Below are 115343 nucleotides of genomic sequence, written 5' to 3'. Positions count from 1 at the left end.
GAAAGTTACAGGCTACTTTTTTATTGCCGATAAGAATATGGTCTTCATCGCAACAACACACATCAAGATGACGGTCTATTTCTTCCTTCACCCGCGTGTTGAGCAGTTCGAAGTCAAGGTCAACCTCTTCGGTAAATTTAAGCACGAAGCCGTTACGCATATCCGAGGCATACATAATTTTACGGTTGATACCAAACTCGGTAGTGAGGATCATAATAGTAATGTCCTCAATGGTATGTGCTATTTTACGGTAGTGGAGCGATTTTGATACAATATCGTAAATGCTTTGAGGCTGAGGTCCAAAGATGCTTGGACGGGTAACGATAATTTCTTCGCCTATGCCCACAAGTACATCGGCATTGATGCCTAAAGCAGTATATAGCAGGTTAAAGTGTTCTACTATAACGCGGCGTTTGTGTTCGAGCGCATTACGTACAAAGTCAACAATCTCGTACATCTGGGTAAAAGCGGTTTGAAACCGCATATCAATGTGATAGGTAGTGGATTGCTGAACGTTTTCGAAGAGGTCGCGCACCTGCATTATCTTACGTGGATTGAGCATATCGTCGTCGTTAGAGAGCTCAAGTCCGGGAAACATCCCCCGGATGAGGGATGATTTTCCGGAACCGGCATCTCCTACTATACCAATTAGCCTGTCGGTATAAGTAAGGTGGCGTTGGGCAATTTGCTCTCCCAAGAATAAAAGTCGCTCTCGCCCGTGAGGGGCGAAGTACTGTGAAAAGACAGAGTATTCTTGTATGAGGTTTCGCATAATAATTAAATTTGAATGGTATATCCCAACAAAGGAGAATGTTGCTGGGCACCATATACATCGGTTTCGCCAAGTGCACCCGAAGGAATGGGGCGCACAATGGTTATTTTAACAGCTTTGGCCGGATCGAAGTACACAAGTTTGATGATATCACTCTGGGGGATGTTGTACAATTGAGCAAAAGCCGGTTCGTTGATAGCATTGGCCGCTTTTACCTGATTATACATATCGAATTCTTTGAAAATGATATCGAACGTTAGTTCATAAGGGCCCGAATTTTTACTTCGTATTACAGAAGCTATATCTCTTAAATTGTATTCCATAATTGTAATCTATTTACCATTTGTGAATTGTATATACTCTACAGGGAAGTACTCGGAAGGATTGTCGACCTTCATGAGGTGGTATATATTAAATTCGTACACCTCTCCTACTTTGCAATCGGAAGGCGAGAAAGGGAACGCAAGGTTGCCGGCAGTAGAGATACGTCCTTCGTAGCCGAAGTGGAGCATGGTGCTACGGGCAAAACCGCAGATGGTATCGGCACGTTCCTGTGTGTCGGCCACAGCTTCAATAACAATACAAAGTTCGTGAGCGGTACGGTTATCGGCACCGGGGAAGAGCCCCATAACACCATTTTTACCATATATCTTAAAGTCGAGGAAGAAATCGGTGATACCATAAGCCTCGAAATTGTCTTTCACGCGGGCTTTTACACTATCAACTATCTGATCGATCTTTTCAATCATTACAGGGTCTTTGACTCCCGCTACTGAGATGGTTCGGTAACCTACTTTCCTAACTCCTTCGAGCTTTACAAAGTAATCGTCCGTAGGAACAAATTTACTTCCGGCTACTTTCACTGTATTGTCGGTAAGTTGGGTAAAGGTGGTTCCGTACAGGTCGATGGCGCCTCCAGGACCGGGTAACATATAGGGATTTGTTTTTTCGTAGAGGGTATGGGCAGCTACCGACAGCGTGGTGCACTTACGCAAAGGCGAAAGGGGTTCGAGCACAAAATCATCTTTATGGAGGTAGCCAAACATACAGTCGCTACCACTACCGGGAGTAGCAGCAATAGAAGCGCATTCGAGTATTTTACCAAGGTGTATGGCGAGCCCGCGGTCGAAACCTTCTTTAATGGCAAGGGCAGCAAATACCGAAGGGTCGTAAGAACGACCAGCCAGAATTACGTTAGCACCTTGGTTAAGGGCATCGATAAAGGGCTCTTCACCCATTTGAGCAACTATGCGAACAGTGTTATCTACATCTTCGGCTGTGATTTGTTTAGCTGGGAAGAGGGGTTCGATATCGCCATTGGCAAGTTTTTCTTTAATGAGTTCTTTGTCCAGTTCGGACTGGATAACAGCTAGTTTGAAGGTTAACTTCTTTTCGCTGGCTATTTGTTTAATTATATCGAGATTAAAAGCTACATGAGGGCGTCCGCCACAACCACCACCGGTACCAATGATAACAGGAATACCTGCTTCGATGGCGGCGGGAATCATGATTTCGAGATCGCGTTTCACTGAGTTGTAATCGGTAAAGGATTTGCCTGCACCGAGGTAATAGGGTCCGGGATCGGTAGATCCTGCATCTACAGCTATTACATGAGGATTACGTTTCATGCCTTCCTCGAAGGATGCCATAGGGAACCCATAGCCAAGGATGGCTGTTGGGGAAAGTATTCTTAATTCTTCCATCTTATCGGATTTTGAATGCTAATTTACAAATTATCTGTTCTTTAGTACAAGTATACGTTGCATTTCGTTGAAAACAAGCATATACCCTTCGTCTACACCCATACCGGGTTTAGCAAGGTATTGCACTGGCGATGTGGCCATAGCAATATGTGCACATACTTCGGCAGAGCGGTTGGTTTCGTTGCAAGTACCACCAAGGTAGGCTTCAATGCCGTGTTGCTTGCAGAAGAGAACAGCTTCGATGGAGTTATTGATACCTCCAAGGTCGGGTGTTTTAATCTGTATCATGTGCCCGGCGCGGCGCAGCGTGAAATCTTGAATATCTTCGAGGGTGTTGCACCACTCGTCGGCCACGATTTCGGCTTGCGATCCTTTTTGCTCAAGGAGTTCACGGATAATGCGCAGTGCTTCAATCTGAGCCTCTTTTTCGCCCATATCTACAGGACCTTCTACACGGAGGCGGAAGGGGGCAGCTATTTTTTCAAGCCCTGCAATATAAGTAGCTATGGTTTCAAAATCATTATTGAAAACAATTCCCAGCGTTCCATACACATCAATGTGGATAACAGGATGATAGCCTTCGTAGGGGCTGAACTGTATAATGCGTTTACGTAGCCACTCAATATAGGCTTCTATCTTTTCACCACGAAGACCGGTTTTCTCTTCGGCATGGTTAAAGAGGGCATGTGGCAACACTTGCGCACCTTTCATTATCATCTTGTCGGCGTTGATGTAACGGTCGTCGCCAGATTGGGTAAAGATCGGAATCATAGTCTCGGATACGGTAGTACCATATTCGTCGGCAATTACCTCGGCCATTTGTTTTGATTGGCTTTTGGCAACAGCATCGAGGCAGGCCTGAGTTATTCCGTAGCGAATAGCTGTGTGGTATATTTTACCTGTAGAAGGGCTTAGTGTTTTATCTACCAGGTTGGCAAGCTCTTTGAAAGTAGTTATTTCTTTGCCTATGTACAAAGGAGCTATTTCTTTCTCAATGAGGGGAATAAAGTCTTTAGCCAGGAAAAGCGGATCGCGTCCTGCAGCACCAGAGTATTGCACAGCAGCGCAATCGCCATGGGCTACAGCACCGTTTTCGAGAATAAAGAGAACAGAGATAGATTCGCCTGCCATGCGTATAGAAGTGAAACCTTCGGTCATAGGGGTACCTGTATAAAAGGCACCATCGTGTCCGGCACCGGCTTTAATAGCTTTTTGATCGTCGAAATAAAATCCGGTTTTTCCGGGAGCGCAAAGTACATTTGTTATTTTCATGATGCTTCAATTTTTAATTTTTAATTCTTAATTCCTAATTCCCATGCGGTCTTCCTACAAGGAACCCTTTACCGATGGCATACACATCGTCGACCACCATTTGGAAACTTACGGGACGTTTCTCGAATGCAGCCCGTTCTTCCAGTTTCTGGCGGTGGAAGTTTTTCAGTTCGGGAGTCAATGGTACGTTTCCGGCGTCGAGCAAACGCACTGCTCCGGTGTTGTCACGGGCAGGCATCAATTTACCGGCGTTAAATTTGCTCGGTGCAAAAGGTATGTCTATTACACCAGCCTCGAAAGCAGCAATGGTTCCCAACACATAATCGCCTTTACCTAGTTCCTCAACTTTGTTAAGGATGCATTGCATTTCCTCTTCAATGATGTGGCTTTCGGTTACTACAGCAGGAATGTCCACAAATGTTTGGTCTTTCAACATAGACGTAAGCTGCTTGGTGGCTTTCAATCCGGCGGCATTGGCTTCTTTGGTAGGAACGCCCATGGCTTCGTGCGGTGTTTTTACAATTACTTTAGTAGCGTTGGCAAGCACTGCAGCAGCTGCTCCCCATGATATTACAGCAAACGATTTGGATTCATCTTGTGGGAATCCTCCCATCCATTGGTGGAACACGGTAGTTACACGCACATCGTGAAAGCCAAATTTATCGAGGTATTTCCTTGTCATGGTTTTCAGGGAACGTATAGCAGCAATGTCTTGTATCAGGTTACCGCATTGCCCGTAACCTACAGTTACATCTTTTACACCTTGAGTAGCAGCCAACAGGGCTTCTATTACAGCTACAGAGTTAGAGATACAGGGAGGAACAAGTGTTCCGGTCAACGGGCCGAAAGGTTCGCGGTTGATAGATACCCCAGCCTCTTCATAAAGGCCCACCAAGCGGTCGGCATACTGCCAATGGGCAATGGTGCTCTCTAAGGAGTGGTTTTTAGAATAAGGAATGTTATACGAAATACCACCACCCTCGTAAGATGTAAAACCTCCGGCGATAGTTATTTCGGTAAGTAATCGGGCATCGGGGGTTCCGTGACGCACCTGTACCGGGCTTTGCAACGAAGAAGTCACAGCCCGGCAAATGTCTACTCCGTAATTCACTGCGGGAAAACCGTTTAACATAGAACGTCCGCTTTCCTTGCTCTTTTCAATGCCTACTTCGGCCTCTTTGTAGCGGTTCAGGCGGGTGTAGCTGTCAATGGTGCTGGGTAGTAAATCGGCTTCACCTTCGGTTTCGAGGTATTGCAACAGTTTAATGTGCTCGGTATAGAGAGCAACACCGGCACGGGGCTGTATCAGTGTGATTCCGGCGGCATCTGCCTTTGCCAGTTTCTCGCCAAAACGCTTGGTTTTATCGATGTTTAATTGATACTGTACAGCCTCTTCAAAATCTACATTTTTGCCCGTAGGCCATTGTTGAAGTACCTCTTCACGTTCTTTAAAAAACTCGTCCTGAGTTAGTTTCCTGTTTCTAAGTTTCATTTCTATGATTGTTTTTTTAGTTTCTATGTTGTACAATTTCTTTTTTCATGAGATGCAAAGCCAGTTCCGGCTCTATCCGACTCAAAAGTCCCATCGAGGCAAAGATGTATCGGCTGTCGAGCAGATATTCTGCCTGATGTGGTTTCAAAAGATGCGGTTTTAACGGATTGTGCAAAGCTCCTTTTAATATATCGGCAGGGTTGGAACTGTTAATAATGGCTCCCCCTATACCTATTATATATATAAGGTGTGTGAGGTCTTTCCCTGTGAGGGTAAAAACTTCGCCCAATGGAGTATAAGAACTTTCCATATAACCGCAATGTCTTTCAACTGCTATCTGCACGGCACTATGTGCAAATGCCTCGTCCATGTGTTGCTCTTCGGCACAGGTAGCAATGGTATCAGGATTAGCGATGCATTTTTCGGCCCATGCCAGTTGGTGGGCATCCTCTACCCTAGCCTCTTCGATGAGAGAATGTAGACTGTAACGCATTCCCAGATCACCTTCTACAGTTCGTTTGCTAAAGGGTTCGGGCAAGCCTTTCACCAGCATATTACTCATGTGCGGCAATCCGTCGGCCATGGAATACACATCGGTGGTGGCACCTCCCAGATCAATAGCCATAAAATCGCCAATGCCCAGAGTTTTATCCGTACCTTTGCTTAACAATTCACATGCGTCCATAACGGCCAAAGGAGTAGGTATGATGGGTACAGATGCCATCTGCTGAATTTCGGATAGCCCTTTCGCATCTATAATTTTCCGTATAAAAACATCACAGATACTTTTCCGGGCAGGTTCAATATTCAGTTTGTTAAAGGTAGGCATTACGTTATCGGTAATCATGTAATCTTTGCCCGAAGCTTCGAATATCTCTTTTATATCGTGAGATGCACTTTTATTTCCTGCAACAATTACAGTAAAGTCTCTCTCTACCTCGCACAAGCGTTGGGCATTGGCAATAATAACTTCTTTATTACCGCCATCGGTACCTCCGCAAAGCAGAATTATATCCGGATTGATGGCATAGATTTCTTCTTGTTCACGACGTGATATTTCGAAAGAGTAGGTTCGGATTACTTTGGCTCCGGCACTTGATGCTGCCAACCGGGCAGCCTGAGCAGTAAGTTCGGGAACCAGCCCGAGAGCTACCATTTTCAAACCTCCGCCGGCACTACTGCAACACAGTAATTTTTCGTAAGTAAATGCTCCTATTTTCTGTGTCAGCTGGGCTACAGCTGTATTGAAGCCATGAATAATATCCGTATTAATGGTGGTAAAGGCGTTTGCTGTACCTATAATAGCAGCTTCGGCCGTATCAATCAGCGTAAGTTTGGTATAAGTGCTACCAAAATCTACAGTGAGAATGTTCATGGCGTTTTACGATAGGCCTAATATCTCTTTTAAATCGGCAAGGGTGGTTTCTACAGCTGTTCCGGGAGGGTATGCACGGGTAAATCCCATTTCTTTGAAACGTTTTTCTACTTCAACGAAGTCTTGTTTTCCTACTACGAGGTTTCCACCAACTAACAGGGGGATATCTTTCAGCCCTGCTTCTTCACATTTCTGGCGAAGCCCCTGACAGTCTATCTCTCCATGTCCGTAAAGGGATGATACAAGAATAACATCTGCATTTGTTTCGAGGGCAGCAGCAATGTATTCTTCCTGCGATACCATTACGCCAAGGTTAACTACGTTGTATCCTTCGTTTTCTAAAGCATAGGCTATAATTTTATTGCCTACAGCGTGTACATCTGCTCCGATTACACCAGTTACAATTGTTTTTGTTTTCATGAGCCATTTAAGGGTATAATGATGGAGCAAATATAGGAGTTTATTTCAATATAAATCATTTTATTGAATAAAACTATTCTTTTTAACACTATCATTTTAATAGCAAGATAAAACAGAACAAACTTATTTCAGGATCACCCATGGCAGAAAATACAAGATAAGCACACAAAACACAATCAAATTGCAACACCCGAGTGTTACCGGATGTTAATACACAGTTGCATATATCACAAGATTTTTGTATCTTTAGATAAGATTATACGGGAATGTCGGTTATTTGAAATTACTGCCATTCCCGTATTTTGTTTTGTAAAACTACAGAGTTTTCTGTGGAATTCTACAGAGTTTTCTACAGAAAGCTACAGAGCTTTCCAAAGAAAGTTACAGAGTTTCCCAAAGAAAACTACGGAGAAACATGCCAGTAAAGCTGGAAAAGGATTTTGAGCGAAGATTTAAAGGAGAACGAAGGGTTAATAATGTATAAAGAATAGAGGAGGTAAAGGAGGTAAAAAAATGTGCCAATATGCTAATATGCCAATGTGCCAATTACCATGCGTATCTGCACAGCAATTGGCACATTGGCATATTGCCACATTGGCACATTTACCTTCTTTACCTCACTCACTCATTCAACAGCTCTTCGATCAGCACTTTCAGTTCATCGTAATTTGCTAAAGGTTTATCGGTATATACTCTTCTTACAATCCGATCTTTGCTTGACACATAAATACGGGGTACTATTGATTTGGCAAATAAGTTATATATATCCCATTTATCTTGAGCCGAATAAGGCATTGCATATTGATGCTCATTCCAGAATTTGCCAACAGTAGATTCGCCTTCGGCCCTGCTTATTCCAAACACAACAACATCATCATTGTCTTTGTAATCATCGTAAATGCGCTCGGTTATTGGAATTTGTTTTTGGCAATCAGGACATACTACTGTAAATAAAAGAATAACAGATACTTTTCCGTCTAAAGAATTATTTGTTATTATACTCTGATCGTTTAGTTTAACCGAAAAAGTTGGTAATGCATCTCCTTCCTGAATATTTGCACCTCCGCCTTGTTCATTTTTACCACACAAATCACTATCTCCACTCACACAGCCGGTAAAACTCATTAGGGTAAATAATACAATACCCCAGATTGTTACATTTTTCATCGCTCTCTATTTAGTTATTTTCTTTTGACAGCAAAATTAAATATATCTAAGGAGGAAAACAAGAATAAATTTATATTTCTGATGCTGCATATTCATCCATAAAGAACTCCGGACTATTTGCATGGTTAGCAATATAAGAGGCTGGGTAGCTATCGCCACCCGAAAAGATTTCTTTTATTATGGAAGATTTATTTTTTCCGGTTACCAGAAATATAACTTTTGAGGCATTGAGAATGGTTCTGCCTGTTAACGCCACACGCTTTTGACCAGTATGTGGGTTATAAGTGTCCTCATATATATCCGGAGATGACAATAGATGCTCTTGTCCGGGAAATATGGAAGAGGTATGGCCATCATCACCTACTCCAAGTAATACTATATCGAACAACGGAAGCCCATTTCTTAATGGAATGAGCTTCTTTGCCAATGTAGTGTATCGTACAGCTTCATATTCGGGCTTGTTTTCGCCCTTAATTCTAAAAATATTTTCATGGGGAATGGGGGCTATGTTTAATAACAAGCTACGCATCTGTCCATAATTACTTTCCGAGTTCTCCGGACGAACACAGCGTTCGTCTACCCACCAGAAATGAATTCTGTTCCACGGGGTTGATTCAACAAAATCATTGGCCCACAAATCGTACATCAAAGCCGGGGTTAATCCTCCGCTAAAGGCTATATTATATACTTTATCAGGCTCTTGCATTAATATTTCATTGATATATTGTATCAGTTTACATGCCGTTTCTGTCGCTGTTGAATATACATTTAATTTCATAGTTCGCAATATTGATCAGAGTTGGTTAGATTTTTACATGGATTTGTCCATTTCGTGTTATATGTATTCATTAATGTATCACTTTCTTTCGGTCCCCAGGTACCAGCCGGATATCCATATAAAGGAGGAGCCGTATTGCTTTGCCAGGATTTTAATATTGCATCAAAGAAATACCAGGATGCTTCTACCGCATCGCCTCTGGTAAAGAGTGTTGGATCACCCAAAATACAATCTTCAATTAACCGGGCATAAGCATCGCCTACAGGTAAACCATCCAGTTTATCATACATTAATTCCAAAGAGGCCTCACGAATTTCAAAACCCGATCCGGGTACTTTCATTCCTACTTTCAAAAGAATGCCTTCGTTAGGTTGTATGCGGATAATCAACATGTTATGATTATCAAGATCCGTTTTAAACATCTGATGAGGAGCTTTGCGGAAATGCACCACAATCTCGGTTACTTTGGTAGGCATTTGCTTACCTGTTCGTATATAGAACGGTACCCCACTCCACCGCCAGTTATTAATATTCAGCTTCATGGCAATATACGTTTCCGTACGCGAGTCATCCGGAATGTTTTTTTCTTCCCGATACCCTTTTCTATCTGCCGAAGCTATATATTGTCCCCGAATAACATTATGCTGCAAATCATCTTTACTTAACGGAGCAAGCGACTCGTACACTTTAAGTATCTCATTTCTAAAATCATTAGGGTTGAATGCAACAGGAGGCTCCATTGCTATAAGTGATAATAGCTGAACCAGATGATTCTGAACCATATCGCGTAAAGCACCGGATGAGTTGTAGTATCCGCCACGCTGTTCAATCCCCATATTCTCTACAGCTGTTATTTCAATGTGGTCAATGTAATTCCTGTTCCACAGAGGTTCGAATATTCCATTGGCAAACCGGAATGCAAGAATATTCTGCACTGTTTCTTTCCCAAAGAAATGATCGATTCTGAATATTTGGTTTTCAGTAAATACCGACCGGTAAATAGCATTCAGTTCGTGAGCCGATTTTAAATCATAACCAAATGGTTTCTCTACTATTATGCGGGTATTGCTACCATTTAAGTTGTTTGCTTTTAAATGTTGCGGTATAACACCATATAAAGAAGGAGGAGTGGCAAGGTAATAAAGGATATTTCCTTCTATGTCTTTGCTGGTAAGTTCTGCTAATTTTGCGCTCAACAAAGGATAGTCGTTCACTACCGAAGGATCCATCGACAGATAATGCAGATGAGAAATGAAATTATTTATCTCTTTATCGTTTATCTCTTCCGGTTTAACAAACTCTTTTAATTCGCTCAAAATATATGGCCGATAATCTTCATCGGTATATTTAGTACGGCCTATTCCCAAAACAGAGAATGTACCGGGCAACCTTTTTTCTCTGAACAATGAGTATAAGGCCGGCATTAATTTACGCTTGGTTAAATCGCCCGAAGCACCAAATATTACTATCGCTAATGGTTTATCTATGTTCCTGTCATGCATGTTTCTCGTTTTTATCTGTCCAATTTTCATGAAAGAATACACCACGCTCATCATCCACTCTTTCAAATGTATGGGCTCCAAAGTAATCGCGCTGCCCCTGAATTAAGTTTGCAGGCAGATTTTCTGATGTCAACGAATAAAAATAATTAAGTGCGGAAGAAAACGCCGGAACCGGCAATTCTTCTGTTATTGCATAACTAATTAATTGTTTCCAACCAGCAAAAGCATCCTGTATCTCTTTCTTGAAATAAGGCGCCATCAGTAAATGAACCGGTTTTCCAGCAGATTCGAAAGCAGCAGCAATATCGTTCAGGAAAACACTACGAATAATACATCCGGCCCGCCACATACGGGCAACAGATGCCAGATTCAGATTCCAGTTAAAAACTTCGGAAGCTTTGGCCAGTACAGTAAACCCTTGTGCGTAGGATACTATTTTAGAAGCATACAGTGCATCATAAATATGTTGCAGTACTTCTTCTTTATTATAGTTTAGCTCTGCACTTGTACGGGGATAAGCTTGAGCAGCTTCCTGCCTAAGCACTTTTTCGGTCGATAAACTTCGCTCAAATACAGCAGTAGCAATTAGTTCTAAAGGCATTCCCAGTTCCATGGCATTAATAACCGACCATTTCCCGGTACCTTTCTGACCTGCTACATCCAGAATATTGTCAATCAAATAACTACCATCTTTATCTCTGTGTTTTAATATGTTGGCAGTTATTTCAATAAGATAGCTTTTCAGCTTCCCTTTGTTCCATTGGGCAAATACATTGGCCATATCTTCATTATCCATTTTCAGGATATGTTTCATAGCCCAATAGGCTTCTCCTATTATTTGCATATCGCCATATTCAATGCCGTTATGTATCATTTTAACAAAGTGACCGGAACCACCAGGACCTATCCATTCACAGCAAGGAGTACCATCTTCGGCTTTGGCAGCTATGCTTTGCAAAATTGGTTTTACTTCGTTCCATGCAGTTGCCGATCCACTGGGCATTATAGATGCACCGTTCAGTGCACCTTCTTCACCTCCCGAAACTCCGGCACCTACAAAGAGAAAACCTTTCGACTCGGCCAATGCAACCCGTCGGTTTGTATCTTCGTAATTAGAGTTGCCTCCGTCAATCAAAATATCTCCGGGAGCCAGATGCGGAAACAATTGTTCCATCAGTTCATCAACCGGGCTTCCGGCACGAACCATCATCATTATTTTTCGTGGGGTTGAAATAGACGCTACAAATTCACCAATGTTGGTATAACCTTGTATATTTTTGTTTTTTGCACGCCCATTAATAAAGCGTTCAACTACTCCTTCTTCAATTCCGGGTACAGTACGATTGTATACAGAAACCCGCCAACCATTATTAGCCAGATTGAGAGATAAGTTTTCTCCCATCACAGCCAATCCTATTAATCCGATTGTAGATTTTACTTGTTCCATCATGATTTTTGTGATAAATGTCGCCAACGTTTAGCATCATAACAACAAACTTGAATAAATTGTTCAACGAATTAAAAATTACTATTTTTGTGTCGCACATAAATTTAATAATATGAAAAAGATACGCATCGGCTTATTGCCCAGAATAATTATTGCTATTGCTTTGGGCATTCTCTTAGGAAATTTCCTTCCGTCAATCCTGGTTCGAACATTTATTACCTTTAATTCAATATTCAGTGAGTTTCTTGGTTTTACAATACCATTAATAATTGTTGGATTAGTTACAATTGCCATAGCCGATATAGGTAACAAAGCAGGCAAATTATTACTTATCACTGTGCTGATAGCTTATGGCTCGACTGTTTTTGCCGGTTTCCTTTCCTATTTTACAGGTGCATCTCTTTTTCCTTCCATGATTGAAGCCGGTAGTTCTTCGTTCGATGAAATAGCTAAAGCTGATGGACTCACTTCTTTCTTCACCATCAAAATACCTCCTTTAATGGATGTGATGACAGCATTAATTCTTGCTTTTACCTTAGGATTAGGATTGGCTCATTTAAACAGTAATTCACTGAAGGATGTAGCCAGAGACTTTCAGGATATTATAATTAAGGTTATTCACTCGGTTATTATTCCCATATTACCTCTTTATATCTTCGGCATTTTTCTTAATATGACTCATTCGGGAGAGGTATATTCTATTTTAATTGTATTTATCAAGATCATTGGGGTTATATTTGCTATACATGTTTTCTTATTGATACTGCAATATTGTATAGCCGGTTTAGTTGTTAAACAAAATCCGTTTAAACTTTTAGCCAGAATGCTGCCTGCTTATTTCACTGCATTAGGCACACAATCATCGGCTGCAACCATTCCGGTTACTTTAGAACAAGCAATAAAGAATGGGGTTTCGCCTAAAATAGCCGGTTTTGTTATACCTTTGTGCGCAACAATACATTTATCTGGTAGTACACTGAAAATTGTAGCGTGTGCTTTGGCGTTAATGATTATGCAGGGAATGCCTTACAATTTCCCAATGTTTGCCGGATTTATTCTTCTTCTGGGAGTTACCATGGTTGCCGCTCCGGGAGTACCGGGAGGTGCAATTATGGCTGCATTAGGGGTTCTGCACTCTGTTTTAGGGTTCGACGAATCGGCACAAGCACTTATGATTGCACTTTACATTGCAATGGATAGCTTTGGTACAGCATGTAACGTTACAGGAGATGGTGCTATAGCACTTGTTGTTGACAAAATAACGAATAAAGAATAATTATTTAGAACACAGAGACACGGAGGCACAGAGTTTTTAAATTAGCCTCGTATCTTAAAACTCTGTGCCTCTGTGTCTCTGTGTTCTAAAAAAAACAGAACAAACAATGAAAAAAGCACTAATAACCGGTATTACCGGACAAGATGGTTCTTTTCTTGCTGAGTTTCTTTTAAAAAAAGGATATGAGGTACATGGCATTATCCGCCGTTCATCTTCTTTTAATACTGGACGAATAGAACATCTTTATTTTGATGAGTGGGTACGTGATATGAAACAACAGCGTACCATCGAACTACATTATGGCGATATGACAGACAGCAGTTCGTTGGTTCGCATCATCCAACAAATTCAACCGGATGAGGTATATAATCTGGCAGCCCAAAGCCATGTAAAGGTAAGCTTTGATGTACCCGAATATACAGCCGAAGCTGATGCCATAGGTACCTTACGACTATTAGAGGCTGTACGCATTCTGGGATTAGAGAAGAAAGTAAGAATATACCAAGCCTCTACTTCCGAGCTTTATGGTAAGGTACAACAGATTCCACAGGATGAAAACACTCCTTTCTATCCACGTTCGCCCTACGGTGTAGCCAAATTATACGGATTCTGGATCACTAAGAATTATCGCGAAAGCTATGGCATGTTTGCAGTAAACGGAATATTATTCAACCACGAAAGCGAACGCAGAGGTGAAACTTTTGTGAGTCGCAAAATTACACTGGCAGTTGCCCGCATCTATCATAAGCTACAAGATAAACTATACCTTGGTAACCTGGATGCCCGTCGCGACTGGGGATATGCCAAAGACTATATTGAATGTATGTGGATGATGCTGCAACACGATACTCCGGAAGATTTTGTGATTGCTACAGGCAAAGAACATACCGTTCGTGAGTTTTGTGAATTAGCCTTCAAAGAAGTTGGCATTGAATTAACCTGGGAAGGTGAAGGCTTAAACGAAAAAGGTATTGATAAAAAGACTGGTAAAGTATTGGTTGAGGTTGATCCTAAATATTTCCGTCCTGCAGAAGTAGAACAGCTTTTAGGAAATCCGGCAAAAGCCGAGAAACTTTTAGGATGGAATCCTCATCAAACAAGTTTCGAGGAATTAGTTCGTATTATGATAGAGAATGATTTAAAAACAGTTACAAAACATGGATAAACAAGCAAAGATATACATAGCAGGACACCGCGGACTGGTAGGGTCTGCTATTTGGAGAAGCCTTGAACAAAAGGGGTACACTAACTTAATTGGTAAAACTCACAGCGAACTCGATTTAATGGATGCGGTTGCTGTTAGAGAGTTTTTCGACAAAGAGCAACCGGAATACGTATTTCTTGCAGCTGCTTATGTGGGTGGTATTATGGCTAACAATACTTACCGGGCCGATTTTATTTATAACAATCTTCAAATTCAGCAAAATGTAATTGGAGAGAGTTTCAAACACAACATAAAAAAGCTTTTGTTTTTAGGAAGCACATGTATTTATCCCAGAGATGCCAAGCAGCCTATCAAGGAAGATGAATTGCTCACTGCTCCATTAGAGTACACCAATGAGCCTTATGCCATAGCCAAGATAGCTGGTTTAAAAATGTGCGAAAGCTTTAATCTTCAATATGGTACAAACTACATTGCAGTAATGCCAACCAATTTATATGGCCCCAATGACAACTTCGATCTGGAGAAAAGTCATGTGTTACCTGCAATGATCCGGAAAATATATCTTGCTAAATGCCTAATGAATAATGATTGGGAAGCTATAAAGCAAGACTTAAATAAACGTCCGGTAGAAGGAATTACCGGAAGCAATAATATAAACGAAATTACTACCACATTAAATAAGTATGGCATATCAGCAAACTGTGTTGAACTGTGGGGAACAGGAAAACCGTTAAGAGAGTTTCTGTGGAGCGAAGATATGGCCGATGCCTGCGTTTATATCATGGAGCAGGTTGATTTCAATAATCTGAAAGGTACTGGAAAAGAAATACGAAATTGCCATATTAATATCGGCACCGGAAAAGAAATCACCATCAAAGATCTTTCTGCTTTAATACAAAGTACAGTTGGTTATCAGGGAGAGATTCGCTTTAATAGCGATAAACCGGATGGAACTCTTCGTAAACTAACAGATCCCTCAAAGTTACATGCTTTGGGATGGAAGCATAAAATTGAGTTGGAAGAGGGGATTGCGAGAGCATACAAGTGGTATGTTGAGTTTTGAGTAATGAGTTTTGAGTAATGAGTAATGAGTTAACGATGCCGCATGGAAACTCATTACTCATTACTCATCACTCAAGATTCACCGAATACAATCCTGTCCGTCCGGTAATAAACAGTGTTTTACCATCGCTTCCTCCAAACTGAATAGTAGAAGGCCGTTCAGGAACTTCGATTATACCAGTTTGTTTGCCCTCCTTATTATATATATAAATCTGGCCATCGGCTACATACAAGTTACCATTGTTATCTACGGCCGAGCCAAACTCGCCTCTCTCTACAAAATAAGTTAGATTGGATAAGCCACCATCCGGAGCAACATCCATTTTTACCATTCTCTTATCATACTCATCCGATGCATAGAACGGTTTTCCGGGATAGGCTTCCAGTACACCCGATGAACGTGCCAGATCATAATGTTCGGGAATTATTGTTACTCCATCCGGTGCAACAAAACAGTATTCCGGATAGTACACTGCCACTGTATTGAAATCATGAAAGTCTCTCCACCTGTTTGAAGGGTAAAGGGCCTTATGTACATTCTTTATCTCTCCCATTTTCTTTTTGGGTAATAATCTGATCGACTCATCCGGGTTAGCCGGATCAATGGTATACACCCAGGATGCAAAACCGGAGTTCCCCCAACCGCTGAATGACGTACCTCCGGCATCGGGTAAGCCAGATATTCTTTCCTGCTCACCATTAACCATATATCCCGGCTGAGAGTCATAACGGAAAACAACCAATAGATTGTCTTTTGTATCGAACGCTAACGACAATGGTTTCCAAGGGAAATCTGCTATAAGCGATATTTGTTCTTTCGATACATCCCATTTATAGATACGTCGCATTCTGTGTTCACAGAAATATATATTTCCTTTGCTATCACGGGCAATACCTTCGGCAAATTCAAAGCCGGATACCAGCTTTCTGACTTTTCCGTTTATGCTTTCACCGCATTCTTGCTTCGGTTCATTTCCACTTATTACCAAACGCTGCAACTCCCAAGGGCGTACTTCTATGTTTTTATTAATATCATAAACTGGTAAATCGGTAGTATATTTTATCTGACTGTAGTTATGAAGATTCAAAAACTCAATATCCTTACAATTCCATACACGCACAGAGTAAGGTGCCGGAGTAGCTAACCGAATGGTACGGAACATATACAAATTGGCAAAAAGCATATTACTATAGTTCTGCAATTCAACTGGCTGACAGTCTTGGCTTTCCCTGTCTTCTTCCTCCAATTGAAAAGCATAAGCCTTCCAGTTAGAAACATTTCTGAAATGTGCTTCATTACGAACATGGTGCTCGATAGACATAGCATAGATGCGTCCCGGAGTTGAAGTATTACTTACATAGATTCCATTTGTATTGTATGAACTTGCAGTCCATATATCTTTAAATGTACCGCCGCCGTTGTTAGTTACCCACAAACTCCAGTATTGAGTATCCCATGCCTTGTCTTTCCCTGTTAGAAGTACCGGATCGGATGGAGAACTTATCTTGGATTGTCCATAACCTCTCCAAGGGGTATAAGGACCTTTACGCATGGTACCATGACCACCCACAAATTTTACATCATTGAAATAAGACTTGGCATTTGCCATCCACTTACAACCTACAGCGCGGTAATTATAGGCACCAGTATTGATTCCTATACCATTTAATAGATTGTTTCCCCCCTCGGAAGATTCCAGTAATGGCTTGGGAGAACCAAATCCACTAAATGCAGGTGTGCTTTCTTTCAATATAAATTGAGTGGCAAAAGGATGCAAACCAATCAGTTTGGTTTCGGGTTTCATTTTTACTGTTTCGGTAAAACGATACCAACCTTGTGGTACATAGATTACAGGATATTTATCAATAGCTTCCTGAAATACTTTTGTATCGTCTGTTTCTCCGTCGCCTTTCGCTCCCAGATCTTTTATATTAACCCACGAAGTCATTGAAGGAATTAACGGCAGATCATTTATTAAAACTGGGGATAGCTTTTTTATAGGCTCAATATTCAAATCTGTTTTGTATACAGCTTCCGAAACCATATCCTGCATTTGCAAACCATGATCATAGTTTTTAATCAGATAAACGGGGTGAGATTCTTCTATATTTAGTGAGCAAGGGAACTTTGCTGCATTCAATGTTTCTTAGTGATATCTGGTTGTTAGAGTTATGTTCGTTACTGATAATAATTGCCGGTCCGCTAACATTCTCGAACCTTGAGTTTTCTATAAACAGTTTTTCGTGGTAATTGGGTTCTATATCAATTACAGTAGGAACATTCTTTACTTGCATATTTACTATGGTAAGTCCGCCTTCCTGACTTTGAATAGCTGCTTTGCGTTGCCCTTCAAAATAAGTATCGACCATCATCATAGGCCATCCCGGAGAGGCTTTAGTTGTATAAATGCCATATTCTCCACCATAGAAGGCCATGTTTTCCATTTCGTTGCCTACATCGTAAAGGCCTGCTTTTCCTTTACCAATATACACATTCATATAGCTAACAAAGCTGTGTTGGGCAAAATGTGTACGCAAAGCAACTGCATGAGGGTTTCCGTCTTCTATCTTCAGATCGATGTTTGACATGGCGCTGTAAAAAGTTCCTGCGTTTGCATCGTTTACATTATTTTCATCCTTTACTACTCCGCCTGTAAACCAGAACATATATTTGGCTTTGCCTTTATCGTTCTCTACCGGCTGTTGATATCCCGGAGAGTTCTTAGCCAACACAAACATTGGACGCTTTTGTCCATAACCTATTAATCGGATTGCAGCAGGAATATAAATAGTACGGGTTATTTTGTATGTTCCTTCGGGAATGAAGATTATTCCAAAATTTTGTTCCAGCTTTAATTTGTTTATTGCTTCTTGTAAATGTTGGGAAACATCGGTTTTACCATCGGCAGTTATCGGATAATTATCCGAGGTAAAGTATACGGCTCCGGCATCATTGGGCCGCATGGTATAAACCGACTCTTTGTTTACTGCACATAACTTGCCTATCATTAAAGCAAGTATAAAAAATACAATTACTCTTCTAATCATTTTCTTGTGGTATTTATGTTTGGTTACAAACATATACTGAATGATTTAAAAGAAGGGGGAAAATAATACATTTGAGGTTTAAAAACTGACAAAAAGAGTATTGAGTTATGAGTTTTGAGTAATGAGTAATGAGTTACCATGCGACATCGTTACTCAAAACTCATTACTCATTACTCAAAACTCTAAATAGAAAGCACTTTTATATTATACCCTATAAATAATCCGCTTTCAATAACCCCGGTTATTTGTTTGATTTCTTTTTCCATTCCTTTATCAATAGAATCGAACCAGGCATCCAAAACAAAGTTTCCATTTTCGGTTAAGATGGGGCCATCTTTGCCTTTCGCCATACGCATTTCAACCTTTACTGCACCTAAAGATTTTACACGTTCTTCAACATACAATAATGCATTGGGAAATACTTCTATTGGAACTGGGAATTTAGAACCTAAGCGATCAACAAACTTTGAATCATCTACTATTATATAGGTTTCCTGGCTATTTGCAATCAATAGTTTTTCTTTAAACATGGCACCTCCCCTTCCTTTAATTAAACTCATGTCAGGGTCTACTTCATCGGCACCATCAAAAGTCCAGTCGGGCTTTTTATCCCAGAGAGTTGTTTGTGGAATACCCAGTTGTACACAGGTCATTGACAGTTCAAGTGATGCAGGAATAACCTGAATGCGAAGGTTTTCTTTTTTAATTCGTTCGGCCATGGCACATACTGCCACATATACGGTCGACCCCGATCCTACCCCAATTACATCTCCATCTTTCATTTTTGCAGCAATTTCCCGGGCTACCCGTTGCTTACCTTCAAGATTTATAATGGTATCCGACCATTGTAAATTCTCGATTATGGTATTATTCCATTCCATACTATAGTATATTTATAAAGTTACATTGAGTGCTGTTAAAATATGCTGCAAAATTAAAATTATAATTTTATCCGTCAGCTATTCATCAGGAATAAAAAGATATTTAACTGCATTTTCATTACCTTTGACGCCATTATTATACAAATGATATGAAAATAAAGAATCTACTATTAATTTTATTATTAATCATTAGCGGAAATGTATTTTCGCAAACTGCTGATGACGAAATTACTTTCTGGATAAATAACGGTGATTACCTACAGTTAAAACAAAGATACCAGGAGGAAAAAGGGAATATAAAAAATCCTACAGTTAAACTCATGGCCGAAGCATTTATCAGCACCGCTTTTAATAAACCCGATGAGGCTATAAAGAAATTAAGTACATTGATTACCAACCACCAAGAAAGTTTGGGATTAAATGGTATAACTACTTGTGTTGCACTGATAGCCGAGAACTTAAGATATCAAGGAAAGTATCTTTCGGCAGCAGATATGTTGATAAACTATGTAAACCAAACTGATTCATTTGACGGGCTTGACGAAAATACCAGAACTATATTTTTATCTCAATGTGCTTTGGTTGCATTGGGCGATTTAATGAAACCGGAAATAGAACGACCAGCCAAAAACTGCACAATTCCTATTATTGAACATAAAGATTTTCTGCAACATGCTATGTATGTAAATGCAAATCTGAACGGCAAAGACGTTCCGTTTCTCTTTGATACCGGTTGCGAAGGATATTCTACCAATATGGTAACCGAGAAATTTGCACGCGAAAACAACATCAAAATTATTAATGATTCGGTAGTTGTTTATGGTATAACCAATGGAGTTGTAAAACTGGGAAAGGCTGAAAGAATGCGGATTGGTGAGATCGTTTATAAGAATGTGGCCTTTATAATAGCTCCCGGCGACAATCTGTTACCTGTTGATACATTGCAACTTGATGCTGTTTTGGGTTCGGTTTTCATAAAAGCTATGGCCGAATGCCAGATATATCCTCAGAAAAAAGAAATTGTATTCCCACTACGCCAATCTGCATTGCCTTCTACCGGATCAAATATGATGCTAAAAGGAGGACAGCCCTACATTGAAGCTTTTTCTAACGAAGAAAGATTATTATTGCATTTTGATACTGGTAGCAATATCGGATTATCTTCTAAATATTTTGTGGAACACGAGGAAGAAATTGAAGCAAACGGTAAACTTAAAAAAGGTGGAGGAATTGGTGGATTCGGTGGAGTGAAATACATCAATACATATACTTTAAACAACTTCCCTATTCAAGTTGGAGGTAACAATGTTACACTTCCCCAAATAGATGTTTTCACCAACGATGGACTTAACATTGATCAATATGATGGTTCTCTAGGGGCCGACTTTATACGATTGCACAATAAAGTCACCATTAACTTTGATAAAATGTTTGCTGTTTTTGAGTAATGTGCTAATGTGCCAATGTGAATAATGTGCTAATTAGCTGCGCATTCTTATTAGCACATTGGCATATTATTGGCACATTATTCACATTGGCATATTATTCACATTGGCACATTGGCACATTGGCATATTAACCATGATGGAATCCTCCTGCATCTTCCTGAGAAGAACCATGCGTTACCGGATTTTTATGGAAGAACGCAATACTACGCTTCAGGTCTTCGAGGAATAGATCGGCCATATCGCGACTGAATCCATGACGGATCAATACACGCTGAATAACCATATCCTGACAATTAGCGGGCAAAGAGTACGATGCTATCTGCCAACCGCGTGCACGCATTTTATCTGATAAATCATACAAGTTGAAGCCCGGATTAACACCTTTCTTTAGCATCCATGCGGCTCCCGGCAATGCCGATTTACCATCATAAAGCAAATCGAATATACCCAGTTTTTTCACTTCTTCGGCAATGTAGATTCCATGATCCAGACAAGCCTGCTGAATACGCCTGTACCCATCTTTACCATGACGCACTAGATTATAATACTGAGCAATGATTTGTCCACCGGGACGAGAGAAGTTTAATGCAAATGTAGGCATGTCTCCACCCAGGTAATTTACACGGAAAATCAGTTCTTCGGGAAGATCTTGTTTCTCGCGCCATACAACCCAACCCACACCCAGAGGCGACAAACCGTATTTATGCCCTGATGCATTAATGGACTTGACACGTGGCAAACGGAAATCCCAAACAATTTTTTCCTGAATAAACGGAGCTATAAATCCGCCACTGGCAGCATCTACGTGGATAGGAATGTCTAATCCGGTTTTTTTTTCCAAAAGATCCAAAGCCTCACTGATGGCTTTCACATCTTCATACTCTAAAGTAAAAGTTACCCCGAATGTAGGTACAACCCCTATTGTGTTTTCGTCTACTCGTTTTAACACCTCTTCTGGTGTCATCAATAAACGGTTATGTTCCATAGGTACTTCACGGATTTCCACATCAAAGTACCTGGCGAATTTATGCCAGCAAATTTGAACAGGACCTGTTATAATGTTTGGCTTGTCGGTTGGTTTTCCTGCTTTCTGCATTTTCTGGCGCCACTTCCATTTCAAAGCCAAGCCACCTAACATAGCAGCTTCACTCGATCCGGTTGTTGAGCACCCTATAGTTTCTGCACTTTTAGGAGAATGCCATAAGTCGGCCAATATATGTACACACCTGTTTTCTATTTCGGCTGTCTGTGGATATTCATCTTTATCAATCATGTTTTTGTCGATGCTCTTATCCATCAACTCATGAATTTCTTTATCCACATCGGTCTGGCAAAACGTAGCCAGATTTTGTTTTGCATTTCCATCCAACAATAACTCGTCCAGCAACAGGTCTTTTACCAACTCCGGATCGTTAGAGTTCTCACACATTTTATATTTTGGAATCTCTCGCGTAGCGGCAGATTGCGCATAAAGATCGAAAATGCTTTCGCTATTTTCAGAATCGACTAAATGTAAAGCCATAATACTTATTATTTTAATTAAACGATAGTTCTTTAATAAGTAACAGCTTTCCGAATAGAAAGTTTATTGGTTATATTAAAATAATTCGCACACTCAATCACAGAGAACAATTATGGTTTAGATAACCAACTCCTGAAACAATTTGTTGAAAGTAGCATCCAAGTCATCAGCCAAGCCCGGATGTGGACGTGATGTTTGTATTGAAGCACTTCTTACCGCCGTAAGCCAACGAAATCTTTCGGCAACATCCATAGAGGCAATTGGTTCTCTTTTAAAACTCCCTGCACATATTTTATCAAAAGTTTCCAGTTGTTTGCGTAGCGATTCAATATCCAGTTCGGTAGAAAAAAGCTTTAGTTTATTTTCATTCACCAGAAATTTGCTCCGCAGATATTTGCTTCTTTTCGAAAAAAGAATGACTCCTACATTAATAAACTCTTCGCGTTCCACTTTGGGCAACACACGAATCACAGCATATTCATACAGATGTTTTTCTTGCATTTTGTGCTTCTTTTACAAATATATCCGAATGGGCAATTCTTCTTTTAAAGAATTCAATATATACATTTCTTTTTTCTTCAATGGTATCATCGTTTCCTTCCCACTCTAACCAGTCGTTAGGGATGGTATTGATTATATCAATGATTTTATCCATAGATAGTTTTTGCTTGCAGATAGTATCAATCTTATCTAATTGAGTAGCCCAAGGCAACAACACATGATCTTTTACCTGAGGAAAAGCACTGATGGATTGTTTTTCCCAGTTAGTCCAAGTATAATGAAAATACAAAGAAGCTCCCTGATCAATGAGCCACAATTCTTTGTGCCACATCAACAGGTTTGTATTTTTTACAGTACGGTCAATATTCATCAACAAAGAATCCAACCAAACCACATACGAAGCAGTATCCTCGTCTACAGAATTTACAACCGGATCGAATGTCAACGCACCCGACAGGAAGTGTAAACCGAGGTTAAGTCCCCTACTCCATTGCAGTAAATCCTGTATTTCTTCGTCGGCTTCTGTTCGGCCAAAGGCCTCATCCAAATGTAGAAACACTATTTCGGGTACTTTTAAGCCGAGTAAGCGGGCAATCTCACCACCCACAAATTCCGAAATCAGGGCTTTCGTTCCATGTCCGGCGCCTCTGAATTTCAACACATATTTAAATCCATCATCGGCCTCGGCAAGAGCAGGTAAGGAGCCTCCCTCACGCAAGGGCATCATATAACGTATTACGTTTTCTGTTCGAATATCCATTTAGTTGAACGTTTTTCTTTGTACAAAGATAACACCAACCAACTGATTCTACCCAATCTTTGTTGAACTATTTTCCCTGCGGATATTTTTTGTGCAATTGATGTTCATCTGCGTACCCATTCCTACAAAAGGTTTCAATTCCAATCTGAATTGAACCAAAATGGAATACCTGAAAGACTAGTGTTACAAATGAACTGCATTTGCACCCTAAATGAACTGCATTTGCATGCTAAATGAACTGCATTTGAGGTGTAAATGAACTGCATTTGAGGTGCAAATGAACTGCATTTTTGGTTCTGATTTGAACCAAAGCCCTCGTTTTTCCAACTTTTGCCTAACCCATACTTTAGGTAGAGATACAAATATGTATCTCCGATAAAATTATTCCAACAAAGATTGGGTAAAATCGGTTAGTTGATGTTATCTTTGCACTGTTGTTATAGAACTTATTTAATCAAAAAATGGATAAAATGATAACTATACAAAAAGCTACAATAAACGACTGTTCACTTATTAATGAACTTGCCGCACAGGTTTTTCCTGCTACATATTGCGAAATACTTTCGCCGAAACAACTAGATTACATGTTTAACTGGATGTATTCGCCTGAGAATATATGTAAGCAAATGACTGAGAGCGGACATGTGTATTTCATCAGTAAACTGGATGGTGAACCTTGTGGATATGTATCGGTAGAACAGCAGGAAGAGAACTTATTTCATTTACAAAAAATATATGTTTTGCCTACATTTCAAGGACATAGCATAGGCAAATTGCTGTTTGAACATGCTATTAAGTATATTAAAGAAATTCATCCCGGACCGTGTTTAATGGAACTAAACGTAAACCGCAACAACAAAGCACTGCAATTTTATGAACGAATGGGAATGAAAAAACTCCGCGAAGGAGATTTTGATATTGGAAACGGGTATTATATGAACGATTACATTATGGGCCTTTATTTATAAATCAATTATCTATCTTTTATGAAAAAAACTTTATTACTAGGAATGGTAGCTGCACTTATCATCTCGTGCTCTACTAACAAACCGACAGAACAGAAGCCGGAAGCTAAAGCCAAACACGTAGTATTAATCGGACTGGATGGCTGGGGATCGTACAGCGTTGCCAAAGCTGATATGCCTAATGTTAAAAAACTAATGAGTCAGGGAAGCTATACTTTGCAAAAGCGAAGTGTATTACCTTCGTCGAGTGCAGTTAACTGGGCTTCGATGTTTATGGGAGCATGTCCTGAACTACATGGCTATACCGATTGGGGTTCGCAAACGCCTGAACTTCCATCACGGGTGATTTATAAAAACAACATATTCCCAACCATGTTTCAGCTATTGCGAGATGCTCAACCACATGCCGAAATTGGTTGTTTGTACGAGTGGAACGGAATAAAATATGTGGTAGATACTCTTTCACTCAATTACCACGCTATTGCACCGGATTATAGCGAGAATCCTACTTTACTGGCCGACATGTCTGTAAAATACATTACCGAAAAGAAACCTAATCTGGTAGCTATTATTTATGATAATCCCGACCATGTGGGTCATGCCGACGGACACGATACACCTGAATATTACAATAAGTTAACCGAATTAGATGGCTATGTAGGCCGGATTATTCAGGCAGTAGATGATGCAGGCATGATGGACGAAACTATTTTCATTGTCACTTCCGATCATGGTGGTATTAATAAAGGACATGGTGGCAAAACCATGGAGGAAATGGAAACACCCTTTATTATTGCCGGAAAGAATATAAAACAGCTTGGTGAGTTTGAAGAAAGCATGATGCAATTTGATGTTGCCTCGACTATAGCTACAATATTCAATTTTGAACAACCACAAGTGTGGGTAGGACGGTCTATGAAACAGGTGTTTAAGTAACAGGGTTTATAATTCAAAAGAAGAGATATACCCTCACGGGCTATCTCTTCTGATGGAGATAGATAAATACTAATGGCTTATTTTATCTCCGACATAGTTAATTTCAGGTTTTTCAATTGGGTTAAAGCTAGTCTGTATCTTTTGTTCTTATTTAGTAAATGCAAGGTTTTTAAAAATACTGCACGAAGCTGAACTTTTTTCTTTTAAAATGATTTATTATCTTCGAAAATTGTTTTAGCCTGAATTGAATAAAAACACAGAGGCACAGAAACACGGAGCTTTTCCTTGTGCTGAACACAGAGGCTTCGCTTTTGTCGTACAAAAACTCAATATAAGAATCTGTTCAAAGAATTTGTCATACAATAACTCTGTGTTCAGCACAAGGAAAAGCTCAGTGTTTCTGTGTCTCTGTGTTTTTATTTTAAACTCTATATTAAACTTAAATATCAAACAATGAAGAAAGTAATTAATAGTTCAAAAGCACCGGGAGCAATTGGCCCATACAGCCAGGCAATAGAAGCAAACGGACTTATTTTTGTTTCCGGACAATTGCCCATCAATGCCGAAACCGGAGAAATGCCAGAAGGCGCCGAAGCACAGGCACGCCAATCACTTGAAAACATGAAACATATTCTTGATGAAGCAGGGCTTACCATGGATAATGTTGTAAAAACAACAGTGTATTTAAGCGATATGGCCCACTTTGCTGATATGAATAAAGTATATGCTTCTTATTTTATAGGTGATTTTCCTGCCCGCTCGGCTTTTGCTGTAAAGGAGTTACCTAAACAAGCTTTAGTGGAAATTGAATGTATTGCTGTGAGATAACATATCCGCAACAATAAAGTTACTGCCTCCTACAAAGATAACATCTTCGGGGAGGCTTTTCTTTTGTGCTTCCTTCAAAGCCGATACTACATCCGGATAAGCATCACCATGCAGTCCATAGCTTCCGGCTATCTCTTTCAACTCATTTTCGGGCAATGCACGTTCTACGCTTGCCCGTGTAAAATAGTAATGAGCATTTTGTGGAAGCAAAGAGATTACCCCGGATACATCCTTATCATTCACCATTCCGATTACAATATGTAATTCACGATACTTCAACATTTTTAGTTGTTCAGCAATATATTTCATACCGGCAACATTATGGGCAGTATCACAAATTACCAGCGGATGCAATTGCATAATCTGCCACCGCCCCAACAAACCAGTTAGTTCGGTAACATATTCAAAGCCATGCATTACATCAACAACTGTTATATCGTATCCTATATTAATTAATTGATGGACAGCCGATATTATAGTATTTGTATTCTTTACCTGATACAATCCCCGGAGTTCTCCATGAAAATGCCCGTACGCTGTTTCGTAAAACCAGGTTCCGTCCGGTTCTATTTTTGCATTGGTCAATAACTTTTCATCTTCAGCAAAAACAATAGGAGCATTCACCTCTGTTGCTTTCTCCTGAAAAACAGCACGAGTTTCGGCAACTGTTTCTCCAATTACAACCGGGGTATGCGGTTTTATTATTCCGGCTTTTTCGGCTGCAATCTTTTCTAAAGTACCTCCCAACAATGATGTATGGTCAAAACTAATGTTGGTTATTACAGATAGATCGGGGTTGATGATATTGGTACAATCCAACCTTCCCCCCAAACCAACTTCGATTACTGCTACATCTACCTGCTTCTCGGCAAAATAAAGAAAAGCCATAGCTGTGGTTATTTCGAAAAAAGAAGGATATAACGGTTCGAAGAAAGCACGATGATTATGCACAAACTCAATAACATATTTTTCGGAAATCATTTCTCCGTTTATACGTATCCGTTCCCTGAAATCGACCAGATGTGGAGAGGTGTACAACCCTACTTTATACCCGGCTTGCTGCAATATGGCAGCCAATGTGTGCGATGTGGTTCCTTTACCGTTGGTGCCGGCAATATGAATAGTTTTATATTTTGTATGCGGATGCCCGAAATAGGTATCAAGAGCATGAGTATTTTCCAGTCCTTCTTTATATGCCTTACTGCCAACCTGTTGAAACATCGGCATTCGTGTATATAGATATTCAAGCGTTTCGGTATAATTCATCTTCATAAATTAAAAATTGAAAATTGCGAATTGAAAATTATTTTTCTACTTGTTTGGTATTGGTTTATTCTTTATATTGGCAAAAGTAATAAAACAATCTTTATTCAATTCCTAATTTCTAATTCTTAATTCTTAATTTTAATAACCATGGGAAATAAAAAGAATTTCGTTCTCGATACCAATGTAATTCTACACGATTACAACTGTTTAAAAAACTTTCAGGAAAACGATATTTATCTGCCAATTGTTATATTCGAGGAACTCGACAAATTCAAGAAGGGCAACGAGCAGATAAACTTCAATACACGCGAATTTATCCGTGAGCTTGATTTGGTTTCGTCCGACGGACTATTCAACGAAGGAGTATCACTTGGAGAAGGTTTAGGTAACCTTTTTGTTGTTCCGGGCGATATTAAATCGGAAAAGGTAGAAGCCTCGTTTCCCGAACGGAAGCCGGATCATCAGATACTTGCTGTTGTTGATTACCTTGAAAAGAAAAATCCGAATACCAAAACCATTCTGGTAACCAAAGATATTAATCTACGGATGAAAGCCCGTTCGTTAGGCTTGATTTGTGAAGATTATATCAACGACAAAGTTATTAATGCGGATATATTTGAAAAGTCGAACGAAAGCTACGATGTTACTGCCGAACTGATTGACGAAATATATTCATCGAGAGAGGGTGTTGATGCCAAAGAACTCGGACTTCAAAATGTGCTTCGTCCTAACGAATGTTTTATTTTAAAAAGCGATCGTAACAGTGTGCTTGCACGCTATAATCCGTTTACACATACTGTTCACCGGGTACGTAAAAGCAAGAATTACGGTATCGAGCCCCGCAATGCTGAACAGAGTTTTGCTTTCGAAGTGCTTAACGATCCGGATATTAAACTTGTTGCTATTACCGGAAAAGCAGGAACAGGAAAAACATTATTGGCATTAGCAGCTGCTTTGACCAATCTGAATGATTACAAACAGGTACTTCTGGCCCGCCCTATTGTAGCTTTGTCTAACAAAGACATTGGTTTCCTTCCCGGCGATGCAAACGAAAAGGTAGCACCATATATGCAACCTTTGTTTGACAACCTGAATGTTATTAAAAACCAGTTTGCACCTAGTTCAACCGAAATAAAGAAAATTGATGAGTTGCAAAAAAGCAACCAACTTGTTATTGAAGCTCTTGCATTTATAAGAGGTAGGAGTTTAAGCGAAACATATTGTATTATCGATGAGGCGCAGAATCTTACTCCTCACGAAATAAAAACAATTATCACCCGCGCAGGCGAAGGCACTAAAATGGTATTCACTGGTGATATTCAACAAATTGACCAGCCCTACCTGGACAGCGAGTCGAATGGTCTTGTTTATATGATAGACCGCATGAAGGAACAAAATCTGTTTGCTCATGTAAATCTTGTCAAAGGAGAGAGAAGCCAACTAAGTGAATTGGCTAGTATTCTTATGTAAATTGGATTGGTATTATTAAAGAACGCCCGTACATAACTTGACATGTACGGGCGTTCTTCAATTTTCTCCTCATAGAAGCGATGCGCAAAGGCTTCGAATCTTTTCGAGTTTCTGCGATAAAGTAGTATCTTTCCGAGCCATCTGCATATTATAGCGTGTTTGCATATTTATTAATGCTTCAGGATCAAGCCCTAATGCAGCTTCTACCATCAATGCAACCTCTGTGTTTATTGGGCGCTTACAGTTCAATATTTCATTGAGTTGAGTGTAAGATATGCCTATCTTAGATGCAAGTTCACGCTGCGTAATGCCTCTATAATCTATTTCATCCTTTAGTATTTCACCCGGATGTGTAGGCTCAAATGGAGTAAGGTTGTTTGCTATCATTTTGGGATCAACCCCTTTAATCTTAATCATAGCTTTTATTTATAGTGGTTTGACAATTCTAATATATTACACACAGTGATAACAGGATCGGAGTCTTCGCTTCTTACAATAAATTCTATACGGTACTGATCGTTTACCCGGATAGAGGAAATTCCGAGTTTATCACCTTTGAGGACTTCGTAACGCAGAGATTGATACCGATATAAGTCTTCAACCTTTTGAGCCTCTAGCAGTCGAGAGATACACTTTACATAAGCCTTTATAACGCCAGGCTGAAACCGATGCTTTTTACTGCTACACACCCCGAATTCGTATAATTCCTGCAAATATTCTTCCTCAAAAGTTACTACCATTGCTAACTGTGTTTAATACTACAAAAATAGTGTTTATTTATAATATTCACAAAAAAGTGAATACCTTTTGCATAGCTAAGCTTAGGTTAAAGCCGGCTAAAACTCTGGAGATCGAACGGGCTTACAGCTTGCTTCTTAAAACAAATACACTTATTTGCAGATAAACAAAAGTTTATCTATCTTTGTAATACCAGAAAGATAATAAGAGTATTAACTTAAAACTTTGAATTATGAGCAAAGAAGAAATTCTGAAAGAGATTGAAAAGGTCAAAACAAACATCTCTGATTATTCAAGGTTAGCCGATGTTATTGGGGCAACCACTGAAGAAAAGGATAGGCAAATTAATCTGATGCTAGAAGACCTTTCAAAACTTCTGAAAGAATTGGAAACAATTGATTAACCAAAGCCCTTCGGGGATTAAACCATTTAACGATATGAAAGAGATAGATAACGACTTACAGGAACTTAAAAAGTACATAGGGCTAACAGACGATATTAACCGAGCTAACTTCAACAAACAGCTTGATTTAATAGCCAGCAAATACACTTCGTCAGAGGATAAACAAGTTATATCCGAATTTATTAACAAAGGACTTTCCGAAGCGAAAGCCGACATAGAAAAACTAAAGAAACAGGCCGAAATAATAAAAGAGCTAAAAACGATATCCGAGATTGTTTCATTCTCGTATATCGCAAAAAACTATTTTCATAAAACAAAAGCATGGTTAAGTCAAAGAATGAATGGTAACAAAGTGCACGGAAAAACAGTTTACTTTACCGAAAATGAATTAGAAACATTGCGCTTTGCCATCAAAGATATTAGTAATAAGCTAGGCTCATTGTCTTTAAGTTAAGACTGCTTTCTGGTATAAAAATCCTATGGTGAGCCGCATAGGTACAGCCCTGCCATAAAGGTGGGGCTTTTTTAGCACAATACAACAAAAAAGGCAACCCTCATGGATTGCCTTTTTGTGATTCCGAAGCGATTCGAACGCTTGACCCACGCCTTAGAAGGGCGTTGCTCTATCCAGCTGAGCTACGGAACCAGCCTTAATTGCGGTGCAAAGGTAGTTCTTTTTATGAAAACTCAAAATACTTTTTACTATTTTTTTATTCCATAATATAACATTATCTATTAGAGCCCCAGAGGGAAGCCAGCTAAATACCAGATAACTAATAAGATAGTCCAGAATAACAATATCGTCACGGAATATCTCCATGTATATTTAACTAAGGTACCATAGGTAGAACTTTCCGAGTATTGTTGCATATATGTAAGCACCAATGGCATATACAGCAAGAAAGGAGTTATTCCGTTTGTTGCACTATCACCTATACGAAAAGCACATTGAGTAAAATCTGGTGAGATGCCCATTTTGGCAAAGAAAGGAACAAAAATAAAAGCCATGAATGTCCATTTTGCTGTTGCCGAAGTCATGATCAGGTTAATTACAGCAACAAAAAGAACAAATAACACCAATGTACTTATTCTATTTAATTCGACAGCAGCTATTAGGTTTGCACCCATTATGGCAATACACTTGTTTAACTGGGAGTACTCAAAACAAGCAAGCATTTGCGAAGCAAAAAATGTTATTACCAAATAAACACCCAGTAATTGCATGGGCTGTACCAAACCATCTACAACATCAGTATCAGTACGGTACCTCCCCGAAATAAATCCATAAACCATCCCCATGATTCCAAAACACAGAGAAAGAATGAATAATATACCAACTATGAATGGCGAGCGAACTAATCCGCCGGTTACGCCACGCAACATACCCCATGATGAAAAAGTAGCCCACAGCACTATGAGCATGTAAATTGCTCCAACAATCAATGCTACTATGAGTGCCCGCCGTTCTCTTTTAGAGATAGGTTTATATCCTTCGAAACGAACAACACCTTTAAACTCGCCTAATGCCGGCATTAACTTCCGGATAGTTATAACATATATGATTATTGCAATAAAAAAGGTAGCAGCAAACATGAAATAGTAATTAGACAGTGGTCCGATAGTATCTGCGTTTATGCCCGAAGATACAATAGCCTCCTGAGTGGTACGGGATAACATGGAATCAAGTGTACTGATTATTATATTGGCACTATATCCGCAGGCTACAGAAACAAAAGCGGTTATTATGCCCCCAATGGGATGCATACCGGCCGAATAAAACAACGTTGCTGCAATAGGAAGCAAAATAATATACCCGGCATCGCCTACTATATTACTTAATAAACCGGTGAAAATAACACCTGATATAACACTCTTCTTATGTTGTATCTTTTTGGAGCATGCACGGATACAGGCAGCTATAAACCCAGAGTGTTGCGCTACCCCTATTCCGAACATAGTAATAATAACCATGCCCAGAGGAGCAAAACCGGTAAAGTTTGTCACAACGTTTTTAAGCAACCAACGAATACCTTCCGGACTCAACAGGTTTTGAACAATTATTAGTTGCCCGGTTTGTGGATGTATAACACTTAGCCCATAGACATCGAATATCCACGAGAGAAAAATAACTACCACCGTGAGCAGAAAGAACATGGTGGCAGGGTGAAGCATTCGCCACTTACTCTTCATCCGGTTCCAGGTTGTCCAAATCGATAATACGTAATTCTAAAGCCCTAACTACAAGGCGGGTAGCATTAACACCAACCCTCTCGCCACTCTGAAAAAGACGACTGATTAAATCGTTCTGACGCTTTTCGAGTGATTTTACCCCAAAAGGCATTCCTTTAAGGTTGGCTATCATTTCTTTGGTATATCCTAATGCCAGGTGACGAAGAAAACGTTCATCATACTCATCAATATCATAACTGATAACAGCTTCCTGACGTTTGGAATCATTCTCGACCGACTTCTTAAACCGTTCAACTATCTTTTCAAGGATTGGATAGTTAAATACAAGTTTCTTTCCATCCATCACAGCCTGAACATCTGTTTTGGTGAGTAGCTCTCCTGTTTTTAAAATAATTCCATCTGCTCCGGCATCGAGTACATCAACCCATAGTTTTTCGTTTAGTATTTCACCTGTAAAAATCAGCACCCGCACATCTTTGTACTTTTTACGGATGTTTCTGCAAATCTCAACACCTATAGTTGTTGATCCGCCAAGCCCCAGATCAAGTAATACCATATCGGGGATTTGAACTTCAATCAGGTCCCAGAACTCTTTCTCTGTCATAGCGGTGCCAATAACTTCGGCATCGGGTATTTCATGACGAAAGATTTCTTCTGTTCCTTTCAGTTCTAATTTAACATCCTCTACGATGATTACTTTAAATTTGTTGTTGCTCATTCTATATTATGTTATTAGTTATAACTATTAATTAGAACACAGAGGCACAGAGTTTTTAATTAAAACTTCGCAGGTGGCACGTTGTCGCCTCTGTGCCTCTGTGTCTCTGTGTTCCAAATTCTCATATATTATCTTTTTGGTATCGTAAAATAAACAGTGAAGCCACCATCAGTAGCCGGTTCTGCATTGATACGACATCCTCTTCTACTTGCATATTCATCATGATCGCGAATAATTTGTTTACAGATAAGATATTCGGTTTCTTTTAACTCACCAGTGTTACCTGCCATACGAGCCAGATCGGGATAAAACAAGTTATTCAGTTCTTCTGTGGTTTTATTCCTCCGGGTATCGGTAAATAAAAACTTCACAAAGTTATTTTCAAGCAATGTATGGATAATCAATTCGCCATCTGATGGATAGGACAATGCTTCGTTAATAAGATTCTCAAACAAAAAATACAACTGATTGAGATCACCAACCACCGATACATCCTTCAACCCACTATTAATATTCAAAGTTACATTTATCTTTTTTGCTTTCAACTGCTTTTTGAAATATTTAGTAGCATACATCAACAGATCATCTGTTTTGATAGTCGATCGTCTGAAAGTAACCTCTTCTAACTGACGCGAAGCACACGAGCTCAATATGGTAAAGATACCCTTATAATAATCTATGAGTTCGTTAATGGTTTCTATATATTCTTTCTCTTTTTCTTCGGTGATACCCTCTTCGGATAGTTTGTTGATGATCTGTTTTATTTTGTTGGGATAATAAATTGTTTCGTGCTTAATGGTCGACAAACAGTTATCCAACACCATATTCTGAACATGTAACATGCTATCTTCCCACGAGGCCCGGTGAGTATCTTCATAAGCAGATTCTATATCCCGGTAGCGCATGGCCAGTTTAACAACCGCATTAAAAACAACAGTTGCTACATAGCGCGCAATCAGCTCAAACAACAACCGATCTGTTTCTTTTTCAATCACTTCCTGTCTTTCCAGATAAAGCACACCTACACATTGATGTTTTCCGCTGGCATCAACAATCAATGGAAATGCCTGAAATTTACCTTCTGATATATGAACCTTATCGTGGAAACAGTGCTGAACTATTGGAGGAATATCTTCCAGATCCGGATTAGATGAAAACTCCAATCTGTTTTTGGCTTCATTATATACAGCTAATCCCAATGTATTTATTTCAATCAACTCATTAATTGGTTCAAAGCCTTCTTTTACTATCTTCCAGGGAATTTCTTTCAGTGCATTTTCTTCGCGCTGTAAGGCCTCAAGCGAATCTTCGGTACGGATTATAGAAGAAGAAAAAATCTGCTTATTGATATCTAATACCTGTTCCAGGTTCCATCTTTCCAGTAATCGCTTACGCATATAAAAAGCATAATATCCAATAAAATAAGCAATCAACAAAAGTGCACATAATATGATAGCAACTATTTTGTTCCCGGTTGATCTTTCTAATTCCAAACAAAAAGCCTCCAACGATTGATCTTCGTGAAGCAATTTGTAAACCGCTGTATGTGCTTTGTTATTATAGGTATATGCCTCCCATTGTTTCAATGATAAGAAAGAAACCGCAGCTATATTCCGCATATCCGAAATGAGATTATAGTCGGAGGTGAAAGGTTGGTCCCACCAAATTAATTCGGCCGGAATATCATTATCATTCAAAGACATATAGGCCAATTGCTTTGAAGAGTATTGTTTATAGTGTTTATTTAAATACGTCATGGAAGAATCAATATACGTTAAAGCCATTTCGTATTCTTCTATAACATTACAGTAATATGCCGTATCTGCGTATAATGAAGCTTGAGTCAATAACCGATCGTATTCAATGCTCTCGGCCAAAGTGAGCGAATCTAAAGCCGGAATTTTGGTTGGTTGATTTTGTTTGTGACAAGAAGAGAACCCAAACATCATAAAGATGCCCAGCCACAACATCAGATTCTTGCGCACGCCCAATGGCAACCGGAAAAAGAAACGACTGCCTTTGCCCAACCTGCTTTCTACACTGAACAAACAAACATGAAACAGTTTATTGGTTTTCTTATACTTTTCGATAATCCCTTTACAATTCATCAACCCGAAACCACTACCTTTCAGTTTTTTAAGATCTTCTGCCTTCTCATCGCTTATCCCTATCATTCGGGAGTCGTATACCTTTTCATCTTTTATCAAAGCTACATCTTCGGGCGATAAGCCTCTGCCGTTGTCTTCAACAGATATTTCTACATACTCTTCGGTAGTATGAGCATAGACTTTTACTTCGCCGCCTTCCTGAGTATATTTTCGGGCATTCTCGGTCAAAGTGTTAATCATAAAAAGGGTCAATGCTTTATCGGCTTTGATTATGGCTTCGGTTGGCCGAATGGTAAAACTTTGCTGTTTCATTTCAAAGGTTTTCCTGCCTTTCTTCACCAAGTCAAAAAGTTCTTCCAAAGCAAAGTTCTCAACATTGAGGCTCAATGTACCTTGTTTCATCTTAATCCACAAAGCAAGGATATCATTGTACTCGTTTATGGTGGTAACCAGTTCATCTATATACTGATACTTTTCTGTTTTAACCTCCTTGTTGTGAATAAATCCTTTTTCCCTAAGTTTATAGATTTCGTTTATAATCCTGTCAATGTACGGCACAATGCCGTTAACAATGGCCAAACAAGCTTTCTTTATAATATTCTCGCGCTTGCTTCGGGCAATGTGCTGTTCGTATATATATTTTTCTTTTTCCAGTCTTTCCCGTTCATCGCCTAGCGACAATAAGGTCATACCATTATCTATAGACCATGCAATATACGGAGTGATTATATTTACAAGTGCCTGATCGTCTTTCGACAACACCCGATCTGTAGCTATAACAAAAACTCCTAGAGGCTCTTCTTTATCAGGCACATATAATGAAAATGATGATATTGCATTGTTTGCCTCATCAGCAACTGGTATCGGGGCATCGGGCAACCGAATAGATACGTTTTGAGCTCCCAGCAGTTTATTCATGTCGGGCAGGATAGAAGCACAGATTTCATTCACCATATCTTCCTCATCTTCTACATCGGATGGGATAGACGAAGTTACTTTCTGGCAAATATCCAGAGTTAATTCTAAGCGGGCTGTATGTTCACGGTTGCGTTTCTGCGAGTGCTTATTAAATATCCAGAAGAGAATAATAAGCAGAATAAACCCCACAAGTACAAAAAGCAACAGAAAGTTGAGTTGATGAGACTCTTGTTGCAAAAGCAAAAACCTGCTTTCTAATTCTTTATTCTGCCGGGTGATTTTAAGAATCTCCAAATAGATATCCCGGTTATAATCCGATTGGGGTTTCATTCCTAACCCGGCATAAGCTACGCTTAACTGCTCGCGGATTCGGGAAATCCATTCCGGAACTGTTTTCACCGTAAACTTTTCGCCAGCCATCCAAGTGGTTTCTGTGTATATGGTATCTTTTTCTACATACGGTTTTAACCCATCCAGTTTGTTATGTATATCTGTATAATACATTCTGTGGTGGGTGTTTACACATTCCAAAGACTTTACTAATGTGTCTAACGCTTCCTGATGATATCCCCGTTCGTTTAAATACCGGCCGATAGACACATAAGCCCCTGCAATCTGATAAATATCATTGTATTGCTGAAACTTAGCCAATGCTTTCCGTGCCAGTTCCAAAGGCAACAATGAATCAACCGGAAGCCCAAATTGAGACAGCGCATGCGACCGCCTGTTCATAAAGAGTCGAAGATTATCCGGCGAGATCATCAGATTAGCCAATCCCTGCAAACCGTTTCCTTCGAAATAAAGATAATCTCCCTGCGATGCGAGTCGCCAGGTTTTAAACAGTTCATCAAACTCGGCCAAACGTCTGCCGTCGGGGGTGCTTTCGCCTGTTAACGAAGCCGATCCTTTTATATAGTGATAATACAATATCTGGCTGGTATCATTAACTAATTCTATATCGGGCTTAATTTCGTTTATCGACATAAGCGCTTCCGGCACTTGTTGCAGATAATAATAGTAAATGGCCGAAACAATAGAGAATTCTGTCAGTGCAAAGTTTAACCGTTTCTTTTCATTGGTTTCAATAAATAAACTACGATCTTCATCAATACGTTTTATGCGTTGAATGGCATTATTACGATAGTCGTAAAACTCCTTATTCATGGCTGTACGCTGATAGATTTTCATCAATCCAACATCAGCAATCAGTAGTTCAAGTTCATTTTGCGTTAGATTATATACTTCGCGAAAAAATTGTTCGGCCCTATCAAAGTTCATTTGCATAAAGGCATAAAAACCCAGGTTATTACATGCTTCTGCCTTGCCGGTAGTATACAGATTAGCCTCTTCGTAGGCAATCCATGCCGACTCGAAAGTTTTTTCAAGGTCTTTATAACGATAATTGTAAGCCCGTCTGTTCAATGAATCGATTAACTGCACTTCCTTAGTTGGAGCGGTACCAATACAGGAAACCAAAAAGGATATAAATAGTAAAGGGATTACTATGATAAGAAAACAATGCCTCATTTATTAGCAGTTAGTAGTTAGTAGAAAATACAAAGGTATCTTTTTTATGCATATCCAAGTGTTTCTATATGTTAATACATAGTTGCATATATCACCGAAATTTCGTATCTTTGGCATAACGCAAGATATGCAGGTATAATGCGGGAATGTTAGTGATTTGAAATTACTGCCATTCCCGCATTTTATTTTTATAAAACTACAGCGTTTTCTGCGGAGAACTACAGAGTTTTCCACAGAAAGCTACGGAGTTTCCCAAAGAGAACTACAGAACTTTCCAAAGAGAACTACGGAGGAACATGCCAAGGGTACTGGAAAGAGATTTAAGGTGAATAGCTAAGGGTTAAGAATGTGTAAAAGCGCGAAGGCGCGAAAGGATACTGTGCGGATTATTAGATTTGTACCCTTTCACGCCTTCGTGCTTTCGCGCCTTCATGCTTTCGCGCCTTCATGCTTTCGTGCTTTTTTTGTATTTTATTGGCTAAAATGTTTGGAGTGAAGTGATAAAAACATATATTTGCGCAAATTAGAAACAAATGTGCAATTGGTATGGAACAAACTTTTATTGCTTATATTGAGAATAGTATAAAGAATAATTGGGATCTGGATGCTTTGACCGATTATAACGGCGCTACCTTACAATACAAAGATGTAGCCCGAAAAATAGAGAAAATACATATCATCTTTGAGGAGAGCGGTGTTAAGAAAGGAGATAAAATAGCACTTTGTGGACGTAACAGTTCGCACTGGGGAGTAGTTTTCCTGGCAGCTCTTACCTATGGAGCAGTAGCAGTTCCTATACTACACGAGTTTAAATCAGACAATGTTCATAACATTGTTAACCACTCTGAAGCTAAATTGCTTTTTGTTGGCGATATGGTTTGGGAGAACCTGAACGAAAGTCACATGCCCCTGCTCGAAGGTATTCTTGCCATTGATGATTTCTCTATCCTGGTATCGCGTAGCAAGAAACTTGATTATGCCCGCGAACATCTGAATGAAATGTTTGGGAAGAAATATCCTAAGAACTTCCGGCAAGAACATGTTAAGTACCATGAGGAAGAAAGAGAAGAACTAGCTGTAATCAATTATACTTCGGGTACTACAAGCTATTCAAAAGGAGTAATGTTGCCTTACCGCAGTTTATGGTCGAATGTTGCTTTTGCTTATCAGGTATTAAACCTTAAAGCCGGCGACAAACTGATTTCCATGCTTCCAATGGCACACATGTATGGGTTGGCTTTTGAGTTTCTATATGAGTTTGCCAAAGGTTGCCACATTTACTTCCTCACCCGCACCCCAAGTCCGAAGATTATATTCCAAGCCTTTGCCGAGGTTAAACCCAACCTGGTTATTGCTGTACCTCTGATTATAGAAAAGATTATAAAGAAGAATGTACTTCCTAAGTTGCAGACTCCTGCAATGAAGATATTATTGAAAGTACCTATCATCAACGATAAAATTAAATCAGCCGTTCGCGAGCAGGTTATCAATGCGTTCGGTGGAAACTTCTACGAGGTTGTAGTGGGTGGAGCTGCTTTCAACCAGGATGTAGAGTACTTCCTTAAAATGATTGAATTCCCTTATACTGTTGGTTATGGTATGACCGAAACCGGACCAATTATCTGTTACGAAGACTGGAAGAAGTTTAAGATGGGTTCGTGCGGAAAGGGAACGCCTAGAATGGAAGTGAAAATACTGTCGCCCGACCCCGAAAATGTAGTAGGCGAAATTGTATGCCGTGGCGATAACGTAATGCTTGGTTATTACAAGAACGAGGAAGCTACCAAAGAAGTTTTAAAAGATGGATGGCTTCATACCGGAGACTTGGGCGTAATGGATGCAGAAGGAAATGTTACCATAAAAGGTAGAAGCAAAAACCTGTTGTTAGGTGCCAGCGGACAAAACATTTATCCGGAAGAGATAGAAGACAAGCTTAACAACCTGCCTTATGTATCGGAAAGTATTATTGTGCAGCAAAACGGTAAACTGGTTGGACTGGTATATCCCGACTTTGATGAAGCATTTGCCAATGGATTAAAAGCCGAAGATATGGAAAGGGTTATGGAAGAAAACCGGATTACACTGAATAACTCGCTTCCGGCTTACAGCCAGATAGCCAAAATGAAAGTTTATCCGGAAGAGTTTGAAAAGACACCCAAAAAGAGTATTAAACGTTTCTTGTATCAGGAAGCCAAAGGATAAAGAAGTTAAGAATGGAAGGAGTTATCGCTTCGCTAGGAGTTAAAGGAGTTAAAGCTTTAGATGCTCTAAATGCTCTTAAGTATCTTAAAGCTATAACTCCTAAGGAGCAAAGCTCCTGATAACTCCCTTTAACTCCTTCCATTCTGTAATATGAAATTAAGAATTATGAATTTTAGGTTCAAACTATTAATAATGGCAGCTGTTTTACTGGCTGCCATTTCCTTACAGGGACAAAATAAAAGTGCCGGAATTAATTTATCGTTGTGGAAAGGCATCAGCACCCAGCCATTAGAGAGTGATCAAACTACTTATTTCAACTTGGGGGTACTTAGTGCCATCAACAGGCTACAGGGGGTTAGTATAAATATACTGGCTAGTACTGTTAGCGACAGTGCGCTGGGCATACAGGTATCCGGAATTGCCAATATTGCCGGAGGAGAAATGAAAGGAATACAAATCTCGGGAATCAGTAATGTGTCGGGCGATAGCATGGTAGGTATAGGCATAACCGGCCTTATTAACATTGCAGGGAACGAAAGCAAAGGTTTACTTGCAGCAGGATTGGCTAATATTACGGGTGATAATTCAAAAGGCGCTCTGGTTAGTAGCTTATTAAATATTGCCGGAAATGAATTTGCGGGTGTAAACATTGCTGGTCTTGCAAATATTGTTGGCGAAGGAAACAAAGGAGTAACTGTTTCCGGATTGTCTAATGTAGTTGGTGGCAGCACGAGTGGAGTTCAGGTTACCGGATTATTAAATATCACTGGTAGAGATGCAGCTGGTGTTCAGATTTCCGGTGGAATGAACATTGCAGGCAACAAAGCTTCTGGTTTGCAACTGGGTTCTGTTAATATGGCCGAAGAGTTAAATGGGGTTCAGGTAGGAATCTTCAATTACTACAATCAAAAGACTAAAGGCTTTCAGCTAGGATTGGTAAATGCAAATCCCGAAACCAAAGTACAATGGATGTTTTTTGGCGGAAATGCAACAAAGATGAATGTTGCTGCCCGTTTCAAGAATAAGTTACTTTACACCATATTAGGTGTAGGTCCTTATTATCTGGATTTTAGTGATAAGTTCTCTGCATCGGCTTTCTACCGGGCGGGGCTGGAACTACCTTTGTATAAGAAACTGTATATAAGCGGTGACCTTGGCTTTCAGCATATTGAATTATTCAATAACAAAAAGAAAAACGAGCATACTCCTGCTCGCCTCTATGCTTTGCAGGCAAGGATTAATCTGGAATACAAAGTATCAAAGCAACTGGGCGTATTTGTCACCGGGGGATATGGAGGAAGCCGGTATTATAATAAAGCAAGAACGTATGATAAAGGAGTAATTATTGAAGCTGGTATTGTGTTGTTGTAGCGCAAAATACCTACTTTAAGGTATTGCGGGTATATTCAAACAGCATTACCTTTGCAGTATCAGAATTGAATTAATTAGTCATAATTTTATTACGTAACTATTTTATAGACTCCCGATGAAGTGATTTCATTGGGAGTTTGTTATTCACTACAGTATTTTAAAACCGATACCCCACCTCAACCAAAAACTCCCTTCCCCGAACATCTATCCACGAAGTATAACTCTGCAAAGAAGAATACTGTGTATATCCATACCTCCTCTTATCCAGCAAATTATTTGCATGAAGATTCACTTGCCATGAACCCGAACTCCACCGCAGAGAAGCATCTAAAAATATTACTGAAATATTACGCTTAAAGTAATGAGTGATGAGTTTTGAGTTTTGAGTTGCCATGCGGCATCGTTTACTCATCACTCAAAACTCATCACTCATTACTCATCACTCAATCAACCTTTTTGCTAATATTTTGTTTCTTTTATGTTATCCTAATTAAAATATTAACATAGAACATTAAAACTTATGACAAAAGAGCGTGGTAGAGTTACAGTTATTTTAGCACACCCCAATTTGCCGGAGTCGAAAGCTAATAAAGAATTAATGGAGTCGGTAAAGAATCTGGAGTTTGTTACAGTTTACAATTTATACGAAGAACAAATTCAGATGATGGATCTTGAAACATGGACAGATATCCTTTTTGATTCGGAGGTACTGGTATTTCAGTTCCCGATATATTGGATGTCGGCACCATATATGCTTAAAAAGTGGATGGACGAAATATTCTATTCCCTTTCGCGTACACCAGTTGTACTGGGTAAATGCTTGCAAATAGTTGTTACAACCGGTAGCGATTGCAATGCATACCGCAGTGGCGGTAAATATAAATTTACCATTGACGAGATTTTACGCCCGTATCAGGCCAGTGCTTTACATGCAGGAATGAACTGGGAAACTCCCGTTGTTATATTTGGTACCGAGGCAGAAGAAACAGGACGCATTATTAGCGAAGGAAGTATTCAATATAAAAAGAAACTTGAAGAACTGGCACTCAACAATAAAACAGTCAAAGCATTCGATTGGTAATTTTTATATTAACTATTACTAATTTATTACTCGCACATAAAAAACACCTCCACAGGTTGCATTGTTTGCATGTCCTTTATATATTTGCCGGAAACATTTTTGGTAAATGGAGAAGAGAATTCGTGTTGTGTGGGTCCTGTCCCTACTTTCTGCGCTTCTTTTGATTGGGGTACAGGCATATTGGTTATACAATCAATATGAATTTGTATTAGATGCCTATTCGGAAGAGCTTGCGCAAGAAATGTACAAGGTAGGATATGATGATTTTATGGAAAGGAAAAAGAAAGTAAAATCAAACTATTCGTATGTTATAAATACAAACCTTGAAGGAACAAGCTATGGCGATGAAGAGACGCACAAAGACTTAAAGAAAATAGCTTTTGCTTTTATTTACGATAAAGACTCACTTTTATCAAAAACACAAAAGAAAGAACAGCTAAGCAATATTCTTTCACGGATAGATTCCTTAGATTATTCTGGTGAGGAAATATTACCTTTTAATGATAAGGACCAGGCATTATCACTTTCAATCAACAGAGATCTACCGCAAGACAGTATACAATTATTTATGGATATGGCTGTAACCAACCATTTCAGCCCATTCAGCAAAGCAAGGTTCGACTCGCTGCTTACAGCCCATATCCCCGGACATAGTTTTACAATGCTAGATTGGCCACAGAATGATTCTATATACAGAATTAGTTGGACAAGAACAGGGCACATAACCAATCCAGGATTACAGGTGGCCTATGCATATAGTCCGTTTCAAAAAGAAGGAATTATAGTTGAAACTGCCATTCCGGTTGAACCGCTGTTTACCCGGATGGCTGTACAATTGTTTCTGGCCTTTAGTCTTATCCTGATACTTATTGGCTGTCTTGTTTTTCAGATTAAAACCATCCTGAAACAAAAAAAGATTGGCGAGTTGAGGCAGAACTTTGTCAACACCATGATTCATGAACTTAAACGTCCTGTTCAAACGCTTAAAACCTTTGTGTCGTTTTTGGGCGATAAAGACATGCGGTCCGACGAAATCATTACCGAACAAGTTATACAAGACTCCATGTTTGAGCTCGATAATCTTTCGGCCTACCTCAATAAACTGAAAGATATGGTACGGGCCGATAGCGATGATACTCCACTAACCCTTGTACACTTTGACCTGCACGAACTAACAGAGAAAGTAATCCGCCTCATAAATATCCCCAATGGTAAACAAGTGGAGTTTTCAAGATATTTCGATATGGAATCGCCCATGATTGATGCCGACCCAATACATCTGGCAAACGTACTGAGCAATCTTATTGAAAATGCCATTAAGTATTCGGGCGATAAAGTGAATATAGAAATCAAAGCACGTAAAAAGGGGAATGAGTTATGGCTAACAGTATCCGATAATGGAATCGGTATTCCGGTAGTAGAGCAAGACCGGGTTTTTGCCAAGTTTTACCGGGGTAGCAACCTGCCCGATAATAACATTCCGGGATTGGGACTGGGGTTAAGCTATGTGAAACTAATAAGTGAAGCCCACCAGGGACGTGTTTCTTTGCAAAGTCATATAGGCGAAGGTACTTCGATCACATTATTCATACCGCAATGAAAGCACCACTAAAAATATTATTTGCCGACGATGATTTAAAATACTCCATGATTCTGAAAAAGTTTCTGGAGAAAGAAGGCTACGATGTTACCTATACCGGTAATGGTGAAAAAGCATTGGAACAGTTTCCGGTAGTGAAACCCGATCTGGTTTTACTCGACATAAACATGCCCGGCCTTAATGGTTTTGAAGTAGCTCAAAAAATCCGCGAAACAGATAAACACACACTTATATTCTTTCTTTCGGACCGTTCGGATAAGTCCGACCGCTTGAAAGGTTTTAGTTTGAAAGGCAATGATTACCTGGCAAAACCTTTTTATCCCGAAGAGCTACTGGCAAGAATAAGCGAAAGGTTCGAACTCTATTCTTTGGAGAGCGTAGAAGAAGAAACATATAAATTCAGTAATACTGTATTTGATTTCAATACCAACGAGCTACGTACTGGCAATAATAAAACGTTGATAACCTCACGCCAAGCCGAAATACTACGGATACTGGCAAAGAATCCTGATACGGCAGTTCCCCGTAATCAAATTCTGGATGCTGTATGGGGTGATAATTCGTATGCCAACTCACTTGCTTTAAATGTGCAGATTACATATTTAAGAAGAGCTCTGGCAAAGGATGCAGGGGTATCCATTGTTTCTATTCCGAAGAAAGGGTATATGTTGAAAGGGTGATATGTTAAACACAGAGTAACAGAATTATTGCTCTGTGACTCTGTGTTTAAATCATTAATCTATAGTCTATTTTAGAAAATCACAAAGCTACCCACAACCGCATCGCTTCCAAAATCGCGTGCAGTTAGTTTTGCTTCTGCGCCAGTCATATAACTATTTTGTACTTTTTTAAATCCGGCATCAGTTATTCCGGTGATCTCATATTTATAACCGTTAAGTTCCATATCATAGCTTCCGTCGTTATAAACTGTAACCTTTCCTCCTTTCTGAAAAAGAACACTTAGCTTAGTGCCCGGAGCAATACCTCCTGCCGATTTAATATTTGAACCCAGAACTTCAATGGACATAATATTATTATTATGATCCAGATAAGCATTCATTACATGGGTATCACCCAAAGTAAACTTCACATAGGTTACATCGCCATCCATCTCGTTTTCCTCAACTTCTTTTTTAATTGTGTCATAGAGTTTATCAACAGAGGCAGGGATCTTATTAAAAGCAAGACCTAATTTTATTGGACCAACGCCTGTTTTAGTTGCGGTAAATGCCGGTTCATTGGCCGATGCTGTAATACAAACTGCAATAATGAGAGTTACTAAAGAAATAATTTTTTTCATAATACAAACAAGTTTAATAATTAATATATCTAATACTTAAATCGCCTCTTACTAACTGCCTTCTACTATAAAGAGAAAGAAATGATAAAAAGGTAACATGCTTTTAGCCTGTATTATTCATATTTCATCAATTTTGTTCAAATCAGAGGGGAATTGAATAAAAACACGGAGACACAGAAACACGGAGCTTTTCCTTGTGCTGAACACGGAGGCTTCGCTTTTGTCGTACAATACTCAAAAACTCAAAATAGGCCAACGGCCTAATAGCCTCTAGCGTAGGCCAACGGCCTACGATGAAGGATACCACATGGAATGCGAGGCTGTAAGCCTCGGAGCTTGCATACAAATACGCTTCGAGGCCTACAGCCTCACATTTTCATGTAACATCATTGCGTAGGCCGTTGACCTACGCTAGAAGCTATAAGGCCGTTGGCCTATTTTTGAGTAAAAGCGAAGCCTCTGTGTTCAGCACAAGGAAAAGCTCCGTGCTTCTGTGACTCTGTGTTTTTATTTTTGTTCAACTCAGCCTCTAACCAAACGAAAAAGAAAAACGGCCATTGTTATCTCTAACAACAGCCGTTATAATCATTCTGACCTTAGGAGGTCGCGATATAAAATCTTAAATCAAGAATCCGAGCAAGATACCGGCAGCAACAGCCGAACCGATTACACCTGCAACGTTAGGACCCATAGCATGCATTAACAAGTAGTTGGTTGGATCATATTCCAAACCGATAACCTGCGAAATACGAGCAGAGTCGGGTACGGCAGACACCCCGGCATTACCAATAAGCGGATTGATTTTATTATCTTTCTTCAGGAATAAATTGAAGAACTTCACAAACAATACTCCCGATGCTGTAGCAATAACGAAAGATACTGCACCAAGACCAAAGATCAAGATTGAATCTAAGGTAAGGAATTGAGAAGCCTGAGTAGAAGCACCCACAGTTAATCCTAACAAGATGGTGATAGTATCAATCAACGGACCACTTGCTGTGTTTGCCAAACGACGTGTAACACCACTTTCTTTCAGTAAGTTACCAAAGAAAAGCATACCCAACAATGGCAAACCCGAAGGTACAAGGAAACAAGTAAGCAACATACCGATAATAGGGAATATTACTTTCTCGGTATGCGAAACAACACGGGGAGGTTTCATGCGGATAACTCTTTCCTTATCGGTTGTTAGCCAACGCATAATAGGAGGTTGAATTACAGGTACCAAAGCCATATACGAATAAGCCGATACTGCAATTGCACCCATCAGGTTAGGAGCAAGCTTAGATGATAAGAAGATCGCTGTAGGACCATCGGCACCACCAATAATACCAATAGCACCAGCCTGATTTGGTTCAAAGCCCAATAATAAAGCTATAATATAAGCACCGAATATACCAAATTGTGCAGCAGCACCAATCAACATTAATTTAGGATTGGAAATAAGTGCCGAGAAGTCGGTCATTGCCCCAATGCCCAAAAATATGAGTGGCGGATACCAACCAGAGGTTACCCCCTGATATAAAATGTTAAGTACGGAGCCTTCTTCATAAATACCTACATTCAACCCAGCATCCAGATTAAACGGAATATTACCAATAAGCATACCAAACCCGATGGGGATTAGCAGCATGGGCTCAAATTCCTTAGCCACAGCCAGATAAATAAATACCAGCCCGACTACAATCATTATGAGGTGTTGATATGTAGCATTGGCGAATCCTGTAAATTGCCAGAAATCAACCAGGTTACTACTTAAAAAAGAAAAGAAATCTCCCATAATTATTCAATGATTATGAGGTCTGCACCTTCCAATACAGAATCTCCTGATTTTACATTAATAGATGCTACTTTACCATCTCTATGCGCATTGATATTGTTTTCCATCTTCATGGCTTCGAGTATGATAACAGTTTGTCCTTTTTTCACTTCGTCTCCTTCCTTAACTTTGATATCAAGGATTACACCTGGCAATGGTGATTTAACTCCATCTTTCTTAGCTGCTTTGGGTGCAGATGAAACAACCGGAGCACCACTTTGTGTTTTGGGAGGTGCTGCAGGACGTGTTATTTTCTTCGCTGCTACAGGAGCCGGAGTTTCCAGTTCTACTTTATAAGGAGTACCGTTAACTTCAACATGGGCCAGATTACCTTCAACCTCTTTTATTACCACGTTGTACGGGTTGCCATTAATTTTATATTTATATTCTTTCATTGTTCTTAAAATTAGAATTTAGAATTTAGAATTTATCAGTAAGTAGTAAGCAAGCGTTTTATTCTTAACTTCTTACTTCTCAATTCTTTATTCTCGATTTTATTATTTTCTAGGTGTTTCGCGCAATGTGTAAATCTTCGAACTCCATGGCGAGTAAGTACGCTTAACTTTGTTGATTGTAATAATCATATCTTCAAAGTCGTGTACATCTTCAAAGTATTCGTGCATTGCCATAGAAATTGCTGCAAACTCTTCGCCGGCACGTTGACCAAATTTTTGTTCTTTAGCTTCGGCTTTATCAGTAATTCCATGCACTTTCATTGCATTGCGTTTACCCATCTTAACGGCAGTATTACCTACAAACTTGAATGCTAAGAATAAGATTAATAATCCGGAAAACACAACACTCATTGCAGTTAATGCCATACCGATACCCGAAGCATCATGTTCTTTGAACTTTTCGATTTTATCGTTCTTATCCAAAGTCATATTATTGGTACTTGGAGTAACATAGCTACTGTTGTTTCCTCCTTTTTGTACCCATTCGGTACTACCATCTTCTACTCGTGCCCACGACTGATCGGCAACTTGGCCGGCCGGAATAGTAACCGAGTCAATCAAATCTTTACCATTCGAGTCGAACAGGGCAATTGTATTCGCCTTATTGGGATCTAATTTAAAATTAAGATGGAAAGTTCCTCTTGATGGTTTAGCATCGGCCCAGAACAATAGATGTTGACGCGGTTTGATCAGCGTTAACACATCTCCCTTTGGAATAGAATATTTTGTAGGATTATTTAAATCGTCGGTAAGGTAACAACCACCAATGTTTACAGAAGCAAACGATGTATTGAATATTTCAACCCATGCACTATGAAGCCCATAATCGTCCTGAAAGTTTTCTTCATTAACTACCAGGATTTCATTTATACGGAGACTCTTAGCACCTTGGGCCTGAATACCCATAAAAGCTGCTACAACCAACGCAATAAATATTCCAATTCTTTTTTTATTCATACTTTTAAAGTTTTGAGTTTTGAGTTTTGAGTTTTAAGTAATAAGTGATGTAGTTTGGGAAAAAACTCATTACCCATTACTCATTGCTCATTACTTTATTACAATGGAATATTACCGTGCTTCTTAGCTGGGTTCAACAATTTTTTAGTTTGCAGTTGTTGCAATGCGCGGATAATACGGAAACGAGTATTTCTTGGTTCAATAACATCGTCGATATAACCGTATTTAGCTGCATTGTAAGGGTTAGCAAACAATTTAGTGTATTCAGCTTCTTTTTCAGCCATAAATGCAGCCGGATCGGCAGCTTCTTTGGCTTCGCGTGCATACAATACCTCAACAGCACCTGCACCACCCATAACTGCAATTTCGGAAGTAGGCCATGCGTAGTTCATATCACCACGAAGTTGTTTACAGCTCATTACAATGTGCGAACCACCATACGACTTACGCAAGGTAACTGTTACTTTAGGAACAGTAGCTTCGCCATAAGCATAAAGCAGCTTAGCACCATGAAGAATTACACCGTTGTACTCCTGTCCTGTTCCTGGTAAGAATCCCGGAACGTCAACAAGGGTAACCAAAGGAATGTTGAATGCATCGCAGAAACGTACAAAACGTGCACTTTTACGCGAAGCATTGCTATCGAGTACACCAGCAAGATATTTAGGCTGATTAGCAACAACACCAACCGATTGTCCGTTAAAACGGGCAAAACCAATGATAATGTTCTTTGCATAATCGGGTTGTACTTCCATAAATTCGCCGTTATCAACGATAGCACCAATTACTTCGTACATATCGTAAGGCTTATTAGGGCTATCAGGAATGATGTCGTTTAACGAATCTTCTAAGCGGTCAATAGGGTCGGTACAGTTAAGAATTGGGGCTTCTTCCAGGTTGTTTTGTGGAAGGAAACTAAGCAAACGACGTATCATTTGCAAACCTTCTTCTTCGGTAGTTGCAGTAAAATGAGTAACCCCCGATTTGGTTGCGTGTACGCTTGCGCCTCCTAACTCTTCTTGTGTAACATCTTCGCCGGTTACGGTTTTTACCACCTTAGGACCGGTTAAGAACATGTATGAAGTACCTTCTGTCATTAAAGTGAAATCGGTAAGTGCAGGAGAATATACAGCACCACCGGCACATGGGCCAAAGATTCCCGAAATTTGTGGAACCACACCCGATGCCATGATATTGCGCTGGAATATTTCGGCATATCCTGCAAGGGCATTAATACCTTCTTGAATACGAGCACCACCCGAGTCGTTGATACCAATAACCGGGGCACCCATCTTCATTGCCATGTCCATTACTTTACATATTTTCAGTGACATGGTTTCCGACAGTGAACCACCAAATACGGTGAAGTCCTGTGCAAAAACATACACTAATCTTCCTTCGATGGTACCATATCCGGTTACTACACCATCACCAAGGAAATGTTTTTTTTCTTGTCCGAAGTTAGTACATCTGTGTTCAACAAACATATCCAGTTCTTCAAAAGAACCTTCGTCCAAAAGCATAGCAATACGTTCGCGTGCTGTGTATTTGCCTTTTGCGTGTTGTTTTTCAATAGCTTTTTCGCCACCACCTAAACGTGCTTTAGTACGTAGCTCAATAAGCTCTCTTACTTTTTCAAGTTGGTTACTCATTGGTTTTATATTTAAGAATTTAATAATATTTTAATTTGATAATGCGACTAATATGCCAATGTGCCAATTAGCTGCGCACGGTTGTTAGCTATATTAATTAGCACATTGGCATATTTGGCACATTAGCATATTATTGTTCGCATAACTCCGTTAATACTCCTTGTGTTGACTTTGGATGCAGGAATGCAATATTCAGTCCTTCAGCTCCTTTGCGTGGTGCTTTGTCAATCAAGCGGATGCCATTTCCTTCTGCTTCGGCCAATGCATTGGCAACACCATCTGCAACAGCAAATGCTATGTGATGAACACCAGGACCTTTGTTTTCAAGATACTTGGCGATTGTGCTTTCAGGGCTAGTTGGCTCTAGCAATTCAATCTTTGTGTCGCCTACTTTAAGAAAGGCTGTTTTCACTTTCTGGTCTTCAACAGTTTCGATGTTGTAGCATTTGAGTCCTAATACATTTTCGTAATAAGGAAGTGCCTCTTCAATGCTATTAACCGCAATTCCCAAATGCTCAATGTGTGAAATCTTCATAACAATATAAATTAGTTTTAATCAATAGTGTATCATTTCCTAAAAATCAGCACAAAGTAAATGATTTATTGATAAATAGAGAAATATTTCCTCAATTAGTTTGAATGTTTTTTGCATAAAAATGAATCAGAGTTAAGAGTTTTGAAATAGTTGAGAGTTGAGAGTTTTGAAATAGTTGAGAGTTGAGAGTTGAGAGTTGAGAGTTCCATGCGGCATCGTAACTCTCAACTCTCAACTCTCAACTCTCAACTTTCAACAGCAGCAGCAGTTTCTTTTTCTTTTTCTTTTTCTTCTGCTGTTTTCTTTTCTTTTCTCTTCTTTTCTCTTCTTTTGTTATAGGGTTGCTATCCCTTTTTTCTGCCATCTGTTTCTTTTTTTGCAGATATAAAACAAGGCTTATACTCTATGTATCAAATAGAATGGTGGCTTTTTGTGTTGGATTATCAAACTTGTTAACAGGTGTTATTTTTGTTGTTACAGAGTTGTGTTTAACACTTTTTAGATACAAAAACGAACACAATTATGATGCAAAACAAGCACAGTTTTAATGCAGTTCGATCATCGTTTTGATGCAAAACAACAGAAGTTCTAATGCAAGTAAAATATCTTTCTATATAGACGAGCATCCTCAAGCTATATAGCTGAGCATCCTTGTTCTATATAGACCGAGGGGTCAATGCTATATAGACCGGGACTGCTCTTCTATATAGCTTGGATTACTTCAGAGCATCTAAAACTTTAACTCCTTTAACTCCTAGCGAAGCGATAACTCCTTCCATTCTATACTACTGTAACAGATGATTAATGATAGATAAAATGCAAAAAAACTTCTATATTAATACAAATATAATGGCATTGTGCTAGTTTAAATACGCATTTTTTCTATATTTGCCGCAATTATAATATTTACAAACCATGCAATCAATAAAAAAACTGGTATTTACATTGTTGGCAGTTGCATCATTATCGTTGTCGGTTTTTGCACAAACCTATCAGGAACTATCGGAACGCGGCATAGATTTAATGGAAAAAGATAGCCTTTTACAAGCCGAAGAAGCATTTAGGGAAGCCATGAAGCTTCGGCCAACCGACCCGCACAATGCAATGCTTTTTTCTAATATCGGAATCATTCAGCAGCGAATGGGTAAATACGAAGCTGCCGAAGAATCATTTACTTATGCTTTAAATATTGCCCCCTTCACCATACCTATATTACTAAACCGTGCTACAGTAAATATGGAGTTGGGAAAAAACAACAAAGCATACATTGACTACTGCCAGGTGCTCGACCTGGAAAAAACAAATGTCGAAGCCCTACTTATGCGTGCTTATATCTACATTACACGCAGAGATTTTAATGCTGCCCGTTTAGATTACGACCGTTTATTAAAAGAAGCCCCTCTTCATTATTCAGGAAGATTGGGGTTGGTATCGCTCAATCAAAAAGAAAAAAAGTACACCGAGGCACTCGATATATTAAATAGAATGCTAATTGAATTTCCTCAAGATGCTACCTTATATATGATGAAGGCCGGAATTGAAATAGACATGGAACTATTAGATGTAGCTTTGATTGATTTAGAAGAAGCCATCCGTATAAATCCCGAATCGCCCGATGCATACATCTACCGTGGCGAATTATATCTTCATCAAAACAAAAAGAAATTAGCGAAACAAGATTTTGAACGGGCAATTTCTTTAGGTATTCCAAAATCAGAATTAAGCGAACAACTACAGAAATGTCGTTAACGAATAGCTAAAGGATAAATTTGCCTTACCTGTGTGTACGATTAAATGCCCGCTTATTATTAAAACAGGCTTCGGCTCAACTAAAATATAGATATAAAAATAAGCGAAGTTACCCCTAACACATTAGTCTTCAAAAGATTATTTTAACCTCGTTCGTCTTAACTGTTTATCCTGTTATAAGGCATTTAAGAGGAAGATAATAGCACCTGCAAGATGTAACAATGTTTTTGGAATAACCCAATAAAACGCTTCAATTATTGTTTTGTTCATTGTTCAAAGTTTTTTTTATCGATCGTTAAGAAAAAAAACACACCAAAAAGTTGCACATTAAAAAAAAATACACGAAGTTTGTATCATTAAATAATTCATAAAAGAAACAGAGTATTTACGAGTATTATTTTATACTAACCAGTTAATTATTCAATGAGTGATTTAGAAAACAAAAACCAGGATGCTCCAAAAAAACGCCCTTACAATTTAAGGGAGAAGAAGGAGAAAAAAGCTGCTTACAGATCTTTAATCAGACCAGAATTGGCAGACGAATTGTACGACAAAATCTTGAACATTGTAGTTGTTGAAAAGAAGTACAGAGACCCCAACTATTCTGCTAAAGATTTAGCAAAGGAGCTCAAAACCAACACACGTTATTTATCGGCAGTAGTAAATTCACGTTTTGGAATGAACTACTCGTGCCTGTTAAACGAATACAGAGTTAAGGATGCTCTGCATTTATTAACAGATAAGAGATATGCTGATAAAAATGTAGAAGAAATTAGTGCAATGGTTGGATTTGCCAACCGCCAGTCTTTCTATGCTGCTTTCTACAAAAATGTAGGCGAAACTCCTAACGGATATCGTAAAAAACACGCAAGCAAGAAATAAGAATTGCACAATTCGAGACAGTGAAAAGGAACTACTGCGAAAGGAATTTCATAGTATTTCCTTTTTCTTTTTATACTCCATCCCGAAAACAAAAAAGCATGAACAAGCATTTATTCGTTAAATTAATAGCCGGAGTAACAGCGTTTTCCGGCTTAATTGGTTGTAATAATAAAGAGACTCAGGAAATGAATAATGAATTTAGCTACACTGTAGAACAGTTTGCCGATTTACAGATATTGCGTTATAAAGTACCCGGCTTTGAAGAATTGACTCTTCAACAAAAAGAATTAATATACTATCTTACCGAGGCAGCATTACAAGGAAGAGATATTCTTTTCGATCAAAACGGCAAATACAATCTGGCAATAAGAAAATTGCTGGAAACCGTATATACTAACTATAAAGGTGATAAAAACAATGCCGACTTTGTGGCACTAACCACGTATCTGAAACGTGTATGGTTTTCGAGTGGCATTCATCATCACTACGGAATGGATAAATTTGTTCCCGGTTTCTCGGAAGAGTTTTTAAGAGAAGAAATCCGAAAGGCCGACCAATCGGAGTTACCCTTGTTGGAAGGACAAACTACTGAACAGTTTTGCGATCTTATTTTTCCGGTGATTTTTGACCCAACCGTAATGCCTAAACGGGTAAACCAGGCAGATGGAGAAGATTTGGTAAAAACCTCGGCATGTAATTATTACGATGGGGTAACCCAAACTGAAGCCGAAGAGTTTTATTTAGCCATGAAAGATACCACAAACGCCACCCCGGTATCTTACGGACTAAACAGCCGTTTGGTAAAAGAAGGATCTAAAATATATGAGCAGGTATGGAGAGCCGATGGACTATACGGGCCAACTATTAAAAAGATTATTTCGTGGTTGCAGAAAGCCGAAACCGTGGCCGAAAACAATAGCCAGAAAGCTGTTATTAGTAAACTGATAGAGTTTTATCAAACAGGCGATCTTAAAACATTTGATGACTACTCTATTCTATGGGTAAAAGACCTGGACTCAAGAATTGATTTTGTTAACGGATTTATTGAAAGTTATGGCGATCCGTTGGGGATGAAAGCCAGTTGGGAATCGTTGGTAAACTTCAAAGATCTTGAAGCTACCCGCCGCACCGAACTTATCAGCAATAATGCACAATGGTTCGAAGATCACTCGCCGGCCGATAAGCAATTTAAAAAGGAAGAAGTAAAAGGGGTTTCGGCCAAAGTTATTACAGCTGCTATTTTGGCAGGCGATCTTTATCCGGCAACAGCCATTGGTATCAATCTTCCTAACTCAAACTGGATTAGAAGCGTACATGGTTCTAAATCTGTAACCATTGGCAATATTACCGATGCCTACAATAAAGCCGCCCACGGAAACGGATTCAACGAAGAGTTTGTTTACAGCGATACTGAAAAAGAACTGCTGGAAAAATATGGTGATCTTACCGGAAACCTGCATACCGACCTGCACGAATGTCTGGGACATGGATCGGGGAAACTACTTCCCGGAGTTGATCCAGATGCTTTGAGAGCTTATGGATCGACCATTGAAGAAACCCGTGCCGATTTATTTGGTTTATATTATGTGGCCGATCCTAAGTTGGTTGAGTTGGGATTAACTCCAAATATGGATGCCTATAAATCAGAATATTATTCGTACTTGATGAATGGCTTAATGACTCAACTGGTACGTATTGAGCCGGGTAACAATATTGAAGAATCGCACATGCGTAACCGTCAGCTAATTGCCCGTTGGGTATACGAAAAAGGTGCAGCCGACAAAGTTGTTGAGTTAGTAAAGAAAAACAATAAAACTTATGTGGTTATTAACGATTACCAAAAACTACGTACCCTGTTTGGTGATTTATTGAGAATAATCCAGAAGATTAAGTCGACTGGAGATTTTGAAGCCGCTCGTGATATTGTAGAACAATATGCAGTGAAAGTAGATCCGGCATTGCACAATGAAGTGCTTGAACGATACAAAAAATTAAACCTATCTCCATACAAAGGTTTTGTTAATCCGGTATATGAAGCTGTAACCAATGCTGATGGAAAAATAACCGATGTAAAAGTTACCTATACCGAAGGGTACACCGAACAGATGTTACGATACAGCAAAGAGTATTGAGTTGTGAGTAATGAGTTGTGAGTAATGAGTTGTGAGTAATGAGTATTGAGTAATGAATTACAGGTTTATTTGTTAACTTTGTAGCTCAATACTCATAACTCAATACTCATAACTCATAACTCATAACTCATACTCATATGAACGAACAGATTAAAAACATAAAGGCACAACTCCGCTTATTTATGAATGGAGTTGTGTCTCAAAGCATGCGCGAAAAAGGGCTTAACTACAAATTGAATTTCGGAGTTGAGCTTCCCCGCATTAAAGAAATAGCTGCCGGTTATGAAAAAGATCATCAACTGGCGCAAGCATTGTGGAAAGAAAATATCCGCGAATGCAAAATACTGGCAGGCTTGCTACAACCGGTAGATACTTTCTATCCCGAAATAGCAGATATCTGGGCTGAAGATATCCAAAACATCGAAATAGCCGAGATTACCAGTATGACCCTCTTCCAACACCTGCCTTATGCTCCAGCCAAATCTTTCCAGTGGATTGCCGACGAACGCGAATACATTCAGGTATGTGGTTTCCTTACCATTGCCCGTTTATTAATGAAAAAAGGCGATATGGACGAGCGTGCGGCAGGCGAATTTCTTGATCAAACCATTACTGCCATTTTATCAGGTTCATATCATGTACGCAATGCTGCCCTTACTGCAATGCGTCGGTTTATGGAACATAGCGAAGAAAATGCTTTTGCCGCTTGTCGGCTGGTAGAGGGCTATGCGGATTCTTCTTCCGAATCGGAGCAATTACTTTACAATGCTGTAAAAGAGGTAGTTGATTAATATCTTAAAACGCAGATTAACGCAGATTGACACAGATTAATAATTAAAACATAATCTGCGAAAATCTGCGTTAATCTGCGTTTCTCATCTTGTGTTTCCACAAAAAAGCTTAACTTTGTTGGCCGTAATAAACAAACGCGATGGAAACGCAGAATGTGAAAGAAACAGTAAAGCAGATATTCACCGAATATCTCAAAGCAAACGGGCATCGAAAGACTCCCGAGCGCTATGCTATACTTGATACAATCTACTCTATCGACGGCCATTTCGATATTGACATGCTTTACTCACGCATGATGAATCACGATAAATTCAGGGTGAGCAGAGCAACACTATACAACACTATAATTTTACTGATCAATGCTAAACTGGTAATCAAGCACCAGTTCTCTAACTCTTCCCAATACGAAAAATCATATAACAGAGATACACACCATCATCAAATATGTATGCAATGTGGGAAAGTTACGGAGTTTCAGAATGATGCATTGCAGAATGTTATTGAAACAACAAAACTAAAACGCTTTCAATTGTCGCATTATTCCCTGTATATTTACGGAATGTGCAGCAATTGTGCCAGAAAGAACAAAAGAAAACAATTAAAAAATAAAAAGAAAGATGAAAGTTGATGTTCTATTAGGATTGCAATGGGGAGACGAAGGTAAGGGCAAAGTTGTAGATGTGCTTACTCCACGATACGATGTGATAGCACGTTTTCAAGGAGGCCCCAATGCAGGCCACACCCTTGAATTTGAAGGACAAAAATATGTGCTTCGTTCTATTCCATCAGGAATCTTCCAGGGAGATAAAGTAAATATCATTGGTAATGGAGTAGTTTTGGATCCTGCTTTGTTTAAAGCCGAAGCCGAAGCACTGGAAGCATCCGGCCATAACCTGAAAGAAAGACTCCATATCTCGAAAAAAGCACACCTCATTTTACCTACTCACCGTATACTCGATGCAGCTTACGAAGCAGCCAAAGGCGATGCCAAGGTAGGAACCACAGGTAAAGGTATTGGGCCTACTTATACAGACAAGGTGAGCCGTAACGGATTGAGGGTAGGAGATATTCTTCATAATTTCGAAGAGAAATATGCGCAAACCAAAGCCCGTCATGAAGAGATTCTTAAATCATTGAATTACCAATATGATTTAACCGAACTGGAAAAAGAATGGCTTGCCGCAGTTGAATTCCTCAAACAGTTTACATTGGTAGACAGTGAGCACGAAATTAACAACCTGCTTGTTAACGATAAAAAGGTACTTTGCGAAGGCGCACAAGGAACCATGTTGGATATTGATTTCGGTTCTTATCCTTTTGTAACATCTTCGAATACGATATGTGCAGGAGCTTGTACCGGACTTGGTGTAGCCCCAAACAAAATTGGTGATGTATATGGTATTTTTAAAGCATACTGTACCCGTGTAGGTGCCGGACCTTTCCCTACCGAATTGTTCGATGAAACAGGTGACAAGATTTGTACCCTCGGCCATGAGTTCGGATCGGTAACAGGACGCAAACGTCGCTGCGGTTGGATTGATCTTGTTGCCCTTAGATATGCTATCATGCTGAATGGAGCAACCAAACTGATAATGATGAAAAGCGATGTGTTGGATACCTTCGATACCATCAAAGCATGTGTGGCTTACAAAGTAAACGGTGAAGAAATAGATTATTTCCCTTACGATATTACCGAAGGTATAGAACCCGTATATGTAGAACTGGACGGATGGAAAACAGATATGACTTCTATGAGAAGCGAAAATGAATTCCCCGAAGAGTTCAATGCGTATCTTTCTTTCCTGGAAGAGCAACTGGGAACCCCAATCACCATTGTATCTATCGGACCTGACAGAGCACAGACAATAGAACGTTAGTAGAAGGAGGAGGTAAAGTGAGGTAAAGGAGGTAGAGTAGGTAAAGGAGATAAAGTAACGATGCCGCATGGAAACTTTATCTCCTTTATTTCCTTTATCTCCTTTACCTCACTTTATTTTTGGCAAACAATTTGCATGCTTAATTTGTATAACTATAAAACTAAAGAGTATGACAAGTGTATGGATCATCTTTATTGGAATTGCAGTAGCTAGCTTTCTGGTGCAGCTCAATTTACAGAATAAATTTAAAAAGTATTCTAAAGTACCTGTTTCAAATGGAATGACGGGGCGTGATGTGGCTATGAAAATGCTACGCGATAATGGAATCTATGATGTTCAGGTAATTAGTACCTCTGGCCAATTAACCGACCATTATAATCCGCAGAACAAAACTGTAAACCTCAGTGATGGCGTGTACAACAGCAATAGTATTATGGCAGCGGCAGTAGCAGCACACGAGTGCGGTCATGCAGTTCAGCATGCTCGGGCTTATGCGCCTTTAAAGATGCGTAGTGCATTGGTACCTTTTGTTTCGTATGCGTCGCAATATATGAGTTGGGTGTTGTTGGCCGGAATTATTTTTCTTGAGTCATTTCCCCAATTGCTTTTAGTTGGTATCATTCTGTATGCATCAACAACCCTATTCAGTTTCATAACCTTGCCGGTTGAAATAAATGCAAGTAAAAGGGCATTGGTATGGCTAAATGGTGCAGGCATATCAGATTCGCGCAATCATGCACAGGCCGAAGATGCTTTGCGCTCTGCTGCGTACACGTATGTAGTGGCTGCTTTGGGTTCATTGGCTACACTAATTTACTATATTATGATTTTTATGGGAAGAAGAGATTGATAAAGATACAAAAGCAAAGAAATGAAAGCGCGAAGGCACAAAGGGACTGGTTTTTCCTTTATGTCTTCGCGCTTTCGTGTTTATTAATTTGTCAATTAGAAAAAAGGATGTAATTTTGAGTATGAAAAGAGATATAAAAAGAGAATTATTTGATAGTTTGAAAAAGAACCATGCTTTATGGTCTTTTGAAAAACCAAAGCTTTCTGAAATATCAGACGAACTGCTTATAGAAAAAGTATTACTTCATCTGGATATTCAAGATATTAATAAGCTTTTCCTTATATTTCCAAAAACTAGAATAAAAAATGTCTGGATTAACTCTATTATCCCTTTAGAACCACAATATCACTCATATAATATCTTGTTTAGTACATTGTATTTTGATATTAAAAACCCTCATCGTTATATCAAAGTAAAGACTAACCAACATATTAAATCATTATTATCCAAATCATGAAAAAGAAAACATTTATATTATCGTTTGTACTTCTGTTGGCCATAGTAGCCAATGCCTCGAAAGTAGATACCATATTGGTTAGAAGCACCTCTATGAATAAAGATATACAGGTAGTAACTGTTGTTCCCGATAAAAAAGGAACTTATCCGGTTATTTATTTGCTGCACGGTTATGGCGGCAATGCTAAATCATGGATAGGTTTAAAACCGGAATTGAAGAAAATAGCCGATGAAAAAGGTATTATATTTGTTTGTCCCGATGGCAAAAACAGTTGGTATTGGGATAGCCCCAAAAACTCTTCATACCGTTACGAAACATTTGTAGCCAAAGAACTGATAAGTTATATAGATGCCAATTATCCCACAATTGCAGATCGTAGCAAAAGAGCCATTGCCGGACTTAGCATGGGAGGGCATGGTGCCATGTGGCTATCCTTACGTAACAAAAATGTGTTTGGTGCTGTTGGCAGTATGAGTGGAGGTCTTGATATTCGACCATTCCCCAACAACTGGGAAATGTCTAAACAATTAGGAAAGGAATCCGAAAACAGGGAAATATGGGACGCACATACAGTCATTAATCAGATAGATAACATAAACGATGGTGATCTGGCCATTATTATTGACTGTGGTTATGCCGACTTCTTCTTTGAAGTTAACAATGACTTTCATAAGAAATTATTGAAATATAAAATTCAGCACGACTTTATTGTTCGCCCGGGAGACCACGATGGTCCTTATTGGAAGAATGCAGTAGATTATCAGATTCTATTCTTTGAGAAGTTCTTTAGTAAGAAGAAATGAAAACCAATTTTACAAACTCTTCTTTTTCCTCAGCACCCTCTCCATAAATTCATCTCTATAATTGTTACCAATCATTATCTCGTTCCCTTTTATGTGTACATGATTGTTATCGAATGCATGTATATGTAACATGTTGATTATATACGACTTGCTCACCCTGAAGAAGCTTCCGGCAGGTAATTCCTCGAAGATGTTTTTTAAATTCATTCGGGTAATAAGGCGTTGGTTTTCGCATTGAATAATGGAGTAATCTTTCAGGCCCTCAATAAATAGTATATCCTTGTATTCAACTTTAAAGAACTTCCTGTCCGATTTTATAAATAAATAATCATCCTCTACCAATGCGGTGTTGAAATCTCCCTGTAAAAGAGCATGATACGAAAGAGCCTTGCTTACCGCCTTCTGAAAACGGGGTAATTCTATCGGTTTTACAAGATAGTCTATAGCATCTATATCATAACTTTCAACTGCATACTCGGTGTAAGCAGTAGTAAAAACAACTAAAGTGTTTGCCGAGAGCGAACGGGCAAACTCCAGTCCGGTCATTTTGGGCATCTGTATATCAAGAAAAACCAGATCAACCGGATTGTCTTCCATAAACCGGGAGGCCGACAGGGCACTGTTAAACATTCCCAACAGGGTTAATCCGCCCGTTTCTTCAATCAGTATCTCAATAGCACGTCGTGCAAGAGGTTCGTCATCTACTATAATACAGTTCATGTTTTCTAATATGCCAATGTGACAATATGCCAATGTGACAATGTTTTAATGTGAATTTTAATGTGCCAATATGCTAATGTGCCAATGTGCCAATATGCTAATGTGCCAATATGCTAATGGGAATAATGTGCTAATGTGAATAATATGCTAATGTATGCGCAGCCAATTGGCACATTATTCACATTGGCATATTGGCACATTAGAATATCAGCAAATTTACAACATATTTTGTTTCCTCCTCGCTTAACTGCAAATCATATTTGCCGGGAAAGAGTAATTCCAAACGCCGACGAATATTCTTTAGTCCTATCCCACCGGGTTTTATTTGCAGGGAGAAATCAGAAGGTCTGGAATTCTCACACTGAAAATGCAGTTGATTCTCTTTTATAGTAAACTGTAAATGTACAAACGAGGGATGTTCACTATCCTGACTGTGTTTCACTGCATTCTCAACAAAAGGAATAAATAGCAACGGAGGCAGTTGAATATTAGCTATCTCTCCATCAACCTGAATGGTAAAGGTAAAACGGTCTCGGCGAACCTTTTCCAGATTCAGGTAATCAGTAAGAAATTGAATATCCGATGCCAGATAAATTGCATCCTTCGAACTCTCGTTTATCTGATACCGTAGTAAATCTTCCAGTTTATAAAGCATAGACGAAGCTTCTTTCTTCTTGTCTTTAAACAAAGCATGTGCATTGTTCAGGGTATTGAAAAGGAAATGAGGATTTATCTGGTTCCTGAGATATTTTAATTCCGATTGTAGTGTGGCCGATTCCAACTCTGTGATGCGGTGAGAGGATATCAGCCAATAGCGAAACAGCATCATTGTGGTAATACCAGCAAAGAGCAAGCTTATAATAGAAATGGAGGACAATATATTGATTAGTAAAAAGCGGTTAGCTATTTTACTGATTCCGTCGAAAAGAGAATAATAATTAGCTTGGATAAAAATCAGTACGCCTATGATAAGCAATATCATGGCAGCAATAAAAAGTATATAATAGAGATATTTATTCTTTAACAATAAATGCGGAACAGCAACCATAGCATTGAGATATTGTGTTCCGATAATAAAAATATTGTAAAGCGCTATGCTTATTATTGATATTGTTAACTCACTCCCGAAATTGGGTATATTTACAACAAGATCGGTAGATAAGATAGCTAACACCAAAATAAAAGCCAAATGTCGCTGTACCCTGTAACGGGGCGAGAGTATAAAGTTGATAAATAAACGTTCTACTTTTTTCATATCCATTCGTCCTGTTTGAGGGTTAGAGATATTTTATGACCTTCGGGAATAATGAAAGGCGGCGGTAACATCTCGATTGAATAACCATTGCCAAACAGAACATTTAACCGTTGCCTGATGGAGTTAAATTCTTCGCCATTGGTGTCGGCTTTCATATCGCCTGTACAGGTAAATATAAGATTATCTCCCTTCTGAATATTGAATGACAGTAAGAGATTTGCATGGTCCATACGGTTTTTTATTCCACCTATAAGTTGTCTTACAAAGGGGATAAAGAGTATAGGCGGAACAAGGATTAACGAGGAGTTACCTTCTATCCGGATTTCGAATTTCAGTTTTTCATAATACAACTGTTCCAGCTGCAAATAATCGGTGAGAAACTGTATCTCGGATGTAAGGAACACCTCATTGCGGTTACTGTCGTAAAGCTGATACCGCAACAGCTTGCTGAATTTTATCAATACAGCCGATGCTTCAACAGGGTTTGTTTCGCCTATAAAGGCTATACGATTTAGGGTATTGAACAAGAAACCGGAGTTAACCTGCTGTTTCACACGTTCTACTTGTGTTTGCAAATGTTCTTTTTCCAGTTGTCCGGCCCGCTGATTGTCGTTTATCCAGTTTCGCAACAACAGTGTTGCTGTACAACCGGCAAAAGCTATGTAGGTAAGGAAATAGTTACCTAATAAATCGAGTATAAATATATAGTTATTGTTAAAGTTATAGGTTGGTTCTACAGATATTCCCATCATTTCGTAGGCTGTATCTTCCAGGATAGATTGCGAAGCCAGCATACAGAGAATAAGAAGGGATAACACAAAAAAATAACTGAAGTATTTGTGGGTAAACATATACCTGGGCATCAGGTAATACATATTAAAATAAACCGGAATGAGGTATGTTAGCAACAAAAAGAATGCATAAATTGTAAATACACCTGTTCCCAAGACCTCAAAATGATCAAATGGCAAAGCATAGTTCAGGGTAATGAACGACACTATTACTATCAGTAACAAATGTCGAAATACCCTGTAATGCTTGTCAACAAGAAATTTATATAATAATGTTTGGTTCATTAAAATATCCACTGAATGCCTGCTGTATAACCTATATGTAATTGTTGCAATCTGTCGTCCTTAAACTTTGTCCAGATATCACCACCAGGAAACATATTCTTATTAGAAACATCATCTGTATTCATATAATTGATACTTGGTCCTGCAAATATTTCCAGATTTGGCGTAAACTTGAAAGCAGGAAGAATACTGAAAGATGATTTATTTAAGAATTCGTCCGAGGAAGACATATTCATAAATTGGCTTTTAAGTTCAGCATTAATCCTGAAACGGTTTACAACAGGGATGTGTGCACCAAAACCACCTTCAGCAACATAGTGTTTATGATTGGATTTATGATTGTAACCAACTCCCAGGATACCATATAATACTCTACCACCCGACCGGAAAGAAGCGATTACACTTCCGGTTTCGTCGTACGTAACCCCTACACTCATTTCACCGTTCTTAATAATGTTTATCAAGCCGATGGGATAGTCACTGTTTTCGGCAATGTTAACCAATCCGGCAAACTGAACGCCTTTTACATTCTTTGCAATATTTACCAATCCGGCAAACTGGAATCCTTGAAAATCTTTTGCCGAGTTAAATAAACCAGCAAACTGGATACCACTATACTCTTTTTTTATAGTATTGGCCAGTCCGCCAAACTGAAATCCATAACCATTGTCTGCCAGATTATACAGTCCTGCAAATTGAATTCCACGGGTAGTGTTGCCGGTTCTGTTAAACAATCCTGCAAATTGAAATCCGTTGGCGTCATTACCAATGGTGTTTAAAAGCCCAGCAAACTGAACACCAGATGCATTGTTATGAATAATGTTAGCCAGTCCACCAAAAGTGAAATACTTTTCATTTTTAGAAACACCTGCAAGTATATTAAATGAAACGCCATTGGTGTATTCGGCTGCTTGCGAACCATGTGTGCTTAAAGGAGGAATAAAGCTAACATGAACTGCCGATGTTTTTTCGTTGGTTTGTGCCAGAGCAGAAGCTAAAGTAAAGCAGCACAGTATCGCTGCCAAAATAGATTTCTTCATTATTGAGTTTATTAGTTTGTTTGAAACTGAGTTTGTTTTTAATCCGGATGCTGCAAAGGTAGGTAATTTATTAAACCGCAATTTGGAAAATATACCAAACACATGATTTATGATACGAAAGTTGGAAAAGAAACAAATGAATCACCATTTTGTGCCAAGCCATTTGCAAATCGAAATATAAATACCGATATTCGCAAAGCATTTTGTTTATAGCATCGAAATTCTAAGTAACCGATAGAATTTAATACATTATGAAAACAATATTACTGCTTTTCTTACTATATATTATCATACCTCAACACACATTTGCTAGAGACGAATATACTCTTTCAAACATAAGCTATCCCCAAGGTTTGTCTAGCAGTGCTGTAATTTCCATCTATCAAGACAACGAAGGTTTTATGTGGTTTGGAACATACGATGGGCTTAACCACTTCGATGGTAAAAACATGTATGTATACCGTACCGACTCTAAACAAGGGCTGTTAAACAATTCAATATATTCGGTAAATGGTGCCGATGATGGATGTGTATGGATTTCTACCACTGTAGGTATCAATCGCTATTCTATAAAAGAACGCCGGATTACGGGTTCTTATAAAAACTTTGAAACAGAGTTCAGGTTATGTTCAAACCGCCAGGGAAATACCTGGGTAATTGATAAACAAAAAATCTATTATTTTAATACACTGTTGCAAAGCTTTGAACAAGTGCACGGTAAGGACAATATTACATTTGCCGGCAATCTGTCTTTTGTTGACGAAAGTGGTAATCTATGGCTGTTCTCTCCCACCGATAATACTGTTTACAAATATCGGATTGATAATTTTAATGTCGAAAACCCCTCTTTTTCATCCATCCGAACCAATATACACCAAAAAAGGATTATATATACCTTCTTTCAACGAGGCAACCTGAATTTTATTGATGAAGACAATAATCTCTTTCTTTTCGACCTTGAGCGTAACACAAAAATATACATACGTAATGTAGCCGAACTAACCCGCAAGTATGGTACAATTATAGGTATTGTTTCCTTCTTTGAGGACATTATCATTGCATTTGTACAAAACGGATTGGTAAAACTCGAAGCCGCATCTCACTATAACGAAACAATAATAGACCGCAGCCTTCGAATATTTTCTGTGTATCGTGATCCGGTGCAAGATATAATATGGTTTGGAACAGATGGACAAGGCGTTATGACCTATTCTAAAAAGCATTCGCTGGCAACGCACATTATGCTACGCGACCTGCAACCCAAGTTAACCCGCCAGGTTCGCTCCATCTATACTGATAAAAACGGTGATCTATGGTTTGGCACAAAGGGCGACGGACTGATTCGTATTCAAAACTATGCCACTTTTCAACCCGAACAGAAATCACAGGAAGTACACGTATATCTCCCGGGATTAAAGCAAAATATTGCTCAATACAACAGAGATTTAAACGAATTTCAGATATTTAGAATAATTCCCAGCCAATACATGAATGGCTTTTGGCTAGCCACAGCAGATAAACCGGGACTATTCTATTATTCGTACAATAAAGATGAAGTTATACCTGTAACCGGAAACACAGAATCATTAAAAAGAATACACCAAGTATACGAGGAAAATGATTCAACCCTATGGGCTGCTACTGCCGGCGGAGGTTTGTGCAAAGCTGTAATTAAAACAACAGGGAACAATATCGAAGTATTGCATGTACGGCAATCACTTTTCAAAACCAATGGTAAAGAAATCAACGACTTTTTCCCAATGGTAAACCAAGGCGATTCTATTTTGTGGCTTGGAAGCCGAGGCATGGGACTTGTGCGTTTTAATACTCGAACCTGGGAATACAAAGTTTACGAAATCAGCAACAAAGAAAAGCCTGCTCTCAATGATATTCTTTCCATACATAAAAAAGAGGATTTCTTTTACCTCGGAACATCTGCCGGATTAGTAAAGTTGAGTTTTGATAAAAAAGGGAATCCAATTACATTCTGCATAGATCGTCAGAATGGATTGCTTAACGACATGATACATGGCATTTTAGAAGACGATAATGGTTATCTTTGGCTAAGCACAAACAAGGGTTTGGTAAAGTACAGCCCTACCAACAATGCTTGTCATGCCTTTTATTATACCAATGGCTTGCAGATTGGTGAGTTCAGCGACGATGCCTATTATCAATGTCCTTATACAGACAATCTGTTTTTTGGTGGGGTTAACGGATTACTGTACCTTGAACAAGAGCGCATGAACGAAATGGAATACTTTCCCGAAGTACGTTTCCGCGATTTAGTTCTGGGTATGGAAACCGTAAACTTCTACGATTATTATAACGAAAAAAACAACCGGCTTTCACTGAAAGGCAAAAGCGTTACCTTTTCCCTGTCTTTCATTGCCCCCGATTATATAGAAGGCAACAACTTTGAGTATTCTCATTGTTTAGAAAAGAAAGGAAAAGGAGAATGGTCGGCTTTTAGTTCGGACAACAATCCTATATTCCAGTCCATAACCCCAGGCGAATACATTTTAAAGGTAAGATACAAAAAAGATGTATTCGATAAGGAGTACAAAACGTATGCACTCAATATCAGCATCCTCCCTCCCTGGTATCTGTCGTTCTGGGCCATCGTTATTTATATACTCACAGCTGTTGTTATTGCAATTTATCTGATCCGGTTAGGAAAAAAATACTATAGCCGGGAACGGTTAATAAAGGAATTGATGAAGCACGAAAATTCAAACACCACTCCTGGTAATACATCTGCGCAATTCCATGACTCATCCAATTCATTTGCAACCATTTACCGTATGTGCGGACAGCTTTACCGCTTTAAAGACATGCCTTCCGAATATTATAAAATGCTGGATATCATTCACGAAAAAACAATCGCTTTTGCATTTAATAACGGAGGAATGGCAAACAACCTTCCTCCGATAGAGAATCTTCTTGTTGAATTCCCTGTTTACGGAGAAATTAATCCGGAAGAAACATCCACACACATCATACGGTTGTTAATTCAACGTGGGTTTAATGATTTATCTGATAATGACATAAACATAGACGATACGCCTGTATACTTATCGCAAACCGGACTTCAATATATATTGTACCATATATATTCGGAGGCTATGAATCACAAAACACGCTTCCCGTTGCAATTAAAAGGCCGGAAAATTGATAGCAAATTCAATCTGGAACTGGTTTTACCCTCGCAGGTTGCGCAAAGGTTAGTACAAAATTTAACTGGCAGTAACGATGATGTTTCAAGGTATAACAATGACTTTAACAACACATTATTTTTCTTGTTATGCCGCAACGCCATCAAAAAAATGAAAGGAACCATTGCCTTTACCGATACTGGCCTGAATATTGAACTGCCCATACATTTGCCCAAAGAGCAACCTTTAGCCACCAACGAAAACAAGAAAACGATTTTATTACTCGAAGATAAAGACGAAATGAGATGGTTGATTGGTGATATACTGGGAAACGATTATACCATTATTCATGTACAAACAACTCAGGCAGCCTTCAATTACCTGAGCAAAAACACACCCGATGTTTTCTTGGCCGACACGCAGATTTACCTGGAAGGAGAACACAAATTTATTCAGTATGTACAAACCAATAAAGGCCTCTTGCTTAAAACAGCATTCATACCTATGATTACCTGGAAAGCTGCGTTGGTTACCAAAAACGACTTTCACCAATTAATAGATGGATTTGTGATAATGCCCTACAATATACTTTTTATCAAAGAGATTCTGTATATGGCCATAGAGCGCGGATCGCAAAAAACAAAGATTATTACAGATACTGCGGGCGAAATGGATAACGGGTTTATATGTAAAACACCCGAACAAGCCGGATTTGCCAATGAGTTAATACGTTTATTTGAAAACAACCTCTCGAACGAGGAGTTTGGAGTTCCCTATATTTCTAATCAGATGTCGATTAGCCCCCGCCAGTTTTATCGTCGTTTTAAAGAAATATCCGATTTGTCGCCCAGCGATTTTATTAAGAATTACCGATTAGAGAAAGCTGCCCGTTTACTGCAAACAACAGATTGGACCATTCAAAAGGTTATGACTGAGGTTGGTTTCCTGAGTCGGTCTTATTTCCACCGGGAGTTTACCGCACGTTTTGGTACAACACCCAAAAGTCATCAGCGGCAAAGTCCGGCAGAAGAGGAAGTATAGAAGAAGTTAAAAAGGCAAGGGGTCTTCATTAGCTGCCCCAAAAGGATTATCAGCTGGCATAGGTGGCGGTACCGGAGGTATACTATTCATTCTTGAACCAAGAATGGCACCTTCATCCGGCGATGGCACAACCAGGTCCTGATCCGGATTCTGGAAACGGGCAAACTCGCCTTTAAATCGCAGTAAAACATCGCCGGTAGCACCATTACGATGCTTGGCAATGATAATTTCTGCCATTCCACGTAAATCTTTTCCGTCCTCGGTCTGAAATATCTTGTAATATTCGGGACGGTGAATAAAGCAAACCATATCGGCATCCTGTTCAATGGCTCCCGATTCGCGTAAGTCACTTAACTGCGGACGTTTACCTTCGATACCTTCGCGACTTTCTACCCCACGATTTAACTGCGACAATGCTATGATAGGAATGTTTAGTTCTTTAGCCAACCCTTTTAATGAACGCGAAATGGTACTTACCTCTTCTTGGCGGCTACCAAAAGACATACCACTGGCATTCATTAGCTGAAGGTAGTCGATAATAATCATCCTTACCCCATGTTCGCGAACCAAACGGCGTGCCTTTGTTCTTAATTCAAATACAGATAAAGACGGGGTATCGTCAACATACAAGGGGGCATCAATCAAATCTTTTAATTTGTAATCCAGCTGTTGCCACTCATAAGGTGCTAATTGTCCGCTTTTAATTTTCTCCCCCGGAATCTCACAAACGTTCACTATCAAACGGTTTACTAGCTGAACGTTACTCATTTCGAGAGAGAATACTGCTACCGGATTTTTAAAATCAACAGCTATATTACGTGCCATAGATAACACAAATGCGGTTTTACCCATCGCCGGACGGGCGGCAATGATTATCAAGTCGGAGTTTTGCCATCCTGAAGTCATTTTATCCAGACCGGTAAATCCACTTTCCAAACCACTTAAACCATCGGTACGGGCGGCTGCTTTTTGCAGTAAAGCATAAGCTTCGTTAATAACCGGATTGATTTGCGTGTAATCCTTCTTCATATTCTGCTGAGAGATTTCGAATAGATTACCTTCGGCCTCCTGCATTAAATCGTCCACATCGAGTGTTTCATCAAACGCTTTGGTTTGAATGTTGCTGGTGAATGAAATCAACTCGCGTGCCAGATGTTTCTGAGCAATAATACGTGCATGGTATTCAATATGTGCAGAAGATGCCACCCTGCTACTAAGCTGGGTTATGTAGAAAGGGCCACCTACTTCTTCCAGATCGCCTCTTTTCCGAAGTTGTTCGGTAACAGTAAGTATATCAACAGGTTCCTGTTTAACTGCCAAATCGGTTATTGCAGCATATATCAATTGGTGATGGTGTTCGTAAAAAGATTCGGCTCTTAATATTTCACTAATCTGTGCATACGCATCTTTTTCAATCATTAAAGCACCAAGAACGGCTTCTTCAAGTTCTCTGGCTTGCGGTTGAACTCGTCCGTAATCATTCACAGATTGTGGTTTGTTTCTGTAGTTTCTTGGATTTCTTTTTCTGTCTGCCATATTGGGGTTTCTGTTATTTCTTTTAGGGAGTGCAAAGATAGTATTACCAACTCTATTTAAAAGGAGATTCGCTACATATTTATCAATTGAGTATGAACAGTTCACTGTTTATTAATTGCTTTTTTTATTCTAACTTTGTAGCAAGAAAATAAATTCATAATTAAATAGTTGCGATGATTACTTTTCCAAATGCAAAAATCAATCTGGGGCTTAATATTGTAGAAAAACGTCAGGACGGATATCATAACCTGGAAACTGTATTTTATCCCATTCCATGGGAAGATGCATTGGAAATAGTTGAAAACCCACACAGTCGTACTTCAAAATGTGTATTAACGCTTTCGGGTAAGGTAATACCCGATTCTCAGGAAAACCTGGTTGTAAAAGCCTATAATCTTCTTGATAAAGATTTCAATCTACCTAATATCGATATCTATTTATATAAAAATATTCCCCTGGGAGCCGGGTTGGGTGGAGGATCGGCCGATGCTGCGTTTATGCTCAAAACACTCAATACCACATTTAACCTCAACCTATCCGACGAGCAACTCGAAAACCATGCTGCTCAACTGGGTGCGGATTGTGCCTTTTTTATTAAGAACCAACCCGTATATGCCGAGGGAATTGGAAATATCTTCACTCCTATTACACTGAGTATGAAGGGGTATCAGATTGTTATTATAAAACCGGATATCTTTGTATCTACCAAAGATGCTTTTTCAAATATTAAAGTTCAAAAGCCATTGTGCTCTATTAAAGATATCATAAAACAACCAGTCGAAACATGGAAAGATTGTTTGGTGAACGATTTTGAGTTCAGCGTGTTTTCAAAATATCCGGAGATAGCAACCATTAAACAAATGTTCTACGATAGTGGGGCTATATATGCCTCAATGAGTGGGTCGGGTTCTTCGGTCTACGGCATTTACAGTCCCGGATTCAATATACCGGAAATAAAAAAAGAGGGCATGGAATATTTCTATTCTACCCTCTTTTAAATAAAATTTTGAACCGCAGAGTTACGCGAGTTACGCAGAGTTTTTATTACGATGCCGCAGGAAAACTTAAAACTCCGCGTTACTTGCGTAACTCTGCGGTTCAAAATCTCAATACGTAAATCGGATACCTGCTTGCAGATTAAAATTGAATGGAGTTTCTTTACGTATTGTTTCTATGTCGGTTCCATCGTCAAAGAAATAAGAAACACCCGGTTCTACATATAAACCTATTTGCTTACTAAGGTTGTATTGTGCACCTACACTTCCATTCAACGAAAATTGAAGCGGTTTATCATCAATATCTTTATCAAGCCTTTTGCCATAAACACATTTTTCAATCATGCCCCCGGCCGATAAATAGACTGTAAAGTTCTTCGACTTCACAAAATCCCAGTTTCCGCGTAGTGGTATTCCAATATAATGCAATTTTTGCTCACCTTTGGTTTCGCCTTGCTGTCCGTTTTGGTAAATATCCGATTTTAAGAATGTATAAGTTAACCCGGTTTCAACAGAAAAAGCATTTGTTATTTCTTTACGCAAAGAGAGTCCTACGGTTATAGGGATATGATTTTTTTGTCTCTCGGATTCGGCAATCTGGGCAGTTCCTTCCTTATAAACCAGGTTTTTATCCGACAAATCAACATAACCTGTTGAATTGGTTGAAACAGTAGAAAGTGCCTCGACCGATAATGACGATGTTGATCTTATAATCGGACTGTTCTGGTCGTTATCTAACAATGAAGTTGTTCCCGAATTAACAGACAATCCTATGGCCCACTTCTTTCGTGAAGTGCTTTGATTTACAATAGGCGTATGATTTTCTAAATCCGTTCTCTTGCCTGTATTTCTTTTGCTGTTATCTTTTTCAGCTGCAAGGTTATTGCTATCGTTGTCTGGGGTTTGGGGTTCCCGATTCCCCGTTTCATCTTTTTCATCGCCATCAATTTGGGGTTCGGTTATTCTATTTTCTTCCTCACCAATAACCCTGGACAACTTATTTGCCAAAGCAATATATTGTTTGGGCGTTGTTTCTTTTGCTGGTGTTAACTGCTCTGCAACACTCTCTTGTTGAGGGGTTACTGGTATTACATCGGGTATGGATGTTACCACAGGAACATCTGTTAAACGAACATTATCGGCAACAGGGGTATGCAGAAAATAATAACTTACTCCGGATACGGCCAGTAATAAAACCGCAGCAGCAACTCCCCACCATCTGTATGGCTGGATTTTGCGTTCAACCGGAGGTGATAGCTCCTTATCTATTCTGTTCCAAACTCCGGGTGGAGCAGGTTCATTGTAATCCTGAAGCATCTCTTTCATCTTCTTCATCCACAATTCATCATCCTGTTTCATATTACATTATATTTATGTTTCATTATCAATATCAACAATTAGGCGTTTGCCATATACTCTTTTATTTTCTTAGCCAATGCCGTTTTTGCACGAAACAATTGGGATGCCGATGATTTCTCATTTATACCCAACATTTGCGCTATTTCTTTGTGTGATTTATCTTCGAAAGTGTATAGATTGAATACGGTACGATAACCTTCCGGAAGTTCACTTATAAATTTCAGCAAAGTGTCCTGAGGTATTGTTTCAACATCCGATGCGTCGGGTTCATATATATCCGAAACCTCTTCTATTTCGATAGTGCTTTTCAGTACATCGTTTTTCCGCAACGTTTGCAATATCGAATTTATAAGTACTCTTTCCATCCATGCCCGCAGAGAGCCTTCGCCTCTCCATGTAAATTTATCAAACGAGGAGTACATTTTGAGAAATCCATCGTGTAGCATGTCTTGTGCAGTATCTCTATCACCTGTATATCGGAGGCATATCCCAAACATACATCCGGAAAACCGCTCATATAGTTCTTTGCGGGCCCGGTTGTCGCCTGCCCTACAAAGATTAGATAGCTCGAATTCTTCCATTCCTCTATACACGTGTTTATTACTTAAATACATCAGCAACAAAAATACTGCATGTTGTTATAGCTTTTTTCTGCTTTTTCATTATTTAACACAGAGGTATGCAGTATTTAAACTATCGTAGTGTTTAATGAGTATTGAACAAACGTATATAGTGTAAAATTTAGATTGATAAGATGAAAAAGATGAAAAATAGTTGGATTGGTTTTGTTTTAGCTTTAATCCTGATTCCGTTTACACAGTCGTGTAGTGATCTTGATTCGGATTATTCCAGTTATCCCTGGATAGATGCCGAAGGATATTCCATTGCAACGATCCATTCCATTGAAAATGATGATAAATATTATTTTTTACTTGATGGCGGACAAAAACTATACCCAAGTGATATTTCAAGAATAAGTAGCACCTATAAGTGGGAAGTGGGTCAAAGAGCTATTATATTCTTTAATCTGTTTGAAGAAGAAATAACCGGATACGATTACAATGCCGAGCTTATATTTATAAGTAATGTGCTTACCAAAGATATTATTCCATTAACAGAAGCAACTGCCGATAGTATTGGTGATGATAAGATTAATTTAACCAGAGCTTGGTTTGGAGGGAATTATTTGAATTTTGAATTCCAATTTCAAGGAACCCGGAACCCTAAAGAATTGCACATGGTTAATTTGGTACGTAACGAAACAAGTAAGGCAGTTGAAGACGATAATTATATCGTACTTGAGTTAAGGCACAATGCATACGATGATTATCCTCAGGAAATACTTAATGGTATTGTTTCGTTCAAGTTAGCATTAACAAACGAAGAACTTGAAAAATATAAAGGAATAAAGGTTCGTACAAATTCTATTTATAACGGAATACAATACGACATCTGTTCTTTTGATAAATTAAATATAAATCAAATGTCGGGCACTCAAACTAATATGTCCGAAGTGCAATAATCCCCCAACATATTATTTATATCTATGGCGCGGATCAGGCTTTGGCTTGATCCGCTTTTTTATATGTATTTCTCTTTTTATTCTATTGCAATTACAAAATTCGCTATATAGTTCAAGGGGTCGAAGCTATATAGCTCGAGGGGGCTGTGCTATATAGAACAAGAGGGCCGTGCTATATAGACCGAGACTGCTCTTCTATATAGCTTGCGCAGAAACCGCTGTTGTTATAAGTCGCATGTAAGATTATTAACGTTGTTTAAATAAATATCTAAAAGAAAAATAATACATTTGCCTTGTAAACAATTTAAATTATCGCGATCAAAGATGATTATAAATCTCATTACTTTTAGTTCTATTCTAAACAACAATGACGATGTAACAGCAGGTCATGAAACCATTTTAAATGAATTAAAGAAACATTATAGTGTAAACCTAGTCAATTACAAGGACATAGATAAGCTTAGTAAGGATGACTTCAGCCTGGTATTTATTGCTACCGGAGGTGTTGAAAGAAAAGTGATGAAATGTTTTGAATCCCTGCCCAAACCGGTAGTTCTGCTGGCCGACGGGAATAAAAACTCATTAGCTGCTGCCCTTGAAACATCAGCATGGTTTCGGTCGAGAGGTATGAAAAGTGAAATCCTTCACGGTGATCCTGAAACCGTACTAAAACGTATCGACTTACTGGTTAATTCATTTTTAGCACAAAGAGCACTTGAAGGAACCCGCATTGGCGTTATCGGCGCACCCTCTTCCTGGCTTATTGCAAGCAATGTAGATTATCTTCTGGCAAAAAGACGTTGGGGTATTGAATATGTAGATATCTCTTTAGATCGTGTATACGAATACTTCGATCAGATAACCGACGATGAAGTAGGCGAAGCCTGTGCCGAATTTGCAGCAAAAGCAAAAGCCTGTAAAGAAGGATCGCCGGAAGATATATTAAAAGCCATGCGTTTGTACAGAGCTTTACGCAGGATATGCGACGAAGAGAACCTGAAAGCCATAACCTTAAGCTGTTTTAAACTGATTGAACGCACAGGAAGCACTGGCTGTCTTGCTCTTTCACTGCTGAACGACGAAGGTATCCTGGCCGGATGCGAAGGCGATCTTCAATCTATATTTACACTATTAATAGCAAAAGCAGTAACTGCCGAAACAGGATTCATGGCAAACCCATCTTCGGTAAACACTATTAATAATGATATTGTATTAGCTCATTGCACAATTGGTACAAAACAAACCAACCAATATATTATCCGCAATCACTTTGAAACCGAAATGGGAATAGCCATTCAGGGATTGTTACCTATTGGAGAGGTTACTGTTTTGAAATGTGGTGGCGAATCGTTAGACGAGTATTTTGTATCTTCCGGTTTCCTCAACGAAAACACCAGCTATATAGATATGTGTCGTACCCAAGTACGTGTAAGGCTGGATTCTCCTGTAGATTATTTCCTGAAAAGCCCTTTAGGAAATCATCATATTCTACTTATGGGAAATCATGTAGAGGTATTACATGAATTTCTGCAAATGAACTCTTGTAAACAAGTTAGTAGTTAGTAGCTAGTAGTTAGTAGCTAGTAGGTTGCTAAACAGAATCTAACACTACTAGTCACTAACTAGCCACTACTAACTACTAGCTACTAACTACTAGCTACTAACTACCAAACCAATGAACGATTACAAAATTCTTGTTGTTGACGATGAAGAGGATCTTACCGAGATTCTGAAATTTAATCTTGAGAATGAAGGATATGCAGTAGATACTGCTAACTCGGCAGAGGAAGCTTTAAAAATGGATCTTGTTAGCTACGATCTATTACTGCTCGATGTTATGATGGGCGAGATATCCGGCTTTCGCATGGCAAGCATGCTGAAAAAAGATAAAAAAACCGCCCATATTCCTATTATCTTTATAACTGCCAAAGATACCGAGAACGATACTGTTACCGGTTTTAATGTAGGAGCCGACGATTATATATCGAAACCATTCTCGTTACGCGAAGTTATTGCACGGGTTAAAGCTGTATTGAAACGTACAACCAAAGAAAAGAATGAAAAGCTACCCGAACAACTTATTCACGAAAACCTTGTTATTGATATAGGCAAAAAGAAGGTTGACATTGATAATGAAGAGGTGGCTTTAACCAAAAAAGAATTTGAAATTTTATTTCTACTTCTTAAACATAAAGGAAGAGTATTCTCTCGCGAAGATATACTCAGCAATGTGTGGCCAGACGAGGTATATGTTTTAGACAGAACCATTGATGTAAATATTACCCGCTTACGAAAGAAGATTGGTAAATATGGTAAATGCATAGTAACCAGATTAGGGTACGGATATTGTTTCGAAGCTAAATAAAAGCATTGATATGCAAGAATACAAGAAATGCACTTTGACTTTTGGAAAAAAGCTGTTCGTCTCTATATTAGGGCTGTTTCTTGTATTTGTAGCAAGTTTTTTTCTGTTTCTGCACTTCACCGAGAAAGATCATAAAATAGAACTGCTTGCCAATAAGTTGCAAAATCTCAATGAGAATATAAACATCAGAATCCAAACTATGCCCGATGCAGATCTTAAGCATTATCTTAAATTGGTTTGCTCGAGTGAATTACGCCTGACAATATTAAATCCGGATGGTGATATATTATATGATAATATTTTGAATTACACCGATTCGGTTATTAATTTATCGGACCGGCATGAAATACAAGAAGCCCTTAAAGACGGACGAGGAACCGATGTAAGAAGAGCATCCCAATTCTTAGATGTTGACTACTTTTTTTCTGCAACAAAATATAATGATTACATAATCAGAACGGCTGTTCCTTATTCCGATAAATTAGTTGAAACATTAAAAGCCGAATATCATTATTTGTGGTATGCCATGCTATTAGCAATAATTCTTATTTGCATCTTCTATCGGGTTACTAATAAGTTAGGAATTTCAATTAATCAGTTAAGGCAGTTCGCTATCCATATTGATAAGAACGAACCGTATGATGACATACTGAAAAACATCTCGGACGATGATGAATTAGGTGAGATTTCGCAACATATCATCCGCATTTATCAACGATTGCACGACACCAAGGAGGCATTGTACATTGAGCGCGAAAAACTTATTGCTCACTTACGAACATCGCAAGAAGGACTTGGCGTTTTTGAAAAAGATAAAACAGAGATATTGGTTAACTCTCTTTTTAACCAATACGTTAATATTATTTCGGACAAACCTTTAGAGAAAGCAGAAGAGGTTTTTGATATACCCGAGTTTCAGCCAATTACCAATTTTATTCAAAAAGCACTGAAGAGAGCAAGGAAAAGCGAATTACGAAGAAAGATCAGTGTACAAAAAAACGGCCGGATATTTTTAATCCGTTGCATAATCTTTCAGGACATGAGTATTGAAGTTTCAATAAATGATGTTACACAGGAAGAACAACAAAGTTTGGTTAAACGGCAACTTACACAAAACATTGCTCACGAACTTAAAACACCTGTCAGTAGCATTCAGGCTTATCTCGAAACAATTGTAAGCAATCCCGATATTCCACCAGAAAAAGCTAAGATGTTTCTGGATCGTTGTTATGAGCAAAGTAACCGCCTCGCGCGCTTGCTAAGGGATATATCTGTATTAACACGTATGGACGAAGCTACCGATATGATTGAAATGGAAAAAGTAGACATTTCAGTGCTGGTAGCCACTATCATTAACGAAGTAGCACTGGATTTAGAGAAAAAACAAATAACCATTATTAATCATCTTAGTAAGAAGCTGGTAATCAGGGGGAATTATTCTCTTCTCTATTCTATTTTCAGGAATCTGATGGATAACTCAATTGCTTACGCAGGTAATAATATCCAAATTATAATTAATAATTTCCGTGAAGATGAAAATTATTATTACTTTCGCTTTGTGGATACAGGTGTTGGTGTTGATGCAGAACATCTTCAAAGGATCTTTGAACGCTTTTACAGAATTGATAAAGGGCGTTCGCGCAAACTTGGCGGCACCGGGTTGGGATTGGCAATTGTAAAGAATGCAGTGCTTATTCATGGAGGCAACATATCTGCAAAGAAAAGTCAAAGTGGTGGTTTAGAATTTATTTTCACCCTCAGTAAAGACAGATAATTTAAAATTCAATTCAACATTATTATGAAGAATATAATTAGCTATTTATTTATTTGCTTTGTATCATTTTGTGCTTGTAAAAACAGCAATGCTTCAAGCGCTAACTCACAATCAGAAACTACCGAAACCCAAACAGATAGTTTGAAATTCCAAATTCCGGATGTTCCACCCATGTACGGCACTCCCGAACAACGGGCCGAATATCTGGCTAACCACTACTGGGACAACTACGATTTTACCGACACCTGCTATCTTAATAAAGATATAACCGAACAAGCATGGGTCGATTTTATTCAGCTATTAAACTTTATACAATTAAACGAGGCGCAGAATGCAGTTAAAAGCATGTATAAGAAAGCCGAACAAAAAAGAATCACATTCAATTATTTCACCGAGCTAGCCGAGAAATACTTGCGTGACCCCAATTCGCCTGTCCGGAACGAGGAATACTACATCCCTGTGCTCGAAACAATGATTGCTTCGGACTCGCTATTGGATATGGAAAAGATACGTCCCAAAGACAGACTACAACTGGCACTTAAAAACCGTCTTGGAACAAAAGCGTTAGATTTTACTTATACGCTTGCTAATGGCAAACAGGCAAAAATGCACAGTTTAAAAAGCGATTACATATTGCTTTATTTCCATAACCCCGGATGCCATACTTGTGGAGAGTACACCAGAATAATGAAAAACTCCATGTTAATCAATCACCTTTTAGATCAAAAGAAACTTACTATTCTATCTATTTATCCCGACGAGGAAGTTGATGAATGGAAAGCCCATTTGCCCGAACTGTCAAGTAGTTGGATTAATGGATACGATAAAGAACAGGAACTTATGATTAAAAACTCATATGATTTAAAAGCCATTCCAACACTTTATTTATTAGATAAAAACAAAAACGTTTTATTAAAAGACGCAGTTATTGAAGCGGTAGAAAAATATTTAAACCAAATTGTATCGGACAATTAAAAAAACTTTCTACCTTTGCGGCGCATTGGTTCACCAAACCCTGTACAGGGTTGTGATTAAAAGGGAATCGGGTGAAAATCCCGAACAGTCCCGCTGCTGTAAGTTTCATTAATGTTGTAAGCAAACACTATTACCACTGGTTTAAACCGGGAAGGTGCTTACCAACAGAAACAAGTCAGAAGACCTGCCATGCGCTATTATTAATCAAATGCTTTCGAGGAAAGAGCATCTGGGTTATGAATAAAAACAACGCATCAACAAGGTTTTTGTATAGCATTATAAGCATTTGCATGCTTATTGCTTCTTCATCTGTATCTGCACAAACAGCACAGGTAGATACTGCACGTATATACAACATTCCCGAAGTTATTATTTCCAACCATTTGCAAACCCGTGAAGTACGGGCAGCAGCCCCTACCCAGATATTAACAAAAGAGCAATTAACCGGATTAAATGCCCTTCAACTATCGGATGCCGTGAAGCATTTTGCAGGTGTCACCATAAAAGATTATGGTGGTATTGGTGGACTGAAAACAGTTTCCTTACGTAGCTTAGGGGCCGAGCATACTGCTGTTGGTTATGATGGAATTACATTAACAAATGCTCAAACCGGACAAATAGATATCGGTCGATTCTCGCTCGACAATGTTGACCGGCTAACACTTAGCAACGGACAATCGGATAATATTTTTCTGCCGGCCCGTTTCTTTGCCTCTGCCGGGGTTCTGAATATACAAACCTTAGCTCCCTATTTTGCAAATGGGAAGAAAACAAATATACATGTTTCTTTTAAAACCGGTTCGTGGGGTATGGTTAACCCATCTGTATCTGTTGAACAGAAAATAAATACAAAATGGGCTTTATCGGTGAATGGCGAATGGATGTCGGCCGATGGCAAATATCCCTATACCTTGCACTACGGCAATGCAAACGACAGTACATCGCGCGAAAAACGAAAAAATACAGATGTACAAACATTCCGTGCCGAAGCCGGATTATTCGGAAATCTTTCGGAGAAGGAACAGCTCAGGGTTAAAACCTATTATTATCAATCATCCAGAGGATTACCGGGAGCAACCACCCTTTATTACGATTATGCCTCACAACATTTGTGGGATAAAAATACATTCTCTCAAGTTCAGTATAAGAAAGAGTTTTGCCGACAGTGGGTTTTCCAAACGTCTGCCAGATGGAATTGGAGTTATCAACGTTATCTCGATCCGGACTATAAAGGTTCGGATGGTAAAACAGACAATAGCTACTACCAACAGGAATACTACTTGTCGGCCTCTCTCTTATATAGAATACTTGATAATTTATCATTCTCTGCTTCGACCGATGGCAGTATAAACACGTTAAGAGCAAACACCAATAATTTTGCTGATCCTACACGCTATTCATGGCTTACGGTTCTTGCCGGAAAGTATGTAAACGAATGGTTAACGGCATCTGCATCGCTACTTGCCACTGTTATGAATGAAAAAACCGATCTGGGTGCAGCCGCAGGAAATCACAGGAAATTAACTCCTTATGCCACTGTGGCCATCAAACCATTCGTAAATGAAGAGTTGCGCATCAGGGCTTTCTATAAAGACATATTCAGATTACCTAACTTTAATGATCTATATTATTCGGAGGTAGGTAATACCGATTTGTTACCCGAAAACACCCGCCAGTTCAATGTAGGGGTAACTTATGCAAAAGAAATCAATAAGTTTATTCCATACATATCGGCAACAGTCGATGCTTATTACAATAAGGTAACCAATAAAATCATGGCCATCCCCACTAAAAACATATTTGTGTGGAGCATGGTTAATCTGGGCAAAGTAGATATCAAAGGAATAGATATTGCCGGAAGCATCAGCTTGAATCCACATAAGGATGTACAAATCCATTTATCGGGTAATCATACGTATCAACGGGCATTGGATGTTACCGACCCGGAAGGAAAAACCTACAAACATCAGATAGCTTACACGCCCCGGGCATCTGGTTCGGGACAGGCAACGGTTGAAACGCCGTGGGTAACCCTTTCCTACTCTTTTCTTCATTCGGGAAAACGGTATGCGCTGGGACAGAATTTAACCGATAACAGATTGAAAGGTTATAGCGACCATAGCATATCCTTGAGCAAGAATATCAAAGTTAAAAAGGCAGATACCTCTATTAGTGTGGAGATGCTAAATATACTGGATAAGAATTATGAAATTGTACGGTACTTCCCCATGCCGGGACGTTCGGTAAGGGCAACGATAAAGGTTAAATTATGATTTTGTTTGAACGTTTAAAAGCTCTGTGTCTCTGTGTCTCTGTGTTTGCTCTATTTATTGGCATCACATTCCTGTATTCTTGCGATGATATGCACGATATCAACGAAGTCCCCGATACCGGTTCCATCTCACCGGAAACCGGAACAGCAGAGTTTTACATCCTTTCCGAAGGATTGTTTAACCTGAATAACAGCACACTGGCCCGTTATACATTTCATGATAATAAGATTGTATCCGATTATTTTCTTAATATTAATCGCCGGAGCTTGGGAGATACTGCAAACAATATGGATATATATGGTTCCAAGCTCTACATTGTTGTCAATGTATCCAGCCAGATAGAGGTTATCGACATCCATAGTGGTATATCTTTAAAACGTATCCCATTATTAACCGAAAACGGAAGTTCGCGCCAGCCACGTAACATTGCATTCCACAAAGGTAAAGCCTATGTATGCTCATTCGATGGAACAGTAGCCCGGATTGATACCACCACCCTATCTATTGACAAATATGTTTCTGTTGGACGAAATCCCGATGGTATTTGTGTGCAGAATAATAAACTATATGTATCTAACTCAGGCGGATTGGATAATCCTGATTACGACAATACAGTATCGGTTATAGACATTCCCACCTTTTCCGAAATAAAGAAAATAACAGTAGGTAGCAATCCTGGAAAAATTCTATCAGACAATTATGGATATGTGTATGTAGCCGTAAGGGGCGACCTTACTGCTTATGGCAACAAAAAGTTTATTCAGATAGATAGCCAAACAGATGAAGTACATCAAAGCTGGAACAAAGAAGTACTTGATTTTACTATCAGCGATGAATTTGCTTATCTGTTCAACTATAACCATCAAACAAAACAATCAACCATTCAGGTTTTCAATCTATCGACCGGCCAAACCGAACAGGAAAACTTTATAACGGATGGAACAGTTATTCAAACACCTTTCAGTATTACAGTTAACCCATATAGCAGCAATGTATATATTACAGATGCTTATGATTATAAGGTGAAAGGAGATGTACTTTGTTTCAATCCACAGGGGCAGTTACAATTCCGGCTAAACAATGTTGGTTTAAATCCTAACACAATAGTGTTCAGCGATAAACTTTCGCAAAGTATAATTGATGATGCACCCGAAAACCCGAACGCTCCAACTGCTTTTGCAACAAAAGTACTGGAATATAGGCCCGCGCCAAGTCAATTTATGAATACTATTACTACTGCTTATCGTGAAGGCTTCGGTTATGATAAGGTTCTGGAACTTGCGAGCGAACAGATCAAAAAACGCTCTTTACTTACATTGGGAGCCTATGGCGGATCTATTACCATTGGCTTCAATCAAACCATTCGCAACATTGAGGGTGAATATGATTTCAAGATATATGGAAATGCCAGTTGGAGTTCTCAAGGCAATGGAAGTTCCGAACCAGGTATAGTGTTTGTTTCTAAAGACAGTAACAGCAATGGACTCCCCGATGATGAATGGTACGAAATTGCCGGAAGCGAATATGCATCGGATAAAGCAATCCGGGATTATGAGATAACTTATTATCGTCCGGCCTCATCTCTGGATGCTATCCAATGGACTGATAATAAAGGAAACGAAGGTACCATTCCCAGAAATTCATTTCATAAAGATAACTCCTATTATCCTGCCTGGATTGAAGAAGATCAATTGACTTTCCGTGGTACCCGATTGCCTGATAATGGGGTTCAGGAAGGAAGTAACTGGGTGCAATATCCATACGCTTGGGGTTATGCTGATAATCAAGCCAATAATACAGAACATTGCCAGTTTAAGATTGATTGGGCAGTGGATAAAGAGGGCAAGCCTGTGAAACTGGATGGTATTGATTTCATCAGGATCTATACAGCCGTTAATCAGGTTTGCGGCTGGATGGGAGAATCATCAACAGAGATTTCTACAATTGAGGATTTACATTTTAATAATTAACATAAACATTAAAGTATTTATTATGAAAAAATTATCTCTCTTACTGTTATTTACAGTAGCGTTTATTTTTGTTGGGTGCGATAGTGATGACGACAAAGCTCAGGTTGTTATTAGTTTTGAAGGTAAATTGACGGAGGCCAATAGTGAGTTTACAACTGATAATGGAGAACCTATTCCGCCATTAGATTGGGGATATTACAAAAGTAAATTTAATGACCCTTCCAATAATTTAGAATTCAGTCATTATTATTCGGCAGGTGGCTTTGGAGGAGGTTTTACTTATACCAACAAAACAGATGTTACAACGCCAGGATATAGCAATAATAGTGCAATAGCTGGTAAAGGGAAAAATGGCACAACCTATTTAACTGTTTGTATGGCAAATCCTCCACAAATCAATTTACTTAAATCAGATCTTTATACTATTAAAGGGGCTTGGATTACCAACAGCACTTATGCATACCTTGCTATTAAAGATGGTAATGATGGTTACCAAAATAAAACAAAATTCGAAGATGGAGATTGGTTCAAACTTACCATCATTGGATACGATGTTAATGATAAAAAAATCGGTTCCATTGATTTTTACTTGGCTGACTATAGAGATGGAAAAAATACAATTATCAAAGACTGGACATGGGTAGACTTCTCTCCTATTGCAAATGCTGAAGTTATTAAATTTGAGCTGAGTTCTACTGATAATGATGAAGATTATGGATATATGAACACTCCTGCTTATTTCTGTATGGATGGAATTACATTAGAAGAAAGATAATACACCGAGCTTATTTAGCCTACATTATTCATACTATAGAATTTGGCGGTAGTTTGACATAAACAAAAGGTTCATTATTTGCCAAAGATAGGTATTTTCTTTAACTAAACATGGGGAAACTCTTTCAGAGTTATAATAGTTTATTTCAGGGCCTACCCCGGACTGCGCTTTGTGAAAGCTTGTCCGGGGTAGGTCCTAGATAAAGCTACTATAACTCTGAAAGAGTTACCCACATCTTTCATATTAACTCAAAGACTTTATCAGCATTCCTCTGCATATCCAACAGTCTCTTTTCTATCTTCTTCCAACTCAATCTCCCACCATTAATCATTTTTATTGGCTCATCAAAATTAATATCATCAAAGAATGTAATAGATTTTACAGCTATAACAGGATTTGCATTATATTTTTTTGTATACGCTTTCAACATCTCAGTAAAAGACATATAACCAGACAGATAAGCAAGATCAATAAAATCCTTAACACGAGTACCATTACCCGAAACCGCATTTAACTTCATTGCGGCAATATCCAATAAGCTAGCTAATCGAATCCCCTCAAGAATATTAAATGAAGAAACCCATGGATATTGATGAGCTATGCAATCAATTTGAACTCCCTGAATTTCACCTTTAACTGTTCTTTTAGAAATAAAATCCAGTTCCAAATCGTACGCAGATAAAAGATACGCAGATAATTCTTCCTCATCAAAAGATGTATTGGAGAATAAATCCAAATCGACACTTATACGGTGACCAATTTGTAATGACAATGCGGTTCCACCTACCAATACAAATTCATTCAATGCGCTATCATTCATTATCCTTTTCAGGAGTTCCAATGTTGATGGGAAAACTGTTTCTTTATATAACATTTCAATTCTTCTTTCTTAATTTCAAATATGTTACAAACGAAAGCTTTATCTTTGGGGTTCAAATAAGGTATTTCCTTTATAGCAATTTTAACCCCTTCTAAACCATACATATTAAGTATAGCATAGAAATCGTCCATTCGTCCACGTTCTATTACACGCTGTACAACTACAGTTCGCATTTCTTGCCAATCAAAACCCTCCATATCATATTCCCAGAGTAATGATGGACGGACTTTCGCATCTTTATGCTGATTATAATTATCGAAAAACATGCTATTTATATTTTTGTAATGTAAAGATAAGGTTTTTTTTCTCTGTTTTCACCTTGCTTTCCAAACAATTCTTTTAATCTATTTGTTTACTATCAAAACAGTAACAAATAAAAATTCAAACACTATGATTAAAAGAGAAAGAAGCATTGAACTGCTCAATAAAGCCGTTTCTGAGGAATTAACAGCTGTGCATCAGTATATGTATTTTCACTTCCGGCTCGACGATATGGGGTACGATTTCCTATCTAACCAGTTTAAACGCATTGCAATTGTTGAAATGATGCATGTGGAAAGACTAGCCGAACGTATTTTATTTCTCAAAGGTGAGGTTGAAATGGTAACTTCTGCTCATGTTGAAAAAATACATGATGTTGAAGGCATGCTGAAAAAGGCCGAACAAATGGAAACCGATTCTATTGACCATTATAACCAATGGGCACGCGAATGTGCTGAATTGGCCGACTCGGCCACCAAAGCTGTTTTTGAGCAATTGGTTATTGAGGAAGAAAATCATCAGGATCAGTTTGATACCGAAATTGATAACATGGATAATTTTGGCGATAATTACCTGGCCCTTCAATCTATTGAGCGTAGTAAAAATGTTGCTATGGGAAGTAAAGGAGCTGATAAGGCTTAATTTGGTTAAAACGGTAAAACCCTGGAATTTCACAATCCCAGGGTTCCGAAAACCAAAATTTTATCAACCTCTTCATATCATCAATTTTACAAATATAGTTCTTTTAAAATTCCCTTGTCACTGATTACAAAAGTTTTGCTGTTTTTAATCAGTATTCCCCTTCCTGTAACAGACTCAAAGTTCTTTTTATTATCCACATTTACTGTTATAACCCGTCTGCCATATAGTGTTTTAATATCTGGGAATATGGTATGACCAACAATAATTCGTTTCACTTTATACCTGTTCAGGATTAATTGCAAATCGTTTATATGTAAAGGATTGTACTTTTCATCGTTACGTACCATACCTCTGTACCATATTGGTCCTTCGCTTCCATAGAGGAATTCGGTTAATGGTGATAGTTCCTTTCTTTCCTGTTTCGACATAAATAGTCCTCTACTCAATTCTTCGTTTACTTGTTCTACAGACAGATTTTTTTCTAAAAAAGCTTTGCTCAAACCTGCATGAACAAATAGATCGTTTCCTATAATCTGCATCGCATTCCGGGTAGCTAGCCAACAACCCAACTCCGTATCAGGGCCAAACATATCCCTATAATCTATATTTAGTTTTTCTGCTAGTTCCTTATAAGTTTTATCCATATACCGGTAATCTCCGGCTAATACCATTGGTTCATGATTGCCTAAAAGGAAAGATAATTGTCCGCCTGCATCCTGTGCTTCCTTTTCGAGTTTATAGATTAACCAGAATATGGGGAGAACATCTTTTCCACGATCGAATACATCGCCCAGAATTATCAAATGGTTTTTACCATAAATCCAGTTATAACTTTCGTCAATTATATTGTTGCTACGTAATACACTTACAAAGCAATCAAGATTACCGTGTGGATCGGAGATAACAAATAGCTTTTTTGATTTAGGGGATTTACAAGATTGTCGGGTAATTGGGTGTAATTGTACTTCAAATTTGTGTTTGCCGGAATGGGACGTTACTGGCAATATAAAATTTGTAGATGCAAATATTGTATCTTTTATGCAGCCATTTGTATCTACAGATATAATACGTTTGTTACCATCTGGTAAGTAAAACAAATATGGTCCGTCGGCATTTTTTTCTTTTGGCTCTTCTTTGGTTATAGCACTACTATTTATTGTACCCAAACCGGTAATAATAAGAAACAAAATTAGTTTACTACAAATATTCATAGTCTTATTTAGAAACGTTTAATTTAGAGAAAGGGGTGTCAAAAGTATGATCATTCATTTGACACCCCCAAAAGAAAATTTGTTGAGTAAAAACTTAGTTACCAAATCCCGGATTCTGAACAAGATTTGAATTCACATTCATTTCTGTTCTTGGTATTGGCATTAAAATTAATGGGAAATCCCAATCAAATTCTTTTGTTTGAGATGTTAACAATGAAGAACTGTGCGATTTGCCGGCACGAATAATCTTCTTGTTGTTGCGCATAGCATCGAACAAACGATGTCCCTCACCTACTAATTCTTTTCTGCGTTCCAGCAGTATTCTATCAAGATCTACTTCATCTTCCGACACTGATTTCTCCGGATTAGCACGGGTTACTATAGCATTCAGGTATTCGGTAGCAGCAGTTTTATCGTTAAGCTTAATTGCTGCTTCGGCCGCAATTAGATAAGCTTCGGAAATGCGAAGTACCGGAATATTAGATACACTATAGCTGGGAGATAGATATTTACCCAAATACCATCTGCTATTGGATTCGCTGTAACGATCAATTATTTTATGTCGTACATCATCTGGGTCCTCGTCCATAATCTTCATAAAATCCGAACTTAAACTTATATCATCGTAACCCGAACGATGCATCAGATAGCTAATAAACTCCTTAGAATCACTAATCTCGGCTGCATCATTCATGATAACAAAGAAATATTCCGAACCGGTTTGTTGTTTCCAGGCATCACCATATTCCTTATTCGTAAAAAGACGGTATGTATTGCCTTTAGTAGCTTCTGCAATCAACTCGGTAGATATTTCATAGGCTTTTGTATTATCTCCTTTATATAAATAAGCACGTGATAACAATAAACGTGTAGCAAACCAATTTAACTTTCCATCGCTCTTTGATTTTGAAATTAATGTAGATGCATCTTCCAGGTCTTTAATAACTTGTGTATATACTTCGGCAACAGTATTTCTTGCTGGTTTTGCATTATTAGGTAAAATCTCAGTAATAACAGGTACACCAAGAGAGGCACCATTATCTTTAGTGTATGGCATGCCATGTACTTTAACTAAATCAAAGTGAGCCATAGCGCGCATTGTTAATGCTACACCTTTTATATTTTTAAGTTCATTGGTTAATTCGTCCCCATCAAACTTATTGGTGAATTTAATAACATTATTCGCATTTCTGATAACTGTATACGGATATGACCAGAAATTACTTGGAGCATTTACTGCATTCCATGTTAACAAATAGTATCTGGCAACCCGTTTAGAATCGCCACGTGCTTGCATATCTTCACCTTTCGCATCACCATAGTAAGTGTATCGTGCTCCGTAATATTGATAATTACGGAAAACTGTGTAAATACCATTTAGCATATAATCGGCTTCGGTAGCAGTATTTAAACTTTTTTCTGTTTCAACTTCTTCCTGAGGTACCATTTCATCTAGCCAGCCATTCCCACATGACGAAAACAGGAGCAATATACCTGCTATAATCGAGAATAAATATATTTGTTTCATTGTGTTATTGTTTTATAGGTTAGAACTTAATATCAATACCAAAAGTTAATGTTTTCATTTTTGGAGCTTCGAAATCAACAACACCGCTTCTGGGAACTTCCGGGTCGTAATTATCATATCCCACAAAGGTTAATAAATTCATCCCTGAGAAATATAAACGTACATTCTGTAAAGATGCTTTTCTAACTAAATCTTTAGGCAATGAAAAACCAAATGTTAAGCTTTTCAAACGAAGATGATCAGTAGAGTGAATACGTCTGGAATTTACCACACTGGCCATACTGTACGAATTACCTACCATAAACATTTCAATGTTGGTATTGTCACCCGGTTTTTTCCATCTGTTACGATACAACTGCTGAACAGCACCTTTTTCCGACTTCCCTGCATGTTCCAGTTTAGCAGCTCCCTGATCGTATGAATATCCACCCAGTGTAAATGTCCATGTAAATCCTAAATCGAACCATTTATATTTTAATGTATTGGTCCATCCTCCATTTAATTTGGGATCTGCACCTTTATACATTATATAATTAGCTTTAGAAGCGTCTTCAGTTGTTGTTCTATCTTCCAGATTTTCCGGATTATTTATATAATAGGTAGGATAACCGTTTTCCGGATTTATTCCAGCAAACTCTTTCACATAATAACGATAATACGGCTGACCAACTTTCCTGATATAATATGAACCAATGATTTCTTCTTCACCACCTAAATTCAAAATTTTGTTTTTGTTATGACCTAAATTTAAGGAAGATGTCCAGGAGAAGTTTTTTGAATGAACAATATCAGCAAATATTTCGGCTTCTACCCCTTGATTACGTACACTACCGATATTGGTTAGAATATCACTGAAACCTGTTGTTCTGGATAATGGCATATCCATTAACAAATCAGATGTTTTACGATTATAATACTCAACAGTAACATTTAACCTATCAAATAATTTAAAATCCAAACCTAGGTTTAAGTTGTAGTTCTTCTCCCATTTTAAATTTTTGTTACCAACTTGAGATTCTAGGATTCCAGGCTTCGTATTATATTTATAGCCAAACTTTACCAAATCCATATAATCATAATAATTACTTGGTAATGTACCATTACTACCATAAGATACACGTAGACGAACATCGCTTAATACTGAACTCACAGCATCCATAAATGATTCGGAAGATATTCGCCATGCTCCGGATGCCGACCAGAATGTACCCCAACGACTATCTTTATGTAAACGCGAACTACCATCGGTACGCACACTTGCTCCTAAATAATATTTACTATCAAAGTTGTAATTTACGCGTCCTAAATAAGAAACAAGTCTCCAACCCTTATCTGTATAGCCTGATAATCCGGTAATATTTGCACCATTAGAAATGTTGTGCTTTTCCACAGTTGCAAAGTCTTTAATTCCACCTGATAGATATTGGCGTTTGTACTCGTGCGTTTCATAACCTAGCAAGAAGTCGAGATTATGTTTATCAGCTACTTTGGTATCGTAGGTTAAATTATTTTTCCAAACCATTTGGTCAAACTGATACATATTGCTGCCCATTGAACCATTATCGCTACTACCATCAGTTGAACGTGGATCTGTCCACGATTTGTATGCAGTATTAGTATGGTCAAGGCTGAAGGTAGTATTAAACACTAATCCGGGTATAAATGTATAATTTGCGTAAATGGTGTTGAATGAACGATCAACAATATTTCGTCTGTAATTTAGTTCCATTTGAGAAACTGGATTACGCTTGCCGTTTTCGAGTAAATTAACATTATACGATCCATCTAATTCATAAATATGATCGGAGGCCGAAACCTTATGGCGGGTTGCATACATAGGAGATGTGTATTGTAAACCTTCGGAACTAGCTTGTTGAGTCATGCGGGAATACAAAATATTTGCGCCAAGTTGTAGCTTATCCGTCATCATATATTTTACATTCAAACGACCCGTATAACGCTCCAGTGTTTGTTGCCTAACAATACCATCCTGATTGTTGTATGAAAGAGAGGCATAATAACTGGTTCTTTTATCACCACCGGAAGCGGAGAATTCATAATTTTGATAAGGAGCACTCGAACGATATAAGGCGTCTTCCCAATCTGCCCATTCTGTAAGTGCTGTACCTGCTTTAGGTGCAGGCGCCCATAAATCTATATTTTTATCAGCATACTCTTTTGCCTGAGCTTCCGACATACTTTTTAAATAGATACCTTGATTATATAATCCTTCCCAAAAAGTTTCTCGTCTTTCAGCACCATCCATAACTTCACGAAACGGAGTTGAATATTTAGAAAATCCCCAGTCGGCTTTCAAATTGAAAGATGCTTTTCCTTCTTTGCCCGATTTGGTTGTAATAATAATCACACCATTTGCTGCACGCGAACCGTATAAAGAAGCTGCTGCTGCATCTTTAATTACAGTGATATTTTCAATATCCGATGTGTTAAGGGTAGACATAATATCGGTACCTGCATCAAGATTTGAAGAAATACTTGTCATTACCGGTACGCCATCAATTACATACAACGGACTTGTAGAAGCATTAAACGAACCTAGTCCGCGAATAGTAACACTCGATGTTCCACCAAGAGCGCCCGAGGAGGCATTTACTTGTACTCCCGAAGCACTACCTTGCAATAGATTTTTAAAATCTACCGCAGGCACATCTTCTTTCTCCGTCATTTTTACTGTAGATGCCGATCCTGCAAATGCTGACTTCTTGAATGTACCATAACCTGTTACAATAACTTCGTCCAGTACATTTGCATCATCTTCCATAACAATACGGATTGCTTTTCCTGCGGTTGCTACCACTTCTTGCGTTGCAAATCCTATAAATGAGAATACTAATGTAACTTTTTGACCCTGTGTTACATCAATAGAAAAACGTCCATCCAGGTCGGTAATAGATCCTTGTTTGGTTTCCTTAACCAACACATTTACACCCGGCATCGGATCGCCAATGTTATCCACAACCTGTCCGGCAACAGCTGATTTTTGTTGTTGTGCAGTTGTTATTACAGGAGATTCAACCTTTTTAATAGCAATTACACCATTGTGAATACTGTATGTTAATCCCGAATCTTTCAGACATTTATCTAATACCTGAGTTACAATTTCGTTATTAACGCTTACATTCTTAACAACTACACCTTTAACATCGTTTGTGCTATAGATGAAAGTAAAATCTGTTTGCTTCTGTAATTCCCAAATCACATCTTTAAGCGAAACATCTGTAAATTTAGCAGTGACATTTTGGGTAGCAACATCAATGTTTATTGCCTTCACTGTTGTTGAAAAAACAAATAGAAAAATAAAGCATGAAGTGAGGATCTTCCTACACTTGTGCGATTTAACTTTAACTGTGTTTTTCTTCATAACTATTGATTTTTAATTAATTATGTTTGAAGGTTATTGTTTTACCATTTATAACTATTTTTACTTTTTCGGTTTGTTCCAGTAATTCCAGGAACGGTGTTATATCTTTATACCGGTTTACATTACATCCAAACCGGATGTTTTTTATGCTGGGATCGGCATAAAAAACAGTCATATCATACCATTTAGCCAGATAGTCCATTATGTCTTCAAGTCTTTCGTCTTTGAAATGGATTTTTCCATGTATCCATGAGGTATAAAGTGAAGTATCTACTGTACGCACATTCATTAAGTTGGAGCCCGGCTTGATATATGCCTGTTGAGAAGGCTCTAACACACAGTTTTCTCCTGTTCCCAAAGATACTTTCACCGAACCGTTTACCAGTGTGGTGTGAGATTCTTCACCAGTATATGCTGATATGTTAAAGGATGTTCCAAGAACTTCTACCGCCACGTTGTTGTATTTAACAATAAAAGGTTTACTATCGGGAGTTACTTCAAAATATCCTTCACCATTCAGCTCCACTTCACGAACGTTTTCTGTAAATCTCACCGGAAATCGCAAAGATGTCATTGAATTCAGGTAAACTTTTGTACCATCACTCAAAGTCAAGGTGTATTCACCCCCTTGGGGTACATCTATTTTATTATAAATAATCTCTTTTTTTTGAGAAACATTTTCGGCTAACTGATAATTCAATTGGGTAGAATCAATAAGAATAGATGTTCCGTCTTTTTCCTTCATAAAGGTGGCTGTTATATTTTTGAGGTCGATAATTTCGCCATTGTCCATTGTTAAGGTGGCTTTTTTTTCGCCTGGAAGAATTTCTACCAACTGGTTTTCCAGCTGTCCTGTTATGGAATTATTATAAGAAGCATCCCGCCATGCCCAGATACCGACTATTAACGGAAGAATCAATATGGCCGCATAACGACTTATTTTCAGAATGATATTCCGCCGGTGGTAAGTTTTCATTTTTTTATTGAGAAACTCCCATCCCTGAGTTTTATCAAAATCAAGAGTTTGTTTATAATGAGCCTTAAAGTTTTCCGAATTACATAATTTATGGAAAAGCTTTTCATTATCCGGGGAGATTTCCCGCCATGTATTCAAATCTTGCTGTTCCTCCTCAGTGAGAAGTCCAGATAAGTATTTTGAAATTAATTCGGCTATACGGAATTGTTGTTTCATCATAATATGTAAGGTTTTTAATTTCCTTGTTTATTATGATAACAGGTGAGTGAAAAAAGAGGGTGAATCAATCTTTGTTTTTTCTTAAATATAGGGAAAACTATTTATCAACGGAATCCATCAATAATAAGCGGTAAAAGGTAGTAGTAATCTTTTAGTAATATTCTAAGCTTTTTGTAGGCTATCTTTTTTAGTGATTTAACAGTATCTATAGATACAGTTAGTTTTTCGGCAATTTCGTTGTTTGAATTACCTTCCAAAGCCAGGTACATAATGGCACGCATCTGGTTGGGAAGTTGATCAATTGCTTTTGTGAGTGTTCTATATGTTTCTTCTTCAATAATATTATCATGAAAGAAACCGTCTTTGCTTTTCTTTATTATTTTCTCTGCATATTCATTCACAATCTTAGAATGTTCTATTTCGTTCAAAGCCCGATTGCGTACAGAAGTATAGAGGAAGGATTTTACCTGATGAAGAAAGAAAAATTCTCTTCGGATCTGCCATAATTTCACAAAACAATCTTGTACTATGTCAGCCGACATAGCTTCATTTTCAACATATTTATTGGCAAACAAACATAAAGAAACGTAGAAACCATCGAATACCTTTCGATACTCGTTATCGTTAGTTAAATTTATGCTAATGGCGTTAGTTGAATTCACTTTAGTATTTCGATCTATGTCAACATTGCAAATATAGCAAATATAAGCATAATGCAATATAATAAATGATAATCGTTTTAAAAACGATTAGAAATACCAATAAAAGGGAACTTTATTCTACTTCCTGATCATCATTCAGTATCATTCCTTTGTTCTTCTCGGGCAAGGAACTTTCAACCGCTTTATATGCTTCGGCCATGGTTGCTTTTATGTTTTCAATACCTTTTCCTTTGGGTGTGATAGGGTCATGAATGGTAAGAACCATTTTATGAGGATGTATCCATTTACCTGTTCGGGGAAGTATTTCAAATGATCCGTCAATGGTAAGAGGAACAACGGTAAGTTGCAAATCATCGGCCAGCTGAAAGGCTCCTTTTTTAAAATAGCCCATGTGTCCGGTAAAAGTGCGGGCACCTTCAGGAAATACAACCAGCGAAATACCATCTTTCAGCGATCCTCTGGCTTGTTTTATTGTTTCGAGTATCTTCTTTGGCCCAGAACGGTCTACAAATATATGTCCGGCGCTTTCACAGGCTTTGCCCACAAAAGGTATCTTGCGAAGACTTTTTTTCATCATCCATTTAAAGTTACGTCCAAGGAAACCATATATTAAAAAGATATCAAAAGCGCCCTGATGGTTGGCAACAAATACATACGATGTTTTTTTCTTCACTTTTTCTCTTCCTTTCACCTTAACAGGAATCAATAGAAAAAAACAAATCAATTGCGACCATATTTTACCGGGATAGTATCCCCAAATATGTGCCCCGCCAATTAGTGAACCGATTATAGTTACCAGAGCTGTTAAAATAGTAAGAACTAATAAAATAGGTAAAGCTATACAAATTTGGTAAATGTAATAAAGTATCCTCATTATTCTTAAATTTTGGGCTATGCAAATCTACATAATTATTTTATAACAACCATTATGTAAGTAGATATTGATTGCACATAAGTATAACATTCGTTGTAAATAGATTGATGATGTGTTGTACAACCACAGTTTATTCACTGTAGATAGAATGGAAAATGGCAACCCTTGATCTCGTCTGAATATGTTACACGGGTTATGCAAAATTACAATGACACGATAGTTAAACACAGTATAGTCGGAAAGAAAAACGCGAACAAATGCTGGCAGAAGGAAAATGGTAATACCATGGCAACAGAAAAGAAAAGAAAAGAAAAGAAAACATCAGTAGAAAAAGATAGAAAAGAAACTGCTGCTGATACTCTAGTTGAGAGTTGAGAATTGAGAGTTGAGAGTTCCATGCGGCATCGTAACTCTCAACTCTCAATTCTCAACTCTCAACTCAAATGAACTGCATTTGCACCCTAAATGAACTGCATTTGCATGCTAAATGAACTGCATTTGAGGTGTAAATGAACTGCATTTGAGGTGCAAATGAACTGCATTTTTTATTCATTCTCATTCTGATTTGAAACAAATTGCCCTATACATACAAGAATCTTTGCATCACAGGGTATTTTTATGCTTTTCCGAATAATAATTCTTAATTCATGCTTATATTTGCAGTAAATGTAAACAAGGATTAATTTATGAGACGTATTTTGTATTTGTTTTTAGTATGTATATCTGTTTGGATATACACTTCGTGCAGTGACTCGGAACCGGAAGGGAATTTTTATGAAGACCTATCCGAAGTTAAAGAAAACAACAGTATTATGGCCAGCTGGATGATAGCAGACGAACAGCCCGGATCTATAGAGAAATTTAATTTTGATATGGAAGGAGGTGTAGACTACATTCTGCCTATGAGGTTAACAGCTATGAACAAAGGGCTGAATCTTAATTATGCTGTAAACCATCAGGCTTTATGGGAAGTTTCAAAAAACAAAGATGCAAACAGCATGATAAGAATTTTGAATGATTGTTCTATATCACTTGATATAAACTTTGAGTTCTCGGCTTCGTCATCCATTGCAACAATTAAACTCATGAGGGGCAATAACATTGCAGCTAAAGATTTATTGTGGACAAATAGCAGCAGTGATATGGGAACCACTACTGTTAAGCTGAATTGCGAGTTATCTGACTTGAAGCAAGGAGAACGGATTTATTTCGTTGTTTCTGTAAGGAGAAATCAAGATATAGCAACACATCAGGTTAAAATAATAAGCAGCGAAATAGTTGCAAAAGAAATTTTTACTTAGCTTTGCAGCAATATTAATTTATACAGAATGAAAAAAGCTTTATTTGTAGTATTATGGGTGTGTGTTGGGCTTACAGCAATGGCACAAATCACCCTGAATTTTAACCCGGAAAAGGGTAGCAAATATGAATATCAGATGGAGATGATCCAAAAGATAAGTCAGGATATCATGGGCCAGAAAATGGATATGAATCAAAAAATGGTTCTTACCTATGATATGGATATTATTGCCAAAAGTGCAACCGAGTCTACAATTGAATTCATGTACAAAGATGTTGTTTATAATCTGGGTAGTGCAATGATTAATGCAAGTTACGACTCAAAGAGTACAACTCCTCCTTCGGGCAATGTGAATGAAATGATGGCTAAAATATTTAGTTGCTTATTGAATAAAAAGTTCACATTGGTATTAACTGCCGATGGTAGTGTTAAATCGGTAGAAGGAATGCAGGCCATTATTGATGACATGATGAAGGCTATGGGAAATGATATGGCAGCTCAACAAATGGGACAACAAATGTCGCAACAGTTTGGTGATGAAGCAATGAAAGCAAGCTTTGAACAGGCATTTAAAATATATCCGGGTAAGGCCATCAAAGCGGGAGATTCATGGACAATTGCACAGCAAATAGGAACAGGTGGCATGGACATGAATTTAAATACTACCTATACTCTAAAATCAACAAACGGTAATATTGCACCTGCTGATGTAAAATCGACCATTAATGGGCTGAACGGACAACTAACTGGTACACAGGAAGGTAGTATTGAGTTCGACATTAAATCGGGTTTACCTATGACATCGAAAATGGTGCAGAAAGTAGGCGGCAAGGTTTCTGCTAACGGAATGGAGATTCCAATGGATATAACTTCGAACATAAATATATATGTGAAGAAAGTGAAATAATAACCTAAAAAGAAAGAAAATGAAAAAATTATTTGCATTATTGTTTGTAGTGATAGCCACAACAACACTGGTTTCGTGTGAAGGAGAACAAGGACCACAAGGCCCTCCGGGGGTAACTATACTTTCGGAAGAATTTACTATAAGAAAAAGTGATTGGAAAGTAATAGATGATAATTTCTATTATTATCAAAGAACACCTTCTTTCTATGATAATTTATATCCAGAAGAACTAATGGATATTTTTGATTGTGGTTTTATGCTGATTTATAGATATTTAGATGAAGATGGTTTTGTATCACAACAGCCATTACCTTATATGGATAACTGGAATAACAGTAATGGTGGTACTGAAATAGATAATTTATGGTTTGATTATACAACTGGAGATTTTAGAATTTATTATAGATATAGTGGCAGTGGAAACCCTGAACTTCCAACTGGTAAATTCAGAGTGGTAGTTAACTGGTAAATAGCAAAACAATACTTATGTCACAATACTACTATCAATATCATCGAAGGAAGAAGAAAAAGAAAAGACATTTAGGAAGAATAATACTTATTCTTTTTATACTGTTAGCCATATTTGCCTCTATACTGGTAGTAAAAACTCTCATCTATCCTTTTGCTGAAAAAGAAAATATAGAAGAAGTAGCTGCACTACCATACGATCTATCCGAAAAATCAGTTCAAAGACTGGTTGGAGGAGTGCGTATACCTACAGTTAGCGAATATGTTCATTTAACAGCAAACAACCCGTTCGATCAATTCAAAAAATACCTACCGGAAGCATTTCCCGGTATTTATGCTACAATGGATACACTAACCATCAATAAATACGGTTTGGTGTACCGCTGGAAAGGAAAAGATACAAATCGTAAACCAATTCTGTTACTGGCACATTACGATGTTGTTCCTGTTGCCGGTTACGACCCATTCGTAACAGATCCCAGTGATCTTGTTTTCCGAATGAATGATCCGGTAAAGACAGCAATAACCAATTACCAGACAGACTGGACCTATCCTCCGTTTTCCGGAGCTGTTGCCGATGGCAGAATATACGGCAGGGGTACTTTGGATGATAAAGGAATGCTTTTCTCTATTCTCGAAGCCGCTGATACCTTGATTGCAGAAGGGTTTCACCCCGAACAAGACATCTGGTTTGCATTTGGTTTTGACGAAGAAATAGGAGGAACCGAAGGAGCAGTTAAGATAGCAGAATACTTTAAGCAACAGAATATAACTTTCGATGCTGTATATGATGAAGGTAGTGTTATCATTGCACCCGGACAAGCCGGAATAAAGCAATCTTTGGCATTGGTTGGTGTTGCCGAAAAGGGTTCATGTACCATCCGGATAACTGTTCGTGGTATGGGCGGGCATTCTTCTATGCCTCCGGCAAAAGGTTCTTTGGTATATGCGGCTGAAATTATTCAGAAGCTGAATGATAAGCAGATGCCGGCAAAGTTGATATCGCCAATATCCTCTTTCCTTGATCAGGTAGGTGCATCAATGGGATTTCCGGCTCGTGTAGCAATTGCTAACAAATGGGCATTAGAAAAAGTATTGTTGAGTACGCTAAGTAAAACTCCTGCTACTAATGCATTGGTACGTACCACTACAGCTGTAACTATGGCAAAAGGTAGTGATGTGTCTAATGTATTAGCTTCGACTGCTGAGATTACAGCTAACTTCCGTATATTAACCGGAAATACTGTAGCTATGGTTGAGCAGCATGTGCGCGAAGTGTGCAAAGATTACGATGTGGACATTGAAGTGTTGGCCGCACGCGAACCGTCTACTATTTCGTCTACCGATACGTATGGTTATACTATGATTCGGAACCTGGTACCACAGATTTATCCGGAAGCATCAACAACACCCTATATTTCGATTGTTGCTACTGATGCGTATAAATACGAATCGGTTAGCCGCAACGTATATCGGTTTATGCCTGCGTTTCTCAATGAGTACGAACAACGTACCATTCATAATGAGAACGAATATATTTCTCTTGAAAACTATGCTAAGATGATAGCATATTTTAAGAAATTGATGGAAACGTATCAAAATAATTAAAAATATTCCTTGAATTCATAAGCAATGTTATAAAAACACCGTTTAAAGCCGCAATATTTGGCTGTTAACGCAAACGACCATATATTTGCACTGTGTTTTTCATAGTATTAGATTTAAGGTTAACAAAGATTGGCTGCTTGGGATAAGTGGCCTTTTTTTATGCGCTGAAATTAGCTACACCACCTTTACACAAATCCCAAAACCTTAAGAATAGTGGGAGTAAGCAACGCAGTTAATATTCCATTCAATGTAAGCCCTAAACCAGCATACGCTCCATACTTACTACTTATTTCCATTGCGGTCGAAGCCCCCAAAGCATGAGCAGCCGTACCAATAGATAATCCCTGCGAGATAGGGCGGTTAACTTTCAAAAGTTTCATTAATTGAAATCCGGCAATCCCTCCAAACAAGCCAACACATACAACCACGGCAGTGGTAAGCGCAGGTATGCCACCTATTGTTTTCGAAACTTCCATAGCAATAGGAGTAGTGACAGACTTGGGTGCCAATGATAAAACCACTTCGCGACTTGCCCCCAATACATGTGCAATAAGCACTACCGATACAATACCAATAACACATCCTGCCAGTTGAGAGAGCAAAATAGGTATTAATTGTTTCTTTATCTGCCGCAGCTGAAGGTATAAAGGAACTCCTAAAGCTACAACAGCAGGTTTCAGCCAGAACTCAATTAACTCTCCACCTTCATTATATGTTTCATAACTAATTCCTGTGAACTTAAGAAATGCAATTAATACAGCAATTGTTATCAGAATAGGATTAAGTAATGCATATCCGGTTTTCTTCTGTATTTGCTTAGCTACAAAGAAAACACCAAATGTTATAAATATCAGAAAGTATTTATTTTCCAGGTAACTCATTTCTTCTTTGTCTTTTTCCGGGCAATCTGATGTACCCAGCCGGTTATTAATAATACAAATATAGTGCTGACAATGGTAGCTACCGCAATAGGAAGTATTTCGGCAGCAATTAAGTCAAAATAGAGCATGAGGGCAACACCCGGAGGTATAAAGAAAAAACTCAGATTGGCTACCAGAAAATCGGATAAACCTTGTACCCATTGCAGTTTTACCCAGCCTAGTTCAAGAAAGAGGGTGAGGAGTAACATCCCTATGATACTGGAAGGTAGCTTTACTCCAGTAAGATAAACAATTAATTCACCCAATGCTAAACAGCCAAATAGTATGGCGCATTGACGTATCATTATAAAATATCTATTAAAAACTGGGCAAAGGTACTAACTTTATTGTCATATTAATACATTTTTAATTGATGTATTAATTGTCAGTATCTATTTTTGTGCAACTCCAAAAGGAATTTATACCTTTAGGGTCGGGAACTTAGCTAAAGAGTTCTATTTACAATAATTATCAACCCATTTAAAACACTCAACAATGAAAAGATTTGTAATCCTTTTGTCTGTTTTGCTACAATTTTCTTTTATGCTATCAGCACAAGAAAGGCCAGGCGAACAACCTCCACCCGAAACCAACGAGAAGTTCAAGATAGGAATGGCTGGGTATACCTTTGTCAATTTCGATCTGGATAAAACATTGGAAACAATGGAGAAAGTGAATGTAAAATACTTGTGTATTAAAGACTTTCACTTGCCTTTTAATAGTACCGACCAGGAAATAGCTGCATTTCACAAAAAACTGGCAGCCAAAGGAGTTACCGGATATGCTGTTGGACCCATTTACATGAAGACTGAAAAAGAAGTAGACAATGCTTTTGAATACGCCAAACGGGTTGGAGTAAAAACCATTGTTGGTGTACCCAATGTAGAACTACTTCCTTATGTAGATAAAAAAGTGAAAGAATACGATTTTAAATATGCTATACACCTACACGGACCGGATATTGCCCTTTATCCTGATGCTGATGATGTATGGAACCATACAAAAGATCTTGATCCGCGTATCGGTATGTGTCTCGACATTGGCCATGATTTACGTAACGGAAAAGACCCGATAAAAGATTTAAAGAAATACCATTCGCGCGTATTCGATATTCATATTAAAGATGTAACCGGAAACACCAAACTGGGTTATACGGTTGAAATTGGTCGTGGACTAATTGATTTCCCTGCATTTGTAAAAATGCTCCGCAAAGTAGGATACACCGGGGTATGCAGTTTGGAACATGAGAAGAATATGAAAGACCCATTTCTGGGAATTGCCGAAGCAATTGGTTATTTCAGGGGAGTTATTCAGACAACAAAAAAATAAGAGTAAGAATTAGAAAAATTACCTACATGAAACATTATTCTATTACTTTATGTATTCTTTGTTTATTTATCACAGGAAAAATACACGGACAACAAAGTTACCCTTTCATGAATCCTGCTCTCTCTGTAGATGAGCGTGTGGCCGATCTGGTTTCTCGTTTAACCCTTGAAGAGAAAGTAGCACAAATGCTGAACAACACACCTGCTATTGAACGTTTGGGAATTCCTTCGTACAACTGGTGGAACGAATGTCTACATGGAATTGGTCGGACCGACTACAAAGTAACCGTGTTTCCGCAAGCCATTGGTATGGCTGCCACATGGGATGTAGAAACCTTCAAACAAGTAGCTGATGCTATTGCCGAAGAAGGTCGCGCCATTTACAACGATGCATCTTCCAAAGGAAACCGTGCTATCTACCATGGTCTTACATATTGGACTCCCAATATCAACATATTCCGTGATCCGCGCTGGGGACGTGGACAGGAAACTTACGGCGAAGACCCTTACTTAACAGGAGCAATGGGAAAAGCATTTGTAAGCGGACTGCAAGGCAACCATCCCAAATACCTCAAAGCATCTGCCTGTGCCAAGCACTATGCCGTACACAGCGGACCAGAGAACACTCGTCACAGTTTCAATACCCGTGTTACCGACTATGATTTATGGGATACTTACTTACCAGCCTTCCGCGATCTGGTTGTTGATGCCAACGTTTCGGGAGTAATGTGTGCATACAATGCTTATGCTGGTGAACCCTGCTGTGGTAATAATATGTTGATGCAGGAAATTCTACGTGCTCAATGGGGTTTCAGTGGATATGTAACTTCCGATTGTGGTGCTATCGACGACTTCTTCAATCATCATAAAACCCATCAGAGTGCGGCACATGCAGCATCGGATGCTGTATTCAGCGGTACAGATATTGATTGTGGAAATTATGCCTACAAAGCATTGGTCGAAGCTGTTAAAGGCGGCATGATTCCCGAAGAACAAATAAATGTTTCTTTGAGCCGGTTATTCTGAATACGGTTCCGCCTCGGCATGTTCGATCCTGCTGAAATGGTTCCTTTCTCGGACATACCATTATCTGTATTAGAGAGCGATGCGCACAAAGCACTATCCTTAAAAATGGCACGTGAATCTATGGTACTGTTAAAGAACGAAAACAACCTTCTTCCTTTAAAAAAGAATCTGAAAAAGATAGCGATTATCGGGCCCAATGCAGATAACCCAACAGCGGTACTAGGGAATTACAATGGTTTCCCCACAGAAATCGTAACCCCATTAACAGGGATTAAACGCAAACTGAATAAAAAAACACAGGTTATTTATGAAAAAGCAATTGATTATGTTGCACAACCCAACAATGATTCAATTGCAGATATTGTTAACCGTATGAAAGGTGTGGATGTAGTAATTATGTGTGGCGGTATCTCTCCCGAGCTCGAAGGGGAAGAAATGCCTGTTAATATTGAAGGATTCACCCGTGGCGACCGTACTACAATTGCACTTCCGCGGGTACAAACTGCATTATTGAAAGCACTTCATAGTGCAAACATTCCGGTGGTATTTGTAAATATGTCGGGAAGTGCCATCGGCATGGAATGGGAATCGGCCAATCTTCCTGCAATTCTTACTGCATGGTATGGCGGGCAAGATGCAGGTACAGCAATTGCCGATGTTTTGTTTGGTGATTATAATCCTTCCGGACGTTTACCTGTAACCTTCTATAAAAACGACAAAGACCTGCCGGCATTTAATAACTATGATATGGAAAAACGTACATACCGTTATTTTAATGGCGAAGTATCTTATCCGTTTGGTTATGGTTTAAGTTATGCCAATTTTGAATATTCATCTTTGCAAATGCCCGATGTTGTTAATAATGGACAATCTCTTAAAGTAACAGTTGATGTTACCAACAAAAGCAAAATAAATGGTGACGAAGTTGTTCAATTATATATTACTCACAAAAACGCTGGCTATCGTACAGCTTTGTACACACTAAAAGCATTCAAACGCATTCATTTGAAAGCCGGCGAAACACAAACCGTAACCTTAGAACTCAATCCAGAACAATTAAATGTGATTGATGAGTATGGAAATACGGTTTTCCAACCAGGAAAAGCTGTTATCAGTGTTGGTGGAACTTCTCCGGGAGCAACTACGGCAAAAAGATTACCTGTAGTAAATAAGGAAATCGGTTTAAAGTAGATTGAAACGCTAAGTTACGCAAAGTTTTAATTAGATAGTTAAAAGGAGTTATAGTAAGGCTATTGGCTGAAAAGCTATAACTCCAATTAACTCCTTCCATTCTTAAATATCCATTTCATTACCGAAGAACATTTTAACCTTATTCTTGTTTATTTTATAGCATAACTACAATAAATAAACAAGCCAATGAACTTCATCAGTCGATATCGAAAGTATTCACTAATAGCCATTATTCTCCTAACCGGTTTTATTATTTTCAAAGAAATAACACCTTTTATGGGTGGATTACTGGGGGCTTTAACTATATATGTTTTAGTGAGAGGGCAAATGAATTTTCTGGTTGAACAACGGAAACTGAAAAGAGCACTAGCAGCCTCGGTAATCCTTGCCGAAACAATTCTTTTTTTCCTGATACCATTAACCCTTATTGTGCTGGTTGTAGTTGACAAAGCAGGTGATATTAATATAAATCCGCAACAAATTATTCAGCCCATTGCCGAATTTGCCACTAATCTTGAAAAGAAAACCGGATACGAACTATTAAAGATCGAAAATATTACCGGATTAATCAACCAGATTCCCCGGATTGGTCAAACCTTAATGAACGGCATAAGCAGTTTCTTTCTGAATATTATTGTGTTGCTTTTTGTTCTCTATTTTATGCTGACTGGTAATCACAGAATGGAAAAATTTGTTTATGATATTTTGCCATTCAGTGATAATAATAAAAAAGAGGTGCTGCGTGAAAGTAAACTTATTGTTACCTCAAATGCAATAGGTATTCCTCTACTTGGTATCATTCAAGGATTTATAGCCATGGCCGGTTATTTAGTATTTGGTACACCCAGTCCGATATTTTTTGGATTCCTTACTTGTATTGCTACCATACTACCAGTTATCGGAACTGCCATTGTGTGGGTACCGCTGGTTATCTACCTGGCCATAACCGGCGAGTGGGGAAGCGCCATTGGTCTTTTGGCTTATGGTTTATTTATTATTACACAAATTGATAACCTTATCCGGTTTGTTCTTCAAAAAAAGATGGCCGATATACATCCGCTCATTACTATTTTCGGAGTAGTGATAGGTTTCTCTTTGTTTGGATTTATGGGAGTCATTTTCGGTCCACTGCTTCTATCCATGTTTTTCCTTTGCTTCAACATTTTCAAAAAAGAATATCTGGATAAGGCTCCACTAAATTGAAAACTATTGTTTACTTTTGCACTGCCTAAAACAATGCTTAAATGGAACTACCTGAATTTAACAATATAGAACTGATTCTTTTAGCCAGTATCAGTATTCTTTTCATTATTCAAATTTCTTATTATTTATCGCTTTATAATCGCATTAATCAAAAGAACAAGGCGGGCAATGCATCATCAAATACAGAGTTACCTCCTGTATCGGTTATTATATATGCTAAAGATGAACTTCCCAATTTAAGAAAATTTCTTCCTTCTGTTCTTGAACAAGATTATCCAACATTCGAGGTCATTGTTATCAATGATAATCCAACAGATGGTAGCGATGACTACCTTAAATTGCTGGCAGAAAAATACCCTCATCTATACAATAGCTTTACGCCAGACAGTTCATTATATATCAGTCATAAAAAGCTGGCCATAATGTTGGGTATTAAGGCAAGCAAGTACAACTGGTTGGTTTTTACAGATGCCAACTGTCGTCCTGCCTCAGCAAACTGGCTCAGATTGCTTGCACGTAATTTTACTCCTGCTACCGATATTGTTTTAGGATGCCATGGATATGAAAAAGGCAAGAGGTGGATGAACAAGAAAATTTCTTTCGACACACTGTTTTCTTCAATGCGCATATTAGGATTTGCACTGGCCGGAGATCCTTATGCCGGATGCGGACGAAACATGGCTTACCGGAAAGAATTATTTTATAAGAGCAAAGGTTTTAGTGATCATTTGAATTTGAAACGTGGCGACGATGATTTATTTATTAATCAGGTAGCTAAAAGTTCGAACACAAAAGTAGAAACCAGTGCAGATGCAATGATATGGATGAACCCGTTGGAGTATCAGAAACCATGGAGAGAAGACAAACTGAACTATGTGGTTACCTCGGGCTTATACAAAGGAATACAGAAATATTTATTAGGAGCAGAAACTTTTTCCCGCCTATTGTTTTACGTAGCACTTATAGGGTGTATGGTATATGGAATTATCCAGATGAATTACATCTTAATCGGAGCACCGATATTGCTATGGGGTATCCGTTTTGCCATTCAGGCATCTATTATAAATAATACAGCAAAAAGTATTGGCGATCAGGAAAGATATTATTTATCGTTGCCGGTTTTCGATTTTATTCAGCCACTACAATCGGTTAAGTTCAGAATTCAATGCCTTATACGCGGCAAACGTAGTTTTACCAGAAAGTAATTATTCATATCGCATAGAAGTAGCCGGATTTATCTTTGTTATCAGATACGATGGCCCCAGCAACATTAATACAGAGATTAATAATGTACCCACATTGATAAGAAGTATTATCCAGATATTTATAGATACGGGTACAGTATCTACATAATAAGTAACGGGGTCTAATTTCAATATCCGGAAATATTTCTGAATGAAATAAAGTCCCAATCCAATAGCATTTCCCAGAAGCATTCCTTTACCAATAAGGAAAATTGAAAACCAAAGAAAAATCTTCCGTATCGAATAATCTGTTGCACCTAATGCCTTTAACAAACCAATCATATTGGTACGTTCAATGATTATAATAAGCAACCCCGAAATCATGGTAAAGCCGGCCACCCCAACCATGATGATAAGAATCAGCCAGATATTAAAATCCAGCAAACTTAACCAGTCAAATATCTGTGGATTAATTTGTTGTATGTTTCTTACATAGTAAGATTCACCATATTTATCTTGTCGGTTATCAATTTCGAACATCAAAACGCTTGTCATCTCTTCCAAACGCGAATAGTCGTCAATCCGAATTTCCAATCCGGTTACCTGGTCGCTTTTCCAATTATTCAATCGGTTAACGGTATATATATCGGTCAGGATAAAGGCATTATCATATTCGGCCGAATTGGTTTGGTAGATTCCTTTAACTGTTAATCGCCGGGTGCGGATTTCTTCTTCAAAAAAGTAAGTGAAGATACGGTCTTCCAGTTTAAGGTTAAGTTTTTGTGCAATAGTTTGCGAAATTACAACCTGATTGGTTGCAGCCGAATCACTGAACATTGGTATTTCGCCTTCAATCAAATATTCAAGAAAAAAAGAAGGATCAAATTCTGGCCCAACTCCTTTCAGTACAACTCCTTGAAATGCATCGTCGGTTTTTATTATACCGGGCTTGGTTGAAAAACGTTGCACATGGGCTATCTCCGGAAATCTATACAGCACATGGGTAAGACTATCTGTTACGGCTATAGGGCGTGTTTCATACGAACGTACTGCATCAAAGTTAGTTATCTGGATATGAGAACCAAAACCTATCACTTTTCGCTGCACTTCGTTTTTAAAGCCAATCACAATGGCAACAGCTAGAATCATTACAGCCAAACCAATAGCAATACCAATCATGGATATCAAAACAGCAGGGCGCGAGACTTCTCTCCCACCCTTATTGTCGCTATATATTCTTTTAGCTATAAATAGTTCCATTGTATTTACGATTTTACGATCGTCTAATCGTAAATCATTCAGTTCTTCCCGGATACGCTTCCAGCGCTTTTTGCAGTACTACCAACGCACGTTTTAAATCATCTTTCTTTAAAACATACGCAATACGAACCTCATTATGTCCCAAACCGGGAGTAGTATAGAAGCCGGAAGCAGGAGCCATAAAAACAGTTTGTCCTTCGTACTCAAAATCAGAAAGACACCATGCACAGAATTTATCCGAATCATCGACCGGCAATTTAGCCACAGTATAAAAAGCACCCATAGGGATTGGTGAATATACACCGGGGATGCGATTCAAACCATCAATCAGGCATTTACGTCTTTCAACATATTCGTCGTACGTTTCACGACTATAGGTTTCCGGAGCGTCCAAAGATGCCTCGGCAGCTATTTGCCCAATAAGTGGAGGACTTAAACGTGCCTGACAGAATTTCATCACAGCATTCTTAACTTCCTTGTTTTTTGTAATCAGCATACCAATACGGATTCCACATTCGGAATAACGTTTAGATACCGAATCAATAAGTACCACATTTTGCTCAATCCCTTCCAAATGACATGCGGATATATAAGGCGAACCGGTATATATAAATTCTCTGTACACCTCGTCCGAGAAAAGGAATAAATCGTATTTCTTAACCAAATCCCGTATCTGGTCCATCTCGCGCCGACTATACAAATAACCGGTAGGATTATTGGGATTACAAATAAGAATACCTTTGGTACGTTCGTTAATCAGTTCTTCGAACTTTTCTACTTTGGGTAGTGAAAAGCCTTCGGCTATAGTAGTAGTTATGGTACGGATTTTAGCACCGGCAGAAATTGCAAATGCCATATAGTTAGCATAGGCCGGTTCGGGAACAATTATTTCATCACCCGGATTAAGGCAAGACATAAAAGCAAATAAAACAGCCTCAGACCCACCAGTAGTTATGATAATATCATCTGCATCGAGATTGATATTGAACTTCGCATAATATTTAGTTAGTTTTTCCCTGTAATTTCTGTAACCCGCACTAGGACTATACTCTAATACAGATCGATCGATATTGCGGATGGCATCAATCGCAGTCTGTGGTGTAGGCAAATCGGGCTGACCGATATTCAAATGGAACACATGAGTTCCCCGTTGCTTTGCAGCATCAGCTAATGGAGCTAATTTACGTATAGGAGATGCTGGCATCTCATTACCACGAATAGAAATTTCAGGCATAGTTATTCTAAATTTTACTAAATAGTTTTGCAAAGATAACATCAACTAACCGATTTTGCCCAATCTTCATAGAATAAAATTACTAGAGTCTATCATATAAAGTATATTTCGACACTGAAAAAAAAGCTAGCCATATTGTTTTTATAAAGAATTAAAGCTATCTTTCGCGGAAAATTAATCTGTATGAAAAACGTCACATCGAGCGAAGTGCTGTTGTGGGCACAAGATTTTCTCGCAAAAGCAGAGAAACAACTATCCCCTGCCGAGATTAAAGAACAAAAGATGTTTGCATCTTTAGTTACAGACCCCAAAAACAAGGTTATCCTAACCAAACTACTGGATGAGTCATCACAGATAAGAGACACCAAAACCTTGTCTGAAAGGATGAAGGTTATCTTTACCGAATACGGTGTTCCTGCATTTATGGGAAAAACATACGAATACCTGGGAATACTGTTTAAAGAGTTCGGTTATCTGTTCGATTTTATTGCAGTTCCTATCTTCAAGAATGTACTGCGCAAGGAAACCGGAAAGATTATAATCAAAGAAGAACGTCCTGCGCTGACCAAACACTTAAACAATCGTTGGAAAGACAACATCGGTCAGAATGTGAACCTACTGGGCGAAGTGGTTCTGGGAGACGGAGAAGCTCAAAAACGTTACGAGCACTACCTGGAAGCGCTTTCCGAACCCGACATCAATTATATTTCCGTAAAACTATCGGGCATTTATGCACAGCTTCATCCGCTAAGTTACGACAAGAGCAAAGAAGATTTGTGTAAACTAATGACCAACATCTATCAGCAGGCTATAAACCACCCATATACCGATCATGCAGGAATACAAACGCCCAAATTTGTTAATCTGGATATGGAAGAATACAAAGACGCGGAATTAACCCTCGATGTATTCACCACAGTAATGGCACTGCCGCAATTCAAAAATTATACAGCAGGTATTGTAGTGCAGGCTTATTTGCCTGATGCTATCTTCTTTTATCAAACACTTCTGGATTTTGCAAAAAAGCGTGTTGCCAACGGAGGAGCACCAATCAAAGTACGTTTAGTGAAAGGGGCAAACCTGCAAATGGAAACCATTCAGTCTTCGTTAAAAGGATGGCCAAACCCTATTTTACCCAGCAAAGTAGATGTTGACGCCAATTATATGCGCATTCTGGACATAGCTTTACAGCCTGAAAATGCCAAAGTTGTGCATATGGGAGTTGCCTCGCACAACTTCTTTACCATTGGATACGCATATTTATTAAGTAAAGCAAACGCTGTAGAAGAGTATGTTACTTTTGAGATGCTCGAAGGAATGGCCAACCATTTGCCCCGTGCAATGAGAGAATTGGGCAAACAGGTTATTTTATACACACCAGTGGTAAAGAAAGAACATTTCCTGAATGCAGTATCGTACCTGGTTCGTCGCTTAGACGAGAATACCGGCATAGATAACTTCCTGACTTATTCATTCAACCTGACATTACACAGCAAAGAATGGGAGTTTCTTTCCAATCAATTTGCAGAAGCGTATGCACAGAAAGACAACGTAAAGCCTACCAAGTTCCGCACACAAAACAGAACCCAACAACCGGAGCCTGTTGCCGATATTAATGTGTTCAGAAACGAGCCTGATACCGATCTGGATTTAAAACCAAACAGGATGTGGGCTTTAGAAGCCTTGAAGAAATGGGAAACAGAAGTAAGAGACACCAACTTTATTATTCCGGTTCAGATAGGCAACAAAGAAGTTATCACCGAAAAGAAAAAGAAATACTACGACAGAAGCCGGAATGATGAAGTTTGTTTCTGCGAAGTAAACATGGCTACTCAGGAACAGATTGAAGAGATAGTACAGATAGCAGAAAAAGATGATTCTGGATGGAGAAAAACATCGTTAGAAAATCGGAACAAGATACTCCATAAAACAGCCGAAGTGATTGGCGAGCGTCGTGGTGACCTGATTGCATGTATGTCTGCCATTACCGGAAAAACATTTATGGAAGGCGATATAGAAGTGTCCGAGGGTACAGACTTCTGCCGTTTCTACCCGATTTCCATGCAGGCATTTGAGCAATTAGAGTCTGTTACTTATGCTCCCAAAGGAATTATTCTTGTGATTCCGCCTTGGAACTTTCCTTTCGCTATACCTGTAGGTGGTGTTGTAGCTGGTTTAGCCGGAGGCAATACGGTTATTCTGAAACCTGCAACAGTTGCATTTCCTATAGCTTGGCAATTTGCCCAATGTTTTTGGGATGCAGGTGTACCCAAAGATGCATTACAGGTAATATGTCCCGCCGACAGAAGTTCGCTCAACTGGTTATCGGCACACCCAAGTATAAAACATATTATTTTAACCGGAGGAACAGATACAGCCTTCAAGTTACAAAAGAACAGTCCTAAGACTCCATTATCAGCCGAAACGGGTGGTAAAAATGCAATTATTGTAACAGCAAGTGCCGATCAGGATCATGCAATCCTGAATATTGTATCCTCGGCATTCAGCAATGCCGGACAAAAATGCTCGGCTTGTTCGCTTCTCTTGTTAGATAAAAAAGCATACAATGATCCTGTATTTCAGTCGAAGTTAAAAGATGCAGTTACCAGTATGCATACAGGTAATGTATGGAATACCGATAACATTATCGGCCCAATGATTACCAACGACAATGATAAGTTGCTGCATGCAATAGAACACTTGGAAGAAGGAGAGTTCTGGTTAGTGCCGCCCGTATTCCTTGATGAAAAGAAATACATACTTAAGCCTTGTGTAAAATGGGGAGTAAAACCGGGTAATTACACATTCCGTACCGAATTGTTTGCACCATTACTATCTGTTGTTTGCATTGACGATTTGGAACAGGGACTGGAATATGCCAACTCCACAGAATACGGATTAACTTCGGGGCTGCAATCATTGGATGAAAGAGAAATTGCCCTTTGGAAAGATAAAATTGAAGCTGGTAACCTTTATATAAACCGGGGCATCACTGGGGCAATTGTACGCCGACAGCCATTTGGGGGTATGAAACGGTCGGCCTTTGGTGCTGGTATTAAAGCCGGTGGACCGAATTATGTTTCCTGCTTCGTGAAATTTACGGAGAAAGAAATTCAGGAAATGCCTGAAAAAGCGTTGTATCCTTTCAAAGAAGAATTGAAAGATATTCTTTCGCCCCAGGAAATTAACAGACTGAAATACGCATTTGGTACATTCGAGAAAGCATGGAAAGAAGAGTTTTCGGTAGAGCGTGATGTCAGCCATATTGTAGGCGAACTAAATACATTCCGCTATTTGCCATTAAAACTGGTTGCTTTTTATGTGAAAGATACCGATAATCTGACCGATGTTATTTTATCATTATATGCTGCTGGTAAAACAAAAACAAAGGTATTGTTGGCAATATCGCCCACAAATCCGCATATTGAAATTCTGAAAGCAATTGCCAAAAAGACGAACAACTTTGAACTTGGCTTATATAATGACGAAGATTTCATTGAAGATATGGTGAAGTTTGATCGCATTCGTACCTGCTCGGCCGATATACCCGATGCCATTTTTGATAAAGCGGCAGAACTGGGAATGTACATTGCCACAGAAAAACCTGTTGCAGAAGGTCGTATCGAGATATTGCATTATCTGAAAGAACAAAGCATCTCGTACGAGTATCACAGGTATGGTAGTATAATAGAGGAACCAAAGATATAAAATTGTTTTAGCCGCAGATTACACGGATTGCGCGGATTTTAAATACGCGGATAAAATATAAAAAATAATCCGTGTTTCTTTAATCCGCGCAATCCGTGTAATCTGCGGCTAATTATGAATAGATCTTACGAAATATAGTATTTAAAAAATTAGTACGTATTTTAAACCATCGGCGAGTACTACTTTGCTTCCCGCCGAAATGAAGCACAAATGTACGGAAACCATGTTTCTGGAAAGGTAAACCCACATCCATAAACTCTAAATGTCGGCATCCTCTTGCTTTAGCATCTTTAAGAGCCGCCCAAATAGCCAATATACCCGGATTTTGCTTGGAAAGCGATTTGGTCATTCCGCCGGAAAACCAGAGATAAGCATTATCTTTGGTATATAAACAAGAAGATCCTCCAATAATCTTTCCTTTGTATTTTACAACATAAATCTTTGCCAGGTTCTTGCTGATAAGCCATTGATCCATCAGTTTAAAAAACTGAAGCGTAGGAAAGTACTTGCGTATTTTGAACGAATATATTTTATGAAGCATGTGCGAAAACTCCTGTATTTCTTCAATTGTTTCGGCCTCCTTTACCACAGCACCATTTTTCAGTCCGTTCTTTACCTGCCTTAAGCGCGATGGACTAAATCGTTCTTCTACATCTTCAACACTATGAAGCGAATTTCGAACCCGCAACCAGTTGATAGCAAAATATTTATTGGCACGCAAATGTTTATACCCATCCAAAGCATGCTCCAGGTTCCGGAATTCAATGATGTACGAGGAGCGAAATGCCTCATTGGTTAGGTGCTCCAGCATCACCCCAAAGATAGCTTCCTTATCAATATTTTCACCAAAATACTCACCAATACCAACAATCTCGCACCTTCGGCCCAATGAAGCCGGAACAAGAAAAGCCTGGCGACGAACTACAGCCAGCAGTCTGGCAACGGGTTCGTCTTTAATGGTTGCTACAATTAACAACGGGTCATATCCGGATGCTGCTTCGTACATCAAAAACAGATCCTTAGAATGGAATATATTATCTCCCGGCAAATTATCCGGTATATCCTTTCCTTTATAATATGAAGTTAACTTCAATGCCATTAATGCAAATTTATACTATTTTTATGATATAACGCAAATTTGAAACTTTTAGTTGTTTGGTTCTTTTCTATTTTTTACCTTTGTGCTGGTTATTTATGGAATACCCCCCGAAAATGAGTTTATCATTTTCAATTCCTAAATAGCTAATATATATAATTTTAATACTTAACACACAATGTCCTTTGTTATTATTTTGTTCAGTTTAGCACTGCTAATTGTGCTTATTTCCTATTTCAAAGTGAACGCTTTCCTGGCATTCCTGCTGGTATCAATTATTGCAGGATTAGGCTTAGGAATACCTCTCGACAATCTGCCTCAATCCATTAACAATGGTATAGGTAGTATCATGAAAAGCTTAACCCTTATTATTGTTCTTGGTGCTATGTTGGGTAAACTGGTAGCCGAAAGTGGTGCTGCCGGCAAAATAGCGTCTGTTATGGTTGGTGTTTTTGGCACCAAATATGTGCAATGGGGACTAATGGTTACCGGATTTATAGTAGGCATCCCACTGTTTTATGGAATAGGCTTTGTTTTGCTGGTTCCTTTAATATTCTCGGTGGCTTATCAATATAAATTGCCGGCTGTATACATTGGCCTTCCAATGTTAGCTGCACTTTCTGTTACCCATGGTTTCTTACCTCCACACCCATCTCCGGTTGCACTCACCTCTTTATTTAACGCAAATCTGGGCATGGTACTTATTTATGGTTTAATAGTTGCAATCCCAGCAATAATACTGGCCGGACCCGTGTTTTGTCGTTTCTTGAAAAACATAAAGACAGGCGAAGTAACTTTGTTTAAACAAAACACCCAAACAACAAACCAAAAGATTCCTGGCAAATTCAGTAGTATATTCACAGCCATCTTACCTGTTATACTTCTTATTTTGGTAACTGTAATACCCTACTGTTTCCCCAATCTGCACGAAACTCCCCTGAAGATTATTCATTTCATTGGCGATCCTTCGGTGGTTATGCTCATTGCCGTTCTGGTAGCAACTTATACATTAGGCCTCAAACAAGGCAAAAGTATAAAAGAAATTATGGCTATTTACGAAGAAGCTGTAAAAGATATTGCCATGATTTTATTAATTATTGCCGGCTCCGGAATATTTAAACAGGTTATGGAAGATAGTGGTGTAAGTCATGAACTGGCTGTTTCATTGTTACAGTTACCTGTTCATCCGCTGATTCTCGGCTGGGTAATTGCAGCCATTATTCGTGGTTGTGTTGGCTCGGCAACGGTTGCAGGCCTAACTGCTGCCGGAGTATTAATTCCATTAGTTACCCAATCGGGTATCGATGCTAATTTAATGGTTCTTGCAGTAGGTGCCGGTAGTTTAATGTTCTCGCATGTGAACGATGCCGGTTTCTGGATGTTTAAAGAATACTTCAACCTAAGTATGAAAGATACCCTCAAATCATGGTCGGTTATGGAAGCAATTGTTGCCATTGTCGGATTAGTGGGGGTGTTGATATTGAGTATATTAATTTAAGTAGTTAGTAGTTAGTAGCTAGTAGTTAGTAGCCATGCGGCATCACAACTGACTACTAGCTACTAACTACTAGCTACTAATTACTAAAATTATGAATGCAGACAAAAATTTTGAGAAATTGGGATTAAACCTCCCTCCTGCCCCAACTCCGTTGGGTGTTTACAAACCATGTTTAATAGATGGTAAGTACCTTTATCTTTCTGGTCATGGCCCGGTGCAAGACGATAAATCGCTGATAATCGGAAGAATTGGCAAAGAAATGACTATGGAAGAAGGAAAGCTCGCTGCCCGTCAGGTAGGATTAACCATGTTATCAACAATTAAAGCAAACCTGGGTAGCCTCGACAAAGTTAAGCGGGTAATAAAAGTATTGGGTATGGTAAATTGCACACCCGAGTTTGAACGCCATCCCTATATTATTAATGGTTGCAGCGAACTATTTGCTGCTGTATGGGGCGAAGATAATGGAGTAGGAACACGCAGTGCAGTAGGTTTTGGATCACTGCCCGACAATATTCCAGTAGAAATCGAAGCCATCTTTGAACTTTATTAATATATATATAATGTGCCTATTTCTAATTATAGAACACAGAGACACAGAGTCACAGAGATATTAATTAGCTAATAATAGTTAATATCAATGCCGCATGGATTAAAAAACTCTGTGTCTCCGTACCTCGTATATTTGCATCATTAATGATCCGTTATTTCTCCGAGTGTTGTATATTCGTAGTTAATACGGAAAAGAATAGTCTCTCAATTGTGCCTAGATAC

The 115343-nt window shown here is 38.6% G+C and carries 97 protein-coding genes, 1 tRNA gene and 1 riboswitch (1 of these 99 running past the window's edge); of the genes, 47 read left to right on the top strand and 51 right to left on the bottom strand.

The window, feature by feature from the left end; translation table 11 throughout:
* The 11 genes from D0T85_RS16170 to gnd form a co-directional block, all read right to left on the bottom strand.
* Positions 1-772: the 5' portion of an alanine-tRNA synthetase second additional domain-containing protein gene (locus tag D0T85_RS16170; protein ID WP_163214564.1), read on the bottom strand. The gene continues 173 nt to the left of window position 1, outside the view; only the first 772 of its 945 coding nucleotides appear in the window; the start codon lies at positions 770-772; the stop codon falls past the left edge of the window.
* Between the two features lie 5 nt (positions 773-777).
* Complete coding sequence (locus D0T85_RS16165) at positions 778-1095, bottom strand: DUF4387 domain-containing protein (protein ID WP_203558505.1); 318 nt, start codon at positions 1093-1095, stop codon at positions 778-780.
* Positions 1096-1104: 9 nt separating this feature from the next.
* Entirely contained in the window at positions 1105-2475 is a 1371-nt protein-coding gene (locus D0T85_RS16160) for an acyclic terpene utilization AtuA family protein (RefSeq protein ID WP_163214563.1), read from the bottom strand.
* Positions 2476-2505: 30 nt separating this feature from the next.
* The gene (locus tag D0T85_RS16155) at positions 2506-3747 is read right to left on the bottom strand and encodes a methylaspartate ammonia-lyase (RefSeq protein WP_163214562.1); all 1242 of its coding nucleotides are present in this window, start codon (positions 3745-3747) and stop codon (positions 2506-2508) included.
* A gap of 34 nt (positions 3748-3781) precedes the next feature.
* The gene (locus D0T85_RS16150; protein ID WP_163214561.1) at positions 3782-5239 is read right to left on the bottom strand and encodes a methylaspartate mutase subunit E; all 1458 of its coding nucleotides are present in this window, start codon (positions 5237-5239) and stop codon (positions 3782-3784) included.
* Positions 5240-5255: 16 nt separating this feature from the next.
* Positions 5256-6614, bottom strand: coding sequence for a methylaspartate mutase accessory protein GlmL (gene glmL, locus D0T85_RS16145; protein WP_163214560.1), 1359 nt, complete (start codon positions 6612-6614; stop codon positions 5256-5258).
* A 6-nt stretch (positions 6615-6620) separates the two neighbouring features.
* Positions 6621-7034, bottom strand: coding sequence for a methylaspartate mutase subunit S (gene glmS / locus D0T85_RS16140; RefSeq protein WP_163214559.1), 414 nt, complete (start codon positions 7032-7034; stop codon positions 6621-6623).
* Positions 7035-7655: 621 nt separating this feature from the next.
* A complete protein-coding gene (locus D0T85_RS16135; RefSeq protein WP_163214558.1) occupies positions 7656-8201 on the bottom strand; it encodes a redoxin domain-containing protein in 546 nt (181 codons plus the stop codon).
* 70 nt (positions 8202-8271) lie between these two features.
* Positions 8272-8979 (bottom strand): 6-phosphogluconolactonase, encoded by a 708-nt coding sequence (gene pgl, locus D0T85_RS16130; protein WP_163214557.1) that lies wholly within the window; start codon positions 8977-8979, stop codon positions 8272-8274.
* Positions 8976-10481: a glucose-6-phosphate dehydrogenase gene (gene zwf, locus D0T85_RS16125; RefSeq protein WP_163214556.1), complete on the bottom strand. Its 1506-nt coding sequence runs from the start codon at positions 10479-10481 to the stop codon at positions 8976-8978. The genes pgl and zwf overlap by 4 nt, the downstream gene beginning before the upstream one ends.
* Complete coding sequence (gene gnd / locus D0T85_RS16120) at positions 10474-11931, bottom strand: decarboxylating NADP(+)-dependent phosphogluconate dehydrogenase (protein ID WP_163214555.1); 1458 nt, start codon at positions 11929-11931, stop codon at positions 10474-10476. Before gnd ends, zwf begins: the two co-directional genes overlap by 8 nt.
* 109 nt (positions 11932-12040) lie before the next feature.
* Between gnd and D0T85_RS16115 the strand changes: the two genes are divergently transcribed.
* The 3 genes from D0T85_RS16115 (at position 12041) to D0T85_RS16105 (ending at position 15432) form a co-directional block, all read left to right on the top strand.
* A complete protein-coding gene (locus tag D0T85_RS16115; protein WP_163214554.1) occupies positions 12041-13204 on the top strand; it encodes a dicarboxylate/amino acid:cation symporter in 1164 nt (387 codons plus the stop codon).
* Between the two features lie 106 nt (positions 13205-13310).
* Entirely contained in the window at positions 13311-14369 is a 1059-nt protein-coding gene (gmd, locus tag D0T85_RS16110) for a GDP-mannose 4,6-dehydratase (RefSeq protein ID WP_163214553.1), read from the top strand.
* Positions 14362-15432 carry a GDP-L-fucose synthase gene (locus D0T85_RS16105; RefSeq protein ID WP_163214552.1) on the top strand — a complete coding sequence of 357 codons (1071 nt, stop codon included), beginning with the start codon at positions 14362-14364 and terminating at the stop codon, positions 15430-15432. The genes gmd and D0T85_RS16105 overlap by 8 nt, the downstream gene beginning before the upstream one ends.
* Before the next feature lie 67 nt (positions 15433-15499).
* Here the strand turns inward: D0T85_RS16105 and D0T85_RS16100 are convergent, their stop codons facing one another.
* The 3 genes from D0T85_RS16100 to rpiA all read right to left on the bottom strand — a co-directional run bounded on the left by D0T85_RS16100 (position 15500) and on the right by rpiA (position 19360).
* The gene (locus D0T85_RS16100; protein WP_239060749.1) at positions 15500-17572 is read right to left on the bottom strand and encodes an SMP-30/gluconolactonase/LRE family protein; all 2073 of its coding nucleotides are present in this window, start codon (positions 17570-17572) and stop codon (positions 15500-15502) included.
* Complete coding sequence (locus tag D0T85_RS22845) at positions 17508-18479, bottom strand: glycoside hydrolase family 55 protein (protein ID WP_239060748.1); 972 nt, start codon at positions 18477-18479, stop codon at positions 17508-17510. Before D0T85_RS22845 ends, D0T85_RS16100 begins: the two co-directional genes overlap by 65 nt.
* 182 nt (positions 18480-18661) lie before the next feature.
* Complete coding sequence (gene rpiA / locus D0T85_RS16095; protein WP_163214551.1) at positions 18662-19360, bottom strand: ribose 5-phosphate isomerase A; 699 nt, start codon at positions 19358-19360, stop codon at positions 18662-18664.
* Positions 19361-19509: 149 nt separating this feature from the next.
* On the opposite strand from rpiA, the gene D0T85_RS16090 reads away from it, so the two are divergent.
* Positions 19510-20808 carry a retropepsin-like aspartic protease gene (locus D0T85_RS16090; protein WP_163214550.1) on the top strand — a complete coding sequence of 433 codons (1299 nt, stop codon included), beginning with the start codon at positions 19510-19512 and terminating at the stop codon, positions 20806-20808.
* Positions 20809-20935: 127 nt separating this feature from the next.
* On the opposite strand, the gene D0T85_RS16085 is transcribed toward D0T85_RS16090, so the two are convergent.
* From D0T85_RS16085 to D0T85_RS16075, 3 genes are all read right to left on the bottom strand, one after another.
* On the bottom strand, positions 20936-22330 hold the full coding sequence (locus D0T85_RS16085) for a glutamate decarboxylase (RefSeq protein ID WP_163214549.1): 1395 nt from the start codon (positions 22328-22330) through the stop codon (positions 20936-20938).
* Between the two features lie 117 nt (positions 22331-22447).
* Positions 22448-22831: a DUF3037 domain-containing protein gene (locus tag D0T85_RS16080; RefSeq protein WP_163214548.1), complete on the bottom strand. Its 384-nt coding sequence runs from the start codon at positions 22829-22831 to the stop codon at positions 22448-22450.
* Complete coding sequence (locus D0T85_RS16075; RefSeq protein ID WP_163214547.1) at positions 22809-23591, bottom strand: HipA family kinase; 783 nt, start codon at positions 23589-23591, stop codon at positions 22809-22811. Before D0T85_RS16075 ends, D0T85_RS16080 begins: the two co-directional genes overlap by 23 nt.
* Before the next feature lie 470 nt (positions 23592-24061).
* Here D0T85_RS16075 and D0T85_RS16070 point away from each other — a divergent pair, with 470 nt between their 5' ends.
* The 3 genes from D0T85_RS16070 to D0T85_RS16060 all read left to right on the top strand — a co-directional run bounded on the left by D0T85_RS16070 (position 24062) and on the right by D0T85_RS16060 (position 26320).
* The gene (locus D0T85_RS16070; RefSeq protein ID WP_163214546.1) at positions 24062-24559 is read left to right on the top strand and encodes a GNAT family N-acetyltransferase; all 498 of its coding nucleotides are present in this window, start codon (positions 24062-24064) and stop codon (positions 24557-24559) included.
* An 18-nt stretch (positions 24560-24577) separates the two neighbouring features.
* The gene (locus D0T85_RS16065; protein WP_163214545.1) at positions 24578-25492 is read left to right on the top strand and encodes an alkaline phosphatase; all 915 of its coding nucleotides are present in this window, start codon (positions 24578-24580) and stop codon (positions 25490-25492) included.
* A gap of 453 nt (positions 25493-25945) precedes the next feature.
* Positions 25946-26320: a RidA family protein gene (locus D0T85_RS16060; RefSeq protein ID WP_163214544.1), complete on the top strand. Its 375-nt coding sequence runs from the start codon at positions 25946-25948 to the stop codon at positions 26318-26320.
* Here the strand turns inward: D0T85_RS16060 and D0T85_RS16055 are convergent.
* The gene (locus D0T85_RS16055; protein WP_163214624.1) at positions 26288-27586 is read right to left on the bottom strand and encodes a folylpolyglutamate synthase/dihydrofolate synthase family protein; all 1299 of its coding nucleotides are present in this window, start codon (positions 27584-27586) and stop codon (positions 26288-26290) included. The genes D0T85_RS16060 and D0T85_RS16055 overlap by 33 nt on opposite strands.
* Positions 27587-27733: 147 nt before the next feature.
* Between D0T85_RS16055 and D0T85_RS16050 the strand changes: the two genes are divergently transcribed.
* Complete coding sequence (locus tag D0T85_RS16050) at positions 27734-29056, top strand: PhoH family protein (RefSeq protein ID WP_163214543.1); 1323 nt, start codon at positions 27734-27736, stop codon at positions 29054-29056.
* 69 nt (positions 29057-29125) lie between these two features.
* On the opposite strand, the gene D0T85_RS16045 is transcribed toward D0T85_RS16050, so the two are convergent.
* Together D0T85_RS16045 and D0T85_RS16040 are read right to left on the bottom strand one after the other, a co-directional pair.
* Positions 29126-29473 (bottom strand): HigA family addiction module antitoxin, encoded by a 348-nt coding sequence (locus D0T85_RS16045; protein WP_163214542.1) that lies wholly within the window; start codon positions 29471-29473, stop codon positions 29126-29128.
* Between the two features lie 5 nt (positions 29474-29478).
* Entirely contained in the window at positions 29479-29796 is a 318-nt protein-coding gene (locus D0T85_RS16040) for a type II toxin-antitoxin system RelE/ParE family toxin (RefSeq protein ID WP_163214541.1), read from the bottom strand.
* A gap of 230 nt (positions 29797-30026) precedes the next feature.
* Here D0T85_RS16040 and D0T85_RS22545 point away from each other — a divergent pair, with 230 nt between their 5' ends.
* Together D0T85_RS22545 and D0T85_RS16035 are read left to right on the top strand one after the other, a co-directional pair.
* Complete coding sequence (locus D0T85_RS22545) at positions 30027-30197, top strand: hypothetical protein (RefSeq protein WP_203558504.1); 171 nt, start codon at positions 30027-30029, stop codon at positions 30195-30197.
* Positions 30198-30231: 34 nt separating this feature from the next.
* Positions 30232-30651, top strand: a complete 420-nt coding sequence (locus D0T85_RS16035) for a DUF5053 domain-containing protein (RefSeq protein WP_163214540.1) — start codon at positions 30232-30234, stop codon at positions 30649-30651.
* A 118-nt stretch (positions 30652-30769) separates the two neighbouring features.
* On the opposite strand, the gene D0T85_RS16030 is transcribed toward D0T85_RS16035, so the two are convergent.
* The 4 genes from D0T85_RS16030 to D0T85_RS16015 all read right to left on the bottom strand — a co-directional run bounded on the left by D0T85_RS16030 (position 30770) and on the right by D0T85_RS16015 (position 37658).
* A tRNA-Arg gene (locus D0T85_RS16030) sits at positions 30770-30843 on the bottom strand.
* Positions 30844-30932: 89 nt separating this feature from the next.
* Entirely contained in the window at positions 30933-32387 is a 1455-nt protein-coding gene (locus D0T85_RS16025; RefSeq protein ID WP_163214539.1) for an AbgT family transporter, read from the bottom strand.
* Positions 32377-33105 carry a DUF5932 domain-containing protein gene (locus tag D0T85_RS16020; RefSeq protein WP_163214538.1) on the bottom strand — a complete coding sequence of 243 codons (729 nt, stop codon included), beginning with the start codon at positions 33103-33105 and terminating at the stop codon, positions 32377-32379. The genes D0T85_RS16025 and D0T85_RS16020 overlap by 11 nt, the downstream gene beginning before the upstream one ends.
* Positions 33106-33233: 128 nt before the next feature.
* Complete coding sequence (locus D0T85_RS16015) at positions 33234-37658, bottom strand: DUF5112 domain-containing protein (protein WP_163214537.1); 4425 nt, start codon at positions 37656-37658, stop codon at positions 33234-33236.
* A 546-nt stretch (positions 37659-38204) separates the two neighbouring features.
* Here D0T85_RS16015 and D0T85_RS16010 point away from each other — a divergent pair.
* The 5 genes from D0T85_RS16010 to D0T85_RS15990 all read left to right on the top strand — a co-directional run bounded on the left by D0T85_RS16010 (position 38205) and on the right by D0T85_RS15990 (position 44592).
* Entirely contained in the window at positions 38205-39860 is a 1656-nt protein-coding gene (locus tag D0T85_RS16010; RefSeq protein ID WP_163214536.1) for an AMP-binding protein, read from the top strand.
* Positions 39861-40025: 165 nt separating this feature from the next.
* Positions 40026-41231 (top strand): hypothetical protein, encoded by a 1206-nt coding sequence (locus D0T85_RS16005; RefSeq protein WP_370459989.1) that lies wholly within the window; start codon positions 40026-40028, stop codon positions 41229-41231.
* 520 nt (positions 41232-41751) lie between these two features.
* On the top strand, positions 41752-42312 hold the full coding sequence (locus D0T85_RS16000) for an NAD(P)H-dependent oxidoreductase (RefSeq protein ID WP_163214534.1): 561 nt from the start codon (positions 41752-41754) through the stop codon (positions 42310-42312).
* A 106-nt stretch (positions 42313-42418) separates the two neighbouring features.
* Positions 42419-43912: a sensor histidine kinase KdpD gene (locus D0T85_RS15995; RefSeq protein WP_163214533.1), complete on the top strand. Its 1494-nt coding sequence runs from the start codon at positions 42419-42421 to the stop codon at positions 43910-43912.
* Positions 43909-44592: a response regulator transcription factor gene (locus D0T85_RS15990; RefSeq protein WP_163214532.1), complete on the top strand. Its 684-nt coding sequence runs from the start codon at positions 43909-43911 to the stop codon at positions 44590-44592. The genes D0T85_RS15995 and D0T85_RS15990 overlap by 4 nt, the downstream gene beginning before the upstream one ends.
* Before the next feature lie 71 nt (positions 44593-44663).
* Here the strand turns inward: D0T85_RS15990 and D0T85_RS15985 are convergent, their stop codons facing one another.
* The 7 genes from D0T85_RS15985 to D0T85_RS23080 form a co-directional block, all read right to left on the bottom strand.
* Positions 44664-45212: a hypothetical protein gene (locus D0T85_RS15985; protein WP_163214531.1), complete on the bottom strand. Its 549-nt coding sequence runs from the start codon at positions 45210-45212 to the stop codon at positions 44664-44666.
* A gap of 619 nt (positions 45213-45831) precedes the next feature.
* A complete protein-coding gene (locus D0T85_RS15980; RefSeq protein ID WP_163214530.1) occupies positions 45832-46992 on the bottom strand; it encodes a sodium ion-translocating decarboxylase subunit beta in 1161 nt (386 codons plus the stop codon).
* A 2-nt stretch (positions 46993-46994) separates the two neighbouring features.
* Positions 46995-47426 (bottom strand): biotin/lipoyl-containing protein, encoded by a 432-nt coding sequence (locus tag D0T85_RS15975; protein WP_163214529.1) that lies wholly within the window; start codon positions 47424-47426, stop codon positions 46995-46997.
* A gap of 102 nt (positions 47427-47528) precedes the next feature.
* Positions 47529-48443: an OadG family transporter subunit gene (locus D0T85_RS15970; RefSeq protein WP_163214528.1), complete on the bottom strand. Its 915-nt coding sequence runs from the start codon at positions 48441-48443 to the stop codon at positions 47529-47531.
* 98 nt (positions 48444-48541) lie between these two features.
* Positions 48542-50095 (bottom strand): acyl-CoA carboxylase subunit beta, encoded by a 1554-nt coding sequence (locus tag D0T85_RS15965; RefSeq protein WP_163214527.1) that lies wholly within the window; start codon positions 50093-50095, stop codon positions 48542-48544.
* Between the two features lie 130 nt (positions 50096-50225).
* Positions 50226-50630 (bottom strand): methylmalonyl-CoA epimerase, encoded by a 405-nt coding sequence (gene mce, locus D0T85_RS15960; protein ID WP_163214526.1) that lies wholly within the window; start codon positions 50628-50630, stop codon positions 50226-50228.
* Positions 50631-50868: 238 nt separating this feature from the next.
* A complete protein-coding gene (locus tag D0T85_RS23080) occupies positions 50869-50994 on the bottom strand; it encodes a hypothetical protein (RefSeq protein ID WP_255495707.1) in 126 nt (41 codons plus the stop codon).
* 551 nt (positions 50995-51545) lie between these two features.
* On the opposite strand from D0T85_RS23080, the gene D0T85_RS15955 reads away from it, so the two are divergent.
* The 9 genes from D0T85_RS15955 (at position 51546) to D0T85_RS15915 (ending at position 60172) form a co-directional block, all read left to right on the top strand.
* A complete protein-coding gene (locus tag D0T85_RS15955; RefSeq protein ID WP_163214525.1) occupies positions 51546-52379 on the top strand; it encodes a lipopolysaccharide assembly protein LapB in 834 nt (277 codons plus the stop codon).
* A 423-nt stretch (positions 52380-52802) separates the two neighbouring features.
* Positions 52803-53261, top strand: a complete 459-nt coding sequence (locus tag D0T85_RS15950; protein WP_163214524.1) for an AraC family transcriptional regulator — start codon at positions 52803-52805, stop codon at positions 53259-53261.
* A 185-nt stretch (positions 53262-53446) separates the two neighbouring features.
* Positions 53447-55393, top strand: a complete 1947-nt coding sequence (locus tag D0T85_RS15945) for a dihydrofolate reductase (RefSeq protein ID WP_370459992.1) — start codon at positions 53447-53449, stop codon at positions 55391-55393.
* A gap of 137 nt (positions 55394-55530) precedes the next feature.
* Positions 55531-56184 (top strand): DNA alkylation repair protein, encoded by a 654-nt coding sequence (locus D0T85_RS15940; protein WP_163214522.1) that lies wholly within the window; start codon positions 55531-55533, stop codon positions 56182-56184.
* Between the two features lie 140 nt (positions 56185-56324).
* The gene (locus tag D0T85_RS15935; RefSeq protein WP_163214521.1) at positions 56325-56813 is read left to right on the top strand and encodes a Fur family transcriptional regulator; all 489 of its coding nucleotides are present in this window, start codon (positions 56325-56327) and stop codon (positions 56811-56813) included.
* Positions 56803-58062 carry an adenylosuccinate synthase gene (locus D0T85_RS15930; protein ID WP_163214520.1) on the top strand — a complete coding sequence of 420 codons (1260 nt, stop codon included), beginning with the start codon at positions 56803-56805 and terminating at the stop codon, positions 58060-58062. Before D0T85_RS15935 ends, D0T85_RS15930 begins: the two co-directional genes overlap by 11 nt.
* Before the next feature lie 169 nt (positions 58063-58231).
* Positions 58232-58912 carry a zinc metallopeptidase gene (locus tag D0T85_RS15925; protein WP_163214519.1) on the top strand — a complete coding sequence of 227 codons (681 nt, stop codon included), beginning with the start codon at positions 58232-58234 and terminating at the stop codon, positions 58910-58912.
* 121 nt (positions 58913-59033) lie between these two features.
* Positions 59034-59369 (top strand): hypothetical protein, encoded by a 336-nt coding sequence (locus D0T85_RS15920; protein ID WP_163214518.1) that lies wholly within the window; start codon positions 59034-59036, stop codon positions 59367-59369.
* Positions 59366-60172: an alpha/beta hydrolase family protein gene (locus tag D0T85_RS15915; RefSeq protein ID WP_163214517.1), complete on the top strand. Its 807-nt coding sequence runs from the start codon at positions 59366-59368 to the stop codon at positions 60170-60172. Before D0T85_RS15920 ends, D0T85_RS15915 begins: the two co-directional genes overlap by 4 nt.
* A gap of 9 nt (positions 60173-60181) precedes the next feature.
* On the opposite strand, the gene D0T85_RS15910 is transcribed toward D0T85_RS15915, so the two are convergent.
* From D0T85_RS15910 to D0T85_RS15895, 4 genes are all read right to left on the bottom strand, one after another.
* Positions 60182-60892 carry a LytTR family DNA-binding domain-containing protein gene (locus D0T85_RS15910; RefSeq protein WP_163214516.1) on the bottom strand — a complete coding sequence of 237 codons (711 nt, stop codon included), beginning with the start codon at positions 60890-60892 and terminating at the stop codon, positions 60182-60184.
* 199 nt (positions 60893-61091) lie between these two features.
* The gene (locus tag D0T85_RS15905; protein ID WP_203558503.1) at positions 61092-62147 is read right to left on the bottom strand and encodes a sensor histidine kinase; all 1056 of its coding nucleotides are present in this window, start codon (positions 62145-62147) and stop codon (positions 61092-61094) included.
* Positions 62144-63223 (bottom strand): sensor histidine kinase, encoded by a 1080-nt coding sequence (locus D0T85_RS15900; RefSeq protein ID WP_163214514.1) that lies wholly within the window; start codon positions 63221-63223, stop codon positions 62144-62146. The genes D0T85_RS15905 and D0T85_RS15900 overlap by 4 nt, the downstream gene beginning before the upstream one ends.
* Complete coding sequence (locus tag D0T85_RS15895) at positions 63223-64263, bottom strand: hypothetical protein (protein ID WP_163214513.1); 1041 nt, start codon at positions 64261-64263, stop codon at positions 63223-63225. Before D0T85_RS15895 ends, D0T85_RS15900 begins: the two co-directional genes overlap by 1 nt.
* 251 nt (positions 64264-64514) lie before the next feature.
* Here D0T85_RS15895 and D0T85_RS15890 point away from each other — a divergent pair, with 251 nt between their 5' ends.
* Positions 64515-68459, top strand: a complete 3945-nt coding sequence (locus tag D0T85_RS15890) for a two-component regulator propeller domain-containing protein (protein WP_163214512.1) — start codon at positions 64515-64517, stop codon at positions 68457-68459.
* A gap of 6 nt (positions 68460-68465) precedes the next feature.
* On the opposite strand, the gene dnaB is transcribed toward D0T85_RS15890, so the two are convergent.
* Positions 68466-69995 (bottom strand): replicative DNA helicase, encoded by a 1530-nt coding sequence (dnaB, locus tag D0T85_RS15885; RefSeq protein WP_163214511.1) that lies wholly within the window; start codon positions 69993-69995, stop codon positions 68466-68468.
* 173 nt (positions 69996-70168) lie between these two features.
* Between dnaB and ispE the strand changes: the two genes are divergently transcribed.
* Positions 70169-70993: a 4-(cytidine 5'-diphospho)-2-C-methyl-D-erythritol kinase gene (ispE, locus tag D0T85_RS15880; RefSeq protein WP_163214510.1), complete on the top strand. Its 825-nt coding sequence runs from the start codon at positions 70169-70171 to the stop codon at positions 70991-70993.
* Between the two features lie 108 nt (positions 70994-71101).
* On the opposite strand, the gene D0T85_RS15875 is transcribed toward ispE, so the two are convergent.
* Both D0T85_RS15875 and D0T85_RS15870 read right to left on the bottom strand, forming a co-directional pair.
* Positions 71102-72349: an outer membrane beta-barrel protein gene (locus D0T85_RS15875; protein WP_163214509.1), complete on the bottom strand. Its 1248-nt coding sequence runs from the start codon at positions 72347-72349 to the stop codon at positions 71102-71104.
* A 38-nt stretch (positions 72350-72387) separates the two neighbouring features.
* Positions 72388-72930 carry an RNA polymerase sigma factor gene (locus D0T85_RS15870; protein WP_163214508.1) on the bottom strand — a complete coding sequence of 181 codons (543 nt, stop codon included), beginning with the start codon at positions 72928-72930 and terminating at the stop codon, positions 72388-72390.
* A 173-nt stretch (positions 72931-73103) separates the two neighbouring features.
* Between D0T85_RS15870 and D0T85_RS15865 the strand changes: the two genes are divergently transcribed.
* From D0T85_RS15865 to D0T85_RS15830, 8 genes are all read left to right on the top strand, one after another.
* Positions 73104-73871, top strand: a complete 768-nt coding sequence (locus tag D0T85_RS15865; protein WP_163214507.1) for a NigD-like protein — start codon at positions 73104-73106, stop codon at positions 73869-73871.
* A 324-nt stretch (positions 73872-74195) separates the two neighbouring features.
* Positions 74196-75434 (top strand): fucose isomerase, encoded by a 1239-nt coding sequence (locus D0T85_RS15860; protein WP_163214506.1) that lies wholly within the window; start codon positions 74196-74198, stop codon positions 75432-75434.
* Positions 75435-75546: 112 nt separating this feature from the next.
* Positions 75547-76236, top strand: a complete 690-nt coding sequence (locus D0T85_RS15855) for a response regulator transcription factor (RefSeq protein WP_163214505.1) — start codon at positions 75547-75549, stop codon at positions 76234-76236.
* Positions 76237-76240: 4 nt separating this feature from the next.
* Entirely contained in the window at positions 76241-78010 is a 1770-nt protein-coding gene (locus D0T85_RS15850; protein WP_370459991.1) for a sensor histidine kinase, read from the top strand.
* A gap of 24 nt (positions 78011-78034) precedes the next feature.
* Positions 78035-78985: a DUF5106 domain-containing protein gene (locus D0T85_RS15845; RefSeq protein WP_163214503.1), complete on the top strand. Its 951-nt coding sequence runs from the start codon at positions 78035-78037 to the stop codon at positions 78983-78985.
* 9 nt (positions 78986-78994) lie between these two features.
* Positions 78995-79192: riboswitch (cobalamin riboswitch) on the top strand.
* Between the two features lie 83 nt (positions 79193-79275).
* A complete protein-coding gene (locus tag D0T85_RS15840; protein ID WP_239060751.1) occupies positions 79276-81258 on the top strand; it encodes a TonB-dependent siderophore receptor in 1983 nt (660 codons plus the stop codon).
* Complete coding sequence (locus D0T85_RS15835; protein WP_370459987.1) at positions 81255-83228, top strand: DUF5074 domain-containing protein; 1974 nt, start codon at positions 81255-81257, stop codon at positions 83226-83228. Before D0T85_RS15840 ends, D0T85_RS15835 begins: the two co-directional genes overlap by 4 nt.
* Before the next feature lie 22 nt (positions 83229-83250).
* The gene (locus tag D0T85_RS15830; protein ID WP_163214501.1) at positions 83251-84003 is read left to right on the top strand and encodes a DUF4465 domain-containing protein; all 753 of its coding nucleotides are present in this window, start codon (positions 83251-83253) and stop codon (positions 84001-84003) included.
* 238 nt (positions 84004-84241) lie between these two features.
* On the opposite strand, the gene D0T85_RS15825 is transcribed toward D0T85_RS15830, so the two are convergent.
* On the bottom strand, positions 84242-84877 hold the full coding sequence (locus D0T85_RS15825; RefSeq protein WP_203558502.1) for a nucleotidyl transferase AbiEii/AbiGii toxin family protein: 636 nt from the start codon (positions 84875-84877) through the stop codon (positions 84242-84244).
* A complete protein-coding gene (locus D0T85_RS15820) occupies positions 84832-85149 on the bottom strand; it encodes a hypothetical protein (RefSeq protein ID WP_163214500.1) in 318 nt (105 codons plus the stop codon). The genes D0T85_RS15825 and D0T85_RS15820 overlap by 46 nt, the downstream gene beginning before the upstream one ends.
* 124 nt (positions 85150-85273) lie before the next feature.
* On the opposite strand from D0T85_RS15820, the gene D0T85_RS15815 reads away from it, so the two are divergent.
* Complete coding sequence (locus D0T85_RS15815; RefSeq protein WP_163214499.1) at positions 85274-85786, top strand: ferritin-like domain-containing protein; 513 nt, start codon at positions 85274-85276, stop codon at positions 85784-85786.
* 86 nt (positions 85787-85872) lie between these two features.
* Here D0T85_RS15815 and D0T85_RS15810 read toward each other — a convergent pair whose 3' ends face one another.
* From D0T85_RS15810 to D0T85_RS15785, 6 genes are all read right to left on the bottom strand, one after another.
* On the bottom strand, positions 85873-86997 hold the full coding sequence (locus D0T85_RS15810) for a metallophosphoesterase (RefSeq protein WP_163214498.1): 1125 nt from the start codon (positions 86995-86997) through the stop codon (positions 85873-85875).
* Positions 86998-87091: 94 nt separating this feature from the next.
* Positions 87092-88525 (bottom strand): RagB/SusD family nutrient uptake outer membrane protein, encoded by a 1434-nt coding sequence (locus tag D0T85_RS15805; protein WP_163214497.1) that lies wholly within the window; start codon positions 88523-88525, stop codon positions 87092-87094.
* A 19-nt stretch (positions 88526-88544) separates the two neighbouring features.
* Positions 88545-91907: a TonB-dependent receptor gene (locus tag D0T85_RS15800; RefSeq protein ID WP_163214496.1), complete on the bottom strand. Its 3363-nt coding sequence runs from the start codon at positions 91905-91907 to the stop codon at positions 88545-88547.
* A gap of 16 nt (positions 91908-91923) precedes the next feature.
* Complete coding sequence (locus D0T85_RS15795; RefSeq protein ID WP_163214495.1) at positions 91924-93102, bottom strand: FecR family protein; 1179 nt, start codon at positions 93100-93102, stop codon at positions 91924-91926.
* A 104-nt stretch (positions 93103-93206) separates the two neighbouring features.
* Entirely contained in the window at positions 93207-93764 is a 558-nt protein-coding gene (locus D0T85_RS15790) for an RNA polymerase sigma-70 factor (protein ID WP_163214494.1), read from the bottom strand.
* A gap of 112 nt (positions 93765-93876) precedes the next feature.
* Positions 93877-94638, bottom strand: a complete 762-nt coding sequence (locus tag D0T85_RS15785) for a 1-acyl-sn-glycerol-3-phosphate acyltransferase (protein WP_163214493.1) — start codon at positions 94636-94638, stop codon at positions 93877-93879.
* 686 nt (positions 94639-95324) lie between these two features.
* On the opposite strand from D0T85_RS15785, the gene D0T85_RS15780 reads away from it, so the two are divergent.
* The 4 genes from D0T85_RS15780 to D0T85_RS15765 are packed head-to-tail and all read left to right on the top strand — an operon-like array spanning position 95325 to position 98921.
* The gene (locus D0T85_RS15780) at positions 95325-95939 is read left to right on the top strand and encodes a hypothetical protein (protein WP_163214492.1); all 615 of its coding nucleotides are present in this window, start codon (positions 95325-95327) and stop codon (positions 95937-95939) included.
* 27 nt (positions 95940-95966) lie between these two features.
* Complete coding sequence (locus D0T85_RS15775; RefSeq protein ID WP_163214491.1) at positions 95967-96845, top strand: DUF6263 family protein; 879 nt, start codon at positions 95967-95969, stop codon at positions 96843-96845.
* Between the two features lie 19 nt (positions 96846-96864).
* Positions 96865-97314 (top strand): hypothetical protein, encoded by a 450-nt coding sequence (locus D0T85_RS15770; protein ID WP_163214490.1) that lies wholly within the window; start codon positions 96865-96867, stop codon positions 97312-97314.
* A 17-nt stretch (positions 97315-97331) separates the two neighbouring features.
* On the top strand, positions 97332-98921 hold the full coding sequence (locus D0T85_RS15765) for a M20/M25/M40 family metallo-hydrolase (RefSeq protein WP_163214489.1): 1590 nt from the start codon (positions 97332-97334) through the stop codon (positions 98919-98921).
* 185 nt (positions 98922-99106) lie between these two features.
* On the opposite strand, the gene D0T85_RS15760 is transcribed toward D0T85_RS15765, so the two are convergent.
* Entirely contained in the window at positions 99107-99802 is a 696-nt protein-coding gene (locus tag D0T85_RS15760) for an LrgB family protein (RefSeq protein WP_163214488.1), read from the bottom strand.
* A complete protein-coding gene (locus tag D0T85_RS15755) occupies positions 99799-100146 on the bottom strand; it encodes a CidA/LrgA family protein (RefSeq protein WP_163214487.1) in 348 nt (115 codons plus the stop codon). Before D0T85_RS15755 ends, D0T85_RS15760 begins: the two co-directional genes overlap by 4 nt.
* A 238-nt stretch (positions 100147-100384) precedes the next feature.
* On the opposite strand from D0T85_RS15755, the gene D0T85_RS15750 reads away from it, so the two are divergent.
* The 5 genes from D0T85_RS15750 (at position 100385) to D0T85_RS15735 (ending at position 105794) form a co-directional block, all read left to right on the top strand.
* Positions 100385-101170 (top strand): sugar phosphate isomerase/epimerase, encoded by a 786-nt coding sequence (locus D0T85_RS15750; protein WP_239060750.1) that lies wholly within the window; start codon positions 100385-100387, stop codon positions 101168-101170.
* A 26-nt stretch (positions 101171-101196) separates the two neighbouring features.
* Positions 101197-102195 (top strand): glycoside hydrolase family 3 protein, encoded by a 999-nt coding sequence (locus tag D0T85_RS22840; RefSeq protein WP_239060746.1) that lies wholly within the window; start codon positions 101197-101199, stop codon positions 102193-102195.
* An 18-nt stretch (positions 102196-102213) separates the two neighbouring features.
* Positions 102214-103386 carry a glycoside hydrolase family 3 C-terminal domain-containing protein gene (locus tag D0T85_RS22835; protein WP_239060745.1) on the top strand — a complete coding sequence of 391 codons (1173 nt, stop codon included), beginning with the start codon at positions 102214-102216 and terminating at the stop codon, positions 103384-103386.
* Positions 103387-103572: 186 nt separating this feature from the next.
* On the top strand, positions 103573-104589 hold the full coding sequence (locus D0T85_RS15740; RefSeq protein ID WP_163214485.1) for an AI-2E family transporter: 1017 nt from the start codon (positions 103573-103575) through the stop codon (positions 104587-104589).
* 41 nt (positions 104590-104630) lie between these two features.
* The gene (locus tag D0T85_RS15735; protein ID WP_163214484.1) at positions 104631-105794 is read left to right on the top strand and encodes a glycosyltransferase; all 1164 of its coding nucleotides are present in this window, start codon (positions 104631-104633) and stop codon (positions 105792-105794) included.
* Here the strand turns inward: D0T85_RS15735 and D0T85_RS15730 are convergent, their stop codons facing one another.
* Together D0T85_RS15730 and D0T85_RS15725 are read right to left on the bottom strand one after the other, a co-directional pair.
* Positions 105795-107033, bottom strand: coding sequence for an ABC transporter permease (locus D0T85_RS15730; RefSeq protein ID WP_163214483.1), 1239 nt, complete (start codon positions 107031-107033; stop codon positions 105795-105797).
* Between the two features lie 34 nt (positions 107034-107067).
* A complete protein-coding gene (locus D0T85_RS15725) occupies positions 107068-108267 on the bottom strand; it encodes a pyridoxal phosphate-dependent aminotransferase (RefSeq protein ID WP_163214482.1) in 1200 nt (399 codons plus the stop codon).
* 183 nt (positions 108268-108450) lie between these two features.
* On the opposite strand from D0T85_RS15725, the gene D0T85_RS15720 reads away from it, so the two are divergent.
* Positions 108451-111975, top strand: a complete 3525-nt coding sequence (locus D0T85_RS15720) for a bifunctional proline dehydrogenase/L-glutamate gamma-semialdehyde dehydrogenase (RefSeq protein WP_163214481.1) — start codon at positions 108451-108453, stop codon at positions 111973-111975.
* Positions 111976-112087: 112 nt separating this feature from the next.
* On the opposite strand, the gene D0T85_RS15715 is transcribed toward D0T85_RS15720, so the two are convergent.
* The gene (locus D0T85_RS15715) at positions 112088-113074 is read right to left on the bottom strand and encodes a GNAT family N-acetyltransferase (protein ID WP_163214480.1); all 987 of its coding nucleotides are present in this window, start codon (positions 113072-113074) and stop codon (positions 112088-112090) included.
* A gap of 175 nt (positions 113075-113249) precedes the next feature.
* Between D0T85_RS15715 and D0T85_RS15710 the strand changes: the two genes are divergently transcribed.
* Together D0T85_RS15710 and D0T85_RS15705 are read left to right on the top strand one after the other, a co-directional pair.
* Positions 113250-114569, top strand: coding sequence for a gluconate:H+ symporter (locus tag D0T85_RS15710; RefSeq protein WP_163214479.1), 1320 nt, complete (start codon positions 113250-113252; stop codon positions 114567-114569).
* 91 nt (positions 114570-114660) lie between these two features.
* A complete protein-coding gene (locus D0T85_RS15705; RefSeq protein ID WP_163214478.1) occupies positions 114661-115122 on the top strand; it encodes a RidA family protein in 462 nt (153 codons plus the stop codon).
* Positions 115123-115343 lie beyond the last annotated feature (221 nt).

The organism is Bacteroides sp. 519 (assembly GCF_010500955.1).
In the GTDB taxonomy this organism is placed as follows: Bacteria; Bacteroidota; Bacteroidia; order Bacteroidales; family Bacteroidaceae; genus Bacteroides.
The sequence above is the reverse complement of the archived record's forward strand: the minus strand, read 5'-3'. Positions and strand labels throughout refer to the sequence as shown.

Bases quoted from the DNA above. Each gene is read 5' to 3' on its own strand.
- D0T85_RS15725 (WP_163214482.1), bottom strand. From the start codon at position 108,267: ATGCCTGAAATTTCTATTCGTGGTAATGAGATGCCAGCATCTCCTATA.
- D0T85_RS15755 (WP_163214487.1), bottom strand. From the start codon at position 100,146: ATGATACGTCAATGCGCCATACTATTTGGCTGTTTAGCATTGGGTGAA.
- D0T85_RS15980 (WP_163214530.1), bottom strand. From the start codon at position 46,992: ATGGGAGATTTCTTTTCTTTTTTAAGTAGTAACCTGGTTGATTTCTGG.
- D0T85_RS15995 (WP_163214533.1), top strand. From the start codon at position 42,419: ATGGAGAAGAGAATTCGTGTTGTGTGGGTCCTGTCCCTACTTTCTGCG.
- pgl (WP_163214557.1), bottom strand. From the start codon at position 8,979: ATGAAATTAAATGTATATTCAACAGCGACAGAAACGGCATGTAAACTG.
- D0T85_RS15990 (WP_163214532.1), top strand. From the start codon at position 43,909: ATGAAAGCACCACTAAAAATATTATTTGCCGACGATGATTTAAAATAC.
- D0T85_RS15945 (WP_370459992.1), top strand. From the start codon at position 53,447: ATGAATAATGAATTTAGCTACACTGTAGAACAGTTTGCCGATTTACAG.
- D0T85_RS15925 (WP_163214519.1), top strand. From the start codon at position 58,232: ATGACAAGTGTATGGATCATCTTTATTGGAATTGCAGTAGCTAGCTTT.
- D0T85_RS15765 (WP_163214489.1), top strand. From the start codon at position 97,332: ATGTCACAATACTACTATCAATATCATCGAAGGAAGAAGAAAAAGAAA.
- D0T85_RS15735 (WP_163214484.1), top strand. From the start codon at position 104,631: ATGGAACTACCTGAATTTAACAATATAGAACTGATTCTTTTAGCCAGT.
- D0T85_RS22835 (WP_239060745.1), top strand. From the start codon at position 102,214: ATGTTCGATCCTGCTGAAATGGTTCCTTTCTCGGACATACCATTATCT.
- D0T85_RS16165 (WP_203558505.1), bottom strand. From the start codon at position 1,095: ATGGAATACAATTTAAGAGATATAGCTTCTGTAATACGAAGTAAAAAT.
- rpiA (WP_163214551.1), bottom strand. From the start codon at position 19,360: ATGGAATGGAATAATACCATAATCGAGAATTTACAATGGTCGGATACC.
- D0T85_RS15875 (WP_163214509.1), bottom strand. From the start codon at position 72,349: ATGAAACAGGATGATGAATTGTGGATGAAGAAGATGAAAGAGATGCTT.
- D0T85_RS16105 (WP_163214552.1), top strand. From the start codon at position 14,362: ATGGATAAACAAGCAAAGATATACATAGCAGGACACCGCGGACTGGTA.
- D0T85_RS15835 (WP_370459987.1), top strand. From the start codon at position 81,255: ATGATTTTGTTTGAACGTTTAAAAGCTCTGTGTCTCTGTGTCTCTGTG.
- glmS (WP_163214559.1), bottom strand. From the start codon at position 7,034: ATGAAAACAAAAACAATTGTAACTGGTGTAATCGGAGCAGATGTACAC.
- D0T85_RS16045 (WP_163214542.1), bottom strand. From the start codon at position 29,473: ATGATTAAGATTAAAGGGGTTGATCCCAAAATGATAGCAAACAACCTT.
- D0T85_RS15800 (WP_163214496.1), bottom strand. From the start codon at position 91,907: ATGAAGAAAAACACAGTTAAAGTTAAATCGCACAAGTGTAGGAAGATC.
- D0T85_RS15705 (WP_163214478.1), top strand. From the start codon at position 114,661: ATGAATGCAGACAAAAATTTTGAGAAATTGGGATTAAACCTCCCTCCT.
- D0T85_RS16035 (WP_163214540.1), top strand. From the start codon at position 30,232: ATGAAAGAGATAGATAACGACTTACAGGAACTTAAAAAGTACATAGGG.
- D0T85_RS15770 (WP_163214490.1), top strand. From the start codon at position 96,865: ATGAAAAAATTATTTGCATTATTGTTTGTAGTGATAGCCACAACAACA.
- D0T85_RS16160 (WP_163214563.1), bottom strand. From the start codon at position 2,475: ATGGAAGAATTAAGAATACTTTCCCCAACAGCCATCCTTGGCTATGGG.
- D0T85_RS15865 (WP_163214507.1), top strand. From the start codon at position 73,104: ATGAAAAAGATGAAAAATAGTTGGATTGGTTTTGTTTTAGCTTTAATC.
- D0T85_RS15775 (WP_163214491.1), top strand. From the start codon at position 95,967: ATGAAAAAAGCTTTATTTGTAGTATTATGGGTGTGTGTTGGGCTTACA.
- D0T85_RS15760 (WP_163214488.1), bottom strand. From the start codon at position 99,802: ATGAGTTACCTGGAAAATAAATACTTTCTGATATTTATAACATTTGGT.
- D0T85_RS16090 (WP_163214550.1), top strand. From the start codon at position 19,510: ATGAAAATAAAGAATCTACTATTAATTTTATTATTAATCATTAGCGGA.
- D0T85_RS15840 (WP_239060751.1), top strand. From the start codon at position 79,276: ATGCTTATTGCTTCTTCATCTGTATCTGCACAAACAGCACAGGTAGAT.
- D0T85_RS16060 (WP_163214544.1), top strand. From the start codon at position 25,946: ATGAAGAAAGTAATTAATAGTTCAAAAGCACCGGGAGCAATTGGCCCA.
- D0T85_RS16065 (WP_163214545.1), top strand. From the start codon at position 24,578: ATGAAAAAAACTTTATTACTAGGAATGGTAGCTGCACTTATCATCTCG.
- D0T85_RS15890 (WP_163214512.1), top strand. From the start codon at position 64,515: ATGAAAACAATATTACTGCTTTTCTTACTATATATTATCATACCTCAA.
- D0T85_RS15900 (WP_163214514.1), bottom strand. From the start codon at position 63,223: ATGAACCAAACATTATTATATAAATTTCTTGTTGACAAGCATTACAGG.
- D0T85_RS15895 (WP_163214513.1), bottom strand. From the start codon at position 64,263: ATGAAGAAATCTATTTTGGCAGCGATACTGTGCTGCTTTACTTTAGCT.
- D0T85_RS15780 (WP_163214492.1), top strand. From the start codon at position 95,325: ATGAGACGTATTTTGTATTTGTTTTTAGTATGTATATCTGTTTGGATA.
- D0T85_RS15870 (WP_163214508.1), bottom strand. From the start codon at position 72,930: ATGGAAGAATTCGAGCTATCTAATCTTTGTAGGGCAGGCGACAACCGG.
- D0T85_RS15810 (WP_163214498.1), bottom strand. From the start codon at position 86,997: ATGAATATTTGTAGTAAACTAATTTTGTTTCTTATTATTACCGGTTTG.
- D0T85_RS15805 (WP_163214497.1), bottom strand. From the start codon at position 88,525: ATGAAACAAATATATTTATTCTCGATTATAGCAGGTATATTGCTCCTG.
- D0T85_RS16010 (WP_163214536.1), top strand. From the start codon at position 38,205: ATGGAACAAACTTTTATTGCTTATATTGAGAATAGTATAAAGAATAAT.
- D0T85_RS16015 (WP_163214537.1), bottom strand. From the start codon at position 37,658: ATGAGGCATTGTTTTCTTATCATAGTAATCCCTTTACTATTTATATCC.
- D0T85_RS15795 (WP_163214495.1), bottom strand. From the start codon at position 93,102: ATGATGAAACAACAATTCCGTATAGCCGAATTAATTTCAAAATACTTA.
- D0T85_RS15920 (WP_163214518.1), top strand. From the start codon at position 59,034: ATGAAAAGAGATATAAAAAGAGAATTATTTGATAGTTTGAAAAAGAAC.
- D0T85_RS15720 (WP_163214481.1), top strand. From the start codon at position 108,451: ATGAAAAACGTCACATCGAGCGAAGTGCTGTTGTGGGCACAAGATTTT.
- D0T85_RS15915 (WP_163214517.1), top strand. From the start codon at position 59,366: ATGAAAAAGAAAACATTTATATTATCGTTTGTACTTCTGTTGGCCATA.
- D0T85_RS15965 (WP_163214527.1), bottom strand. From the start codon at position 50,095: ATGAGTAACCAACTTGAAAAAGTAAGAGAGCTTATTGAGCTACGTACT.
- D0T85_RS15715 (WP_163214480.1), bottom strand. From the start codon at position 113,074: ATGGCATTGAAGTTAACTTCATATTATAAAGGAAAGGATATACCGGAT.
- D0T85_RS15975 (WP_163214529.1), bottom strand. From the start codon at position 47,426: ATGAAAGAATATAAATATAAAATTAATGGCAACCCGTACAACGTGGTA.
- D0T85_RS16050 (WP_163214543.1), top strand. From the start codon at position 27,734: ATGGGAAATAAAAAGAATTTCGTTCTCGATACCAATGTAATTCTACAC.
- D0T85_RS22840 (WP_239060746.1), top strand. From the start codon at position 101,197: ATGAAACATTATTCTATTACTTTATGTATTCTTTGTTTATTTATCACA.
- D0T85_RS15830 (WP_163214501.1), top strand. From the start codon at position 83,251: ATGAAAAAATTATCTCTCTTACTGTTATTTACAGTAGCGTTTATTTTT.
- D0T85_RS16000 (WP_163214534.1), top strand. From the start codon at position 41,752: ATGACAAAAGAGCGTGGTAGAGTTACAGTTATTTTAGCACACCCCAAT.
- D0T85_RS15785 (WP_163214493.1), bottom strand. From the start codon at position 94,638: ATGAGGATACTTTATTACATTTACCAAATTTGTATAGCTTTACCTATT.
- D0T85_RS16075 (WP_163214547.1), bottom strand. From the start codon at position 23,591: ATGGATATTCGAACAGAAAACGTAATACGTTATATGATGCCCTTGCGT.
- D0T85_RS16155 (WP_163214562.1), bottom strand. From the start codon at position 3,747: ATGAAAATAACAAATGTACTTTGCGCTCCCGGAAAAACCGGATTTTAT.
- dnaB (WP_163214511.1), bottom strand. From the start codon at position 69,995: ATGGCAGACAGAAAAAGAAATCCAAGAAACTACAGAAACAAACCACAA.
- zwf (WP_163214556.1), bottom strand. From the start codon at position 10,481: ATGCATGACAGGAACATAGATAAACCATTAGCGATAGTAATATTTGGT.
- D0T85_RS15930 (WP_163214520.1), top strand. From the start codon at position 56,803: ATGAAAGTTGATGTTCTATTAGGATTGCAATGGGGAGACGAAGGTAAG.
- D0T85_RS16055 (WP_163214624.1), bottom strand. From the start codon at position 27,586: ATGAATTATACCGAAACGCTTGAATATCTATATACACGAATGCCGATG.
- gmd (WP_163214553.1), top strand. From the start codon at position 13,311: ATGAAAAAAGCACTAATAACCGGTATTACCGGACAAGATGGTTCTTTT.
- D0T85_RS15940 (WP_163214522.1), top strand. From the start codon at position 55,531: ATGAACGAACAGATTAAAAACATAAAGGCACAACTCCGCTTATTTATG.
- D0T85_RS16080 (WP_163214548.1), bottom strand. From the start codon at position 22,831: ATGCAAGAAAAACATCTGTATGAATATGCTGTGATTCGTGTGTTGCCC.
- D0T85_RS16070 (WP_163214546.1), top strand. From the start codon at position 24,062: ATGATAACTATACAAAAAGCTACAATAAACGACTGTTCACTTATTAAT.
- D0T85_RS16085 (WP_163214549.1), bottom strand. From the start codon at position 22,330: ATGGCTTTACATTTAGTCGATTCTGAAAATAGCGAAAGCATTTTCGAT.
- glmL (WP_163214560.1), bottom strand. From the start codon at position 6,614: ATGAACATTCTCACTGTAGATTTTGGTAGCACTTATACCAAACTTACG.
- D0T85_RS15750 (WP_239060750.1), top strand. From the start codon at position 100,385: ATGCTATCAGCACAAGAAAGGCCAGGCGAACAACCTCCACCCGAAACC.
- D0T85_RS15730 (WP_163214483.1), bottom strand. From the start codon at position 107,033: ATGGAACTATTTATAGCTAAAAGAATATATAGCGACAATAAGGGTGGG.
- D0T85_RS15825 (WP_203558502.1), bottom strand. From the start codon at position 84,877: ATGTTATATAAAGAAACAGTTTTCCCATCAACATTGGAACTCCTGAAA.
- ispE (WP_163214510.1), top strand. From the start codon at position 70,169: ATGATTACTTTTCCAAATGCAAAAATCAATCTGGGGCTTAATATTGTA.
- D0T85_RS15710 (WP_163214479.1), top strand. From the start codon at position 113,250: ATGTCCTTTGTTATTATTTTGTTCAGTTTAGCACTGCTAATTGTGCTT.
- D0T85_RS15820 (WP_163214500.1), bottom strand. From the start codon at position 85,149: ATGTTTTTCGATAATTATAATCAGCATAAAGATGCGAAAGTCCGTCCA.
- D0T85_RS16150 (WP_163214561.1), bottom strand. From the start codon at position 5,239: ATGAAACTTAGAAACAGGAAACTAACTCAGGACGAGTTTTTTAAAGAA.
- D0T85_RS15935 (WP_163214521.1), top strand. From the start codon at position 56,325: ATGGAAACGCAGAATGTGAAAGAAACAGTAAAGCAGATATTCACCGAA.
- D0T85_RS22845 (WP_239060748.1), bottom strand. From the start codon at position 18,479: ATGATTAGAAGAGTAATTGTATTTTTTATACTTGCTTTAATGATAGGC.
- D0T85_RS16135 (WP_163214558.1), bottom strand. From the start codon at position 8,201: ATGAAAAATGTAACAATCTGGGGTATTGTATTATTTACCCTAATGAGT.
- D0T85_RS15910 (WP_163214516.1), bottom strand. From the start codon at position 60,892: ATGAACTGTATTATAGTAGATGACGAACCTCTTGCACGACGTGCTATT.
- D0T85_RS15905 (WP_203558503.1), bottom strand. From the start codon at position 62,147: ATGAAAAAAGTAGAACGTTTATTTATCAACTTTATACTCTCGCCCCGT.
- D0T85_RS16040 (WP_163214541.1), bottom strand. From the start codon at position 29,796: ATGGTAGTAACTTTTGAGGAAGAATATTTGCAGGAATTATACGAATTC.
- D0T85_RS15860 (WP_163214506.1), top strand. From the start codon at position 74,196: ATGATTATAAATCTCATTACTTTTAGTTCTATTCTAAACAACAATGAC.
- mce (WP_163214526.1), bottom strand. From the start codon at position 50,630: ATGAAGATTTCACACATTGAGCATTTGGGAATTGCGGTTAATAGCATT.
- D0T85_RS16025 (WP_163214539.1), bottom strand. From the start codon at position 32,387: ATGAAGAGTAAGTGGCGAATGCTTCACCCTGCCACCATGTTCTTTCTG.
- D0T85_RS16115 (WP_163214554.1), top strand. From the start codon at position 12,041: ATGAAAAAGATACGCATCGGCTTATTGCCCAGAATAATTATTGCTATT.
- D0T85_RS16020 (WP_163214538.1), bottom strand. From the start codon at position 33,105: ATGAGCAACAACAAATTTAAAGTAATCATCGTAGAGGATGTTAAATTA.
- D0T85_RS15955 (WP_163214525.1), top strand. From the start codon at position 51,546: ATGCAATCAATAAAAAAACTGGTATTTACATTGTTGGCAGTTGCATCA.
- D0T85_RS15985 (WP_163214531.1), bottom strand. From the start codon at position 45,212: ATGAAAAAAATTATTTCTTTAGTAACTCTCATTATTGCAGTTTGTATT.
- D0T85_RS15855 (WP_163214505.1), top strand. From the start codon at position 75,547: ATGAACGATTACAAAATTCTTGTTGTTGACGATGAAGAGGATCTTACC.
- D0T85_RS15845 (WP_163214503.1), top strand. From the start codon at position 78,035: ATGAAGAATATAATTAGCTATTTATTTATTTGCTTTGTATCATTTTGT.
- D0T85_RS23080 (WP_255495707.1), bottom strand. From the start codon at position 50,994: ATGGCAGAAAAAAGGGATAGCAACCCTATAACAAAAGAAGAGAAAAGA.
- D0T85_RS15815 (WP_163214499.1), top strand. From the start codon at position 85,274: ATGATTAAAAGAGAAAGAAGCATTGAACTGCTCAATAAAGCCGTTTCT.
- D0T85_RS22545 (WP_203558504.1), top strand. From the start codon at position 30,027: ATGAGCAAAGAAGAAATTCTGAAAGAGATTGAAAAGGTCAAAACAAAC.
- D0T85_RS16005 (WP_370459989.1), top strand. From the start codon at position 40,026: ATGAATTTTAGGTTCAAACTATTAATAATGGCAGCTGTTTTACTGGCT.
- gnd (WP_163214555.1), bottom strand. From the start codon at position 11,931: ATGATGGAACAAGTAAAATCTACAATCGGATTAATAGGATTGGCTGTG.
- D0T85_RS15970 (WP_163214528.1), bottom strand. From the start codon at position 48,443: ATGAATAAAAAAAGAATTGGAATATTTATTGCGTTGGTTGTAGCAGCT.
- D0T85_RS15950 (WP_163214524.1), top strand. From the start codon at position 52,803: ATGAGTGATTTAGAAAACAAAAACCAGGATGCTCCAAAAAAACGCCCT.
- D0T85_RS15740 (WP_163214485.1), top strand. From the start codon at position 103,573: ATGAACTTCATCAGTCGATATCGAAAGTATTCACTAATAGCCATTATT.